Consider the following 115,012-nt stretch of genomic DNA (forward strand, 5'->3'; position numbering starts at 1 on the left):
CAAGGCGGACAGGTGGTGGGCCAGGTGGTAGCAACGATGGCCTCGATCAAGGCCAGCTCCAGCCGCGTGGGCGACATCATTGGCGTGATCGACGCAATCGCCTTCCAGACCAATATCCTGGCGCTCAACGCGGCAGTGGAAGCGGCGCGCGCCGGCGAGCAGGGACGCGGCTTCGCGGTGGTGGCCACCGAGGTGCGGGCGCTGGCGCAACGCTCGGCGCAGGCGGCACGCGAAATCAAGGGCCTGATCGAGGACTCGATGGCCAATGTGGCCAATGGCAGCGCGCTGGCCGACACCGCTGGCCAGACCATGGACAATGTCGTTTCCTCGGTCCGCCATGTCACCGAGATCATGAACGAAATCACCGTGGCCAGCCAGCGCCAGACCAGCGGCATCGAGGAAGTCAACAGCGCGATCACCGAGATGGATGACCTGACCCAGCGCAACGCCGCGCTGGTCGAACAATCGGCCGCTGCCGCCCAGAGCATGCGCGACCAGGCACTCGACCTGCTGCGGGTGGTGGGCATGTTCCAGTTACCGGGGGCGTTACCGCAGCGGCCGTTGGCGGTAGCAGCGATTCGCTAACGCCCGCCAACGCAAAAAAGCCACCGGATCAACCGGTGGCTTTTTCATTTGGAACTAAGCAGCGCTGGGCTTAGAAAGCGTAACGCACGCCGGCAGTGACAGCACCGCTTTTACGACCGGTGTCGATGTCGTTCTTGCCATAGTGTTCGTATTCGAGCGACACTTTGACGTTGTTGGTCACAGCGTACTCGGCACCGACCGATGCATACAGCGCGGTCTTGTTCTTGTCGCCATTGACCGACGAGATACCGGAGGTGCTCACTTCGTTGGTGTTGCGGGCCACGCCGAGCTTGCCAGTCAGCGCGATTTGCTGGTTCACAGGCCACGTGCCTTTACCGGCCAGGTAGTACGAGTGGGCATCGGTATGCACGCCGCCCGGCAGGCCGCCGGCGGTGTAGTTATACGATTTTTTGCCGAAATCGGTGTAACCACCTTCAACTGCCCAGGTCTGGTCGATATTGTAACCACCGTAGATCTTGCCGCCAGCCTTGTAGCCGCTGTGGTTTTCGCCGCTCACCGCGTTAGGAGCATTGAATTCGTATTTGCTGCCGACGGCGCCAACGCCGACGTAACCGGTGCCTGCGTCATCGGCGTAGGCGGAGGTGCCAGCCATGGCGGCTGCGGAAGCAATAACTGCCAGAATAATTTTTTTCATGATCTCGATCTTTCAGCAAAAGTGGTTATGGACTTGCTTGGGATCGCAATTCTCTCTGTGTTGAATCGCGATGTGTTCAAGATACCACCAGATGCCGAATGCGTCACGACCGAATTAGTAATAAGTGTAACGAGATGTGAGCCAAACGAATGACTGCGAATTGGTGTCACGACCAAACTTAAGCGAGGCTTAAGAGATTGCGTCAAAACCCCTGGCAAAAGGATAGCTGGGTGCGCCAGCACTCACAGGATCAGCCGGAAAGTGAGGTTGATGCGCGGGCCGCGCGCGGCGCGTTCCTTGTTGATGCCGTGGGTCCAGTGTTGCTGGAGTGTCCCGGCCATCAATAGCAGGCAGCCGTCGCCCAGCGCCAGCTTGATGGTCTGCGGTCGGGTACGGTGCTTGAGGATGAAGGTGCGCGGCGCGCCGAAGCTGACCGAGGCGATGGCCGGCTCGGGGCCCAGCTCGCGCTCGTCGTCGGCGTGGAAACCCATGCTGTCGCGCTCGTCGCGGTAGTAATTGAGCAGCACGCTGTTGAAACGGCAGCCGGTGGCCCGCTCGACTGCCTGTTTGATATGCAGTTGCAGCGGCGTAAACGGCTGGGGATCGAAGGTCTTGCCGGAATAGCGGTACCGCGCTTCGCCATGCCAGGCCGACAGGCGCGGTTGCCAGTGCAGTTTGCCCCACACCTGGATTTGTTCGGCGCGCCAGTCGGTCTCGTCGCGCAGGCGGCGAAAGATTTCTTCCGGCGGCAAGTCCAGCAGGAGGCGCTGCTGAAAGGCGAGCTGGCCATCCTCGATCGGGATGGCAGTCAGGGCAGTGGCGGCAGCGTCTTCAAAAAGGTCCATGCGCGCATGATACCTCCATGGAGCCCAAGATGAACTTAAGCGTACGCCTCTGCCAGCGACATCACGCGCGGGGTGATGGCGATGCCGATGCTGGAGAACAAGGCGGTAATGGCAGCCATATTGCCTTCCAGCTCTTCGGCTTTCCAGCCCTGGAACAGGTCGGTGCCGTCTTTCTGGAAATGCAGGTCCAGCACCTTGCCGCGATCCTTGTGGGTGTAACCGCCGCTATAGGTATTCTTGAAGCCCAACTCGGCCAGCTTTTCCAGCACGGCGGTCGGTGGATGGTCGGGGTCGGTGGCAATGAACACGCCGAAAGTCTTGCCTGGCGGCTTGGCGGCGATATCGACGTCGTAAATGCCCGGCGCTTTCGTCACGGTGGTGCTTTTTAAAAATAACATTGTTTACCCCTATACAATTGACGCCAGCGCGGCACTTTGTGAATTCTTAATTTCTCAGAAAAAACATTCTGAGAATCAAGCTTATTGCTTATCAGGGCGTTTGTCGATGTATCAACGGAGTTATTTGTCAATTCGTGGCATTTCAACTGCAACGCCGCAGTGTTTGGCCGTCATCGCGACTTTTTGCGCGCCAGCGCCGTGGTCGGTGCGACGAGGTCGCGGTACAGGTCGCCGGTGGGCGCGTGCCACTGCGAGACCGCCTGCTGCTGGCGCGCCACGGTGGCCATGTCGCCGCGCGCGATCGGTCCGCTGAGCGCGGTGGCCGCACCGAGCCGAAACACGTTGGCCATTGATTCGAACGCCAGCGGCTGCGCCATGCGCCGCGCCACATCCTCCGGCACGCCAGCGGCCTGGTAGGCGCGCAGCGCGGCATCGAGCACGGTCACCAGGTAATTGCTGGCAAACACGGCCGCCGCGTGATACACGGTCTTGGCGCCGGCATCGATCGGCACCGGCTGCGCGCCGATCGCTTCAAGCGCCGGTATCAGCACCGCCAGCGCGGCGGCGTCGCCCTCCACGCCGCAATAGGTGCCGTCGAAGTGGTCGGCCACCGCCGCCGGGTCGGCAAAGCTGCGGATCGGGTGCACGCTGGCCACCAGCGCGCCGGCGTCGCGCGCGGCCTGCAAGTGGGTGGAGGCCAGGGCGCCGCTGCAATGGAACACGATGCTGCCGGCCAGCGGCACGGCAGCGGCCAGCGCCGCGCAAGCAATGCCGATCTGATCGTCGCCCACGGCCAGCACGTGCACCTGCGCCACTTGCAGCTGGTCGTAGCGCTCGACCGGCTGGCCGGCGCCGACAAAATCCACCGCCTGGCGCGCCGAGGCGGCGGACCGCGTGAGCACCTGGCCGATGTCAACGCCGCCCTGGCGCGCCAGCAAGCGGCCCAGCACCCGGCCCACGTGGCCCGCTCCCACCAGGTTGAGCGTTACTGCCATCAGAAACCCGCGCCCGGCTGGCTCAGGTATTCCTGTTCTTCCGGCGTGGACGGGCGGTCGAGAATCACGTTGCGATGGGGGAAGCGGCCGAAGCGAGCAATCACTTCGTGGTGCTTGTGGGCGTAGTCGAGCATGCCGGCGATGCCCTTGGCCAGCTCGGCCGAGGCGGCCACCGTGGGATCGCCAGCCAGGCGCGTGTACAGCGCCACCGCCAGGTCTTGCTGCGCCAGGTCTTCCGCGTGCTCGTACGGCAAGTACACAAAACTGCGTTGCAGCGGCGGCAGAGACAAGTCCTGGCCCGATGCAACCAGGGCCTGGGCGGCAGCGAGCGCCTGCGCATCGCCGGCAAATGCCTGCGGTGTGCCGCGATAAGCATTGCGGGTAAACTGGTCGAGCAGCAGGATGCGCGCCAGCGTGCCGGCCGGGCCCTGCTGGTCCCATTCCTGCAAGCCGCCCGCTACCGCCTGGTCGATCAGCGCGCCGAAGCGGTGGCCAATCTCGGCGTCGAACCCGTCATCCTTCTTGAACCAGGCGGTGCGCATGGCGTCCGCCGGTTGGCCCGGGTCGGGGGTGAACCAGAAATCGAGCACGTCCTGGGCTGATATGGTCATCTTAATTCCTTGCGTGGGAGAGTTGGAAACTGTGGATGCCGTCGAAATCGGCCAGTTCGGCCGACAGCACCGACATCGGCGCTCCGCTGCGTTTGCTGAAGGCGATGGCGACAAAACGCCATTCCTGCATGCCGCCGTCGCTGCCGATCATCAGCGAGCCGCCGGCGATTTCATAGCCGCGCTGCAGCGCCATCTCGCGTAGTGCCTGTTCCTGCGGCCGGTACCCGGCCTTGAAGCGCATGGTGATCGCAATCGCATGGCGCGACGGCAGCCACGCCTCCACCCGCGTGAGCAGCACCATCGAGCCGGCGCACAAAATGGCCAGCCCGATCGCGCCCAGGTAAAAGCCCACGCCCACCATCACGCCGATCACCGCCGAGGCCCAGATCGACGCGGCCGTGGTCAGGCCGCTGATATTGAACCCCTCGCGCATGATCACGCCGGCGCCAAGGAAGCCGATGCCGGTGACGATGCCCTGCACGATGCGGGTGGGGTCGGAGTTGATCAGGTACTGCGACACGTGGCCGCCGAACCAGTGCCCCGGATAACCGCCGATGACGGTGAGCGCGGCCGATGCCATGCACACCAGGCCATAGGTGCGCATGCCGGCCGCGCGGCCGTGGTACGAGCGCTCGTAGCCGACCACCAGGCCCAGTGCCAGCGCCCCCAGCAAATTAAGCAGGATCACCAGGTTGGTGGCCACTTCCGACTGCGACCAGTACGCGCCGAGGAATTCGATTGCCGGCATGAGGCGCCCTTCGTTTATGTTGGCTTTTTCTGCAGCTGTTTTTCGAAGGCGATATCGAGCTTGCTCACCCGCTTGGGCGCCAATGGCGAAATGCCGTTCACGAACGCAACGAAGTCGTCGAGTTCGAGCGGTGGGCACAGCGGCGGCTCGCCGGCGCCGTCGCTAAGGGTAAAGTGGCCGGCGCCGGTACGCGCCATCGAGTAGCGCGGGTTGCCGGTGCGGGCTTTCAATCGGTCGAGCGCCGAGGTGGCGCGGGTGGCGCGTCCGCTCATACTGCCTCCGTACGTTGGGTGAGCCAGGCCAGCGCGGCCCCCGTCACCAACGGTGACAGGCGTTCGCGCACCATGGCGTGATAGTCGTTGAGCCAGCGCCGTTCGTCGTCGCGCAGCAGCGCGGTGTCCAGGCAGCGGGTGTCGATCGGGCACAGGGTGAGCGTTTCGAACTGCAGGAAGTCGCCGAAATCGGTCTGGCCGGCAGCCCGGTTGAGCACCAGGTTCTCGATGCGGATGCCCCACTGGCCGGGCCGGTACAAGCCCGGTTCGATCGACGTGATCATGCCAGCCTCCATGGCCGTTTGCGGCTCGGGCATGGCCGACGGCGAAATCGACTGCGGTCCTTCGTGCACATTAAGGAAGTAACCGACGCCATGGCCGGTGCCGTGGCCGTAGTCCATGCCGGCCGCCCACAGCGGGGCGCGGGCGATGGCGTCGAGCATCGGCGACCTGGTGCCGCGCGGGAAGTGGGCCGACGACAGCGCGATCAGGCCCTTGAGCACCAGCGTGAAGTCGCGCTTGTGCTCGGCCGAGATGGCGCCCACGCCCACCACCCGGGTGATGTCGGTGGTGCCGCTCAGGTACTGCCCGCCCGAGTCGATCAGCAGCAGACCGTCGCCGTCGATGACCGCGTGGCTCGCCCCGGTGGCGCGGTAGTGCATGATCGCGCCGTTCGCCTGGTACCCGGCGATGGTGGCGAAACTGGGGCTGACAAAACCGGGACGGCGGGCGCGGGCGGCCGTGATCTGCTCGTCGATGGTCAGTTCGGTCAACGGGGCGCGCTGCGGGTTGGCCAGGGTGGCATCGAGCCAGCTGAAAAACTCGCACAGGGCGGCACCGTCGTGCTCCATGGCGGCGCGTACATGGCCCGCGTCGGCCTCGCTCTTGCGCGACTTGGCCAGCGTGGTGGGATTGGTCGCCTCCACCACTTTGACTTTGGCGGCAATCGCCTGGCGGGTGCCGTGGGTGATGCGGCGCGGGTCGATCAGCAGGGCGGACTCCGGCCCCAGCGCAGCCAAGGCGGCAGCGAAGCCGCCGTAGCGGGCGACGTCGATATCTTCCTGGGCCAGTTGTTCGCGCAGCTCGGGCGAGATTTTGCCGTCGGCCACGAACAGGGTGGCGCGGGTGGGCGTGACCAGCGCGTGGGCCAGGAAGATCGGGTTGAACGGCACATCCGCGCCGCGCAAATTGAATAAATAAGCAATATCGTCAAGCGTGGAAATGACATGGCGGTTGGCGCCCAGCTGTTGCATGGCGCCGCGCAAATCGGCCAGTTTGCCGCTGCGGCTTTTCGACGCATACGGTGGCAGGTGTTCATACACGGGCGCAGCGGGCAGGCTGGGACGATCGGACCAGACGTCGTCGAGCAGGTCGAGGTCGAAGCGCAGCGCGACATCTTTGGCGGCCAGCGCCTGCTGCAACAAGCGGGCAATCGATAATCCCAATACCGCGCCATCGACTGCCACGGTTTGGCCGGCCTTTAAATGCGCGGCCAGCCAGTCGATATATTGCACGCTGGCGCCGGACGTTATTTTCATTAATTGAATACCGCTGCCGGCCAATTGCTGTTCGGCCTGGGTCCAATAGCGGGCATCGGTCCAGATACCGGAAAACTCCTGGGTAATAATGAAGGTACCAACCGAGCCGGTGAAATTACTGAGCCATTCACGGCCCTGCCAGCGCGGTGGCAGGTATTCCGACAAATGGGGATCGGCGGATGGCACCATCAGGGCGTCGATGCCGCGCTGGCGCATCGCGGCGCGCAATTGCAGCAGGCGCTCGGCGGTGTGGTCGGTAGTGGTCATATGCATGGGTCCGTTGCGCCGCAAGCGCGGCATGATCAGTTATCCCTATGATACCGCGATTGCCCAGGCACTGGTTCCCGCCTGGAATCGCGGTCTGCGCGCATTTACTCACGTCCAAGCAATGGTTTTCGCCCTTTTTATGCCAGTTATTGGCGCGTGTTTGCCAGATTCCGGCATAAGTACCCGGCCCGGTATAATCGGCGCACCATCCAGACTGCGAGGACCACCGTGAAGCTCGAACAAGCCAAGGCGCTGTGCCGCTCCCTGCCGGGCGCGACCGAAGACGTGAAATGGGAATCGACGCTGGTGTTTTCAGTGGGCGGCAAAATGTTTGCAGCCACCGATACCGGCCATAATGTCACCCGGTTGAGTTTGAAAGTGGATGACGATTTGTTTCTCGGATTAACCGATCGCGACGGTATTATTCCCGCGCCCTATCTCGCGCGCGCCAAATGGATACGTATCGAGAATATTCAAAGCATGGGCGATGCGGAATTAACCGGCTTGATTACCAGGGCCCATGAATTAATATTGAATAAGCTGACCAAGAAGCTGCAACGCGACATACTGGGCAGCGCCGGCGCTTAATCCAGTCGACTTGCAAATAGCCAACTTTGCCGCAGGAATTCGCCAGATGAAGGATAATGGCGGGCATCGTTGTTACCGAGAAAATCATGCAAGATTTCCACCATAATCGCGCCCGCGCGCTGCTGCAAAACGCGGAAGAGCTGTTCACCAAGCAGGATGTGGACACCGCCGTCACGGCCATGGCCGACCACCTCAACGCCCGCTACAACCACCCGGAAGCCGAAGCGTTTCCGCTGGTGCTGGGCGTGATGGGCGGCGCGGTGGTCTTCACCGGCAACTTGCTGCCGCAACTGACTTTCCCGCTCGAGTTCGACTATATCCACGTGAGCCGCTACGGCGACGAAGACAAGGGTGGTGAAGTGGTGTGGAAAGTGGTGCCGCGCTCCAACGTCGCGGGCCGCACCGTGATCGTGCTCGACGATATCCTCGACGAAGGCGAAACCCTGGCCCACGTCAAGCAGCGCCTGCTGGACATGGGCGCGGCGGAAGTCATCCTGGCCGTGTTCGCGGACAAGGCCATCGGCAAGACCAAGCCGGTCAATGCCGACATTGTCGGTTTGACCATTCCGAACCGTTTCGTGGTCGGCTTCGGCATGGATGCCTATGGTTACTGGCGCAACCTGCCGGGCCTGTGGGCGATCCGCCCCGAAGAACTGCAGCAGACGTAATCAGGGCCGCAGCGCGTATTTATCGACGAACTTGCGAATGCCGTTCGGATTGTCGCGCTTCCACGCTTCGAGCTCGGGGCGCCACGATTCGCGGTAGTCAAGCAGCAGCAATGCTGTCTCGAGTTCGCCATCCTTGTCGAGCATCTGCAAGGTCTTGAGTGCCGGATCTTGCAGCTCCGGCGCCCCCTTGGCCGTGACTTCATTCACCACCTGGAATCCTGCGCGCCACCTGGCCGTTTCTGCGGCCAGCGTCGTGGCGTTGGCCTTGCCATCTTTTTGTGCAATCAGATCGGTGCTTTGCTGGATGCCCAGCGACAGCCACAGGGCGCCATCGGTGGCCTTGGGGTTGGCGCCGGAAAATTCCGGATCGAGGGTGACCACCGGTTTGCCGTCCGCCCCCAGGCTGGCTGAGGACTTGCGCACCAGCTTGAGCGACGTGACCGGGTAGCCGGCCGCGTCGCGCAACTGCGCCAGCTTGATCCAGTTCGGTACCTGGCTCGGCTGGGCGGCGATGCCTTCGAACAGCGCATCCTCGGCTGCGCCGCGCTTGCCCTGGAATGCCAGCGCATCGGACAGGTAGCGCCAGCCCTGGGAATTGAGCGGCTCGATCTCGACGCCCTTGCGGTAGCGGGTTTCCGCTTCCGCATATTTTTTCTGGGCATAGTAGCTGTCGCCAGCATACACCCAGGCCATCGAATAACCGGGATCGATGGCAGCGGCGCGCTCGTAGTGACCGAGTGCGACGTCCATCTTGTTCTGGACAAAAGCGGCTTCGCCCAGGATCAACTCTGCCTGCGCGGCCGGGCTGCCTTGGTGCAGCGGCGGCGGCAGGTTGTCCTTGAGCTTGCGCTGCACCTCGTGGGCCAGCGTGTTGTCCGGGAATTTTAGCAGGATCTGGCGCACCAGCGATTCCGCCTGCTGGCGCAGCGCCACTTGGCGCTCGCCCTGGACTTTCTCGGAGGCCTGGCGGAACAGCTCGGCGATATGGGACAGCAGCACCGGCGACGAGGGATCGGCCTTGGCAGCGTCCGAGTACTTGGCCAGCGCCTCCTGCATCTTGCCCTGGCTCAACAGCACCTGGGCCTGGTTAAACAGCGCCGCAGCGGCGGCATTCATGTACTGGTCCGCCTGCGCGCTGCACACGCTGGACACGGTCGACAACAGCGCCAGGGTGATGGCGGCAACGGCATGCGAAATGTTCAAGATGGTGTCCCCGGATTGGATAAGACCATCTTAGCTGAACGGCAACCTGAAAGAAATCATTTGATTGCGTGATTCATGCCTGCAACCCGCAGGCCCCCGAACGCCCTGGGGTTACAGCGCCAGGCGCGCGCGCGCGGCGTCGTACTCGTGCTTGAGGCGCGCCACCATCTCGGCCGTGGTCGGAATGTCGTTCATCAGGCCCACGCCCTGGCCGGCGCCCCAGATGTCGCGCCAGGCCTTGGCGCTGCCCGAGCCGAAATTCATGCTGGTCTTGTCCGACTGCGGCAGCGCGTCCGGGTCCAGGCCGGCGGCAACGATCGATTTTTTCAGGTAGTTGCCGTGCACACCCGTAAACAGGTTGGAGTAGATGACATCGGCAGCGGTCGATTCCACGATCGCGTCGCGATAGTCAGCGCTCACATTCGACTCCTGCGTGGCCAGCCAGCGCGAGCCGATGTAGGCGAAATCGGCGCCCATCGCCTGCGCGGCCAGGATGGCGTCGCCGGTGGCAATCGCGCCGGACAGGGCAATCGGGCCGCTGAAAAACTTGCGCACCTCGCCTACCAGGGCAAACGGCGACAGCGTGCCGGCATGGCCGCCGGCGCCGGCCGCCACCAGGATCAGGCCATCGACGCCGGCCTCCAGCGCTTTTTCCGCGTGGCGGATCGAGACGATATCGTGCAGCACGATGCCGCCGTAGCTATGGATGGCGTCGAGCATCTCTTTCGGCGGCGCGCGCAGCGACGAGATGATGATCGGCACCTGGTGCTTGACGCACACTTCCACATCGTGGGCCAGGCGGTCGTTGGACTGGTGAACGATCTGGTTGACCGCGATCGGGCCCACTTTTTTATCGGGGTGGGCGGCCTGGTAGTCGGCCAGTTCCTGTTGCAGGTCGGTCAGCCACACGTCGAGCAGTTCGGCAGGACGGGCATTGAGCGCCGGGAACGAGCCGACGATGCCGGCCTTGCATTGCGCCGCCACCAGCGCCGGACCGCTGGCGATGAACATCGGTGACGCGATGACGGGAAGTGAGAGGTTTTGCAACACTGCAGGCAGGGCCATGGCGAACTCGCTGAGAAGGTTGATCGGATCGAAGCATCGGTCGAGCGATTATAGATCGAAAAAAGTACGATCGTGCCAAAAATAGGGGCCATGCTCTATTTCAGCGCAGGAAACCATCCTCATCAAACGAGACCGTATCCCTGCGGCGGGCGATTTCCACCCACACCGCCTGTTTATAGGCGTCGTCGGCCTTGGACCAGGCCATGATTTCGTCGATGGTCCGCAGGCAGCCCATGCAGTACTGGCGTTCGACGTCCATCTTGCACAGGCTCACGCAAGGAGAAGGAATAGGGTTAGGTGGCGCACTCATGACCCACATTATGCACGTGTGCCGCTTGATTTGCCGCAGATCGTCCTTATACTACCATCCAGGTAGATGGTAAATGGATGGAGACACATGGCCAAGCAAGAATTAAAACTGAAGACCGCCGACTCGGAAAAAATCACGATCAACCTCGGTCCGATCGACCTGGGCCAGATCGACCTCTTGGTACAAGAGGGGTTCTATTCGAACCGGACGGACTTGATCCGCACCGCGATCCGCAACCAGTTGAACCAGCACGCCGACGTCGTCAAGCAGACGGTGGCGCGCAAAAGTTTGGTGCTCGGCATGCAGCACTACACCCGTGCCGACCTCGAAGCCATACGTGCCGCCGGCGAACGGCTGCACATCCAGGTACTGGGATTGGCCAGCATTGCCAGCGACGTCACGGTCGAACTGGCGCTGGCAACAATCGACTCGATTTTCGTTTTAGGTTCGCTGCATGCCAGCGCGGTACTGAAAACCGCCCTGGCGCCACGCATCCACCACTAAGGGAACACCATGAAACTTCCATTCATGTCGCATATGCGACAGGCAGCACAAAAGCTCGTCCGCAAGGGCGCCACCGCGATGCTGCACAAGGCTGTCGAAAGCATGATGCAACAACAGCAAAAACTCCAGGAACAACGGATGAACACCCCAAAACCGTCGCCCAAGGCGCCACCGGGCGGCATGCGCGACCTCAATCCCGCGCCTGATTACACGTCGGCCAACACCGCCACGCCGCCGCCGGCAGCAGCGACTGTGGAAGCGGCCGCCGTGGAAGCGGCCGCCGTGGCAGCGGCGGCCGTGGCAGCACCTGCCGACGAAGCACGTCATAACTTCCAACCGGCGCCGGAGCCCAAATCCAGGCCCGCACCGGAAGCAGCACCGCAGCAGGCAGCGCACGCCGCGCCCGAAGCCGACGCAGCACCGGCGGCCGCTCCTAACCCCGCCATCAATCCCGCCGCCTACGCGCAGGACATGCTGGAAAAAATGGGCATCAAGATCGATCTCACGGCCAGCTTCGAGCGCGGCATCGACCTCGGCACCTTGCGCCACCCGGGCGTGCACACGCCGCAGGCACCATTGCCCGCCGGTGCGCGCTTCGAGACCGGCAGCTATGCCAACCACGCGGGCAGCCGCAACTACAAGCTGTTCATCCCGTCGACCTACAGCGGCCAGCCGATGCCGCTGCTGGTGATGCTGCACGGCTGCACCCAGAACCCTGACGATTTCGCCGCCGGCACCCAGATGAACCAGGTCGCCGAGGAAGCAGGCTGCCTGGTGGTGTATCCGGAGCAAACGTCCGGCGCCAACCAGTCGAAGTGCTGGAACTGGTTCAACGCCATCGACCAGCAGCGCGGCCAGGGCGAACCGTCGATCATCGCCGGCATCGCTGAAAAAATCAGCGACGACTACGCGGTCAATCCGCAGCAGGTGTACGTGGCCGGGCTGTCGGCCGGCGGCGCCATGGCGGTCATCGTCGGCACCTTGTACCCGGAGCTGTTTGCAGCGGTGGGCGTGCATTCGGGCTTGCCGTTCGCGTCGGCCACGGATTTGCCGTCGGCGCTGTCGGCCATGAAGCGGGGCGCGAGCAACGCCAACGTGCCCAAGGCCGGCAACGGTTCGCAGCCGATCATCGTGTTCCACGGCGACAGCGACACCACCGTCAACCCGCGCAACGGCGAGCAGGTGATCGCCCAGCATTTGCACAGCATTGACGCCGATCCGGCGGTGCAATCGGGCGCGGTACCGAACGGCTACCGCTATACGCAAACCACGCACACCAGGGCTGACGGCTCGCCGCTCGGCGAACACTGGGTGGTGCACGGCGCCGGTCACGCCTGGTCGGGCGGCAGCGAACATGGCACGTACACCGACTCGCGCGGACCCGATGCCAGCCGCGAAATGCTGCGTTTCTTCCGGACCGTCAGTTAAAGGACCTCGCAAAACCTGCTGCGCGATCCGCTACGGTTTATCGAGACCCTTTCAGCAATTGGATGTGCGCCGCCAGGCATGCCGGGCACCAGCAGCCGATGATTTCGGCAGTGGCGGCGCTGTCCGGCACCGGCACAGGCACAGATAGCGGCAGGTACGTGCACCAGCACGGCGGCGCCGGGATGGCGGTTGCCGGGCCGGTATCGGCCATCGCGCAGGAGAAGGTGGCGCCGCAGCGCGTGCAGGTGCTCATAGGTCGGTCTTGATCGGTGTGCCGGCCAGACTAGCCGATGAACGCTGAAAATACAACCAGATGGCCCTATAATGCGTGCTTGACCGCAGCCGCAGGCTGTAAAATTGCTGCACTTTCTTTACCGGACTCGCCATGACCCAATTTTCTCACCTTAACTTAGGCATGAATGACGATTTGACCGCGGTGTCCCCGCAGATCAAGGCGCAGATCCTGGCTGAGGCACTGCCCTACATCCGCAATTACCATGGCAAGACCATCGTCATCAAATACGGTGGCAACGCCATGACCGACGAACGCCTGAAACACGGCTTCGCGCGCGACGTCATCCTGCTCAAGCTGGTCGGCATGAACCCGGTCGTGGTGCACGGCGGCGGTCCGCAGATCGACAACGCCCTGAAAAAAATCGGCAAGCAAGGCACTTTCGTGCAGGGCATGCGCATCACCGACGAAGAAACCATGGAAGTGGTGGAGTGGGTGCTGGGTGGCGAAGTCCAGCAGGACATCGTCATGCTGATCAATCACTACGGCGGCCAGGCAGTGGGCCTGACCGGCAAGGACGGTGGCCTGATCCGCGCCCGCAAGATGGCCATGCCCGACAAGGACAATCCGGGCCAGACGCTGGACATCGGCTTTGTCGGCGAGATCGACGCCATCAACCCGGCAGTAGTAAAAGCGCTGCAGGATGACGCCTTCATTCCGATCATTTCGCCGATCGGTTTCGGCCAGGACGGCCAGGCGTACAACATCAACGCCGACGTCGTCGCCGGCAAGATCGCCGAGATCCTGAAAGCCGAAAAGCTGATCATGATGACCAATATCGCCGGCGTCCAGGACAAGCAGGGCAACCTGGTGACCGACCTGTCGGCGCGCGAGATCGACGAGATGTTCGCCGACGGCACGATTTCGGGCGGCATGCTGCCTAAAATTTCATCGGCGCTGGACGCAGCCAAATCGGGCGTGAACACCGTGCACATCATCGACGGTCGCATCGAGCACTCTTTATTGCTCGAAGTATTGACCGAACAGGCATTTGGAACTATGATCCGGTCTCACTGAAAAAACGGCGACGCACTTCGCGCCGGTATTCGAAGTGAGTCGCCACATTTGTTTGCCCTTTTAGCTCAGTGGTAGAGCACTCCCTTGGTAAGGGAGAGGCCACGTGTTCAATCCACGTAAAGGGCACCATCTTCCTGTAGTGCCCTCCCCCCCCCTGTTTCATCCGCTAGTAAATCCGCTCGACTTTCAGCCCGCGCTTGCGCAGCAGTTCCGGCACGCTTCCCTTGCCCACCAAATGCAGCACGCCGATCGCGGCCAGGCTGTTGTTTTCGCGCGCCATCAGGCGCACCATGGCGTCGGCCAGTGCGGGGTTGCGCCCGTCGAGCAGTACCTTCTGCACGAAGCGTCCCGAAAAACTGTCGTCGGTGGCCGATTTTTGCGCCAGCGCGTCGAGCGCTTTGACGTCGGCGTGGCGCCAGGCGTCGGCGATCTCGCGCGACTGGTCGGCCTGCTCCTTGTCTTCGATGCCCGCAATCGCCTCCTGCAGGAACAGCACCTGGTCGGCGGTGGACAGCTTGCCGAACAAGGACATTTGCGCTTCGGGCGATTCGAGTTCGATCACTTTCTGGCCATTGTCGTGGGCCTGGCGCGACAGGTAGCTGTCCACCGCCAGCGACGGATCGTAGCCTTGCGCCGCAAATTCGCTCACCGTGAGCATGCTGGCCAACATCCACGGCCGCATCATGGCCACCGATTCGGGCGCGATCTGGTACTGCTTGAGCAGGCGGTCGAGGCGCGTACGCCAGGCCGGCGACAGCGACGCCATCGAGGCGCCGCCCTTGAGCGCCAGGCCATATTTTTGCAGCGCCCGGGCCAGGCGCTGCTGGTCGCCCAATGGGTCGATCTCCAGCGCCAGCACCGGCGCCTGCTTGAGCACACCGGCCAGGCGCGGCTCGAGCGGATAGAAATCCCGGGTACCCACGTGGATGGTGCCAAACAGGTACAGCGTGCGCCCGCCCTGCTCCACCTTGAACAGCGCGCCGCGATTGGGGATGGCGGTGGCCGCCGGCGCGGCGACCGGCGCCAGTGCTTCGGCCCGGGCCGGCCCGGCCAGCAGGCAGATCAAACTGTAGAACATCACTATAATCAGGCGCATGGCTGTCTTGGCTCTCTTTGTAAATCGTCTCTCGTGAATACTACTCTTTCCTCGCCGGTATGGTTGTTTGATCTGGACAACACGCTGCACAACGCTTCGTACGCGATTTTTCCGGCCATCGTCGCCAATATGAACCTCTACATCGCCCGCGTGCTGGGCGACGGCATCACGCCCGCCAGCGACGCCGTGGTCGATGCCGCGCGCACCCAGTACTGGCGCCGCTACGGCGCCACCCTGCTCGGACTGGTCAAGCACCACAACGTGCAGGCCGCGCACTTTTTGCACGAGACCCACAGCATCGAGGATTTGACCTCGCTGATCCGCGCCGAGCGCGGGCTGCGCCAGCTGTTGCGCCGCCTGCCGGGCCGCAAGATCCTGCTGACCAACGCGCCGCACCGCTATTCCACCCAGGTGCTGCGCCACCTGGGCCTGCACCGCTCGTTCGGCCACCACATCGCGGTCGAAGCGATGACGGTCAACCGCCAATTGCGGCCCAAGCCATCGAAACTGCTGCTGCGCAAACTGATGCGCATGCACCGCCTGACGCCGGCGAACTGCATCCTGGTCGAGGACACGCTGGCCAATTTGCGCAGCGCCCACGCGCTGGGCATGCGCACCGCGTGGGTCACGCAGTACCTGACATTGCGCGACACGGCCGGTCTGGCCCATCCACAAAAAAGGCTGATCCGCCCCGCTTATGTCGATGTCAAAGTAAAATCTGTCCGGAACTTGCCGGCGCGGCTGCATCGCCTGCGCTGACCACCTTTACTTTTACTTTTTACCCGCGAGATCACATGGCAAGCACACCGCCCGGCCAGCGCCGCCTGGACATTCTCCAAGCGCTGGCGGAGATGCTGGAACAGCCCAAGGGCGACAAGATCACCACGGCCGCCCTGGCGCGCAAGCTGGGCTTTTCCGAGGCGGCGCTGTACCGCCACTTCGCCAGCAAGGCGCAAATGTTCGAGGGCCTGATCGAATTCATCGAGTCCAGCGTTTTTGGTTTGATCAACCAGATCGCCGAACGCCACGACGACGGCCTGACGCAGGCGCGCGACATCGTCGGCATGTTGCTGCACTTCGCCAGCCAGAACCCGGGCATGACACGGGTGCTGATCGGCGAGGCGCTGGTCAACGAAGACGACCGCCTGCAACTGCGCATGAACCAGTTCTACGACCGCGTGGAACTGGCCCTCAAGCAGGCCTTGCGCGTGGCCGCCACCGAAGGCCACGGCCGCGAAGAAGAAGTCGCGCCGCGCGCCGCCATGCTGGCCAGCTTCGTCATCGGCCGCTGGCACCGCTACGCCAAGAGCGGCTTCAAGAACAACCCGACCCAGGACGCGCCGCTGCACATCGCGCTGCTGCTGGCGTAACATCTTGACCACAGCGATGTCCATGACCGCCGAATGCTTTGCCCTGCTCGATGACGCGAGCCCGCTGCTCGATGGCGCCACCGTCGCCGCGACCTCACGCCTGTACACCGACCACGTCGCCACGCTGCGCTGCGACACCATCGGCGACTGGCGGCAAGTGCTGGACGCCATGCAGGCAGCGCTGGCGCGCGGCGAGTACGCGGTCACGCTGTGCAGCTACGAGCTCGGAGTAGCGTTGCTGGGCATCGCTGACGGGCTACCCGGCACATCGCACCGCCGCCCTGCCGCGACCGGCAGCGAGACGCCCACCATCCCGGACGGCTCGGCCACTGCGGCAGCGTCGGTGCATGGGCCTGGTGCGGCTGCAATGACCGCCCCGGCGCTGCTGGCACAGGTACTGCTGTTTCGCCGGTGCGAACTGAAAACCGCGGCCGAGGTGGGCGACTGGCTGGCGGCGCGTTCATTCCCGATCGCGCGCCCGGCCGGCATCGCCAACGTGCGCGCCAATATCGACCAGCCGGCCTTCGATGCCGCGCTGGCGCGCATCCACGCCTATATCGAGGCTGGCGACACCTACCAGGTCAACTACACCATGCGGCTGCGCTTTGACGCGTTTGGCGGCATCCATGCGCTGTATGCGCGGCTGCGCGCGCGCCAGCCGGTGCCGTATGGCGCGCTGGTACAGTGTGAGGACGGTTCGGCAGTACTGTCGCTGTCGCCCGAGCTGTTCGTGCGCCACGCGGGCGGCGTGCTCACTGCGCGGCCGATGAAGGGCACGGCGCCGGCCGCGCCGCCAACCCAGGCAGACACGCACGCGGATGACAACCTGGCGCGCGCGCGCGCGCTGGCGGCGGATCCGAAAAACCGCGCCGAAAACCTGATGATCGTCGACCTGCTGCGCAACGACATCGCGCGCGTGGCGCAAACCGGCAGCGTGCAGGTGCCGGCGCTGTTCGACGTGCAGCGCTACGGCAGCGTGCTGCAAATGACTTCCACCATCACCGCCAGTCTGCGCCCCGACGCCACGCTGGCGCAGGTGTTCGAGGCGCTGTACCCGTGCGGCTCGATCACCGGCGCACCCAAGCGCCGCGCCATGGAAATCATCGGCGAACTCGAACCCGACCCGCGCGGCATCTACACCGGCGCCATCGGCTGGTTCGATCCGACGACTGACGCCAACCCGGGCACGGTGGGCGACTTCTGCCTGGCAGTGCCGATCCGCACCCTGGCCCTGGGCGCGCCCGATGCCGCCACCGGCGTGGCGCAAGGCGAAATGGGCGTGGGCGCCGGCATCGTCTACGACAGCGCCAGCGGCGACGAATACGACGAATGCCACCTCAAGGCGCGTTTCTTGACGGGACTGCCCAACAGCTTCGAGATTTTCGAGACCATGCTGGTCACGCCGGAACAAGGCGTACAGCACCGCGCGCGCCACCTGCGGCGCCTGGCGGCATCGGCAGCGTACTTCGGTTTCGCGTGGGACGGCAAGGCAGCCAACGCCTACCTGGACGCGGCGTGCTCGATGCTGAAGGACGAAGCACAGAACGGTCTGGCGACCGTGGCGGCATTCCGCCTGCGGCTGGCGCTGGCGCAATCGGGCGCCTTCACGGTACAGCACGCGCCGCTGGCGCCGTTGCCGGAGCCAGTGCGGGTACTGCTGGCGCCCGACACCACCGCTGCCGGCGACCTGTTCCTGCGCCACAAGACCAGCATCCGCACCCGCTACGACAACGCCTGGCGCGACGCCGAAGCGCAAGGCGCGTTCGATACGCTGTTTTTCAACGACCGCGGCGAGCTGACCGAAGGTGGCCGCAGCAATGTATTCGTCAAGGTCGATGGCCGCTGGCTGACGCCGGCCCTGCACTGCGGCGTGCTGCCGGGCGTGATGCGCAGCGTGCTGCTCGACGATCCGGCGTGGCAGGCCAGCGAGGCGGTGATCACGCGCGAGATGCTGGAACGCGCAGAGGAACTGGTGGTGTGCAACGCCCTGCGCGGCGCGATGAAAGCCACGCTGTAGCAGCGAAGCTCGCTGACTCTGCGGGATGATGACTCGCCAACCTCAACCGTTCGCGCCGAGCCCAAACCGCTTGCGATACGCCCCCGGCGTGGTCCCCGCCACCCGCCGGAAATGGTGCCGCAACGACTCCATCGAACCGAATCCGCTGCGCTCGGCCACCTGCGCCAGCGGCACCTCGGGGGCTTCCAGCAGTTCTTTCGCCAGCGCGATGCGCTCGCGGATCAGCCAGTCCACCGGCCCCAGCCCGGTCGCCTGCTGGAACTGGCGCTGCAAGGTGCGCGGGCTCATGGCCGCGCGGTCGGCCATGGCGGCCACCGTGTGCGGCAGCGCCAGGTTGCCGCGCAGCCAGTCCAGCAGGCGCGACAGCCTGCCGCCTTCGCTGGACGCCACCGGGCGCGGCACGAACTGCGCCTGGCCGCCCTCGCGATGCGGCGCGATCACCAGCCGCTGCGCCACCATGTTGCCGACGCGCGCACCGTAGTCGCGCCGCACCAGGTGCAGCAGCATGTCCAGGCCCGCAGCCGACCCGGCCGCCGTGATCACCTGGCCGTTATCGACGTACAGCAGGTCGGGCTCGACGCGGATGCGCGGATGGCGCTGCGCCAGCCGCTCGGCGTAGCGCCAGTGGGTGGTGGCGCGCTGGCCGTCGAGCACGCCGGCGGCAGCGAGCACGAACACACCCGAGCAGATCGAGCACAAACGGGCGCCACGCGCGTGGGCCGCGCGCAGCAGGTCCAGCAGCGCGGGCGGCGGCGCCTCGTCGGCATCGCGCCAGCCGGGAATGACGATGGTGTCGGCCAGCGCCAGCAACTCGGGCGCATACGGCGCCTGCACGGTGATGCCGCCGGCCGCACGGATCGGTCCCGGTTCGATCGCGCAAACCGCAAAGTCGTACCAGTCCACGCCCAGTTCGGGACGCTCGAGCGCGAACAATTCGACCGTGCAGCCGAATTCGAAGGTGCACAGGCGGTCGTAGGCCAGTGCGACCACCAGGTGTTTTTTCATGGTGCGGTTTTTCATGGCGCTGTTCTCATGTCGCAATCTTACCGCAGCATGGCATTGACGCCACTGCCGGCCAACGCCGAGCGGCCGCACAATGGCGTCATCACCACCCCAGGAGTTCGCCATGTCCCTGCCGTCCGCCGTTGCCGCCGTACCAGCCGCACCCAGCGCTGCCGCCCTCGCCCACTTCGAGGCCAGCTTCACCTTTGAAACCGATTGTTGGGATGTGCACGAGGCGCTGGCCGGCGGTGCGCCGGACTTCGTGCTGCTCGACGTGCGCGGTACGGAAAAATACGCGGGTGGCCATGTGCCGGGCGCGCACGACCTGGCGCACGGCAAGATCGTCGCCGGCAAGCTGGCGCAATATCCGGCCGATACCTTGTTCGTGGTGTATTGCGCCGGTCCGCACTGCAATGGCGCGGCGCGCGCAGCCGTGCGGCTGGCCCGGCTGGGCCGCCCCGTCAAGCTGATGACCGGCGGCGTCACCGGCTGGCTCGACGAGGGGTTCGCGCTGGCGCAGCTGCCATAGCGGACAGCTGCTGCGGTTCGTCGAGCCGCTAGAGGTCGACGATCATCTCGAAGCCGCCGTAAATCATGCGCTTGCCGTCGAACGGCATGTTTTCCGGCTGCATGAATTCGGCCAGCCTCGGGTCTTTCATGACCTTGTCGTTGATTTCATCGCGGGCGGCGCGCGAGGCATAGACGATCCAGGAAAACACCACCACTTCGTCGTCCTTCAATTGCACCGCCTGCGGGAACGATGTGTGCTCGCCCGGTTTGACGTCGTCCGCCACCGTCTCGCGAAATTGCAGCGCGCCGAATTCCTTCCAGATCGCGCCGCTTGCCGCCGCCATTTTCTTGTAGTCCTCCAGCTTGCTGCGGGGGACAGGAATCACAAATCCATCGACATATGCCATGACCGCCTCCATCAAATGGTTGAACGGTCAGGTTAGGCGACGCTCCTTTGCAATTCAAGCGGCGTGGGCTTTTATTCCTGGTGAAACTCGCTGGCATTGGCAAACAAGTCCCACGCCGCGATGAACAAGGCGGCCACCACCGGGCCGATCACGAAACCGTTGAGGCCGAACAGCGCCATGCCGCCCACGGTGGACAGCAGCACCACGTAGTCGGGCATCTTGGTATCTTTACCGACCAGCAGCGGACGCAGGATATTGTCGACCAGGCCGATCACCACCACGCCATAGATGGTCAGGCCCACGCCTTCCCACACCGAGCCGGTCGCCAGGAAGTAGATCGCCACCGGCGCCCACACCAGCGCTGCGCCAATGGCCGGCAGCAGCGACAGGAAGGCCATCAGCACGCCCCACAGCACAGGTGCGCTCACGTCCAGGTACCAGAAGGCCAGGCCGCCCAGCGCGCCTTGGGCGATTGCCACCAGGATGTTGCCCTTGACGGTTGCGCGGATCACGGTCGTAAAATTCTGGAACAGGCGCTGCTTGTACTTGCGGCTCAGCGGCACGGCTTCGCGAATGCGCTTGGCCAGCTTGTCGCCGTCGCGCAGCAGGAAGTACAGCAGGTACATGGCAATACACAGGCTGGTGAGGAAATCCATCGTGTACAGGCTGAAGTTGATGGCGCGCTTGGCCACTTCCTGGCTCACTTGCGCTGCGCCTTCGGTCAGCTTGTCCTGCAAGTTGGTCAAACTGGTCAGATGGAAGCGGTCGAGCAGGTTGATCATCCAGTCCGGCAGCACGGCCATCACCTTGGCGAAGAACATGCCCACCGTGATCTGCCCCGACTGCATCATCTCGACTACCGCAGCGGCCTGGTTGACGATCGATACCGCGACCAGGGTGAGCGGCAGGATCACCATCACCAGGATCAGCAGCAAGGTCAGCAGCGCTGCCAGGTTGGGCTTGTTGCGCGTGCGTTGCAGCAGCCAGCGGTACACGGGCGCAAAAATAATCGCCAGCACCACGCCCCAGAAGACCGCGCCGCCATAAGGAACCAGGATCCAGATGAAGGCAATGGTGATGATGCCCAGAAGGGCAAGAAAAACTTTTTGTTGGAAGGTAAATGGTTGCATGGTTCATCTCGTGGTGTAAGTCGCCACCGATTAAACCACGATTGACCAGTGGCAATAACAATCAGGCGCGGCGCCCGGTGCGCGGGCGCACACAAAGCACTACGCAGACATGCTAGTTGGTGACGAGCGGCATGAAACCAGTTTTATGCGGCACAGTGACCCAACAGGCCCGTACCGCACCGGTGCGTCAGGAAGCCAGTGCTTTTTCGACGGCGCCAACGAGCTGCTTGTCTTCGGGCGTGACCTTGCTGCCGAAGTTGGTCAGCACCTTGCCATCGCGGCCGATCAGGTACTTATGAAAATTCCAGGCCGGCGCCTTGCCGGTAGCCTTGATCAGGTCGGCGTACAGCGGGTTCGGATTTTTACCGGACACCACGGTCTTGGAAAACATCGGGAACTTGACGCCATAGGTGTTGTAGCAGAAGTCGGCGATTTCCTTGGCGCTGCCCGGTTCCTGCTGGCCGAAGTCGTTCGACGGGAAGCCCAGCACCACCAGGCCCTTGCTGCCGTACTTGGCGTACAGCGCTTCCAGGCCCTCGTATTGCTTGGTGAAGCCGCAGTAGCTGGCGGTATTGACCACCAGGATCACCTTGCCCGCGTACTGGCACAGGTCCTGCGGCGCCTCGTCCTGCAGGCGCTTGAAGTTCTGCTTGAGGATGGCGGGGCAGCTGGCCGGCGCCACGGTGGCGGCAGGCGCAGCGCCGGCAGCGGCGGGCGCCTGGGCCAGGGCGGAGGTAGCCGCCAGCAGGGTCAGGGACGAGGCAGCGCACAAATGGGCAAGGATCTTGGACATGGTGGAGTGGGCAAGAATGAAAGAAAATTCATTCTATGCCAAATGCCCGCCCCTTGTCCGACTGCCGTGCAATTTACGCGATACCGCCGAGGCACACGTATTTCACGACCAGGTAGTCGTCGATGCCGAGGTGCGAACCTTCGCGGCCCAGGCCCGATTGCTTGACGCCGCCGAACGGCGCGATTTCGTTCGAAATCAAACCGGTGTTGACGCCGACCATGCCGCTTTCCAGGCCCTCGGACACGCGCCAGATGCGGCCCACGTCGCGCGCATAGAAATAACTGGCCAGGCCGAATTCGGTATCGTTGGCCAGCGCGATCGCCTCATCCTCGGTTTTAAAGCGGAACAGCGGCGCCATCGGGCCGAAGGTTTCCTCGCGTGCAACCAGCATGTCGCTGGTGACGTCGGCCAGCACGGTCGGTTCAAAAAAGCTGTGGCCCAGCGCATGGCGCTTGCCGCCGGTGAGCACGCGGGCGCCCTTGTCCAGCGCGTCGGCAATATGCTGCTCGACTTTTTCCACGGCCTTGGCGTCGATCAGCGGGCCCTGCGTGACGCCTTCCTCGGCACCATTGCCCACCTTGAGCTTCTGCACGGCCGCCACCAGTTTTTCGGCAAAGGCGTCGTACACGCTATCCTGCACATACAGGCGGTTGGCGCACACGCAGGTCTGGCCGGCGTTGCGATACTTCGAGGCGATCGCGCCCTCGACTGCCGCATCGAGGTCGGCGTCGTCGAACACGATGAACGGCGCATTGCCGCCCAGTTCCAGCGACAGCTTCTTGATGGTGGGCGCGCTCTGCTCCATCAGCAGGCGGCCGATGTCGGTGGACCCGGTAAACGTCAGCTTGCGCACGATGGAATTCGCGGTCATCTCGCCACCGACGTCGCCGGACTTGCCGGTGACGACGCTGAACACGCCGGCCGGCACCCCGGCGCGCGCAGCCAGTTCGGCTAGCGCCAGCGCGGAAAACGGCGTAGCCTGGGCCGGTTTGAGCACCATCGGGCAGCCCACCGCCAACGCTGGTCCGGCCTTGCGGGTAATCATGGCGATCGGGAAGTTCCACGGCGTGATGGCGGCGCACACGCCGATCGGCTCGCGCGTGACCAGGATGCGCTGGCCGGCAGACGGCGACGCCAGCGTCTCGCCAGCCACGCGCTTGGCCTGCTCGCCAAACCATTCGATGAACGATGCGCCATACGCGACCTCGCCGCGCGACTCGGTCAACGGTTTGCCCTGCTCGGCCGTCATCAACAGCGCCAGGTCGTCGGTGTTTGCCAGGATCAGGTCATTCCACTTGCGCAGGATGAGCGCGCGCTCGCGGGCGGTTTTCTTGCGCCAGGCGGGCCAGGCGGCGTTGGCGGCCTCAATGGCGCGCCGGGTTTCGGCTGCGCCCATGACCGGCACGGTGCCGATCTGTTCGCCGGTGGCGGGATTGGTCACTGCCACGGTGGCGCCGTTGTCGGCATCAACCCACTGGCCGTTGATGTACGCCTGCTGGCGCAGCAGCGATGGATCTTTCAGTTGCAGCATCGTGGTTCTCCTCAAAAAACCACTATGCCATAGCCGAAAAAATCGTGATTTACACGACGGTGAACGAGGACAGGTCCGGGTGCGGCGGCGGATACTGCAAGTCCATGCCTTCCAGGGTTTCGAGCAGCAGGCTGGCAATGGCCAGGTTGCGGTGCACCTTGGAGTCGGCCGGCACGATGTACCACGGCGCGTAGTCGGTGTTGGTGGCGCGGATCGCGTGCTCGTACGCCTTGACGTAGTCGTCCCACTTCTTGCGCTGCTCGATATCGTTGGGATCGAACTTCCACTGCTTATCCGGGTCGTCGAGCCGCTCCTGCAGGCGCTCGCGCTGCTCTTCGTGCGAGATATGCAGGAATACCTTGATGATCACGGTGCCGGTTTCTGTCAGCATGCGCTCGAAGTCGCGGATGTGGGCATAGCGGCGCTGGCACTCGTCGTCATCGATCATGCCCTGCACGCGGGTGATCAGCACGTCCTCGTAGTGGCTGCGGTTGAAAATCGCGATCTCGCCCTTGACCGGCACGTGCTGGTGCACGCGCCACAAATAATCGTGCGCCAGTTCGGCGTCGGTGGGCGCCTTGAAGGCCACCGCGCGCACGCCCATCGGATTGACGCCGCTAAATAGCGCGCGCACCAGGCCATCCTTGCCCGAGGTATCCATGCCCTGCAAGACCAGCAGCACTTTATGCTGGTGTACCGCGTACAGGCGGTCCTGCAGGTCGGAGATGCGGTCGATCAGGCCAGCCGTGCGTTCGTTGTCGAGCGCCTTGGCTTTCGACTTGCTCAAGTCGGGATTGGCGGCGCGGCTGGAGAACACGCTGTTGCCGGCGTCTTCGTCGCGCAGCTTGGGTTTGGCGGGCGCGAGAAAGCGCTTGCGGGCGTCGTGGGTCATGGGTTGTCTTATGTCTTTGTCGAGAGACGAGCTTATCACTTTGCCGCCAGTGTCGCCGCCCGATAACCCCACCACGCCGCTTCCTCGAACACCGAAAACCCCGACAAATCGGCATGCGCGAACAGGATGCTGCCATCGACCTCGCGCAGCGCCTTCATGCCGGCATTGCTGCGGAAGTTGGGCCACGGCACGCTCATCGCGTGGCCGCGCAAGGTGATGTCCACCCTCTCCACGCATGCTGCGAACTGCGCGCCGTACGCGGTTTTCAGATCGGCGCAGGCCAGCGCCAGCAGTTCCTCCGGGCTGGCCGCCACCATCCAGCGCCGCGCGTTCACCGCCGTGCGGTCCGACAGCGCCACGTAAGCACTGAACACGGTTTTTTCGGGCGGGCGCACGCGGATGTCCTGGTGGGTGGAGACGACAAAACCGAGCCCCGGCTCGCTATAGACCACGTTGTCCCACGACAGCGGCTGGCCGGGCAGCTCGTCCGGAAAACGCTTGAGCAGGAAATTGGCCACCAGCCACGGCGCATATTCGGGAATGTGTTGGGCCGGATCGAAACCATAGCCGGCGATGTTTTCCACCACGCGCGCGGCCACGTAGGTCGGCATGGCGCAGATGGCCTTGCGGGCGCGCACCAGGTACGTGGCCGGCTTGCCGGCCTCTAACCGGAAGCACAGCGCCTCGACACCGCTGGCGGTCTTTTTCAGCGAGATGCAGGTGCCGGCGCGGCGCTCGATGCCGGACGCGCGCTCCATGCCGCGCACCAGGGGCTGCAAGCCGCCGGGCCAGGTCAGCCAGGTGCCGTCATTGGCATTGGCGGCCTTGCCCCAGCGGCTGCAATAGTAGTGCAGGCCGGCCCATGCCGACACCTGGTCGTAGCGCGTGCCGTAATCGTCGCGGCAGCAGTAGTTCAGGTACCAGTGCAAGGTGGGCGAGCGGTAGCCGTTCTGTTCCAGCCAGGCTTTGAGCGTGATGCGGTCGAGCGCCGTCCATACCGGGTCTTCCGACGACATCACGGTCGGGAACACGAACACGCGGCGGCCGTCGGCGCCATGCAGCTGGCGCAGGCGCTCCACTTCCTTGAAAAAGCGCGCGTGTTCGTCGAGCTCCCACTGCGGCACGCCCTCGGTGGGCATGAAGCCTTCCTGCCAGTGGCCGTCGTGCAGCAGCCGCTCTTCCGGTGCGTGCAGGATGAAGCGCTCATCGTAATATGGCTTGTCGCCGAAGGCGTCCTGTTGAATGATGCCCAGGTCGGCCAGGATTTCGCGCACGTGCACCGACTCGGGCGACGGCAGCGGCAGGTAGTGGGCGCCGGTCGGGTATGCGAGGTCGCCGAAGGCGCCGCCGGCGGCGTTGCCGTACGCTTGCGGACCGTCGATCATCAGCATGTCGGTCTTGCCGAGCTTATTGAGCTTCCAGGCGGCCGTGAGGCCCGCCACGCCGGAGCCGAGGATGGCGATGTCGGTGTCGATCACCTCCGATGGCGGCGGCAACGCCTTGCGGTCGCGCAGAAAGTGGCCCTCGTCGCGGCCCGGGTAGTGCAGCACCGGCGTGATCTCCTGCCAGCGCTGGAAACCGGCCACGCTGCCGGCGGCTGCCAGGCCGGCCATGCCGCCCCATACCAAAAATGATCGGCGCAACATTAACGGATCACCCGGCGCCAGTCTTGCTCGAACTCGTGCACCAGCGACTGCGTGTTGAGGCGATTGGGCGCCATCGGCAGCGGCTGCATATCGGGCGGGAAGATGAACATTTCGCGCGTGGTCGCTTCGTTCAGGTAGCGCATCGGCAGCCGGTAACTGGTCGGCGGCGTGTAGTCGGCCTGCGGGCTGGCCAGCACAAAACCCCATTCGCCGAACGACGGCACGTAGGCGTGATAAGGCGAGGTTTTCATGCCCACTTCGCGCAGCGTGGCGTCGATGGTCCAGTAGGCGTGCGGCGCGAAGAACGGCGACGTCGATTGCACCGACATCAGGCCATTGGCGGCCAGGTGTTTTTTCAGGATGCCGTAGAACGGCACCGAGTACAGCTTGCCGAGCGCAAAGCTCGACGGATCGGGAAAGTCGACGATCACTGCGTCGAACATGTCGTCGTTTTGCTGGAGCCAGATCGCCGCATCGGCATTGATCACGCGCACCCGCTTGTCGGTGAGCGAACCGTGATTGAGCTTGACCAGTTCCGCGCGGGTGGCAAAGGCGCCGGTCATGGCAGGATCGAGATCGACCAGGGTGACGTGCTCGATATTTTTGTAGCGCAGGATTTCGCGCAGCGCCAGGCCGTCGCCGCCGCCCAGCACCAGCACGCGCTTTGCCCACGGCAGCGGTTCGAGCACCGGGTGCACCAGCGCCTCGTGGTAGCGGTATTCGTCGCGCGACGAAAACTGCAAATTGCCGTTGATGTAGAGGCGCAGGTCGTCCTTCCAGCGCGTGACCACCAGCCGCTGGTACGGCGTGGTGGTGGCAAACACGATTTCGTCGCCGAACAGGCCATGCTCGCCCCAGTAGGTCAGGCGGTCGGCGGAGATAAAACCGCACACCAGCAGGAAAAACACGGCGCTGGCGCGCAGCATGCGGCCGGTGACGTTGGTCAGCTCTGTGCGAAACACCCGAATTGTCCACAGGGCCACGCCCACGTTGAGCATGCCGAAGACAAAACCGCTGCGCACCAGTCCCAGCTTGGGCGCCATCACCAGCGGGAACAGCAGCGAGACGGCCAGCGCGCCCAGGTAGTCGAACGTGAGCACGCGGCTGACCAGTTCACTGAAGTCGGTCTGGCGCGCGTTGAGCGCGCGCATCACCAAAGGCACTTCCATGCCCACGAACGCGCCGACCAGGAACACCATCGTGTAGAGCATGGCGCGAAACGGCGCGGCGCTCCACGAAAACGTCAGGAACAGCACTGCCGCAGAAATACCGCCCACCAGTCCCACCGCCAGCTCGATATCGACGAAGCGCGCCATCACGTCCTCGTCGCGCACGTACTTGGAAAAATGCGCGCCCACGCCCATGGCAAACAGGTAGCAGCCGATAATGGTGGAAAATTGCAGCACCGAGTCGCCGAGCAGGTAGCTGGCCAGGGCGCCGGCGATCAGTTCATACGCCAGGCCGCACGACGCGACCACAAACACGGACAAGATCAGGATTTTTTTGTTCATTGCGCTTCTTTTGGCCTTTTTATGCACTACCATGCTGCTTCGTTAGCAATTTCGCCATCACTTTAACCTGCGAGAGCGCGCCGTGCCAGCTATCCTCAATTATCTGATCCATCTTTTACTGGCGGCCATGCTGCTGGCCGTGTTCTTTGCCGCGTACACGCGCATGACGCCGTACAACGAGGTGCTCCTGATCCGCCAGGGCAACCAGGCCGCCGCCTTGTCGCTGGGCGGCGCCTTGATCGGCTTTTCGATCACGGTCGGTTCGGCGCTGATGCACACGCTGGGCTACCAGCAGTTCTTTGCCTGGGCGTTTGGTGCGATGGTCGTGCAGATGCTGGCCTACGCCATCACCACGCGCGTGCTGAACATGGCCAAGGACCAGATCGAGGGCAACAACACGGCATTCGGCGGCCTCTTGGGCGCGATCGCCATTTCCATCGGCGTCATCAACGGCGCCTGCATTTCCTGACATTTGAACGGAGGTCCACCATGGGCATCGGCAGCTTTATCAAGAAGCAGTTTATCGACGTACTGCAATGGAACGAGGAAGTGGACGGCGTGCTGGCCTGGCGCTTCCCGATGCAGGACCAGGAAATCCAGAACGGCGGCGTGCTGGTCGTGCGCGAGTCGCAGATGGCGGTATTCGTCAACGAGGGGCAAATCGCCGACGTCTTCGGCCCCGGCACCCACAAGCTCACCACGCAAACCCTGCCGCTGCTGACCAACCTGAAAAACTGGGACAAGCTGTTCGATTCGCCGTTCAAGTCGGATGTGTATTTTTTCAGCACCCGCGTGCAGACCGGCCGCAAATGGGGCACGCCGCAGCCGATCACGATCCGCGACAAGGACTTCGACATGATCCGCGTGCGCGCCTTCGGCATGTACTCGTACCGCGTCAGCGATCCGCGCCAGTTCTTCAAGGAGATCAGCGGCACGCGCGACACCTACACCCGCGACCAGGTCGAAGAGCAGTTGCGCGGCATCCTGATGTCGTCCATGGCCAGCTCGCTGGGCAGTTCCAACGTGCCGTTCCTCGACATGGCCGCCAACCAGGCGCTGATGGCGCAGCAGGTCAAGGGCGATCTGCTGGAAGCGTTCGGCCGCTATGGCATCGGGCTCGATGAATTCAACGTCGCCAGCGTGAGCCTGCCCGAGGACCTGCAGACCGCGCTCGACGACCGCATCTCGGCCGGCATGAAGGGCGGCCTCTCGGCAGACAAGATGACCGGCTTCACCCGCTACCAGACCGCCACCGCGATTCCGCTGGCCGCGCAGAACGAAGGCGGACTGGCCGGCATTGGCGCTGGCATCGGCGCCGGCATGACGGTGGGCCAGGCCATGGGCACTGCGATGGCGCCCGCCGCTGCTCCCGCTGCGGCGCCGGCTGCCGCAGCACCGGCCGACGACTCGATCGAGGCGCGCCTGCAAAAGCTCAAGGGCCTGCTCGACAGGGGCCTGATTTCGGCTGCCGACTACGACAGCACCAAGGCCGAGCTGCTGAAAAAACTGATCGGCTAACGACCTGGAACCACATGCAAATCGTTTCCTGTCCCAGCTGCGGCGCGGAAGTCACATTCCGCTCGCACGCGTCGGTAGTGGCCGTGTGCGAGTACTGCGCCACCACCGTGCTCAAAGACGCCGACACGGTCAAATACTTCGGCAAGATGTCGGCGGTGCTGGAAGATTATTCGCCGATCCAGATCGGCACCGCCGGCGTGCTGGCCGGCCGGCCGTTCACGGTCATCGGCCGCATCCAGCTGCGCTATGCGGCCGGCATGTGGAACGAGTGGTATCTGCTGTTCGACGACGGCGCCACGGCGTGGCTCGGCGACTCCTCCGGCCTGTACACGATCACCGCAGAATTCAAGGGCGACGCCCGCCTGCCGGCGTTCGAGCAGCTGCAACCGGGCCGCAACTACGACATCAATGGCGCGTCCTACACGGCCGCCGAAATCCGCGTGGCCGATTGCGTCGGCGGCCAGGGCGAGCTGCCGTTCCGCGTGGGCGACGGCTATCAATCCAAAGTGGCCGATTTCCGCCGTGGTAAAGAATTCATCACGCTCGATTATTCCGACGGCGCGCCGGTGGTCTATACCGGCGCGGCCGTCACCCTCGACAGCCTGCAACCGCAGCTGCTGCGCGACGACGACACCATCCTGCGCGCGGCCGGCCGCTATCGCGGCAAGCTGGCCGCTCTCGATTGCCCGTCGTGCGGCAGCGCCATCAAGTACCTGCCCGGCGTGACCACCACCCTGGTCTGCGCCGCCTGCCAGGCGCAGATCGACGCCACCAGTCCCAAGGCGCAGGTGCTTGCCGCCGGCGAACAGGTAGCCAGGGTGGCGACCACCATTGAACTTGGCGCCACCGCGAAGATCAATCAACAGGACTTCACCATCATCGGCGTGATGCGCCGCGCCGATGACGAAGGCACCGAGTGGACCGAGTACCTGCTGTACGGCGCCCGTGCCGGCTTTTCGTGGCTGGTGGAGACCGACGAAGGCTGGTCCGGCGCCACCGTCATGGCCGAGTGGCCGCTGCAATACCAGCCCGGCGCGGACAACGTGGTGATCGACCGCGTGCGCTACGAGAGCCTGTACGAATACGGTTCAACCGTCACCTGGGCCGCCGGCGCCTTCAACTGGCGCGTGGCCGTGGGCGATGTCACCCACGTGGAGGAATACGAAGCTGGGCAGATCAAGCTGGCGCGCGAGACGACCGAACACGAAATGACGTGGTCGCGCTCCTCCCCCGTGCCGGCCGACCAGATGCGCGCATGGTTCGGCGCCCAGTTCCACGGCAAGGTCAACGCCACCGTCGGCGCCAGGCCGTTCGCGCGCAACCGCCACCGCGATGCGGCCAAGTACATCATCATGTTCATGCTGGTGGTAAATGCCTTGCCGATGCTGATGAATTTTTCATCAACCTGGTACCTGAGCGCCCTGGGCGCGCTGGCCATTTATTTGCCGGCCACCTTCCTCGATAACAACGACAAGTCATGAGCAAATTTTTCCTGTACGCCGTCATCGTCACCCTTGCCACGTCAGGCGCCTCGTGGGTGCGCGCCGTCTCGGGCGACCGCGACAAGTCCAATTATCGCGGCAGCACCTGGAGCTCGTTCGGCGGTGGCGGCGGCAGCTATGGCAATGGCTCCGGCGGCGGAGGCCACAAGTGAAGCGCGAGGCGTTACCGGCCAGCGTGCCAGACACCGCCATCATGCCGGTGCCAGCTGCGCACGCGGCGGCGACTGCGGCGCTCAAGCACCGCCCGACCGGCACCCACGTGCTGGCCGACCTCGGTGGCATCGCTGCTGAAAAACTGTGCAGCTGCGCATCGCTCGACGCCCTGCTGCGCGCGGCCGCCGAGGCGGCCAAGGCGCGCGTGCTGCACAGCCACTTTCACGGTTTCGGCGACGGCCAGGGCGTGACCGGCGTGGTGCTGCTGGCCGAATCGCATATCTCGATCCACACCTGGCCCGAGTGCGGCTTCGCCGCTGCCGATATCTTCATGTGCGGCGATGCGCAGCCGGAGTTAGCGCTTGCTATCATCGAAACTGCTTTGCAGCCGTCGTCACGCAAGATCAATTCGGTACATCGCTCCCCGCCGGTCCGCTAACTCTAATGGCTGAAGGCGGGTTGCCGTAGCGTCGCAACAGCGCCGGCAGGAAGATGATGGTGGTGTCGATCAGCACGTGGGCGATCATGCAGGCGACCAGGTCGCGGGTGATCAGGTACAGCCCGGTAAGCAGTACACCGCCGAACAATACGCCGGCCAAATGCCCGATCGTCCAGCCACCCAAATGTGCGAGCACGAACACCACCAGCGGGATCAGCGCCGCCAGCCACACGCTGCCGGTGATCTGTTGCAGCCGCTCGATCGGATAGCCACGGAACAGGATTTCCTCGGTGATGCCGGCGGTGATGACGATCGCATAGCGACCCCACAGCGGCAAATCGGTCAGGCGCTTGACGCCCGCAGCGGAGCTTTCCGGTATGGCCGCCTGCCCCCGTTGCAAGCTCAGGTGGATCGACAAAATCGTGATGATGATCATCGTCACGCCGATCAGTGTGCCGGCCGCCCAGGCGCCGTAATTACCCCAGACAATACCGAGGCTGGACAGAGGGCGCAGCTCCCAGAACAGCACGATCGCCAGCAGCGCCAGGCACAGCCCCCACATGGCACCAAGTTGGCCTGCCATGTCGATGGGGCCTTGCTTGTTCCGTGATTTCAGCAGCGCAAACGCCAGCGGGCCACCCAGCGCGAGCAACAGGCCAACGACGGTAGCGAGGGGAATGCCGTTCATATCCGCTTTCAACATGGCAAACGGCAATCATCGCATGGCGTTGAATCCATGTGTCACGCTTCCTGCGCGGCCGCCAGCGCCTGGTCCTTCGCTTGCGCGGCAACGATGGCGGGACGGCTGTGCACGCGTTTCACGTACTCACCGATTTCGCTGCGCTTGGGCAGCAACTCGAACATGTCCATCCAGCCCAGCGCCGTGCCCCACAACACATCGAGCGCGGTGAACTGCTCGCCCAGCAGGTATGGCCCCTTTGCCAGTTGCGCCAGCAAGGTATTGAACACATCGTCGAAACTGCCGTAGCCGGTGGTGGCCTGGTCCGGCACTTCGCGCTTGAGCCAGCGATCGATCAGCGCCGGCTCGAAGCAGCTGCCGTAGAACGCCATCCAGCGCAGATACGGGCCGCGTAGCGGATCGCCGAGCGGCGGCGCCAGTTTTGCTTCGGAAAATACGTCGGCCAGGTAAGTGTAGATCGCCACCTGCTCGGTCACCAGCGCGCCCTCATGCACAATCGCGGGCACCTTGCCCATCGGGTTGATGGCGAGGTACGCTGGCTCGCGATTTTCCTTTTTCTTCATGTTCATCACGTGCAGTTCGTACGGCGCTTTCAATTCCTCGAGCAGCGCGAGCACGCCGGTGGAGCGGGAATTCGGGCAGTGGTGCAGGGTAAGGTTGATGGTCATGGTGGTCTCCTGTTGAAGAACTCAGGATAGCCGCTGCTATGATGGCAGTCTTGGAAAAACGCGCATGCCGCCATGACCTCTCCGCTGACGTTGCAAGACCGATACAAGGGTGTGCTCAATCCGGCCGCCGTGGGCAAGCTGTTCCGGTTGGAGCGCTATCCGGCGCCGCCGGACCTGGCGCCGTTCATCGAATGGTACTGGCTGGTCGCGTGGGACTTGCCGGCAGGCGTGTCGCACACGCAGCGTACGCTGCCGTCGCCGTGCATCCAGGTGGTGTTCGACCGGGGCCGCACAGCGGCGTTCGGGGTGATGACGAAAGCGTTCAATTACACGCTGTCGGGTAGCGGCCATGTGCTGGGCGCGCGCTTCCGGCCGGGGGCGTTTCGCGGCTTCCTTGGCGCAGCGGTGCACACGCTGGCCGACCGCGAACTGCCGCTATCCGCGCTGTTCGGTTGCGACGACATGGCGGCGGAGCGCGCCGTGCTCGATGCGCCTGACGACGCGGCCATGGTACTGGCCGCCAGCGCCATCCTCCGGCACGCATTGCCGCCACAACCGGCGCCGCACCTCGCCCGTATCGCGCAAATTGAAAAAATCATGGAACTGATCCGCCGTCATCCGGATCTGACCCAGGTAGGCCAGTTGGCCGAGCGCGTGGACATGAGCGTACGGGCATTGCAACTGCTGTTCCACGACTGCGTAGGCGCCAGCCCCAAGTGGGTCATCCGTCGCAACCGCCTGCTCGACGCCGCCGACCAGCTGGGCAACGGCGACGACATCGACCTGGCCACGCTGGCGCAGAATCTTGGCTACTACGACCAGGCGCATTTCACGTCGGATTTCGAAGAACTGGTGGGTAAGCCGCCGGCGCATTATCGCGATAGCTGCAAATCCTGACGATACATCTGATAGACGCGGACAAGAGTACTATCTAAGCATCCATGCACTTAACGGAGGACATATGGAAACGAAAGTGATACACAGCGATCCTGAAATTATGGGCGGCAAGCCTGTATTCCTTGGCACGCGCGTACCGGTATCGTATCTGTTTGATTACTTGGGGGCTGGAGAATCAATCGAGATATTTCTCGACCACTAACCAACAGTATCCAGGCAAGCTGCCACCGTAGCACTGAAATCAGCAGCCCAATGGGTTAATAACAATGCGCATTTTGCTTGATGAATCGCTGCCGCGACCATTTGCTTCCAGCCTGGTTGGCCATCAAGTAAAAACGGTGGGGCAATGTGGCTGGGCAGGGGTAAAAAACGGCACGCTGTTGGCGTCGTTCCAAAAACTAGTGCCGAAGTTGACTGTGACACTTTCGATGCTGACTCCATGCACGCTTCTGGAACTAATGCTATAACATTTAAGCAATAAAAAAAGGCAGCCGAAGCTGCCTTTTTGCTGTACTGCTAATGCGTTGCTTAGTGCTTGGCGCGCAGTTTGGCGATGGCGGCCAGTTGGCCTACCGCTGCTGCCAGTTCGGCTTGCGCTTTCGCGTAGTCGATGCCGGCGCCGGTGTTGGCCAGCGCTTCTTCGGCACGCTTCTTGGCCGCTGCCGCTTTGGCTTCGTCCAGGTCGGCGCCGCGGATCGCGGTATCGGCCAGCACCGTCACGGCGTTCGGCTGCACTTCCAGCAGGCCGCCGGCGACGAAGACGAACTCTTCTTCAGCACGGCCAGGAACCTTGATGCGCACCGCGCCCGGGCGGATGCGGGTGATCAGCGGCGTGTGCTTCGGGTAGATACCCAGCTCGCCCTGTTCGCCCGGCAACGCGACGAATTCGGCTTCGCCCGAGTAGATCAACTCCTCGGCGGAAACCACGTCAACGTGAATAGTGTTTGCCATGTGTGTCCTATCGGATGGAACGGTCCCGGCAAACGCCAGGACCGCACTCAACAATTAGCTCAACGATTAGTTGAGTTTTTTGGCTTTTTCGATGGCTTCTTCGATCGTGCCTACCATGTAGAACGCTTGTTCCGGCAGGTGGTCGAGTTCGCCCGACGCGATCATTTTGAAGCCCTTGATCGTGTCTTTCAGCGAAACGTATTTACCAGGCGCGCCGGTGAATACTTCAGCAACGTGGAACGGCTGCGACAGGAAACGCTGCATCTTGCGAGCGCGCGATACCAGCAGCTTGTCTTCAGGAGCCAGCTCGTCCATACCCAGAATCGCGATAATGTCGCGCAGTTCCTTGTAACGCTGCAGCGTGCCTTGCACGGCGCGTGCGGTGTCGTAGTGGTCCTGGCCAACGACCAGCGGGTCCAGCTGGCGCGAGGTCGAGTCCAGTGGATCGACCGCAGGGTAGATACCCAGCGAAGCGATGTCACGCGACAGAACGACGGTCGAATCGAGGTGACCGAAGGTCGTCGCTGGCGACGGGTCGGTCAAGTCATCCGCTGGCACGTACACGGCCTGGATCGAGGTGATCGAACCGGTCTTGGTCGAAGTGATGCGCTCTTGCAGGCGACCCATTTCTTCGGCCAGCGTAGGCTGGTAACCCACAGCCGATGGCATACGGCCCAGCAGTGCCGATACTTCGGTACCGGCCAGGGTGAAGCGGTAGATGTTGTCCACGAAGAACAGAACGTCTTTGCCTTCGTCACGGAATGCTTCAGCCATGGTCAGACCGGTCAGCGCCACGCGCAGACGGTTGCCTGGTGGTTCATTCATCTGACCGTAGACCATCGCAACCTTGGAGTTCTCTGGATTTTCCAGATCGACCACTTTGGCGTCAGCCATCTCGTGGTAGAAGTCGTTACCTTCACGGGTACGCTCACCCACACCGGCAAACACGGACAGACCCGAGTGTGCTTTGGCGATGTTGTTGATCAGTTCCATCATGTTCACGGTCTTGCCCACACCTGCACCGCCGAACAGACCGACTTTACCGCCCTTGGCGAACGGGCACACCAGGTCAATAACTTTAATGCCGGTTTCCAGCAGATCTTGCGATGGCGACAGTTCGTCGTACGCAGGAGGAGCGCGGTGGATCGAAGCGATCTGGTCGTGAGCGACCGCGCCGCATTCGTCGATCGGGTTACCCAGCACGTCCATGATGCGACCCAGGGTTGCTTTACCGACTGGCACCATGATAGGTTTGCCGGTGTTCTGGATCATCATGCCGCGACGCAGGCCGTCGGAGGTACCCAGTGCAATGGTACGGACAATGCCGTCGCCCAGCTGCTGTTGTACTTCCAGGGTCAGCTCGGAGCCTTCCATTTTCAAGGCATCGAATACCTTGGGCATCGCGTTGCGTGGAAACTCAACGTCCACCACAGCGCCGATACACTGAACGATTTTGCCATCAGCCATGTTCGTTCCTTCAAATATAGTTAAATTCGTTTAAACCGCTGCCGCACCGGCGACGATTTCGGAGAGTTCTTTGGTAATCGCAGCCTGACGCGTCTTGTTATAGATCAGCTTCAGTTCACCGATGACGCTACCAGCGTTGTCGCTGGCGGCTTTCATCGCCACCATGCGCGCCGATTGCTCGGACGCCAGATTTTCCGCGACCGACTGGTACACCAGCGCTTCTACATAGCGCTCGAGCAGTTCGTCAATCACCGCAGCCGCATCAGGTTCGTAGATGTAATCCCAATTGTGATTACCTGCGTCCGCCTGAGTCTTGGCAGCTGGCAGTGGCAGCAACTGCTCCACAACCGGCTCCTGCTTCATGGTGTTGATAAACTTGGTGTAGCAGATGTACACGGCGTCAACTTCACCGTTCTGGAACTTCTCGAGCATGACCTTGACCGGTCCGATCAATTTTTCCAGGTGCGGCGTGTCGCCGATCTGGGTCACTTGCGCGACCACGGGAACGCCTACGCGATTCAAAAACCCCAAACCTTTGTTACCGATGGCAACTGCCGCAATCTTGTTGCCAGCCGTTTCCAGCTCGCGGGATTTCTGCGTCACCATGCGCAAGATGTTGGTGTTCATACCGCCGCACAGACCTTTGTCGGTCGTGACCACGATGAAGCCAACTTTCTTGGCCGTGTCCTTTTGCTCTACAGCCAGGAACGGGTGCGTGTATTCCGGATTGGCGGCGGCCAGATTGGCGGCGATATTGCGAATCTTTTCACTGTAGGGACGGGCGGCGCGCATACGATCCTGCGCTTTGCGCATTTTCGATGCGGCAACCATTTCCATCGCCTTCGTGATCTTCTTCGTATTTTCTACGCTCTTGATCTTGCCACGTATCTCTTTGCCTACTGCCATGAGTCCTTACTCCTTCTGCGCTGAGGACGGCGCGGGGCGAACCCCGGCGCCGTCAAGCACCTTAAAATGCGCCGGATTTCTTGAAGTCGGCAATGGCGGCAGCCAGCGATGCTTCGCCGTCTTTGTCCAGTTGCTTCGACGATTCAATCTTCGACAGCAGGTCAGCTTGCTTGGTCTTCAGGTAAGCGTGCAGGCCGGCTTCGAATGGCAGTACTTTCTTCACTTCGACGTCGTCCAGGTAGCCTTTGTTCACGGCGAACAGCGAGGCAGCCATCAGCGAGATCGACAGTGGCGAGTACTGAGCTTGCTTGAGCAGCTCGGTCACGCGGGCACCGCGGTCCAGCTGTTTGCGGGTCGATTCATCCAGGTCGGATGCGAACTGCGCGAACGCAGCCAGTTCACGGTACTGGGCCAAGTCGGTACGGATACCGCCGGACAGGTTTTTGATGACCTTGGTCTGAGCAGCACCACCAACGCGCGACACCGAAATACCGGCGTTAATCGCAGGACGGATACCGGAGTTGAACAGCGAAGTTTCCAGGAAGATCTGACCGTCGGTGATCGAAATCACGTTGGTTGGCACGAATGCCGAGACGTCGCCAGCCTGGGTTTCGATGATCGGCAGGGCGGTCAGCGAACCGGTTTTGCCGGTGACGGCGCCGTTGGTGAAGGCGGACACGTAGTCGGCGTTCACGCGGGCTGCGCGTTCCAGCAGGCGCGAGTGCAGATAGAACACGTCGCCTGGATACGCTTCGCGGCCTGGTGGGCGGCGCAGCAGCAACGAGATCTGACGGTAGGCAACTGCTTGCTTCGACAGGTCATCGTACACGATCAGGGCGTCTTCACCGCGGTCGCGGAAGTATTCGCCCATGGTGCAACCCGAGTATGCCGAGATGTACTGCATGGCAGCCGATTCCGACGCGGTCGCCGCAACGACGATGGTGTATTCCATGGCGCCGTGCTGTTCCAGCGAACGCACGATGTTCTTGATGGTCGAGGCTTTTTGGCCGATCGCCACGTAGATACAGGTCATGCCCTGACCTTTTTGGTTGATGATCGCATCAACCGCAACGGCGGACTTACCGGTTTGACGGTCGCCAATGATCAGCTCGCGCTGGCCACGGCCGATTGGTACCATCGCGTCGATCGATTTCAGGCCGGTTTGCATCGGCTGCGAAACGGATTCACGGGCGATCACGCCCGGTGCGATCTTTTCGATTGGCGAGGTCAGCTTGGCATCGACCGGACCTTTGCCGTCGATCGGCTGGCCCAGGGCGTTGACCACGCGGCCACGCAGTTCCGGACCGACTGGTACTTCCAGGATGCGGCCGGTGCACTTGACCGTGTCGCCTTCCGAGATGTGCTCGTAAGCACCCAGGATCACGGAACCGACGGAGTCGCGCTCCAGGTTCATTGCCAGGCCGAAGGTATTGCCTGGGAATTCCAGCATCTCGCCTTGCATTACGTCCGACAGACCGTGGATGCGGCAGATACCGTCGGCTACGGAAATCACCGTGCCTTGATTGCGCACTTCAGCGCCGCTGTCAATGCCTTGAATCCGGCTCTTGATCAGCTCGCTGATTTCAGATGGGTTGAGTTGCATGCTAACTCCTAATTTAGTTCTCTCCGCTTGCGCGAGGGTATGTTTGGTCTGCCGTAGCCAGCGGGTTCTTACTGAACCAGCGCGACGTGCATCTGTTGCAGCTTGGCGCGGACCGAAGTGTCGAGCACTTCGTCGCCAACCACCACGCGCACACCACCGATCAGCGATGGGTCGACCGTGACAGTCGGGTTAAGCTTGCGGCTGAATTTCTTTTCCAGCGTGGCGACCAGATCGGACACCTGGGCGGCGCTCAGATCGAACGCGCTCGTGATCTCGGCGTCCGCTGCACCTTCTGCACTGTTTTTGAGCAGTTGGAACTGGGCACCGATTTCCGGCAGCAATTCGATACGGCCATTGGCGACCACCATGCCGAGGAAGTTATTCGCTTCTGCGGTCATCGGCGATTTCACCAGCGACGCGATGGTGGCGGCGAGTTCGCTCTCCGACACTTTCGGATTGCGGGCATAGTCCTGGACATCGGCGTTGCTGCCGATCTGGGCCATTTCGGACACCAGATCGGACCACTGCGCGAGGTTGCCGGCTTGGGCTACGCGGAAGAGGGCTTCCGCATAAGGACGGGCGACGGTTGCGAGTTCAGCCATGATTACAGCTCAGTCGCGAGGCGGGCCAGCAGGTCGGCGTGGGCCGACGCGTTGACTTCGCGCTTCAGGATCTGCTCGGCGCCTTTGACGGCCAGGTCGGCTACTTGTGCGCGCAGTGCTTCGCGGGCTTGGGTAACTTGCTGATCGGCTTCTGCCTTGGCTTGCGCAATGATGCGGTCGGCTTCAGCTTTGGCGTTGGTCTTGATTTCTTCTGCGACCAGTTGCGCACGCTTTTCTGCGTCCGCGACGCGCTGGGCAGCTTCGTCACGGGCGGAGGTCAGGGCTTCTGCAGCGCGCTTTTCAGCGACTGCCATCGAAGCCTTGCCTTGGTCGGCAGCTGCCAGACCATCGGCGATACGCTTGGCACGCTCGTCCAGCGCGGTGTTCAGCGCCGGGAATACGAATTTCATCGAGAACCATACGAGCACCGCGAAGGTGATCATCTGGCCGATGAGCGACATATTAACGTTCATACCTTGCTCCTAATTAGTTTCCCCGGTTGGAGCAGTATTACTGGCCAGCAGCGGCGATAACAGCGGTCAGGAATGGGTTGTTGAACGTGAACAGCAGAGCAACACCAACGCCGATCATCGAGATCGCATCCAGCAGACCAGCGATAACGAACAGCTTGGTTTGCAGTTGTGGCATCAGTTCTGGTTGACGTGCCGACGCTTCCAGGAATTTGCCGCCCAGAATGGCGAAGCCCAGTGCGGTGCCGATAGCGGCCAGGCCAATGATGATAGCGACTGCCAGAACGGTCATGCCTTGTACTTGTGCGATCAGAGCTTGCATATATTTCTCCTAATTTAAAAAACGAAAGATACTAAAAAATAAAACTATAAAGTTGGTGATTAGTGCTTCTCAACCGCAAGGGCCAGATACACAACCGTCAACGCCATAAACACAAAAGCTTGCAAAGTTACAATCAAGATGTGGAAGATTGCCCATGGACCACCCAACAGCCACTGCGCCCACCAAGGCAACAACGCGATCAAGATGAAAATCAGTTCGCCGGCATACATATTGCCGAACAGTCGCAGCGCCAGCGAAACTGGCTTGGCGAACAATTCAACCATTTGCAGCAGGAAGTTGACCGGTGCCAGCAAGATGGCGGCGAAGCCGGTTGCATGGAATGGCGCCGTGAACAGCTCCTTGGCGTAACCGCCGAGGCCCTTGGCTTTGATCGAGAAACCGAAGATGCACAGCAGGACCGACAGCGACAGGGCGAAGGTCAGGTTGGCATCGGCGGTTGGTACCACACGCAGGTTGTACACGCCGAAGAACTCGAGTGCCTTCGGCAGCAGGTCCACCGGCAGGAAGTCCATGGCGTTCATCAGCCACACCCAGACGAAGATGGTGATGGCCAATGGTGCGATCACCGCGCTTTTGGCGTGGAACGCGCTATTAACAGTGTCGTTCACCAGTTCCATGACCAGTTCGACGAAGTTTTGCAGCTTGCCCGGCACGCCAGCGGTGGCACGGCGCGAAGCCATGTAGAAGACACCGAGGAAAATCGCGCCCAGGATGGCCGAAACCCAGAACGTGTCCAGGTTAAACATGCCATCGCTGGTTTGCAGATGTTGCAAGTGGTGCTTGATGTATTCTGTGGCGTTAGCCGGGGCTGAGTGCCCCCCGTGTTCAGTGGTCATAATGTCGTCAGATTTTGTTAATTAAACTGCAAGCAGTGCAAACCAATACGCCATGGTTGCCACCGCGAAACCTAAGATCAGCCATAACCAAGCGGCCGATGAAAATAGCACCAGCGCGACAATAAACAGCGCTGCAGTGATGGAAAACTTGACCATTTCCGCGCGAAAATGCGTCCGGAAAGTCTTTTTTGGATCATTCGTTGCGCCCATGACAATCATCGCGTACACCAGGCTACCGATGACTGCGATTGCTCCGCCATAGGCGGCCGACCATGCTTTGAGTACTCCACCCAGGTTCCAGGCGAGCAAGGCGAATCCAGTTGCGATGGCCAACTGGAGGGCGACGACTTTAAACATCGGCCTCGAAACACTCGTCGTTTTAATCACTGCGAGGCTCCAAAAAATTGCCGATAAACTCAAAGACGCGTGATTATATGTGTCTTTCCTGTATCACGTCAAACATGCTGCACCGCACCAGAGCATTTAGTGCGCGAAAGAGACGCTTTTACAAACATTTCCAAACGCGTTGCACCACTTTGGCGCCGGATGAGGTAAAAGGGAGAAAACAGCCGATTTGTGACTTGAAATCAACAATGCTGCGATCTGCTGTCATCTCCCATTTTTCCTCGTGCCGGCTCAAGCACGCAGTCTTGCCAGCACACCATCGAGGATATCGAGGTCGGCAAAGTCGATAATCATCTGGCCGCGTCCCTTGCTGCCCATCTTGAAGACCACCGGTGTGGCCAGCTTGTCCGACAGTTCTTCTTCCAGCCTGGTGATATCTCCGGACTTTTCCTTTTGCCGCGCCTCGGCCGGCGCCGCCTGTTGCTCTTCCAGCGTGCGCGTCACCAGTTTTTCCGTTTCGCGCACCGATAACCGTTTGGCAACGACCGTGTTGGCCAGGTTGATTTGCGTGGCCGCATCGACCGCCAGCAACGCGCGCGCATGACCCATGTCGATATCGCCGGCCATCAACATGGTTTGCACGCTCGACGCCAGGTTCATCAGGCGCAGCAGGTTCGACACGGCGCTGCGCGAACGGCCCACCGCGTTGGCGGCCTGTTCGTGGGTAAAACTGAAATCGGTGATCAGGCGGTGGATGCCCTGCGCCTCTTCCAGCGGATTGAGGTCTTCGCGCTGCATGTTTTCGATCAGCGCCATGGCGGCGGCAGCCTGGTCATCGACGTTGCGCACCAATACCGGCAGCACGTCCAGTCCGGCCAGTTGCGCCGCGCGGAAACGGCGTTCGCCGGCAATGATTTCGTACGTGACCGCGCCGGTCAGCGGGTCGGTGCCGACCGGGCGCACCAGGATCGGCTGCATGATGCCCTGGGTTTTGATCGATGCCGCCAGTTCCTGCAGGCCGCCCTCGTCCATGCGCGTGCGCGGCTGGTATTTACCGGCCTGCATTTGCGTGACAGGCAATTCGGATGGCGTGTTGGCGTCCGCCGCCTTGTCGTCGCTGCCGCCAAGCAGCGCGTCGAGGCCGCGGCCCAGGCCCTTGAGTTTTTTGGTTGCCATAAATAGGTGCCTTACATTTTCTTGATGCGTTCGACCATCTCGGCGCCAAAGGCGATATACGCCTGCGCGCCCTTGGACGATGGATCGAACGTGACGCCGGGCATGCCATACGACGGCGCTTCGGCCAGACGCACGTTGCGCGGGATGATGGTTTTGAAGACCTTGTCGCCGAAGTGCTGTTCGAGCTGGGCCGAGACCTGCTGCGACAGCGTCATGCGCGGATCGAACATCACGCGCAACAGGCCGATGATCTTCAGATCCTGGTTCAGGTTGGCGTGCACCTTCTTGATGGTGTTGACCAGGTCGGACAAGCCTTCGAGCGCGTAGTACTCGCACTGCATCGGGATGATCACGCCGTGCGCGGCGCACAGGCCGTTCAAGGTGAGCATCGACAATGCCGGTGGACAATCGATCAGGATGAAGTCGTAGTCCTGGTCCACTGCCGCCAGCGCGAGCTTGAGGCGCCGCTCGCGGTTATCGAGCGCCACCATCTCCACCTCCGCGCCGGCCAGCTCGCGGTTCGATGGCAGCACATCGAACCTGCCTGCCTCCGAGCGCAGGCGCGCGGCGGCCACGTCGGACTCGCCCAGCATCACCTCGTAGGTGGAGGCGGCCAGGCCGGCCTTGTTGATGCCGGCGCCCATGGTGGCGTTGCCCTGCGGGTCCAGGTCCACCAGCAGCACGCGCTGGTTCAGCTTTGCCAGTCCGGCCGCCAGGTTGACGGTGGTGGTGGTCTTGCCCACCCCGCCCTTCTGATTCGCTACGCAGAAAATTTTTGCCATGTATTTTTTATCGTCTTCCTACGGTATTTTCCAAAAAATTATTTATACGGTTTAAATGATTTATACCGTTTATTTCATATAAACGATTTATACGATTTAAACCATTTATACTGTTTCTGCGTGTTCTGATTTTATGAACACAAGATGGCGCTCCGCCTCCAGCCCCGGCACCTGCAAAGGCTGCAGTTTCTGCACCTTCCATGGCTTCGGCAGCCGCTCGCGTTCCTCCGCTGGCGCTGTGCCTTTCAGGGCGATGAACTGGCCGCCCTGCTCCAGCAAATGGCCGGACCAGTTGACGAAGTCGGACAGGTCGGCAAAGGCGCGCGAGGTGATCACGTCGAACCTGGTTTTGACTTCCAGCTGCTCCACGCGCTTGGTGTACACCGTCACGTTGGTCAATTCCAGCTCCGCTTTGACCTGGTTCAGGAACGCGGTTTTCTTGTGCACGGTGTCGATCATCGACACTTTCATGTCCGGCCGGCTAATCGCCAGCACCATACCGGGCAAGCCACCACCGGCGCCCACGTCGAGCACGTTTTTGGCGTCTTTGAACGCGGCCACGGCAGCGAGCGAATCGAGCAAATGCAGCGTGACCATCTGCAGCGGATCGCGTACCGACGTCAGGTTGTACACCGCATTCCACTTGTTCAACAGGGCCAGGTAGTCGAGCAGTTTTTCGACCTGGGCCTCGCTCAGGTCGAGCTCGAGGCCGGCGATTCCGGTGCGTAAAACGTCAGCAACGACGGCGCGATCGAAGACCTTCATTGCGCCACCTCGTCTTTCTGCTCCTTGTTCAAAAAGCCGCCGAAGCCCACTTTTTTCAGATGGACCAGCAGCAGCGAAATGGCCGCAGGCGTCACACCTGAGATGCGCGAGGCCTGGCCCAGGGTTTCCGGGCGCTGGGCGTGCAGCTTCTGGCGCACTTCCACCGACAGCGCGGTGATGTCGAGGTAATTAAAACCTTCCGGCAGTTTGAGGTTTTCGTAGTGTTCGTGGCGTTCGACTTCCTTGGTCTGGCGGTCGATATAGCCCGAATACTTGAGCTGGATTTCGATCTGTTCGCGCACCGCATCGTCAGTGACCCCAGGGCCGGCCAGGTCGCGGCCGTCGATGCCGGACAAGGTCATCAGCTTGTCGTAGCCCACGCCCGGCCGGCGCAGCAGGTCGGCCAGCGAGTACTCGCGCTCGATGGCCTGGCCAATCACACGCTCCGATTCAGCGGCTTCCAGGATGCGCGGATTGACCCACGTGGAACGCAGGCGTTCCAGTTCGCGGGCCACGGCCTCGCGCTTGCGGTCGAATGCTTCCCACTGGGCGTCGCCCACGCAGCCAAGCTTGCGGCCGATTTCGGTCAGGCGCATGTCGGCATTGTCTTCGCGCAGGCTCAGGCGGTACTCGGCGCGGCTGGTAAACATGCGGTACGGTTCCATCACGCCTTGCGTGACCAGGTCGTCGACCATCACGCCCAGGTAGGCTTCCGAGCGCGCCGGGGTCCAGGCTTCGCGACCCTGGGTTTGCAGCGCGGCGTTGATACCCGCCAGCATGCCCTGCGCTGCCGCTTCTTCGTAACCAGTGGTGCCATTGATCTGGCCGGCGAAATACAGGCCGCCCACCGCCTTGGTTTCCAGCGATGCTTTCAGGCCGCGCGGGTCGAAATAATCGTATTCGATGGCATAGCCGGGACGCAGGATGTGGGCGTTTTCCAGCCCCTTCATTGAGCGCACCAGGGCGATTTGCACGTCGAACGGCAGGCTGGTCGAGATGCCGTTTGGATAGAATTCGTGGGTCGTCAAGCCCTCTGGTTCGAGGAAAATCTGGTGCGATTCTTTCGAAGCAAAGCGGTGGATCTTGTCTTCGATCGACGGGCAGTAGCGCGGACCCACGCCTTCGATCACGCCCGTGTACATCGGGCTGCGATCAAGGCCCGCACGAATGATGTCGTGGGTTTCGTTATTGGTATGGGTTACCCAGCACGGCAGCTGCTGCGGATGCATGGCGGTATTGCCCATCACCGAAAACACCGGCACCGGATCGAGGTCGCCCGGCTGCTCGGTCATTTGCGCGAAGTCGATCGAGCGGCCGTCGAGGCGCGGTGGCGTGCCGGTTTTCAGGCGGCCTTGTGGCAGTTTCAGTTCTTTCAAACGGGCCGACAGCGAGATCGCTGGCGGATCGCCGGCACGACCGGCCGAGTAGTTTTGCAGCCCGACGTGGATCTTCCCGTCGAGGAAAGTACCAGCGGTCAGCACCACGGCTGGCGCCAGGAATTTCAGGCCGATCTGGGTAACGGCGCCCACCACGCGGTCGCCCTCCACCATCAGGTCATCGACGGCCTGCTGAAACAGCCACAGGTTCGGCTGGTTTTCCAGGCGTGCACGGATCGCTGCCTTGTACAAGATGCGATCAGCCTGGGCGCGGGTGGCGCGTACTGCCGGGCCTTTCGAGGAATTCAGGATGCGGAACTGGATGCCCGATTCGTCGGTGGCGATCGCCATCGCGCCACCCATGGCATCGACTTCCTTGACCAGGTGGCCTTTGCCGATACCGCCGATGGAAGGATTGCACGACATCTGGCCCAGTGTCTCGATGTTGTGCGTCAAGAGCAAAGTCTTCTGGCCCATGCGGGCGGAAGCAAGTGCGGCCTCGGTGCCGGCGTGACCACCGCCGACAACGATGACGTCGAATGAAGTTGGAAATAACATGATGGAATTTTTAAAGCGGAGGGAGTAAGGTCAAATTATAGAGTCTTTTTGTAGCTGCGACTTTTTTAGGCAAAAATATTCTGCTTTGGTTCCACGTGAAACATTAAAAAAGGGCGCTCATCTTTCGACAAGCGCCCTGCTCTTTGATGTGGTTTGGTTCCACGTGAAACATCACGCCATCGTTACCACCTCAGGTAAGCGTCGTACCCGGTCTTGGCAATCAACACCGATACCACGATCAAAAACAATTTACGCACAAAGCCACTGCCATGTTTCATCGCCAGGCCGGTACCGATCACCGAGCCGGCAATCTGGCACACGGCCATCATCAGGCCCAACTGCCATAGCAGGTGGCCGCTGTAGCCGAACCATACCAGCGCGGCAAAGTTGCAGGCAACATTGACAATCTTGCTGACCGCCGACGCGCTGAGAAAGTCAAAGCCGAAGATCCGCACGAACAGGAACACCAGGAAGCTGCCAGTGCCGGGGCCGAAGAAGCCGTCATAAAAGCCGATCGCCGAGCCGATGATCAGCGCCAGCGTTTGCTCCTTGCGCCCCGTATGCAGCGGCGCGTGCACCGAACCGAGGTCTTTCTTGGCAAACGTATAGATCGCCACCAGCAGCAGCACCACCGGCAAAGCCGTACGCAGAAAGTCGGGCGATACTTTGGTGACGGTGTACGCACCGAGGAAGGAAAAGATCAGCGCGGCAAACGCCGCTGGCGCGGCGACGGTCCAGGCCACCGCCACCCGGCGCGCATAACTGACCGCCGCCACGCTGGTGCCAAAGATCGACGCCAGCTTATTGGTGCCGATCAAGGTGGCCGGCGCGGTGTTGGGGAACACCGAAAAAATCGCAGGCATCTGGATCAGCCCGCCCCCACCCACCACCGCATCGACCAGTCCCGCGCCAAATGCGGCCACACCCAATATCAAGTAATCCACTGCTACCGCCGTCCGTCAATTTTTCAAGGCTGTATTGTACGGAACAACGGGACTCAGGCCTCATGCCGAGATGGCATTGCAACGGCAAATGATGTTGGACCGCGACAGGTGAGTTGCGCTGCTGCTACCACAAACCGCAGCCCAAAGCGGGTGCAGCCCATGCCGAAACGGCATAGCTCTGCAAATTGCATAAGCAGCAGATTCCAGTGGCGAAGCACCTACGTGACGTATCCCCATCTCGGTTGCTGTGCCGGTACTGTTCAGTACAGCGATGTGGCTGTAGCTGCGAGTGGTGCGGTGCGAGTGGGTGCGGTGCGGTGCGGTGCGGTGCGGTGCGGTGCGAGTGCAAGTGCAAGTGCGAGTGTGGGTGTAAGTGCAAGTGCCGGTGCCGGTGCCGGTGCGGGTTAAGCTAAGTGAAACTTGCTCAGTGCACAGTTGGTAGTGCGGAATACAAACAAGCAGAAGGCGGCAGCGCAGTGCGCTACCGCCTTGTACCAAGCTTATTGCGGCACGTCCACCGTCGTGCCGCTGACAGTGATCGCGTTGGCTGGCGCCGGGGCGGCTGCAATCGGCGGCAGGTTCGCCTCCGTCAACGGCACCGCATTATCCGGCCGAGTGGTCGTGCGCACCACTTGCGATGGCGGCAATGCAGCATTGCTGCGCAGATGCGCCATCATCGCGTCGAGCGCGCGGAACAGGTACACGTTCAGCGGGATCACGTACTGCGGCAGCGCATTGGTCAGCACATCGAAGTGGTTGCCATTGGTGACCTCGATGTAGCGCAGCTTGCTTGAGGAGCCTTCCGCTGCCGCGTTCAGTCCCAGGTACGCACGCGACGTAAAGTTCACCACCATCAGCGTATCGCTGCGGCCATGCACGATGATCGCCGGTTTGCCGTTCAGCTTGCCATTTGCAACCACCTCGGCGGCCCCGTCGCGCACCCGCTTGCTTTGCGCGGCCAGCGTGCCGGTCAGCGCGTTGCCGTTGACGGGATCGATGCCGGTGGCCAGTGCACGCAGGCACAGGAAGCCGTCGAGCGACTGGTCGGCCAGGTTGGTGCTGGGCGAAACACCCGCCGCATACGACCGGGCGCCGCCGACCGAATCCTCGTAGATCGGCGTGCCGATGATGCCGTTCTGGGTGGCAAAGCTGGCAGCCTTTTGCGCGGCGGTGAACGTGGTTGGCAAGCCCGCCGTATCGACCGGGCCGAAGGTAAAGCCGCACACCTTGTCGGTGGGCGCGAAGCGGCCATAGGCAAATGTATAGGTGACGGCCACCAATACATTGATCGGCGAGTAGGTTGCCTGCAAGGGATCGGACTCCGCCAGCCAGCCGTAGGCACGCAGCCGCGCCCTGGCGTCAAGCTGCTGCGCCACCAGGTCGGCGCCGACCAGCAGGCCCTTGGCCACGAGCGCCGTGCAGCGGCCGGACGTCGCTGCCGTGGCGGCAATGCACGGCTGGTACAGCGCTGCATACGTCGAGTAGTCGATCAGCAGCTTGCCCTGCCCCGTCACCGGCGTGCCGTTCTGGCGCACCGAGTAGCTGGTGGTGTCCTTGGGCTGGATCTGCGGTTCACTTACCGCCAGTCCGGTGATCAGGCCCTTGCGGTCCTGCTCGGCAGCCAGCAGCGCGGCAGCGCCGCCGTTGGAAACGCTGGAACCGATGGTGATCGTATTGCGCGGCGTAAAGCGCACGCGGTGACCCTTGCCGTCCCTGCCCGGCTCACCAAACTTTTCGTTGAGCGCGTAGTAAGCGAACTCCACCGATTGCAGCACGTGCGTGCCCCAGTCTTTTTCCGGGTTCTGCTGAGAATGCGCATGCTTGGATGCGATGCGGCCCGGGTAAGCGGCAGCAAACGCGGCACGTTCGGCTTCGGTAATCGCCGGGGAGAAATTGGCGTTGTTGCCTGTTGTCGTACGTGGTGCGCGCACGCCGGTGCGCAGGTTCACGCTGTCGTCCTCGAACGTGTACAGGCCGGTGCCGGTACCCTTGTCGGTATAAGCCACCGCGCACTTGTGCTTGAGGCCCCATTCACCCGCCGTGGCAATCGCCCCGTACACGCCGCGCGAACCGCTCGAGGCGCCGGTGATAATGCACGGGTTGCTGACATCGAAACTGTCCGGTATTTGCACCATGACCGTCACGTTCTGGTTGCCGCTGCCGTCGTCGGCGTAAGCGATGTACTCGGTGCCGGCGATCTTGCCCTCGCCGGTGGTGGGCACGCCGTTGACATCGACATTGGGTCCGTATAGGCGGCCATAGCCGGCAGTGGGATTGACGTCGGCAATCGCCCGGTAGTTGAAATAGATGGCGTTGCGGCGCAGCTCGGCCGGCGTGGGATTGAGTGGATCGGCATAGCCGGGCACCGGTGCGGCGGCAGTCAGTCCGGAGGCGCCGAGGCCGCCGGTCAGCAAATCGTCGGACACGCCATCGTAGGTGACAACGCTGATGTCGCGCAGGTAGCGCGGTGCTTCGTTCGGTTCGCCGTGGTGGCCATGGTGTGAGCCGCAGGCGCTCAATGCCAGGGTGGCAATAGCGGCCGTAACGGCGGAGACAAGTGTCGTGGTTTTCATGCTCATCCTCCAGATTGGTAAATGATGGACGGAAAGAGTCCCTCCAGACTGCTGCCAGAAATTTACCCCGTCCAAATGGAAAACGCCGGGCAGATCGCCCGGCGCATGTGCTACGTCATACTTGGTCCAGAAAACTCTCAGGCCGGCCTGGCCACCGGCTTTTTCCGGCTCCAGGCCAGGAACTCGCCGATGATTCCGCGCCGGAATGCCAGCACGCAAATGATGAAGATCAGTCCCACCACCATGTTGACCGCCTCGCCGATGGTGGTGAACCACTCGATGCCGCTGACCGACGACAGGTAAATGCCCCAGTCGCCCAGTTTATTTTCAAGCATGATGATGATCACCGCGCCGAGGATGGGACCGGCCAGCGTGCCCATGCCGCCAACCAGGGTCATCAGTACCACCAGGCCGGACATGGTCCAGTGGACGTCAGTCAGGGTTTCGAAGCCCTGTACCAGCACCTTGAGGCCGCCGGCCAGGCCGGCCAGCGCGGCCGACAGCACAAACGCCAGCAGCTTGTACTTGTCCACGTCGTAACCGAGCGAAATCGCGCGCGGCTCGTTTTCCTTGATCGCCATCAGCACCTGGCCGAACGGCGAGTGGACCGTGCGCACGATCAGCGCAAACGCGCCAACCGCCAGCGCCAGCACGAAGAAGTACAGCAGCAAGTCGTTGCCGAGGTCGATCATGCCGAGCACGCTGCCACGTGGAACACCCTGCAAACCATCTTCGCCACCGGTAAAACCGCCGGCGCGCAGCGCGATAAAAAACACCATCTGCGCCAGCGCCAAGGTGATCATGGAAAAATAAATCCCCTGGCGGCGGATCGCCAGCCCGCCCATCACCAGGCCCAGGCCGGCGCCACTGAGCAGTCCCATGAACAGGCTCAGCTCGACCGGCCAGCCCCATACCTTGAGGGCGTTGCCCACCACGTAGCCGGCGCCGCCAAAGAAGGCCGCGTGGCCGAACGACAGCAGGCCGGTAAAGCCGATCAGCAAGTTGAAGGCGCAAGCGAACAGTGCAAAGCACAGCAGCTTGGCCAGGAACACGGGGTAGCCGATGAAGGGCGCCGCCAGCGCGACCGCCAGGGCCAGGGAATAACCGAGTGTCTTGTTCATGAAGAGCCTCTTATTTTTCTTTACCAAACAAACCGGCAGGACGCAGCAGCAGCACCACGATCATCACCAGGAATACCACCGTCGAGGAAAACTCCGGGTACAGCACCTTGGTCAGGCCCTCGATCACGCCAAGCCCGAGGCCGGTCAGGATCGAGCCCATGATCGAGCCCATGCCGCCGATCACCACAACAGCGAACACGACGATAATCAGGTTCTGGCCCATCAGCGGCTGGACCTGGATGATCGGCGCCGCCAGCACCCCGGCAAAGCCCGCCAACGCGACGCCGAAGCCGTAGGTGAGCGTGACCATCAACGGCACGTTGACGCCGAACGCTTCCACCAGCTTGGGATTTTCGGTACCGGCGCGCAGGTAAGAGCCCAGCTTGGTTTTTTCAATCACGTACCAGGTGGCCAGGCACACCACCACGGAGGCGACCACCACCCAGGCGCGGTAGTGCGGCATGACCATGAAGCCGAGGTCGGTAGCGCCAGCCAGCGCGTCGGGTGTCTGGAACGGCTGGCCCGACACGCCGTAGAACGAGCGGAACACGCCTTCGACCAGCAAGGTGATGCCAAAGGTGAGCAGCAGCCCGTACAGGTGGTCCAGTTTATACAGCCAGCGCAGCATGGTTTTCTCGACGATTACGCCGAACGCGCCGACGGTCAAAGGCGCAAGCAGCAACATCCACCAGTAGCTGAGGCCGAAATACGTCATGCCCATCCAGGCCACGAACGCGCCCATCATGTACAGGGCGCCATGGGAAAAGTTAATCACGTTGAGCAGGCCAAAAATCACTGCCAGGCCCAGCGACAACATCGCGTAGAACGAACCGTTGACGAGACCCAGCATTAGCTGGCTCAACCACACGGTCAAGGGACGGCCGAATATTTCCATGAGATCACTAACAAAAAAAGTCGCCTGCTCGAGGTGCGCTGTGCCAGGCGGGGGTCGGGAGGGTAAGAACCGGGGCAAGCCGAATGGCCGCCCCGGGCAGGCATCACATCATTTCCACAGGCTGCACTTGGTTTCCGCCTTGGTGGCGTACGCCTGGTCGCCGGGGATGGTGGCCACCACCTTGTAGTAATCCCACGGATATTTCGATTCCGATGGCTTTTTCACTTCCATCAAATACATATCGTGGACCATGCGTCCGTCCGGACGGATCACGCCGTTCCTGGCAAACATGTCGTTGACCTTGTTGGCCTTGAGCCAGGCCATGACCTTGTCGGCATCGTCGGTGCCGGTAGCCTTGACGGCTTTCAGGTACTGGGCGGCAGCGGAATAATCGGCCGCCTGCAGCATCGATGGCTCTTTCTTCATCTTGGCAAAATAGCGCTTGGACCAGGCGCGGGTATCGTCGTTCTGGTCCCAGTACCAGCCGTCGGTCAGGTACATGCCCTGCGTGAGGTTGAGCCCGAGCGAGTGGATATCGTTGATGAAAATGAGCAGCCCCGCCAGTTTCATTTTCTTGGTGATGCCAAACTCGTTGGCGGCCTTGATGGCGTTGATGGCGTCGCCACCGGCATTGGCCAGGCCCAGGATTTGCGCGTCCGACGATTGCGCCTGCAGCAGGAACGACGAAAAATCCGATGCCGACAGCGGGTGCTTGACCGCCCCCAGCACCTTGCCACCGGCCGATTTCACCACGTCCGCCGTGTCTTTTTCCAGCGATTGGCCGAACGCGTAATCGGCGGTGAGGAAATACCAGTTCTTGCCGCCCTGCTTGACGATGGCGCCGCCGGTGCCGCGCGCCAGGGCGATGGTGTCGTAGGCATAGTGCACGGTGTACGGCGTGCACTCCTCGTTGGTAAGCCGGGCCGAACCGGCGCCAATCGATATAAACACTTTTTTCTTTTCCGCAGCGACCTTGGCCATGGCCAGGCTGGCGCCGGAATTGGTGCCGCCGATCAGCATGTCCACGCCCTGCTGGTCGAACCATTCGCGCGCCTTGGACGCGGCAATGTCGGCCTTGTTTTGATGGTCGGCGGAAACGAATTCCACCTTCTTGCCGGCGATGGCGCCACCGGCATCGGCAATGGCCATCTTGATCGCTTCGGCGCCGCCGGCGCCGTCGATATCGGTGTACAGGCCGGACATGTCGGTGATCATGCCGATCTTGATGGTGTCGCCTGAGATTTGCGCCTGCGCGCCATACGACAGGCACAGCGCGCAGGCGCTGACGAGTACTTTGCGTTTCATGGTGTCTCCCGAGGAATATTGGAACGAAAACCGCTACACGCCGAGAAGCTCCGTCAACACTGGCATCTTGGCGCTGAGTTCGGATGCAACAAAGGTCTCGACGATCTGACCGTGTTCCATCACATAGAACCGGTCCGCCAGGGGCGCGGCAAACCGGAAATTCTGTTCCACCATGACGATGGTGTAACCGCTGGCCTTGAGGGTTTTGATCATGCGCGCCAGGCCTTGCACGATCACGGGCGCCAGCCCCTCCGAGATTTCATCGAGCAGCAGCAGCCGCGCGCCGGTGCGCAGGATGCGCGCGACAGCCAGCATTTGCTGCTCGCCACCGGACAGCCGGGTGCCCTGGCTATGCTTGCGCTCCTCGAGGTTGGGGAACATGGCGTAGATATCGGCCAGCGCCATGCCCTGCTTGGCGCCGGCCAGCTGCGGTGGCAGCAGCAGGTTTTCCTCGGTGGACAGCGAGGCGAAAATGCCGCGCTCCTCGGGACAATAGCCAACGCCGAGGTGGGCAATCTGGTGCGTGGGCAGGCCGATCGCCTCGGCACCGTTGACCTTGATCGAACCCTTGCGGGCGCCGGTCAGGCCCATGATGGCGCGCAATGTGGTGGTGCGGCCGGCGCCGTTACGACCGAGCAAAGTGACCACCTCGCCCGCTTGCACGCGCAAGTTGACGTTGTGCAGGATGTGCGATTCGCCGTACCAGGTTTGCAGGTTGCAGATGTCGAGCGCTGCGGTCATCAGTGCGCTCCTTCGAGTTCGTGGACTTCGGTGCCTGCTTCGGTTCCCATATAGGCTTCCATCACCTGCGGGTTGCGCGACACCTCGGCATACGTGCCTTCGGCCAGCATGGCGCCGCGCTGCAGCACCGAGATGCGGTCGCAGATCCCGGCCACGACTTTCATATTGTGTTCGACCATCAGGATGGTGCGCCCGGCCGAGACTTTTTTGATCAGTTCGGTAACCCGGTGCACGTCTTCGTGGCCCATGCCCTGGGTGGGTTCGTCGAGCAGCATCAATGCCGGGTCCATCGCCAGGGTGGTGGCGATTTCCAGCGCGCGCTTGCGTCCGTAAGGCATATCGACCGTGACCGTGTCCGCGAAACCGGCCAGATCGACCTCGGCCAGCAAGGCCATGGCGCGGTCGTCGAGGGCAGCGAGCTTGCGTTCGCTTTGCCAGAAATGGAAGCTGGTGCCAAGCTGGCGCTGCAAGCCGATGCGCACATTTTGCAGCACCGTCAGGTGCGGAAACACGGCGGAAATCTGGAACGAACGGATCACGCCGAGCCGCGCGATGTGCGCCGGTTTGGCTGCCGTGATGTCCTTGTCGTTGAACAGGATGCGGCCGGACGTGGGCACCAGGAACTTGGTGAGCAAATTAAAACAGGTGGTTTTGCCCGCGCCGTTGGGGCCGATGAGGGCATGGATATGACCGCGCTGGACGCGAAGATTGACGTCGCTAACGGCGGTAAATCCGCGGAACTCCTTGGTCAAATGCTGTGTTTCCAAAATAAAGCCTGACATCCTGTCTCCTTGTTTTTATATGCAAGGTACCGCCTTTTTTTCAGATCATACACAGTAACAAATTGACCAACAATACGGTATAAATACGAGGATTGTTTGATCCAGATCTAGTCAGACACCCTTATGCTGATTGGGTTTCTTGATGAGCTCGGCTGCTTTTTCCGCAATCATGATGGTGGGAGAATTGGTGTTGCCGGCGGTGATCAGCGGCATGATGGAGGCGTCGGCGATGCGCAAGTTTTGCACGCCGATTACGCGCAATTGGCTGTCCACCACGGCATCCGGATCGTCGCTGCGACCCATCTTGCATGTGCCCACCGGGTGGAAGATGGTGGTCCCGATCGCCGCAGCGGCGTCGGCCAGTTCCGCGTCCGTGCGCAGGTGCGCGCCGGGCCGGAATTCTTCAGGAGCCAGGGCGGCCAGCGCCGGCGCGGCAACGATGCGGCGCGTCAACGCCAGCGCGGCGGCCGCCACCTGGCGGTCGTGCGCGGTGCTCAAATACAGCGGCGAAATCTTTGGCGGTATATGCGCATCGGCGCTGGCGATGCGCACATGGCCGCGCGATGTCGGCCGCAAGTGGCACACGCTGGCGGTAAAGGCGGGAAACGCGTGCAGCGGGTCGCCGAACTTTTCCAGCGACAGCGGTTGCACGTGGTACTGCAAATCGGGCGTGGCCTGGCCGGGATCGGACCGGGCAAAGGCGCCCAGTTGCGACGGCGCCATCGACATCGGACCGCTCTGGAACGCCGCATACTGGGCGCCGATGCGCAGCTTGCCGAACCAGCTTGCCGCCAGCGTGTTGAGGGTGCGCGCGCCACGCCCGAGCTTGAAGATCATGCGCAGTTGCAGGTGGTCTTGCAGGTTTTCGCCCACCCCGGGCCGATCGAGTACCGGCGCAATACCGAGCGCATGCAGACGGCTGGCCGCGCCGATGCCCGAACACTGCAAGATCTGCGGCGTGCCGATGGCGCCGGCGGCCAGTACGGTCTCGGCGCTGGCGCTGGCCGTATAGCGCGTGCCGCCACCGGTAAACACCACGCCGGTGCAACGCGGGCGGCCCTCTCGTGGGCCGCCCTGTCGTGAGCCGCCCTCTCGTGGGCCGCCCTCCCCCGCAGCCGGCGCGAACAGCAACCGTTCCACATGGCAGCCGGTCATGATGGTCAGATTGGGCCGGCGCGCAGCCGGCCGCAAGAACGCCTTGACCGTGTTCCAGCGGATGCCGCGCTTCTGGTTGACGTCGAAATAGCCGCAACCGTGGTTGTCGCCGCGGTTGAAATCGTCGGTTTTCGGAATGCCGCACTGCTCGGCGGCAGCGCGAAACGCTTCCAGCACCGGCCACGACACGCGCTGCTTTTCTACCCGCCATGGCCCGCCCGCGCCATGGAAATCGGACGCGCCGCCGTGGTAATCCTCGCTCTTCCTGAACAGCGGCAGCACCGACTGCCAGCGCCAGCTGTCGTCGCCGACCAGTTCGGCCCAGCGGTCGTAATCGGCAGCCTGGCCGCGCATATAAATCATGCCGTTGATCGACGAACAGCCGCCGAGCAACTTGCCGCGCGGGTAAATCAGGCTGCGTCCGCCCAGGCCGGCTTCGCTTTCGGTGCGGTACATCCAGTCGGTACGCGGATTGTCGATGCAGTGCAAATAGCCAACCGGAACGTGGATCCAGAAATAATCGTCGCGTCCGCCCGCTTCGATCAGCAGGACTTGTTTGGTGGAATCCGCACTGAGGCGGTTGGCGAGGACGCAGCCGGCCGAGCCCGCGCCGATGATGATGTAGTCGTAGTCACCTGCTGATTCCAAACTGCGGCTCCCCCGGTCACGCCCCTGAAAAGAGGTGTTTACCCATGTGGATAACCTTATGGATATCCACAGGTGCGAAATGTGCGTAAACGAATTTTTTTTGGGGACACCATTTTTTATCCAAAAACAGTGCCTGTCCACATACACAGTTTACGCGCCCGGTTCTACAGCGCGTAAACGCCTGATTCTAATCCAAAATAGCGACTTATCCACAGAAAAGTGTCCACGTAAACAACTACTACTATTCTTTATATACATCTTTTAGAGTAAACCACAGCACGCGCCAACGCGAACATCGCGCCAGCACAGGCTTTCCCCTATACTCGGCTTGTGCAAGACAACGCCTCACAACCGTGTCGGAGACCGATTGTCATCCATGCCTACCCAACCGCGATCGCCTGCCTACCTGCGCTTTCGCCGTCGCTTGCTCACGGGCCTGTTTCTGGCTGCAACGCTGGCCGTCACGGTGGTCATCACCCAGGTCCGCACGTCCTATATCGAACGCGAACAGGCATTGCAAAGCCAGACCGATCACTACGTGAAAGCGATGGAAGCGTATGTGGCCAACTCGCTGCAGTCGGTGGACCTGGCCATGATCGGTTTTGCCAATGCCATCAAGGTGCTGCCCAGCACGCAAAATCCTTCCCGCGCTGCCATTTCCGACTTGTTATCGGCACGCGCGGCCAATTTCAATGTCGATTACTGGCTCACTTTTCTCGACACGCGGGGCAATGTCGTTGCCACGTCGCTCGATATCGATGTCACCGGCCAGAACTATGCGGAACGCGACTACTTCAAGATCCATCTCGACAACGCCAACGGTAACCGGCCGTATATCGGCGCACCGGTACGTGGCAAATACACGGGTAAAAAACTGTTTTTCGTCAGCCGCCGGGTGGAAAACGCCAAAGGCGAGTTCATCGGCGTGCTGCTGGCGCCGCTCAATGTCGAGCGCTACGCCTCGGTGTTCGACAATTCGCGGTTTACCGCCGATATTTCGATCACCCTGTTCTACCGCGATGGCAAGATCATCGCCCGCGCGCCGCTGTTCGAACAGTCGTTCGGACGCGACTTGTCCAACAGCGAGTTGTTCAGGCATCTACGCAACGGCAACACCGGCACCTACAAGGCGGTCGGCATCATCGACGGCTTGCATCGCACCTACAGTTACCGCATGTTTGACCAATTTCCGCTGGTAATGCTGGTGGGCAGCAGCGATGCCGAGGCGGCGCGCCAGAAAAACCGCAGCTACCTGGTGGCCGGCGCCGGCCTGGTTTGCCTGTTGTTGCTGATGACGGCCGGCGGCATGTATTCGCTGCGCACTTATGCGCGCCAGGAAGAACGCGAGTTGCGCATCCGCGCACTGCTGGGCGAGAGCCGCGACATGGAGCAAAAGCTGCGCGCCAACGAGGAATCGATGAAATTGTCGGCGCTGCTGTTCCACAATATCGGCGAAGCGATGATGGTGACCGATGCCGCAGGCCGCATCCTGACCGTCAATCCCGCTTTTTCCCTGCTCAGCGGCTATACGGAACACGAAGTGATCGGTCGCCGCAGCTACGAATTAACCGCCGGGCGCGAAGGTGTCGAGTTTTTTGCGCGCATGACCAAAACCATCCGCGAGACAGGCCAGTGGGACGGTGAAGTGTGGCACCGCCACAAGGATGGCACCGAGTACCTGGCGGAAATCCGGTTCGACACCGTCCACGACGACTTCGGCCACCCGTTCCGCTACGTCGCGTTACTGAGCGACGTGACGGAAAAAAAGGCATCGGAAGAACGGATCTGGCGCCAGGCCAATTTCGACGGCCTGACCGGGCTGGCCAACCGGCGCATGTTCTACGAACTATTACGCAAGGAAATGAAGAAAGCGGACCGGGCGAAGTTGCCGATGGCAATATTGTTCGTCGATCTCGACCGTTTCAAGGAGGTCAACGACACCTTGGGGCACGACAAGGGCGACCTGCTGCTCAAACAAGTGGCAGAACGGTTGACCGCCTCGATGCGCGGCACCGACCTGGTGGCCAGACTCGGCGGCGACGAGTTCATCGCCCTGCTTGGCGAGCTGCGCAACCCGGCCGACGTCACCCGCACCGCCAGGGAAATCCTCAAACAGATGAGCACACCGTTCGACCTGGACGGCGATGGCGCCCATATCGCGGAGATTTCAAGCAGCATCGGCATCGCTTTGTACCCGCAAGACGGCAAAGATATCGAAACGCTCATGAAAAACGCCGATCAAGCCATGTATGGGGCCAAGGAAAGCGGTAGAAATCGCTTCCAGCACTACGCTTCTGTGGATAACGTTCTGGATATCCACAAGGATCGATGTGAGTAAGCGCCTGGTGAAGCAAAGGCCGTAATTTTATGCAGAAATTGTTCTGCAACTGGTACAGCGCTTATGCGCCTGCTTGTAAAAGTTGTAAACAGCTGATTCGTAAACGTATACAGAACTTATCCACAGCTTTGACCGCGTTTACTACTACTATTATTTTATATAAATTCTTTGTAAACAAGTAAACAGCAACAGCCCCGACAAAACCCGAAAACCACTCAAAACAGCCCGAAAACAGCGGCAACCACAGGCCTGTTCGCAGTCCAAGTCCCGTTCTGCACGCAAGAAACGCCTTAGAATCGACCGTTTTGAACGCTGCGCTGTGGACAAGGACGTTGCTGTCCACATGCAAAACGTCGTCATCGATCCAAAAACAAGGGAAAAAACATGCGTCTTGGCATCATCAGTGCGTTGGCCGAAGAACAGCAGGGGCTGCTGGAAGCCCTCCAGAGCCCCGCCACGCGCGTTCACGGCATGCGTGAGTACACGACAGGGAAACTGTGGGAAATCGACGCTGTGTGCGTTCTGTCGCGAATTGGCAAGGTTGCCGCTGCCATGACAGCCGCGATCCTTGTGGAAAAGTTCGGTGTTACCCACATCGTCTTCACCGGCGTTGCCGGCAGCGGGGATGCGCACGTGAATGTCGGCGATATCGTGGTGGCCGACAGTCTGGTCCAGCACGATATGGATGCGTCACCGCTATTTCCCCGATTCGAGGTGCCATTGACCGGCCTGTCGCGCTTTGCCACCGACGTGGCTTTGACCGAACGGCTGGCGGCCGCTGCTGCCAAAACCACGCGCGTGCACCGTGGTTTGATTGCCAGCGGCGACCAGTTCATCGGCAGCCTGGAACAGATCGTCGCTTTAAAGACCGTCCTGCCCGACTTGCTGGCGGTGGAAATGGAAGGCGCGGCCGTGGCGCAAGTGTGTTTCGAGCTGGGCATACCGTTCGCGGTGATCCGCACCATTTCCGACAATGCCAACGACGATGCGGCCGTCGATTTCCTGCATTTCATCGAAACCGTGGCGTCGCGCTACGCATTCGAGGTGATCGAGAACTTCTGCAAGGCATAAAAAAAGGCCGGCAAACGCCGGCCCAAAGGGTCTACAACAGGTTCTTGACTATACCGACAGCGTCATCAGGCTGGCATTGCCGCCCGCCGCTGTCGTATTCACGCACAGGGCCCGCTCAGCAAGCAAACGCCACAGCGGGATGGCATCCTCTGCATTGGTGTCGATCAGGCTTGCCAGGGCCCCTTCCCGGGCCGCCAAACGCGGGTGCAGGCCTGCCGCCAGCTGCGATTCCACCAACGCCACCTGGAACGGGCCCTCCACGCCGTCGCCAGCGCGGCCGATGCAGTCTTTCACGGCCGCCGGCAAGTCGGTCGGCAGCAGGCTGGCGGCTTCGTTCGCGACCAGCGCGGTGTTACCGGTGGCCAGCACCGCCGCCAGCTGGTTCAGCAGCGCTGGCTGGGTGCCGGCTGCGCACAGCACGGCGCCGCGTGGCAGCAGCGCCAGGGTGTTGCGCTCGCCGGTAGGGCCCGGCAGCGTGGTGAGGTTGCCCAGCATGCTGGTGCGGCCGTATTGCTCGATCAGCGCAGCCAGGCGCTGCTGGCCGTGCAGGTTGGCCCAGGCAGTGAGCGCATCGAGCGCCGGCGCCGGCTGGCGCTGGTGGGCGCTGGCGGCTACCGCGTTGCGTTGCAGGCGTTTCAGGTACAGCGGGCCGCCGGCCTTGGGGCCGGTGCCCGATTTGCCCTCGCCGCCGAACGGCTGCACGCCGACCACGGCGCCGACGATGTTACGGTTCACGTAAATATTGCCGACGTGGGCATTGGCCGTGATGAAGTCGATGGTTTCATCGATGCGCGAATGCACGCCCAGGGTCAGGCCGAAGCCGGACGCGTTGATCTGCTCGACCAGCTTGGGCAGGTCGGCGCGGCGGTAGCGGATCACGTGCAGCACCGGGCCAAATACTTCGTGCGTGAGTTCGGCCAGCGAGCGGATTTCCAGCACCGTCGGCGGCACGAAGGTGCCGGCCGTGATCACGTGCGACGGCAGATCGAGCGAGAAGTAGTTGACCGCCGTGCCTTTCAGTTTGTTGATGTGCGCCAGCAGGTTGGCTTGCGCCTCGGCATCGATCACCGGGCCGATATCGGTCACCAGTCGGTCGGGGCTGCCGACGTTGAGTTCCTGCATCGCGCCCTTGAGCATGTGGATGGTCTTGTCGGCGATATCTTCCTGCAGGAACAGCACGCGCAGCGCCGAGCAGCGCTGGCCGGCGCTGTCGAATGCCGACGAGATCGCATCTTGCACCACCTGCTCCGGCAAGGCCGACGAATCGACGATCATGGCGTTCTGGCCACCGGTCTCGGCGATCAGCGGGATGTCGCAGTGTTCCAGCGCCGCACGCCTGGCCAGGGTGCGGTTGATCAGCTGCGCCACTTCGGTCGAACCGGTGAAGATCACCCCTTTTACGCGCGCGTCCGCTGTCAGTGCGGCGCCTACCACTTCGCCGCGGCCTGGTAAAAATTGCAGCGCGGCGCGCGGGATGCCCGCTTCGTGCAGCAACTCCACCGCGCGGAATGCGATCAGCGGGGTTTGCTCGGCCGGCTTGGCCAGCACCACGTTGCCGGCGGCCAGGGACGCTGCCACCTGGCCGGTGAAAATCGCCAGCGGGAAGTTCCACGGGCTGATGCAGGTAACGGGACCGAGCGCCAGCGGATTGGTGGCGCCGGCCACTTCGGCTGCGTAATAGCGCAGGAAATCGACCGCTTCACGCAGTTCGGCAATCGCGTTGGGCAGCGATTTACCCGCTTCGCGGATGGCCAGGGTCATCAGTTCCATGGCGTTGGCTTCGAACAGGTCGGCAGCGCGCTCGAGGGCGGCAGCGCGCACGGCCGGTTCGGTGGTTTGCCAGTCCATGGCGTACTGATTGGCGGCGATCAGCGCCGATTCCACGTCGGCGGCAGTCGCTTCCACCAGCTGGCCCACCACGTCGGCGCGCTGGGCCGGGTTGGTGATCTGCAGGATCGGCTGGCCGGCCGAGACGCCGCCAGCGAGCAGCGGCAGCGCGTGCCAGCTACGCGGCGCTGCCAGCGCGGCGGCGATGTCGCGCAGCACGTCTTCGTTGGCCAGGTCGAAACCGGCGGAGTTCTTGCGTTCGGCGCCAAACATGGCCAGCGGCAGGGCAATCGCCGGGTGCGGCAAGCCGCCCTGCTCGCGCGCCTGCGCCACCGGGTCCTTGATCAGCGCATCGACGGGTATCGCTTCATCGACGATCTGGCTCACGAACGACGAGTTGGCGCCGTTTTCCAGCAGGCGGCGCACCAGGTAGGCCAGCAAGGTTTCGTGGGTGCCCACCGGGGCATAGATGCGGCACGGCTTGTCGAGGTTGTCCTTGCCGACCACCTGGTCGTACAGCGACTCGCCCATGCCGTGCAGGCACTGGAATTCGTAGTCGGTCACGCCGTCGCGCTTGGCCCAGGTGTAGATGGTGGCCAGGGTTTGGGCGTTGTGGGTGGCGAACTGCGGGTAGATCACGCTGGTGGCGGCCAGCAGGCGCTGGGCGCACGCCAGGTACGACACGTCGGTGTACACCTTGCGCGTATAGACCGGGTAGCCGGGCATGCCATCGACCTGGGCGCGCTTGATTTCCGCGTCCCAGTACGCGCCTTTGACCAGCCGCACCATGAACTTGCGGCCGCTGCGGTGGGCCAGGTCCACCAGGTAGTCGATCACGAACGGGCAGCGTTTTTGGTATGCCTGCACGACAAAGCCGATGCCGTCGAAGCCGGCCAGCGCCGGATCGTGGGCCAGCGCTTCCATCAGGTCCAGCGACAGCTCGAGGCGATCGGCCTCTTCCGCATCGATATTGAGGCCGATGTCGTATTGCTTGGCCAGCAGCACCAGCGCGCGCACGCGCGGCAGCAGTTCGGCCATCACGCGCGCGCGCTGGGCGCGGCTGTAGCGCGGGTGCAATGCCGACAGTTTCACGGAGATGCCGGGGCCGTTACGGATGCCGCGGCCGTTCGAGGCCTTGCCGATCGCGTGGATCGCGGTTTCGTACGAGGCGTAGTAATTTTTGGCGTCCGCTTCGGTCAGCGCCGCCTCGCCCAGCATGTCGTACGAATAGCGGTAGCCGCGCGCCTCGTTGGCCTGGCCGTTCTTGATCGCCTCGCCGATGGTCTGGCCGGTGACGAACTGGTTGCCCAGCATGCGCATGGCCAGGTCCACGCCTTTGCGGATCAACGGCTCGCCACCTTTCGAAATCAGCTTGGTCAGGGCCGAACCGAGGCCGGTTTCACTGTTGGTGGAGACCAGCTTGCCGGTGATCAGCAAGCCCCAGGTGGCGGCGTTGACGAACAGCGATGGCGACTCGCCCAGGTGGCGGCGCCAGTCGCCCTTGCTGATTTTGTCGGCAATCAGGCGGTCGGCGGTGGCATTGTCGGGAATACGCAACAGTGCTTCAGCCAGGCACATCAGCGCTACACCCTCTTCCGACGACAGCGAAAACTCGTGCATCAGCGCATCGACACCGGAGGCGCGGGTACGCTGCTGGCGCACCGCGCTGACCAGTTTATGGGCCAGCTGGCGCGCCTGTTCGACACTTGCGCCGTCGTGGTTGGCGACCTGGCCGAGCAGCCACTGCACGGCGGTGATTTCATCGCGGCGGTAGGCTGCCGTCACTGCGGCGCGCAGCGAGATCGGGTCGCGCAGGATCTCCGCCTGGAGCGCTGCAAAAGGGGTGAAAACGGTGGGGTCTGCTGCGTGCATGAAAGTACTTTCAAGTTTGAATGAAGGCAGTCCACTTACAAAAACACGCGCTGCAAGCGGGTAGCTTGAGCGCGTGAAGATGGGTGATTCTTGGTCACGAATCGGTGAACTGCTGATGATTCGATTGTAAAGTGTATTCTTTCGGATTAATTCTGGTATTACAGGGGGCTAGCAATAGATTGTTTTTAGTGCGACAATTTAACCAAATAATATTTATTTGGGAGTTCCCTGAAATGTTAGACAAGATCAGCAAGAAGATATTGATGGAGTTGCAGAGCGATGGCCGCATCAGCAACGTGGAGCTCGCTGCCCGGGTCAACCTGTCGCCAGCCGCTTGCCTGGAGCGTGTGCGCAAGCTGCACGAGTCGGGCTACATCATGGGCTACACCGCGCAACTCAATCCGCAGTTGCTTGACGTGTCCCTGCTCGTCTTCATCGAAGTGGTGCTTGATCGCACCACGCCCGAAGTCTTCGACGCCTTCAAGCACAGCGTGCAGGTGATCCCCGAAGTGCTCGAATGCCACATGGTTGCCGGCGGCTTCGACTACCTGGTCAAAGCGCGCGTCAAGGACATGGCGGCCTACCGCGAGTTCCTCGGAAAGACCCTGCTGCAAAAAGGCGTGCGCGAAACACACACCTATGCGGTCATGGAAGAAGTCAAGAATACCACCAAGTTGCCCATAAAATAGTACCAGCAATAAATTAAATCCGGACGCTGCCAGCGTTCAGCGCTGGCAGCGCGCCCGGTGACAAGAACAACGCGGGGGGAGACATGAGTCATTTGCAACACAAGTTGGTGCAGCGTGGATTGTGGATACTGGGTGCGACGGCGGGCGGTACGGCGCTCGCGTATTTGTTCAAGCTCGCTGCGGGCGATACGCCCGCGCTGGTCTACACAGCTGCGCCTGCCGCACTGGCGGGCGCAGCCATCGCCTGGTTTGCCGCGCGCCGCGACAGCGATGATGGTGGCGTGCGCCAGTTCGCCCACACCGTGGGCGAGGAAATCGACGCCATCATGATCGGCGCGGCAGAAACCTCGTATTTCGTCGATTCGGTGAAAAAGAAGATTGAACTCGACGTCGGCACCGCAGGCGGCATCGCCCACAGCTCGGCGCAAAATGCCGCCACCACCGAGCGCATCGCCGCCAATGCCGAACGCGCCGCAAAAATTGCCACCCAGGTGCGCGGCGAAACCGTCACCGGCCGTGCCGAGGCCGATACCGGCCTGCAACGGATCCGCACCGCGCGCCACGACGCCCAGGCGGCGGCAGCCGTGATGACCGACCTGCAAACCAACTCCCGCAAGATTTACGGCTTCACCGAGGCGATCAGCGAAATCTCGGCCCGCACCAACCTGCTGGCACTGAATGCCGCCATCGAGGCCGCGCGTGCCGGCGAACAGGGCCGTGGCTTTGCCGTGGTGGCCAGCGAGGTACGCCAGCTGGCGCTGCGCACCAAGGAAGCCACCGACGAGATCAGCATCATGGTGCGCGAGATCAACCAGCAAGCCGAACGCGCCGCCACCGGCATGAACGCGCTGGCCACCAAGGTCAGCGAGGCGGCCGGCAACGTGGAAACCGTGCACGGGCTGCTGGGCAATATCGAACGCTCGTCGGGCGTGTCGGAAACGGAAATCGGCGAAATCGCCCGGTCGTCGCGCGAGCACGTGGCCATCGCCGACGAGATCGCTGCCGCGATTGCCAGCATCCGCGACAGCCTGCTCTCGACCGAGAAAGAACTGCCGCGTGCGGCCAGCTCGGCCATGGCCCTGGCCGAACGGGCCGAACTGATCACCGGCGCCCTGGGCGAGTCGGCCATCGAAACCTCGCACGACGCCATCCGCACGGCCGCGCAAACTGCCGCCCGCGAGGTGGGCAAGATTTTTGAAGCGGCCATCAAGTCGGGCAAGATCACGCGCGAGGCGCTGTTCGACCGCACCTATACGGCCATTCCCGATACCGACCCGCCCAAGCACAAGACCCGCTTTGACGATTTTACCGACCGGGTATTGCCGGCCTTGCAGGAAGCGTTGCTGGCGGCCATGCCGCAACTGGCCTACGCGGGCGCGGTCGATAACAATGGCTATTTTCCCACTCACAACAAGAAGTTTTCGCAGCCGCTGACGGGGAATTACGACGTCGATATCGTCAACAACCGCACCAAGCGCATCTTCAGCGACCGCACCGGCAAACGATGTGGTTCGAACACCAAGCCGTTTTTATTGCAGACGTATAAGCGCGATACGGGGGAAGTGATGCACGACCTGTCGGCGCCGATTTACGTCGATGGCAAGCATTGGGGCGGGTTCCGGATCGGCTACCGATCGAGCGTATAAAAAAATGGACCGCAATTGCGGTCCGATTTTTTTTAAGCAGCGTCTTTTTTGGCAGCGGTGGCAGCTCTTGCCGCCCCCTGGTTCATGCCCTCCAGGTGCAACCTCAGCCACTTGTGCGCCGGGCTGCGCGCATCGCGTTCGTGCCACAGCATGTCGAGGTGGACCGCCGGCAGCTGGAACGGCAATTCTTTCCAGATCAGCGCATCGGTCATGCCGGTGGACGCGATCAGGTGGCGCGGCAACACGGTAATCAGGTCCGAGTTGGCCACCACGCGGCCGGCCGTGAAGAATTGGTTGACCGTCAGCAAAATGCGGCGTTCGCGCTGCAACTGCGCCAGCGCTTCATCGACCAGGCCGTGGGCGCGGCCCGAGAAACTCACCAGCAGGTGATTGGCCTTGCAGTAGTTGTCGAGATTGAGCTCGACCTTGGCCAGCGGATGCTCGCGCCGCATCACGCACACGTACTGGCCCGAATACAGGCGCTCGTGGCGGATCGGCGAGCCGGTCTCGTAGGACAATTGCGCCGCCACGCCGGGGAAGAAGCCGACCGCCAGGTCGATATCGCCGCGCAGCAGCATCGGCCGTGGTTCGCGCGTGGTCAGCGGCATCATGCGCACGTTGACACCGGGCGCTTCGCGCTCGATCGAACGCATCAGCGACGGCAGCCACATGGCGGCGGTGGCGTCGGCCATGGCCAGGCGGAAGGTCGCGTGGGCGGCGGACACATCGAAGGTCTCGGGCGCCACGGCCGCTTCCAGGCTGGCCAGCGCGCTGCGCACGGACGGCCACAGCGCTTCGGCGCGCGGCGTGGGTTTCACGCCGTAGGCCGTGCGGATCAGGAGCTCGTCGCCGAGGCTCTCGCGCAGGCGCTTGATGGCATTCGATACCGCAGGTTGGGTCATGGCCAGGTGGCCGGCCGCGCGTGTCAGATTTTGCTCTGTCATCACGGCGTCAAAGACGCGTAACAAATTCAAGTCCAGCGTCAGAAAGCTCATGTTGGCTCGGATATAGGAGGTGGAAAGGGGGAGATGGCGTACAGTCATCATACGCCAATCCATTCACCAATCGCATAATTGTTATCGGAGAACTAAATTGGCAGCTTATGTTGCGCTGCACTATATTGAGCCTGATTCTAAATGTCCGGCCCCATCATGTCCACTCTCATCGCAGTTCTGCAAGGCTTGTCGCTGATCGCCGTGATCCAGCTGGCGCTGGGGATCGGTGTGTTTGCGCTGCTGGCGCTGCTATTCAAACCGCTGCTGACCGGCTGCGTGCGCGCTGCCGCGCTGGCCGTCAAACTGCATTTCGCGCCAAAGCGCGCCGAACTTTAAGCTTTCGGCGCCTGCAGCGCTTCAAACTTCGCCCGCAACTGCTCTTCCGTCTCACGCCACTCGGGGTTGAACGGAATGCAGCTGACCGGGCACACCTGCTGGCACTGGGGCTCGTTGAAGTGGCCCACGCACTCGGTGCATTTGTCGGGATTGATTTCGTAAATTTCCGGACCCATGTAGATCGCGTCGTTCGGGCACTCGGGCTCGCACACGTCGCAATTGATACAGTCGTCGGTAATCATTAAGGCCATGACAGAACTTCTTTCTTAGTCGGTCTTGGTAGCGGCAATTTTCTTTTGCAGCCAGCGGTCAACCGAGGGGAACACAAACTTGGAGACGTCGCCGCCGAGCACCGCGATCTCGCGCACGATGGTGCCGGAGATAAACTGGTACTGGTCGGACGGCGTCAGGAACAGGGTTTCGACGTCGGGCAGCAGGTAGCGGTTCATGCCCGCCATCTGGAATTCGTATTCGAAGTCAGACACGGCGCGCAGGCCGCGCACGATCACGCGGGCGTCGTGCGCACGCACAAAATCTTTCAACAGGCCGGAAAAACTCTCGACCTTGACGTTGGGGTAATGCCCCAGCACCTCGTTGGCAATGGCCAGGCGTTCGTCCAGTGAAAAGAACGGTTTCTTGTTCTTGCTGTCCGCCACGCCAACCACCAGCGTGTCGAACAGACCCGAGGCGCGGCGCACCAGGTCTTCGTGGCCACGGGTCAGCGGATCGAACGTTCCCGGATAAACAGCTACTACCATTGTGTCTCCCTGCACTGCACCATTATAGAACGTGCATTATGCCCCAAAACCGCGAGTGCCTTAAAATTTAGCAGTCACTGCAGGGCAACTTCGGGTCAACTCCGGGCAACTACGCCACAGCCGGCCTGGCTTGCAGCAAGTGGTAAAACACCATGCCCGCCTTGTCGGCGCGGATCACTTCCCAGCCCGCCATCCAGTCCGGCGTGTCGCCGTCGGGCCAGGCCAGCGCCGCGCCCGATTCCGCGTACACCAGGCCGCCCTCCTTGAGCAGGCGCACGCACAGCGGCAGGTTGCGCTCGAGAAATTCCTGCTGGTATGGCGGGTCGAGGAAGATCAGGTCGTATTTCTGGCCACGGGCGGCGGCCGCTTGCGCCACCACCAGCGCGTCGCCGCGCAGGATCTGCACATTGTCCGCCTTCAGTTTGGCCTTGATGTCTTCGAGCTGGCGCACGACTGGCGTGGCCATGTCCACCATGGTCACCGATTGCGCGCCACGGCTGGCCGCTTCAAAGCCGAGCGCGCCGCTGCCGGCATACAGGTCGAGCACCTGGGCGTCGGCCCAGTTGGCGTCGCGCTGGTGGTTGATCCAGTTAAAGACCGTTTCGCGCACGCGGTCGGGGGTGGGGCGCAGGCCTTGCGCGGCCAGGACCGGCAGCGGGGTGCGCTTCCACAGCCCGCCGATGATGCGCACCTGGTTGCTGTGCTGGGGACCGTGGACCGGGACTTTGGCTGCTTTTGCTGGCGATTTGACGGGCTTTTTTGGCATGTGGCGCTGTTCTAAGTCTTTGATTCAACAGGCCACACTATATCACGCAGCCTATTTGGCCAGGCTCTGGAAGTCGCCGATCCAGCCCTGCATGCGCTGCTGGGCGTGGGCTTTTTGCTGCGGCGTGGCGATGCGGATCGCGGTCAGGATCAGCTCGGCCGTGCCTTTTTCGGAGGCGTCGAAGAATGCCTTGTGCTCGGAATTGTCGAGGCGGTTGAAGCTGTCTTTCACCAATGTATCGATCAGGGCCATGGTGGATTCCTTGCTCAGCTTGTCCTTCTGCACCTTGCGCACCAGGGTGAGAATGGCGCCCTGGCGGCGCTGGCGTTCGGCCAGCCACAATTCGTTGTCGAGCGGACGGGCGTCCGATGCCTTGCGCAGCTGCACTTCCTGTTCGGTAGTGAACTTGCCGAACCACAGCTCGAACTGCTCCATCGATTTTTTGTAACGGAATTTCTGCTGGGCTTCGCGGTCGCCCTTCATGTTCTTCTTGCGGAAATCATCGAGGTTGGACGCGAATTTCTTTTCCAGCTTGTCGATCTGGTCCGGTTGCAGCGAACGCGCCAGCTCGGCCAGTTCCGGCTTGGCTTGCAACAGCAGGCGCTGGGTGCGCTTCTTGATTTCATCGAAGTCGCCCAGCAGGTCGGCCGTGGTGGGATTGCCCGCCAGCTGGCGCTGGCCCGTTTGCAGGATCTGGATGTAGTCCTCGAGCTGGGTCTTACGGTGCCACTGGAACAGCTTGTCGATATCCTTCTTGACCCAGTCCTTCTGGTCCGAGTTCAGATCGACGTAGCCGTCGAGCCACCAGTACAGCAAGGTGTCGCCATTGTTGTAGGCCAGGCGCAGCGAACTGCACGCGGCCAGCAGGCCGATGAGGGTGATCAGGAAAAGGCGGCGCAGCGTCTGGCTGGCGCTGGAGGGCATGTTAGACTTTTGCATTAACTTACTCTCTCTAAGTGATACTTATGAACGTTGTGATCCTGGCTGCCGGTATGGGCAAGCGCATGCAGTCGGCGATGCCGAAAGTGTTGCATCCCCTGGCGGGAAAACCGCTGCTCGCGCATGTGCTTGATACGGCGCGCAGCCTGTCTGCCAATAGAGTATGCGTGATTTACGGACATGGCGGCGCAGCCGTGCTGGAGCTCCTCAGCAAGCAGCCGCAAGCGATTGCCACCGCCCAACAGGAACAGCAGCTGGGCACCGGTCACGCCGTCATGCAGGCCTTGCCCGAGCTCGACGACAACGCCCCTACCCTGATCCTGTACGGCGACGTGCCGCTGACCACCGCCGCCTCGCTGCAGGCACTGATCGACGCTGCCGGCACCGACAAGCTGGGCATCCTGACCGTGGTGCAGGACCACCCGACCGGCCTGGGCCGTATCGTGCGCGAGAACGGTCACATTACCCGCATCGTCGAGCAAAAGGACGCCAACGAGGCTGAACGCGCGATCAAGGAAATCAACAGCGGCATCCTGGTCGTGCCCACGGTGCAACTGAAAAAATGGCTGGGCCAGCTGAAAAACGAGAATGCCCAGGGCGAGTACTACCTGACCGACATCGTCGCCATGGCCGTGGCCGATGGCGTGCCGGTGGTGTCGGCCCAGCCGTCGGCGCAGTGGGAAGTCGCTGGCGTGAACAGCAAGGTGCAACTGGCTGAACTTGAACGCATCCACCAGCGCAATATCGCCAACCGCCTGCTGGAGCAAGGCGTCACCGTGCTCGACCCGCAGCGCATCGACGTGCGCGGCGAACTGGTGTGCGGGCGCGATGTGACCATCGACGTCGGCTGCGTGTTCGAGGGCAAGGTCGAACTTGGCGATGGCGTGCACATCGGCGCCCACAACGTGATCGTCAACAGCCGCATCCTGGCCGGTGCGAAGATCAAGCCGTTCTGCCATATCGAGGAAGCAATAGTCGGCGAAGTCTCGCTCATCGGGCCGTACGCGCGCCTGCGCCCGGGCACGGTGCTGGCCGAAGATGTCCACGTCGGCAACTTCGTGGAAATCAAGAACGGCCAGGTGGCCGCCCACAGCAAGGCCAACCACCTGGCGTATATCGGCGACGCCACCATCGGTTCGCGCGTCAACATCGGCGCTGGCGTGATTACCTGCAACTACGACGGCGCCAACAAGTTCCGCACCGTGATCGAGGATGATGCATTCGTCGGCAGCGACAGCCAGCTGATCGCTCCTGTGACCGTGGGCCAGGGCGCGACCATTGGCGCCGGCACGACACTCACTAAGGATGCTCCGGCCGGCAAGCTGACCGTCTCGCGCGCGCGCCAGGTCACCATCGAGAACTGGACCCGTCCGGTGAAGATCAAGAAGTAACTCCCCCTTGCGCGCCTGGCTCCAGGCGCGCTTCTTTCTTGTGGATAAAGCTGTGAGCAGCTGGTGTGCAAGCAGTGCACAGCCAGTGGATATCTGCACGCTTTTCTTCCATGGGGCACAAACGGTATTCGTCGTGCCGACTCCCCTCCGGATTTTGGGTGACTTCCGGTATTTGTGCATAACCCTGTGCGCAACCATCGGAACAACCATTGGATAAGCGCGGGACAACCGGGAATAACTGGCTTCCCTGGTTTTTTGCCTGAAAACGAGGTGTGCACAACTTTGTGGAAAAGCCCGGTACAGGCCGTGCACAAGCACTGGATAACTCTAAAAAATTGTTGTTTCACCATGGTGTCGATGTTAGAATAAGAATCATTCTCATCGATTGTCACAATACTCCGCCGGCACCCCTGCCGGCTGCGCAGCAAGCCCCCCTTCCCGTTCGCGGAAGTCGCCAGCTACCCCTATAAACCCAGCGCCAGGCTCCAGCCGAGCCAGGCCCGCGCACGCCTGTGCCCAACCGCAAGGAAGTTTTATGCAAGCAGCTTTACGCCCCGCCTCTTTCCGCCCCACCGCGCTCCACCTGGCAGTCCTGATGGTCGTGACCGCAGCAGCGCAACCAGCGCTGGCCCAGTCCGCCGATAAAACCGCCGATCCTGTGCAGCTGAACCAGGTCACCGTCAAGAGCGACACGCTTGGCAGCATGACCGACGGCTCCGGTTCCTACACCACCGGCGCCATGCGCACGGCCACCCGCATGGACATGTCGATCCGCGATACGCCGCAGTCGGTCAGCGTGGTCACGCGCGAGATGATCGACGACCTGGGCGCGGTGCGCCTTGACGAGGTGCTGACCCAGACGCCAGGCGTGACGGTCGGCCAGCAAGACAGCGAACGCACGAGCTTTTATGCGCGCGGCTTTTCCATCACCAATATCCAGGTCGATGGCATGGCCATGGGCGGCAATGCGCCGCTGCAGGACACCATTCTTTACGACCGCGTCGAGGTGGTGCGCGGCGCCAGCGGCCTGATGGGCGGCACCGGCGACCCGTCGGCCACCATCAACCTGGTGCGCAAGCGCCCGGGCCGCGCGCTGCAAGCCAGTGCCAGGGCGGTATTCGGACGCTGGGACGACCGCCGCGCCGAAATCGATGTGAGCGCACCGCTGAGCGCCGACGGCAGCGTGCGCGGCCGCACCGCCATGGCCTACCAGGATCGCGATTCGTATTACGACATGTACCACGAGCGCAAGACCGTCGGCATGGCCATCGTCGAAGCGGACCTTGGCGCATCGACCTTGCTGACTGCCGGCCTTACCTTCCAGCACAACAATCCCACCGGCGCCACCTGGGGCGCCGTGCCCTACTGGAATGCCGATGGCAGCCTGGCCCGGCTGCGGCGCAATTTTTCGCTGTCCACGCCGTGGAGCACCTGGCGCAACCGCGAACACAGCGCCTTTACCTCGCTCGAACACCGCTTCGACAACGGCTGGAAAGTGCACCTCGGCTATACCCGCACCGACAGCCGCAACAACACCACCGTCGCTTACGGCGGCGCCGGCTACCCCGATCCGGCCACCGGCACCGGCATGCGCCTGTGGACCGGCGTATGGGGGGAAGGCAAGAACATCGACGACAACCTCGACCTGTACGCCACCGGCCCGTTCAGCCTGCTCGGCCGGCGCCACGTGCTGATCGCCGGCTGGAACGGTTCGCGGTCGGTCAGCCACAGCCAGGGCGGCGAGGCTACGATTGCGTATCAGCCCCAGATTCCCGACTACCGCACCTGGACCGGTAACATCCCCATGCCCACCTTTACACCGGACGGCTCGCACACCGAAACCGAGGTGCGCCAGGGCGGCGCCTACCTGGCCGGACGCTTCAGCGTGGCCGATACGCTCACGCTGGTACTGGGCGGCCGCCTGAGCAACTACCGCACCGAGGAAGGCGCCTGGGACACCTCGGGCCGGCTGATCGGCTACGACAACCTGCGCAAGACGAAAAATGAGTTCACGCCGTACGTGGGCGCGGTGCTCGATTTGACCGACGATATCTCGGCCTATGCCAGCTACACCTCGCTGTTCAGTCCGCAGTCGGCCCGGGACCGCAACAACGCCCTGCTCGACCCCGAGACCGGCACCAATAGCGAGTTGGGCGTCAAAGGCGAATTCTTCGACAAGCGTCTCAATGCATCGGCTGCCGTGTTCCGCACGCTCAAGAAAAACCTGGCGGTACTGGACCCGACCGTGCCGCCCGGCTTCAAGCTCCCCAACGGTAACAGCGCCTATGTCGCCAATGGCGACGGCATCACTGCCCGGGGCATCGAATTCGAGGTGGCGGGCCAGGTCAACCGGTCCTGGAACGTCAGCGCCGGTTACACCTTCCTGCGCGTCAAGGATGTCGATGGCGAGCGGGCCGAGCCCAACCAGCCGCGCCACCTGCTGCGCCTGTCCACGGCCTACCGGCTCGACGATGTATTGAAAGGGTTGAAGGTGGGCGGCGGCGTGACCGCGCAAAGCGGCACCTACGGCGTGACCTGGTACGGCCAGCCGGGCACCGGCGACCGCAATGCACGCATCAGCCAGGGCGGCTATGCGCTCATCAACGCCATGGCGTCGTACGAGATCAACCGCCAGCTGGGCGTGCAGCTGAACGTTTCCAACCTGGCGGACCGCAAGTACTACCGCAACGTGGGCTTTTACGACAGCGTGTTCTGGGGCGAACCGCGCAATGTACGGCTCGCGCTCACCGCGAGGTTCTGAAACTGCCTGTGGATATCCCTGTGGGCAAGCCTGTCAACAAGCTGGTGAGAACCACCGGGATAACTGCATGGATAAGGCGGTGCATAACCACTGGAAAAGCCTGGTAAAACCTCTGTATAAACGGTGTGAAAGCTGTGGATTACAGCGCCACCCGGGTCTCGAACTTGCTGCGGAACGTGGAGAAATACGCCTTCACGTTGCGCACATTGGCGTGCGCGGCAAACAGGCGGTGCGCCAGCGCGTGGTACGCCGGCATGTCGCCGACCTGCACGATCAGCACAAAATCCGGACCCGGCGCCACCCGGTAGCATTGCAGCACCGCCGGCTCGGTTGCCACCAGCGCCTCGAACTCGGCCATGCGCTCGGCCGCCTGCACATCGAGCGAGATTTCCACGATCACCGTCAGGCTGGGGCCGATCTTTGAAGGATCGACCAGTGCCACCCGGCGCGTGATGACGCCGGTATCGGTCAGATGCTTGACGCGCCGCAAACAGGTGGGAGGAGAGACGTGAACCGCCTGCGCCAGCTCACTATTGGTTTGCCCCGCATCAAGCTGCAAGGCAGTCAGAATGCGGCGATCGATGTCATCCATAAAATTATTGGCACTAAAATGAAATAATATTTCATGCTATCACAGTGATGAAACAATATTTCATGGATGTCGATAATTAGAAAGCATATTTCACCCGCTCTCCTCTAGGATGAACTCCTCAATTCATTGAAGAGGTTTCCCATGTGCGGCATCGTCGGCGCGGTAGCGCAACGTAACATCACCCCGATCCTGATCGAAGGCTTGAAGCGCCTCGAGTACCGTGGCTACGACTCGTGCGGCGTGGCGCTGCACGTGGACGGCCAGTTGCAGCGCTCGCGCAGCACGTCGCGCGTGGCCGACCTGGAACAGCAGATCGAGCATACCCACCTGCACGGCTTCACCGGTATCGCCCACACGCGCTGGGCCACCCACGGCGCGCCGGCCACCCACAATGCCCACCCGCACTTCTCGCCGTCGGCCGACGTGGCGCGCATTGCGCTGGTCCACAACGGCATCATCGAAAACCACGACGAACTGCGCGCCGAACTGACCGCGCTCGGCTACGTGTTCCAGAGCCAGACCGACACCGAAGTCATCGCCCACCTGGTGGACCACCTGTACAACGGCGACCTGTTCGAGACCGTGCAGCAAGCGGTGAAACGCCTGACCGGCGCGTACGCCATTGCCGTGTTCGCCCGTGAAGAACCGCACCGCGTGGTCGCTGCGCGCCAGGGCTCGCCGCTGATCGTCGGCCTGGGACAAGGTGAAAACTTTGTTGCGTCCGACGCCATGGCGCTGGCCGGCACCACCGACCAGATCATCTACCTTGAAGAGGGCGACGTGGTGGACTTGCAGCTGGGCCGCACCTGGATCGTCGATGTCAACGGCAAGCCGGTCCAGCGCGACGTCAAAACCGTGCACGCCCACACCGGCGCGGCCGACCTGGGACCGTATCGCCACTACATGCAGAAGGAAATCTTCGAGCAGCCGCGCGTCATCGGCGATACCCTGGAAGGCGTAATGGCCGTCATGCCCGAGCTGTTCGGCGACGGTGCCCATGCCGTCTTCAAGCAGATCGACCGCGTGCTGATCCTGGCCTGCGGCACCAGCTACTACTCGGGCCTGACCGCCAAGTACTGGATCGAGTCGGTGGCGAAAATCCCCGTCAACGTCGAGATCGCCAGCGAATACCGCTACCGCGACAGTGTGCCGCATCCGAACACGCTGGTCGTGACCATCTCGCAAAGCGGCGAAACCGCCGACACCCTGGCCGCGCTCAAGCACGCGCGCAGCCTGGGCATGGAACACACGCTCACCATCTGCAACGTGGCCACCAGTGCCATGGTGCGCGAATGCAAACTGGCCTACATCACGCGCGCCGGCGTGGAAGTGGGCGTGGCCTCCACCAAGGCGTTTACCACCCAGCTGGCCGGCCTGTTCCTGCTCACGCTGACGCTGGCGCAAGTCAACGGCCGCCTCTCCGACGAGCAGGAAGCGCAGCACCTGAAAGCCATGCGCCACCTGCCGGTAGCGATCGCCTCGGTGCTGGCATTGGAACCGCTGATCATGGCCTGGGCCGAAGACTTCGCCCGCAAGGAAAACGCCCTATTCCTCGGGCGCGGCATGCACTATCCGATCGCGCTGGAGGGCGCGCTGAAACTGAAAGAGATTTCGTACATCCACGCCGAAGCGTATCCGGCCGGCGAACTGAAACACGGCCCGCTGGCGCTGGTCACCGAGGAAATGCCGGTGGTCACCGTGGCGCCGAACGACGCGCTGATCGAAAAACTGAAATCGAATATGCAGGAAGTGCGCGCCCGCGGCGGCCAGCTGTACGTCTTCGCCGACGTCGATTCGCGCATCACGCCCGGCGAAGGCGTTCACGTTATCCGTTTGCCCGAGCACTACGGTTTGCTGTCTCCGATCCTGCACGTGGTGTCGCTGCAATTGCTGGCGTATCACACGGCGCTGGCGCGGGGGACGGATGTGGACAAGCCGAGGAATCTGGCGAAGTCGGTGACGGTGGAGTAAGCGTGCCGGAGTGGTTTGCGGCAGCTGTCAGAGGCAAATAGATAGGTTAGAAGTCCCTCGAATCATTAGGTTAGAAGTGGGGGGTAGATTTTCCAAAGGAGCCTTATGGAATATGGCTTCTAACCTAAATTTGATGGTCGCAATTTTCGATTAAAAGTATGGCGTAATTTACCCACTCAATTTTTCGAATTCGCGAGGGTGAGCATGCTTCTCTACATCTGACTTTCTTGCATCCGCATGCCTCCCGAACCAGCCTGGGACACGGCAAACAGGTCCACTGGTTGAGAGCGAGGAATGTCCGGAACCCGTTCGTAGATTCCAGTAATCTCCCACCGTGGGCCTATTAGCTGAAGAGTGACGAAGTAATATCCGGTGGTGAATTGGGGACGGTTCGTGATTTCGACGGTCCAGTTGTTGTTTCGCTCCCAAGTGGAAGACTCGCCGGCGACTGCGGCAAGTGCTGATGTGCCTAGACGACGGCCGTAACCGCGGATGAGATAGCGTGAAAATGCGCAAGTGCGCCATAACTTGGTCCTTTACTTCGCTGCGGCTATTTCAGCGAGGCGCTGGAAAACACCTGCCTGGTTTAGTGCATATTGTGGCGAATCGACGTAGCGAACCCTGTTGCGTGCTGGGTCTCTCCATTCCTTCATTGAGTCGGCCGATTTGCTGCCGGCGACGTAAGCTTTGGTGATGGTCGTCGGGATAAACACCGAGCCAAACTCGCTGTTGCAGGGGCTGTAGCTTTGAGACTTTGGAATGGTAGCGCCGCAGTCCGTTACCACTGTGGCTTCGTTGTAGTTGCCGCTATCGATAAAGGTGCGGAAGGGGGACTCAGTGAAGTCCGGAGCGAACGCGGTCAGGTCTGCGCTGAACGCAATGCGCTCCTGTCGCGGGTTCGTGATTGCCTGGCGGCTCGCCGATATGCTGACCAAAGTGTAGCGACCGATGGTGCCCCACGACGTGGTGTATGAAGACTTCGCCAGAGATGGCGTTTAGGAAGGCCGCGAGAAGGTGGTCATTGTGATTCTTGAGGTAATGTTGGGTTTACGAAGACCTTAACAAAACCACTTTGAGGAACCACAATGACCGACACCACTATCGCATTATCTGAGCTTGCCGAAAAGGGGGCAGATGCAGATTTCATCCGCCAGACGCTGCAGCACGCTCTGCAGCGACTCATGGAAATGGACGTCGAGGCGCTTTGCCAGGCAGCTTACGGCGAGCGCAGCGACGAACGTATCAACAGCCGCAACGGTTATCGGGACCGCGGCTACGAAACCCGGGCCGGCAAAGTCGACTTAAAGATTCCAAAGCTCCGTACAGGCAGCTATTTCCCCGGATTTCTCGAGCCGCGCAGGACGGCCGAGAAGGCTCTCACGGCAGTGATCCAGGAAGCCTATATTCAGGGAATCTCGACCCGCTCGGTCGATGACCTGGTCAAAGCCATGGGCATGACCGGGGTCTCGAAAAGTCAGGTATCACGGCTATGCGAGGAGATCGATGAGCGCGTGCAGACCTTCTTGAATCGACCGATCGAAGGCGATTGGCCTTATCTCTGGATCGACGCCACCTATGTGAAATCACGCCAGGCCGGCCGTGTGGTCTCGGTGGCCGTGATAATCGCTGTAGCAGTCAATACCGATGGCGTGCGCGAAATTCTCGGAGTAGCGACCGGCCCTTCGGAAGCGGAGCCGTTCTGGACCGACTTCCTGCGCGGTCTGACCCGCCGTGGTCTGCGTGGGGTGAAACTGGTGATCTCCGATGCGCATGAAGGCCTCAAAGCGGCAGCGAGCAAAGTGCTCAAAACGAGCTGGCAGCGCTGCCGGGTCCATTTCATCCGTAACGCGCTGGCCCATGCCGGTAAAGGTCAGCGGCAAGCCGTGCTCGCCATGATCAATACCATCTTCGTGCAGGACACTGCGGAGGCGGCCAGCGTGCAATGGCGCAGCGTCGCCGATCAGCTACGGCCAAAGTTCCCCAGGCTCGCTGCCATGATGGACGATGCTGAACATGAAGTGCTGACATTTATGACGTTCCCAAAAGCGCATCGGACGCAGATCCACAGTACCAATCCGCTTGAGCGGCTCAATGCCGAGGTCAAACGAAGGACCAACGTCATCGGCATTTTTCCCAACGATGGCGCCATCATCCGCCTAGTAGGCGCCATGATGCTCGAGCAAAACGACGAGTGGTCATTACAGCGCCGTTACATGCAGCTTGAAGGATTGCAGTCCTTGAGCGACAATCAGCCTGCACGGCTATCCGCTGTGATTAACTGATCGGGAACCCAGCCCCTCGAGAATTACTTCTCATACACCACTTCTGGGGACACCATCTAGCGACCATCAGCGGTTCCCTTCTCCAGCAGTACGAACTTCGCCGTCTGTCGTTGAGCTTTGTCCAATACGGGTTGGAGAACTTCACCGGCACGCCAGCTGGATTCAGAATGGTGGAGTTTGTCGCGCAGCCGCCAACCAAGGCAGCCAGGGTCAATGGCACAATCTTCGTCCACATTACAAATGCACTCCTAAAACAGGTCGGATAAAAACTGCTGCCGCACCGGCTATCAGTTGCATAATGGAAAGTTATTTGTATACTATAGTATAAAGACCGCTACGTGTTACTTCCGCATACTTTTTCGCTACACAGCGAAGGAGTGTCTTGGAACCAGCGAGAGCTTTCGGGCGTGCCCTGCGCAAACGCAGATTGGACGCTTCGATGTCGCAAGAAAAATTGGCACTGGACGCCGGGCTTGAACGCGTCTTTATCAGTTGGCTCGAAACCGGAAATAAGCAGCCGACATTTGGTACGATATTGAAGTTGGCGTCAGCTCTGGGTTGCTCCGCCTCAGATTTGGTGAGGGAGGCCGAGGCAGTTCTTCTCTTTCCTGACCAAGAAGCACCGGACTGACGCAGTCTCGAACCACTGCCTACTCGAGATTTACACCTAATCCCTCGTCTTGGACCTCAAGGTTCCTTCCCGCGTAGCTTTGAGTCTGCTCAGAATTCCTCAAGTCGCCGGAGGTGTCCCAGAACTCGAATCAGTAGTCGCGTGTTCGCCGCACCGCAACTTGACAAAACTTGACTGATGGTGTTTTTGTCCGTAGGATGGCGAGACTATGCTAAATCTGGAAAAAATCAAATCGGCAATGCAGCATCTTGGGCTGACCCAGATGGCTTTGGCCAAGGATTGTAGCGTTAGCAAAGAGGCGGTCTCGAACTGGCTCGCCGGTGAGTCAATTCCACGCCCAAACAAACTCAAGGCTCTGGCAGCCGCACTCCAACTCGAAATTGAGAACCTAATCGTTACTGATTCGGCGAGTGAGCCTGTTGTTGCCTATCGCATGCGTAGAAATCGCATGCCTACTGGTGCAGCGCTGGAAGCTGCGCAGGACCAAGCTCATCATTTAAAGCAGTTAGTTCCATTCATTCGTCGGGAGACGGTCTTCGCGCCGCCAGTATTAGAATCCCCCAGACTTGACGATGAGTACATTCGTGAAGCTGCCAGGCAGGTTCGCGCTAAGAATGGTATCGGCTTAACTGCACCGGTTTCACGGAATGAGCTCTTAAACTTACTCCACGATTTTGGCGCATTGCTCGTTCCCGTATTTTGGGGGAAAGAGCGCGATGGCCATGAAAATGCGTTGAGCGTATATCTTCCTGATTCGAAGACTTCTTGGGTCGTATTCAATCTCAATGCCAAAAATGATGACTTCAATTATTGGCTGGCACACGAGTTAGGACACTGCTATACACTGCATACTCTGCAAGGCGATGACGGCGAAGAATTTGCGGAAAGATTTGCTCAAGAATTGTTATTCCCGATTGAGGCCGCGGCAGAGGCCATGACTCTGATAAATTCGGCGCCGGTAAAACGAGACCAGGCGAATTGGTTCGCGGGTAAGTATGAAGTCTCCGTAATCACTGTCTTGAAACAGGTCGACCGAGTAGCCGAACAAGCTGGACTTCCGCCGACCGGAATTCAGACGAAATCGTTCTGGGCTTCCTGGAACACGACTCGACATTTAGTGCCTTCAGTAGCGCATGAGTTGTTCGGTCACGAAAACATAACCGTATCGGATTATGTGACCACGTGCGAGCAGAAATTCAGGACCCCCGTTTTTGAAGCAATTGCTAGTTGGCAGCAGCAGGAAGGCGGACGTTCTCCCGCCTTCATCGTGGGCGCTCTCAATATCGACTTGGGCCTTGCATTTGAACTGTCGCACCAGCTCTCCGCTGCCGCCGATTAGTCATATTCCTCGCCAAAATTACGTTTATAGTCCGCGCGCCAGGTCGCCGGGAGGCGTTCGCGTAAACGTATCCATGTATCAACTGTGTTCGTCCGCTGTTCTTTGGTGAGCATGGCCTCTTTTTCGAACATGGCAAGTACATCCATAGAACAAACCACGTCCATCGGGTAGTCTTCTGGGTCTTCCCTCAAATCCTTCACGATTAGCTGCAGCGCCCGCTCGTCCGTTGCGATGACTGCTCCCAGAACAACGGCAGTTGCTAGCAACGTTAAATCGGCGTTCGATAAACGTGAGATGATAGTTCTTCGCTGGAGGCAATTGTTTACAAATAAATCAACGTAAGGACGTAATTCCTTTTTCTTTTCCTCGATTTTGCGATTCTGCGCGGCATTCAACTTAAGGACACCTAATCGTAAATCGTCTGCTTTAGGTGCAATCGCGACCCACTGATAAGCAGCGAGCAGGCGAGGATTTGCAATGAACTCATCTATAAGACCTGACAGCGTGAACATCTGATGGTTTTGTACAACTATGCCCATCAAAGGCATTACTGGCGAGCAATAAAGTCTGAGAAAACAATTCGTATCGACGATTAATATTCGAGCCGGGGGCATGGAGAGGAAGTTTCAAAATATTCGCTCTAGTGTACATCAAATGAAGGATGCAACCGGGAAAACTGCGAAGTTATCCACATCCTCAAAGTAAAATATGGCACTATTGGGGCCAAATATGGCACTTTTGGGGCAGGCATGTCTTTACCAAGTTTTGACCAAGGCGATGTGACGAAGGAGACGTTAAGAAAGCGTCTCGGTGACCGAGTGCGCCTTGAGCGTCGGAGGAAGAAGTTAACTCAAAAAGACTTTGCGGACGCATGCGGCGTCGCTTTGCGAACGTACAAGCGGTTTGAGGCCGGCGAATGTGATTCGCTGGATGCGTTTTTGGCAATAGTTATTCACTTCGAGCGGCTAGTCGCCTTGGAGCTGCTTTTCCCACCAAAGGACCTTGTAGAGCTGAAGCCGCGCACCCCTGGCGCGGCACTCGAGCAATTCCGGAGGCGAGTTGAGCGGTAGGATACCTGACGAGAGCATTGAGTAGAAGTTTGCCCATTGTGCGAGACCTCCGCCAACCGACGGAACTTCGGGTGAGGAATTCAAAATCGCAATGCGTTCTGGTTGAACAGCCATGAGCCGCTCAGCAGACATGCAAGCTTGAGCAGTGCGTGCTGGGACAATAGAATTCACTAGCGAGTAAGGATTTTGGGCGCCATAAACTTGCAGTTGACATCGCCATGGTTGGATATGCTAATATCCTCCGAAGGCGTCTGGGCCTAACCTGCTCCCGGGTTAAAGCAGACTTGTAGCAAACGTAGGACTCACATTCCATTCATTTGGCCAGTGTGTAATCGGGAGACGCTGACCGCAAATGATTGGAATTCAAAATGGCTACAATCGCCCTGTCTTCGACATCTGTACGTGCGCTCAAAAACGCACTCCTCGACCGTTTCCCTTCTGTTAAGTCGGCACATCTCAGCGAAGCTATCGCTGCGACAGCAGGCTTCCGCACGCATGCAGCTCTGCTTTCTCATCTCCAACAATTTGTTGATGAACCTGTCGTAGTCTTAGAGGATAAGCCGTTTCTTCAGCGTTTGAAAGAGTTGGGCTATCCTGAAATTTTGAACTTCGAACTCAGCTCGGTTTGGAACGACGGGACCGGTGTACCAGAGGAAGTTCGCGAACTGATTGTACGACTCTTGAAGCTCGAAGAAAATCCGGAAGGTCGTTATCCCGAAATCTATTCGTTGCGGCGGCAATGCTCTAAATTGTTCGCTAAAGCTTTTGGCATCGGTCAGTTAGAACCGCTCGATAAGGACCGGCTTATGGTCAAGAGCTTTTCGCGGGGAGTCGACCATAAGGCCGCGCAACCAGGATGGGGCAAGCACATCAACACGCACAATCCGAGCCTCGATTTCCCTGGAACCGACCATCAAGTTCGCTTCTATGAACGCTTACCACTTTCCGGTGGCAGGTATGTCGAGTACAGCACTGCACTAGTTTCTATGCCATATACGCAGTCGTTCAAAATTCCAGAGTTGCCACGTGCCAAGGCACTAGCTGAAACGCTTGGCTGGCAGTACATGGAACTCGAACAGTGGAGCTGGTATGCGGCGAGCAAGACCACTCTCATATTGTACCGGCGCACGACTACACATCAAGAGATGTTGCAGATGTGGTCGACTTCGTTCAAACGCTGGCTCATCGAGAACAGGAGTCGCTTGAACAAAGGTGCCAGCCAAGACCGCAGGAACGTCATCGAAGACGCCATCGACTGCCAACACCTCCCGCTTGGCGTGGAAACGTGGGAGGAACTCCGTGAACAGTATTTCAAAGAGTTCGCTCCATCGATGTATTACTCCGAAGATTCGCCGACGGCACGCACGTTTAAAAAAATCTTCGAAAAATGGCTCAGTGAGCGAGGCACGGAAGCAGCCAAAATTCAGTAATCTCACATGCTGTGGAGGACGGCTTCGCTGCCGCCTCCCGGAGGATTGCTAATATCTGGATGAAGTGGATGTGAGTTGGATAAATCGGAGAAATGATGGGCCAAGAGAGAGATTTGTACAAACGTTGGAAGCGCGCGAAGCAGCATTTGAACGAGTTTTTTCAAGCGCCGGAACACGTTGTAGTGATTCATTACTCATGCGAGAGTTTTTATGACCGAGACAATCCTCGCTCTCCACGCGTGACATCAATCGCCATTCGGAATTTAGATAGCGGGCAGACCAAATCCTTCTCCATCCACCTTGTGGCCGAGCGCCGTAGGGTACTGGACAGCATCGATGAACACTACGATTCACTTGAGCTAGAAATGCTCGACGAATTCTTCCAAGCGGTCGGCGCTCGGCAGCACTGTAAGTGGCTGCACTGGAACATGCGAGACGCAAACTACGGATTTGAAGCACTCGAGAACCGGCTCAGGGCCCTTGGGGGGCAGTCGTCCGCCCGCGTGCCTGAAGAGCGACGTATGGACCTGTCCCGACTACTGGTAGCGATTTATGGCGTTGGTTACACCTCGCATCCGCGAATCGAAAACCTGATGCAGCAGAATTCGATAACGGCGATGGATTTTTTGACTGGAAAGCAGGAAGCCAACGCGTTTGAAAATAAGCAGTTTTTGAAACTCCACCAGTCCACTTTGCGCAAGGTTGATATTTTTGCGAACTTCGCCGAACGAGCTAACGCCGGGCGCCTTAGAACTCAATCGAGTTGGTGGGAAATCAACGGCCGGTCCGTGAAAGCGTTGGGCGAACTTTTGCGGGAGCACTGGCTCATAGGCTCGATAGTTGTAGTTGTCGGGCTGGTAACCACAGTCGCCCGGGCCTGGCCAACACTGGCCGCCGTTATCAAGTAGTAGGAAAAATCCAAGGCAGCCATCGACGCCTGTAAGAGCAAATCCAAGCTACCACGGGAGTAAAATTTCAAAGAAACCCAACGGGCATAAGGCTTCTAACCTAACTTGCCCCGTCAAACTCAAATTTTGGCGAAGTCTATGTTAATAACCGGTAAATCCACTATATCGATGCGTTAGGAAAAACAACATTTTGCAATGAAATCAGTGGGTTGCTGAGAGTGTTGCAAATTTTTCTAACCTATCTATTTACCTCTGACAGCAGCTGTGGACGAACAATAGAGTTCGACACAAAACAATAAAGTTTGGGGCCGGGGCGGAGAAGCTTTGGCGAACTTCCGCTGTCGGCCAAGGACCGGACCTTGGCACTTTGCCGCAACAGTAGGTAAGGTGGATGGTGCCCCACGACGTGGTGTATGAAGACTTCGCCAGAGATGGCGTTTAGGAAGGCCGCGAGAAGGTGGTCATTGTGATTCTTGAGGTAATGTTGGGTTTACGAAGACCTTAACAAAACCACTTTGAGGAACCACAATGACCGACACCACTATCGCATTATCTGAGCTTGCCGAAAAGGGGGCAGATGCAGATTTCATCCGCCAGACGCTGCAGCACGCTCTGCAGCGACTCATGGAAATGGACGTCGAGGCGCTTTGCCAGGCAGCTTACGGCGAGCGCAGCGACGAACGTATCAACAGCCGCAACGGTTATCGGGACCGCGGCTACGAAACCCGGGCCGGCAAAGTCGACTTAAAGATTCCAAAGCTCCGTACAGGCAGCTATTTCCCCGGATTTCTCGAGCCGCGCAGGACGGCCGAGAAGGCTCTCACGGCAGTGATCCAGGAAGCCTATATTCAGGGAATCTCGACCCGCTCGGTCGATGACCTGGTCAAAGCCATGGGCATGACCGGGGTCTCGAAAAGTCAGGTATCACGGCTATGCGAGGAGATCGATGAGCGCGTGCAGACCTTCTTGAATCGACCGATCGAAGGCGATTGGCCTTATCTCTGGATCGACGCCACCTATGTGAAATCACGCCAGGCCGGCCGTGTGGTCTCGGTGGCCGTGATAATCGCTGTAGCAGTCAATACCGATGGCGTGCGCGAAATTCTCGGAGTAGCGACCGGCCCTTCGGAAGCGGAGCCGTTCTGGACCGACTTCCTGCGCGGTCTGACCCGCCGTGGTCTGCGTGGGGTGAAACTGGTGATCTCCGATGCGCATGAAGGCCTCAAAGCGGCAGCGAGCAAAGTGCTCAAAACGAGCTGGCAGCGCTGCCGGGTCCATTTCATCCGTAACGCGCTGGCCCATGCCGGTAAAGGTCAGCGGCAAGCCGTGCTCGCCATGATCAATACCATCTTCGTGCAGGACACTGCGGAGGCGGCCAGCGTGCAATGGCGCAGCGTCGCCGATCAGCTACGGCCAAAGTTCCCCAGGCTCGCTGCCATGATGGACGATGCTGAACATGAAGTGCTGACATTTATGACGTTCCCAAAAGCGCATCGGACGCAGATCCACAGTACCAATCCGCTTGAGCGGCTCAATGCCGAGGTCAAACGAAGGACCAACGTCATCGGCATTTTTCCCAACGATGGCGCCATCATCCGCCTAGTAGGCGCCATGATGCTCGAGCAAAACGACGAGTGGTCATTACAGCGCCGTTACATGCAGCTTGAAGGATTGCAGTCCTTGAGCGACAATCAGCCTGCACGGCTATCCGCTGTGATTAACTGATCGGGAACCCAGCCCCTCGAGAATTACTTCTCATACACCACTTCTGGGGACACCATCGTAAGGTGACATGGCCGATAGCGGTCACAGTGCTGATATGATGGAATGCTCCGCATCGCGGATGGGCTTAGGGGCGCTTGCCCTTTTAGGACCATGCATGAAAATTCGTTCTCGCCTCAAGCACGGTGCTGCCGGCCTACTTGCCAGATTCATCAGCCGCAATAACGACTACCAAGGTTTCTGGACATTAGGTGTACTGTATAGCAGTGTGCGCGTAGCACCGTGGCGCGTCGAGCTTAATCTCATTTCTGGGGCTGCCTACCCAACTAATAAAATCACCACCAGCGTCGCTGCTGAGCAATTGGCCTTCTTGCGTACAGCGCTGTCCAAGCAAAACGTTGCCTGGCATTGCCTAAAACGAGCCACGCTCACTGTGCAGTTCAACGCTCAAGTACAGGTCGGCTATACCGGTACCACAGGTGAACCCTTCGTGTGCATTGTCGAACTCGAGTCCTTAACAGGGCAGAGTGCGAAGGTCAGCCATGTAGGTCGCTGCGCAGCGTGGGCACCAGGCCTCTTTTCCGGAAGGGCTGGCCACCTATTTCCTCAGCTATAAGCTATGCCGCGATATTGGACCGTGAACGGCCATGAGCAGACCTAGCGCATTCACATCAACTAAGGGTGGAAACCAAAATGCGCTGTTTCAAGCTGCTCGGCGAGCGGGGGATGGCGCGCGATTTCGACCGCCAGGTTGCGGAGCGTCAAGTGCGTGCTGCCATCCTCAATCTTTATTGGTGCAACAAAGCCTAGCGTTGGCACAAGAAATTCGCAAGTTGTTGTGAGTGTCGAGGGGGTTGTGCCGAACTTTATTGTTCGTGCACAGCAGCTTCACATCACTGCGCATTACTACCGGCCGACCCATCAAAAGTTCAGCTCCATCCCCATCATCCTGATCATCAGGAACGTCGCCAGCCCCACCCCAAGCAGCCCCAGCACAAAGATAACCACCACCTTGCCCCCCGCACGCAGCACCGCGCGCCGTTCGTTCACCGACACCTTCTTGCCCTGGTCGTAATGCCACTTGATGGCGTAGTACATCCCCGTGCCCAGCACGAGAAACTTGAATATTACGAAAACTATCGGGATCCAATCCATCATTTTTCCAGGTGATTACGTGACGCTGTCGATTTGAAGCATACTACTGAAAAACAATTTCCATACATCGAGACAAAATGTCCCAGGCGAAAACCATACAAGAAGGACATTTGACTGGCTGGTTGCCGCGCCTGGTCGAGAACCAGGGGCCACGGTTTTTGCAGATTGCCGATGCCTTGCAGGCTGCCGTGGCAGACGGATCGCTGACGCCCGGTGACCGGTTGCCTCCACAGCGCCAGCTGGCCGCCCGGCTGGACGTGGACCTGACGACGGTCACCCGCGCCTACGACGAAGCCAGGCGCCGCAACCTGCTGGAGGGGCGCGGCGCCCGCGGCACGTATGTCGCAGCGCCGAAAGTCGAACTGACCTCGATCCTCGACCTCAGCATGAACACCCCGCCACCGCCCGCTGGCGTGGACTTCGACGACCTGTTGAAACAAGGTTTGTCGCAAGTGTTGATGCGAGCCGATGCGGAATTGCTGATGACCTACCACCTGGCCGGCGGCAGCGACTCCGACCGCAAGGCAGGCGCCACCTGGCTCGCACCGATGTTCGGACACCTGGATGCCCGGCAAGTGATTGTCTGCCCGGGGGCGCAGGCGGCGATCGCCGCATCGATCCTGGCGCTGACGGCGCCCGGCGATATCATCCTGGCCGAGCCGGCGAGCTATCCCGGCTTGCTTGCCGCAGCCACCCGGTTCGGCCGGAGAGTCATTGCGGTGGCCGCGGACCAGCACGGGATGGTACCCGGGATGCTCGAGCAAGCGTGCCGCCAGCACCAGCCCGCGCTGGTGTACCTCAACCCCACTTTGCAGAACCCCACTGCCATCACCATGCCCAAGCACCGGCGCCAGGAGCTTGCCGGCATCGCCAGGCGCTGCAAGGTACGCATCGTCGAGGACGATCCCTACTGGCTGCTTGCCGATGCCCCGCCGCCACCGGTTGCCACGTTTGCGCCGGAACAGGTGGTGTACATCTCGACCCTGTCGAAATGCCTGACCCCCGGCTTGCGCGTCGCGTTCGTGCTCATACGCGAGTCCCAGGAACGCGAGCGCTTTTTGGACGCACTCCGATCGTTTGCGCTGATGACAGCTCCGCTGACGGCCGCACTGGCCACGCAGTGGATCCTCGACGGCTCGGCCAGCAGATTGATGGAAGGCGTACGCAACGAGGCGCGCCTGCGCCACCGCATGGCCCGCACTATCCTGGCGGGGCGGTACAGCGGTACCGGCGACGGCCTGCATGTCTGGCTCGAGTTGCCGGCGTATTGGAACTCCGCGCAGCTGGCGCGCGCAGCCCGCAGCGAGGGCATCGCCGTCACGCCAGCACAGGCATTTGCAACCGGCACCGAATCCGTGAATGCCATCCGGATTTCGCTGGGCAGCATCAAGGACCGGGGCCGCTTGCAGGCAGGCCTGCAACGGCTGTCTCACCTGCTGGCGCAGCGTTCGATCACTCCGGAATCGGCTTCGTCACCAGGAACAGATACGACATCGCCCCCATGAACGCAATCCCCGCCCCCGCCAGCAGCGCCGGCACGAACGACCACGTCTGCGCGATGTAACCGGTGAGTATCGGCGCCAGCGCACCGCCCAAGAAGCCGCCGAAGTTTTGCAGCGCACCCAACGAGGCCACCCGGCTCGGCGGCGCCGCCACCGTCGCCAGCGACCACGCGCAGGCCGACGAAGCGTTGGCCAGGAAAATCACGATCGAGATGCACGCCACCGCGACCAGATTGCTGTCCACCAGCGCCGCCGGAATGGTAAACACCACCATGCCCAGCGTGGCGATCACCACCGCGTTGCGCCGGCCCGTTACCGGCGAAGACGCCGCGCGCGCCACGCGGTCGGAGGCCCAGCCGGCGATCAGCGCGCCGGCAAAGCCGCACATGAACGGCACCGACGCCGCCAGTCCCGCGTACGCCAGGTCCATGTGGCGCTCGGTGCGCAGGTAGCCGGGCAGCCAGGTCAGATACACCCAGTTCAGATATACGGAACCAAAGAAGCCGAGCATCATGCCCCAGGTAACGCGGTAGCGGAACAGTGCCAGCCACCAGGCGAAGTTCGCCTTGGGAGCGGCAGCAGCCGCCTCGTCCACTTCGAGATAGGCTTGCTCTGCGGCCGTCATGTCCGCGCGCACCGGGTCGCGGTACAGCATCACCCACACCACGGCCGCCACCAGGCCCATGGCGCCGGTGATGAAGAACGCCCAGTGCCAGCTGGTGGCGATGATCAGGGGCGCGAGCACCAGCGGCGCCAGCGCCACGCCCAGCGGCGAGGCCGAGTTGTAAATGCCGGTCGGCGTGCCGCGCGCGCGGGCCGGGAACCAGTTGCTGACCACGCGCGCCGCCGCCGGAAACTGCGGCGCTTCGCCGATGCCCAGTGCAATGCGCGCCAGCACGAAGTAGCCGAACGTGGCCGCAAAACCGCCGGCCGCCTGCGCCAGCGACCACACCACCAGGCCGCCGCCGAGCAGCCAGCGCGGCCCGATCTTGTCCACCAGCGCGCCCACCGGTAACTGGCACAGCGCATAGCTCCACGAAAACGCCGACAGCAGCAATCCCATCTGCCCCAGCGACAGCCCCAGGTCGGCGCGGATGTATTCGTTGGCCACGGCCAGCGTGGCGCGGTCGAGGTAGTTGATCACGCCGCAGACGACCAGCAGCACCAGCGAAAGTTGCTGGCGGCGCAGGATGCGGGTGGGGGTCTCGTTATAGGTATTATTTTTCATGGGGTGCGAGTATAGCCGCAGAGCCGCAGCTTGGTTCCGAAGCTGTTAGCTCCCGCACAGACCCCCCGCCCCAAACCCGTATGCTGATCCCTTACACCCACCCACAGGAGATCCCGACATGGGCATACTGAGCAACATTTTTCACAAAATCTTCCCGGCCTCGCACCCGGCCATCGCCCAGGCGCCGCAAGGCACCAGCGTGCCGGCGCCAGCCAACCCTGCTGCCGTGCCCACCGCACCGGCGTCGCCGTCCGTGCCTGCCGCAGACACCACCGCCGCGCCAGCGGCCGTGCACCTGTCCGAAGTGGACGTGGAGTCCATCCTCAACACCAAAGCGCAGCAAGCTGGCCAGCCGCTCAACTGGCGCACGTCGATTGTCGATCTGCTGAAATTGCTGGACCTTGACAGCAGCCTGCAATCGCGCAAGGATCTGGCGCAGGAACTGCACTACAGCGGCGACACCGGCGACTCGGCCAAGATGAACGTCTGGCTGCACCGCCAGGTCATGAACAAGCTGGCGGAGAACGGCGGCAAGGTGCCGGCCGACCTGAAAGACTGACCGGCAACCGCGCAGCAGGCAGGGCATGTAAAAACCGCATGAGCTAAGTCGAAATGCTTCGTTTCTGATCACCTCGCCAACATTTATTCTTTGCGCACTTCATCCGCAAGGAATACCATGCCCGCTCCACGCCTGCTGCACGTCATTCAACGAAGCCTGATCGGCCTGTCCGTCACCAGCGCCCTGGTACTGGCCGGCTGCAGCGAGTCCGCCAGGGCGCCGCTGTCCGAAGCGGCGCCGGCGATCAAGAAAAAGCCGAACATTCTCTACATCATGGCCGACGACCTCGGCTATTCCGACATCGGCGCCTTCGGCGGCGAGATCGACACGCCCAACCTCGATGCGCTGGTCAAACAGGGACGGTTGCTGACCAACCACCACACCGGCACCGTCTGCGCCATCACGCGCGCCATGCTGGTGTCGGGCACCGACCACCACCTGGTGGGCGAAGGCCACATGGGCGCGCCCAACGATGAACGGCGTGGCCTGCCCGGCTACGAAGGCTTCCTCAACGACAGCTCGCTGTCGTTTGCCCAGCTGCTGCGCGATAACGGCTACCACACCTACATGGCCGGCAAGTGGCACCTCGGTTCGGCGATTGCCGGCGGCGCCGTCACCACTGCCGGCAAGACGCCGGACCAGTGGGGTTTCGAGCGCAGCTACGCGCTGCTGGCCGGCGCCGCCGCCAACCATTACGCCCACGAACGAGAAGGCTCCACCAACTACACGGAAGACGGCAAGTTCGTGCAGCCGGGACAACCGGGCCAGCCCGGCGGCGCCGGCGGCGAACCGTTTTATTCGACCGATTTTTATACCAGGCGCCTGATCTCTTACATCGACGGCAACAAGGCCGACGGCAAGCCGTTCTTTGCGTACGCCGCCTACACGTCGCCGCACTGGCCGCTGCAAGTGTCGGAGCCGTGGCTGTCGAAGTACAAGGGCAAGTACGACGCCGGCTACGAAGCGGTGCGCGATGCGCGCATCGCCCGCCAGAAGCAGCTCGGCATCATCCCGGCCGACTTCACGCCGTACCCGGGGGCACCGGAAACCACGTCGCGCAGCCCCGCCACGGCCGGCTTCAATACGGCTAGTGCCAAGTACATCAACGCCAACAACGGCATGGCGCAGGGCTATGCCGATTACGGTCCGGGCAAGGTCAACAAGAAGTGGGCCAGCTTGACCGCGCTGGAAAAGAAAGCGCAGGCGCGCTACATGGAAATCTACGCCGGCATGGTCGATAACCTCGACCACAACATCGGCCTGCTGATCCAGCATTTGAAGGACATCGGCGAATACGACAACACCTACATCATGTTCCAGTCCGATAACGGCGCCGAAGGCTGGCCGATCGACAGCGGCGCCGACCCCAGGCTGACCGACGAAGCCAACGCCACCGAACCGGTGTACGCCACGCTGGGCACCGACAACGGCGCCCAGGCAGCCAGGCGTCTGCAATACGGGCTGCGCTGGGCCGAGGTGAGCGCCACGCCGTTCCGCCTGACCAAGGGCTATGCCGGCGAAGGCAGCGTCGCCACGCCGCTGATCGTGCGCCTGCCGGGCCAGACCGCGCGCCTGCCCAACCTGAGCGCCCTCACCCACATCACCGACAACACCGCGACGTTCCTGGCGCTGGCCGGGGTGACGCCGCCCACCCAGACTGCGCCGGCCGCGATCGACGCCAGCGGCGTCGATCGCGGCCGGGGCAAGGTGGTGTACAACGGCCGCAACGTCTATCCCGTCACCGGCAAGTCGCTGCTGCCGCTGCTGCAAGGCAGCACCGCCAGCGTGCGCACCGAACCGCTCGGACATGAATCATACGGCCGCGCCTACCTGATCAGCGCCGACGGCAAGTGGAAGGCGCTGTGGAACGAGCCGCCGACAGGTCCGCTCGACGGCCGCTGGCAACTGTACGACCTCACGCGCGACCGCGGCGAAACCACCGACGTCGCCGCGCAAAACCAGGCGCTGACCAACACCATGGTCGGAGAGTGGCAGCAATTCATGCAGCGCGTGGGCGGCGTGGAGCCACTGAAACCGCAGGGCTATTACTGATGGGCGTAGCGTCACGCAGCAGGGCCTGGCGCATGGCGTTGCCAGCGCTGGCCTTGGGCGCCGCGCTGCTGGCGTTGGTGTGGCATACCAGCGCCAGCAATGCGCTGACCGGAGCACCGGCGGCCAGGCTGGGCAGCGAACCATCGTGCGCCGCCTACAGCGGCCTGCCCGCCGGCTGGGGCGCCGATCCTCACGCGGGCATGGTGCAAGTAAAAGGCGGCAGCTTCATCTTCGGCAGTGAGCGCGGCTACCCGGACGAGCGTCCCGCGCAGCCCGGCGCCACCCGCGTTGCCGGCTTCTGGATCGACCGCACGGAAGTGACGCAAGCGCAGTTTGCCGCGTTCGTGGCAGCCACTGGCTATGTAACGGAAGCGGAACGGCAAGGCGCCGGCGTGGTGTTCCACGTGCCGACAGCGGAAGAACTGCAACAACGGCCGTACGCCTGGTGGACGCTGGAAAAAGGCGCGCAGTGGCGCACGGCGCAAGCTGCCGCGCCATCGCCATCGCCATCGCCATCGCCATCGCCATCGCCATCGCCATCGCCAGCATCAGCCCCGGTCAAAGTACCCGGCGGCCACCTGCCAGTGACCCTGGTCACGCAAGCCGACGCGCTGGCCTACGCGCACTGGCTGGGCCGCGATCTGCCTACCGAGGCGGAATGGGAATACGCCGGCAAAGCCGGCCGCAGCGACAATCAACTCGACACCGCGCCGACGGACGCCGCAGGCAAGCCCGCCGCCAACTACTGGCAAGGCGCGTTTCCGCAACTCGATGTCGCCGCTGACGGCCATGCGGGCATTGCCCCCGTGGGCTGCTACGCGCCCAACGGCTTCGGCCTGTACGACATGATCGGCAACGTCTGGGAATGGACGCAAGACCCCTACACCGGCCCGCGCCAGCCGCACGCCAATGGCGATACCGCCATCGCAGCCGGCCGCATCGCCGGTGCCGGCAACGCGCCCAACGCAGCTGATATCGCCAATGCTGCCAACGCCACGATGGTGATCAAGGGCGGCTCATTCCTGTGCGCTCCCGACTATTGCGTACGCTACCGGGCCTCGGCGCGCGAGTCGCAGGAACGCGACCTGGCCGCAACGCACATCGGCTTTCGCACGGTGCGAAGGGACCTGACTGCCGCTCACCTGGATGTCGTGTCGGGAAAGATCAGCCGATAATTGCGCAAATCTTCCTGAAACGCATTACACCGCGCAAGTTGCATCTGGACGTCGTGGAGCGGCTGCTCGTAGTCGAAGCGCGATGTCCAGTCATGGGCACGCGTCATGCTGCGCACATACGGGCTGGCATCGCGGTCGTTCGATAGGCGCTTGAGGGGTAACAGATAGTCTTCGCGATACACGGTGGGTACCATGATCCGGCAAATGCCGGCCGCGCTGAGTATGCAATTCATCGCCAGCCGGGCCGTGCGTCCGTTGCCGTCCTTGAACGGGTGGACTTCCGACACGACGAACATCGTCATCAGTGCGCGTGCCACCGGGTCAGTCAATGCACGAATACGCTCGTAGCCTTCGACCAGGGTTCCTGGCACCTGTTCGGGCAAGACGAATAGTGTGTTGCCTGCCATGTTGCGCTGTTCTTTCCATTGACCCGGCAGTTGGTCGGGACGCGCCTGCATGACGAGGGCGTTGACGCTTTTGAGCCAGCCGAGAAAGTCTTGCGCAGTTGCCGCCGGCTGGTTGCGCCATGGCGCTGCGTTCGCGGCCTGGAAAGTGCCGAGAACGTCATGCGAATCCTGCGAGCGATTGGCAATGATCGCACCCTCGAACACGATCTGCTTGGCCTCGGCCACCTCGAACGTGGTGCCTTCGATAAAATTCGAAAAATATGCTTCGAAGAATGCGAAATTTTCCAGCGCCGTACCCTTGCTAGCAAGATCGGCGGGGTGCGCAAACACCTCGGCAGCCAGCGCGCGCTGCAGCATATCGAACAGGTCGAGCCGGTCCGGATCGTAAGGCTTGCCCGGTTCACCGCACCGCGCGCGGTACCCATGTTTTCAAGAAAACCTCGTGCTTCGCCAGGAAGGTAGATTTGCCTGTGTAGCAGGTCGGCGTTGGGGTTTTCCAGCAAAGGTGGCTGGTCCGCGCCAGGGTATACCTCGACCACGAGGCCGGGCAGGTGCAGCGTGCGCCGCGTGCTGGCGCGGCGTACGTGAATAACCCCTGCTACGGGCCGGTGTTCGATTGCGGAGCGATATGCCAACACAGCTGCTGGCAGCAGGTGGCTGATGATCGCCGCCCAGTTGCGAACTACGATGGCCTCGAGCGGGCTGTCCAGATTAGTTGTGTACACCCCGGCGTAGATGCGTCTGAGCGTACCCGCACCCACTTGACGGGCCAGGGTCCGCTGTAACGCCGCATTACCGTCGGTAAACAGGACTTCTGCAGTGTCGGTGTCTGAAAACTGTGCCATTGTTTCCCCCTGCCTCGTTCGAATGACTGAAAAGCAGAGGAATTATGGCACTTTATGACCGAAAACTAGCGGTTTCTCTCCGGTCGCAGTCCATCTTCATGCGCCCGGCAATGGCGCCAGCGCCGACACCAGCCCCTGCTCGCGCAACGCCTGCCAGAACGCTGCCGGCACCGCCTGGCGCAGTGCGGCCTGGTCTTCCAGCAGGCGCTCGGGACGGCTGGCGCCCGGAATTACGCTGGCCACTGCCGGATGCGCCAGCGCGAACTGCAAGGCGGCGGCCTTGATGCTGATGCCGTGGCGGGTGGCCAGCGCGGTCAGGCGTGCCACTTTCTCGACGATGGCAGGCGGCGCCTTGGCGTATTCGAAATGCGTGCCGCCGGCCAGGATGCCCGAGCTGTACGGACCGCCGACGACGATGTCCACGTGTTGCGCGGCGGCGGCCGGCATCAGGCGTTGCAGCGCGCGCTCGTGGTCGAGCAGCGTGTAGCGGCCGGCCAGCAGGAAGGCATCCGGCTTCGGTTCGTCGAGGTCGAGCGTCAACTCGAGCGGCTCGACCCGGTTTACGCCCAGGCCCCAGCCCTTGATCACGCCTTCGTCGCGCAGGCGGTCCAGCACGCGGAAGGCGCCGGTGCGGGCGATCTCGTATTGCGCCAGCCATTCGTCGCCAAAGAAATCCTGAGCCACGTCGTGCACCCAGACAATGTCGAGGCGGTCGGTCTTGAGGCGCTGCAGGCTTGCTTCGATCGAGCGCAGCGTGGCGTCGGCGCTATAGTCGTTGACGATCTTGTTTTTCAGGCCGAACTCGAACAGGCCGCCCTTCTCTCCCATGTCGCGCGCCAGCGGGTCTTCCAGTTCGTCGAGGATGACCCGGCCGATCTTGGTGCTCAGGACGTATTCGTCGCGCGGCCGGCGGGCCAGCGCTTCGCCGAGGCGGATCTCGGCCAGGCCGGCGCCGTACAGCGGTGCGGTGTCAAAAAAGCGGATGCCCTGGTCCCAGGCCGCATCGACCGTGGCAATCGCCTCGTCCGGGGGAATGTCGCGGTACATATTGCCCAGCGGGGCGGTGCCGAAGCCGAGTTTGCCTTGCAGTTGTTCACGAATGCTCATGGGGTTCTCCTGGTGGATGAGTGAATAAGACCAGTGTAGATTGACTTTAACAGACCGTCCAAGACATAATTTACTCATCTTAAGTCCTGTTGGGTCTGACATGCTCGATATTCGCCAGTTGCAATACTTCGTCGCCGTGGCCGAGGAAGAACACGTGGGGCGTGCTGCCGAGCGCCTGCACATTTCGCAGTCGCCGCTGAGCCGGCAGATCGCCCAGCTCGAGGAAAAGCTGGGATTGACCCTGTTCGAGCGCAGTCTGCAGCGCATCCGCCTCACCCGCGACGGCCGTACCTTCCTGACCGAAACCCGCGCCTTCCTGGTCCATGCCACGCGCCTGGAAGCCATGGCGCGCCGCCTGGGCCGCGGTGACGAGGGCGGGCTGTGCATCGGCTACATCGACAACGCCATGCACGCAGGCGTGCTGCCCGACGGCCTGCGCACGCTGCGCGCCGAGCGCCCGCAAGTGCACGTGGCGCTCTACAACCTGCATTCGGCCGAGCAGGTCGAGGGCCTGCGCCAGCGCAGCCTCGATATTGCCCTGTTATGCGAACCGCCGGCGCCCGATGACGCCGATCTCGATTGTGCGCTGGTGCGCAGCGAGCCGATGCTGCTGGCGCTGCCCGACGCGCACCCGCTGGCCGCGTTGGCCATGCTGGCACCGGCCGACCTGGCGGCGCAGGACTGGATCCTGGTGCGGCACAAGGAGACCGCGCTCCAGCACGACAACTTCATCGCCGAGTGCGCGCGGGCGGGCTTTACCCCGCGCGTGCGCATGGAAGCGACCGAACCGATGACGGCGCTGGGCCTGGTCGGCGCGGGTCTGGGCATCGCCATGGTGCAGCAGGGTTTGCGGCACCAGGCGCCGCCGGGCGTGGTGCTGCGCGAACTGCCGTGGTTCAGCTACCGCACGCCGCTATGGGTGGCCTGGCACCGCATCAATTTGCGGCCGCTGGTGGCAGACTTCCGCGCCATGCTGCTCGCTGGCGCCAGCGCTGCAGTCATGCAGGAGGCCCGCATGACGCCATCCATGACGTCATCCATGACGCCACCGACGACGCCACAGCGATGACGCGACAGGTGACGTCACCGCGCTGACGCCGCCAGCCCGATAATTGCCGCCGCCAGCGCATCGACATCCTGCGCGCGCGTAAAGAGGTGCGGCGTTACCCGCACCAGTGACACCTCGCCCAGCTGGCGCACCACGGTGAAGATGCGGTGCTGGTCCATCAGCCGCCGCGCCACGTCCGCCGCCGCCATGCCGTCGATGCCGAAGGCGCCCAGCGCGCAGTGGCGCGCCGGATCGGCGGGTGTGTACAGGCGCACGCCGGGCACGTGGCGCACCGCGTCCATCCAGCGCCGCGCCAGCCAGCGCAGGCGTGCTTCCTTGTTGGCCGTGCCGATCTGCGCGTGGAACGCCAGCGCATCCTCGATCGCCATGACCGGCGCCGGCGGTACCGCGCCCACGTGTCCCAGCTTGTCGATATCGCCGGCGGCATGGCTGGTGTCGGCGTAGAACGGCGCAATGTCGGCAATGCGTTCACGCGCGATGTACAGCAGCCCCGTGCCCAGCGGCGCGCCCACCCACTTGTGCAGGTTGGCGACGACGAACTGCGCGCCCAGTTGCGGTACCCGGTAGTCAAGCTGCGCCAACGAATGGGCGGCGTCGATGATGACGTCGATGCCGCGTGCGCGCGCCATGGCCGCCAGCGCCGCCACCGGCATGATCTGGCCCGTGCGGTGCACGATGTGGGTGAGCAGCACCACCCGCGTGCGCGGCGTGATGGCGGATTCGTACGCGGCGACGATGGCGGCGTCGCTGACAGCATCGAGCGGTACGTCCACCGGCACCGGCACCACGCCGCGCCGTGCAGCCAGGGTGGCGACGATGTCGAGCGCGCTGTCGTAGTCGTGGTGGGCATAGACGATGGCGTCGCCGGGTGCGAACGGATAGCCCTGCAACACGATGTTGAGCGACTCCACGGCGCTGCGCGTGATCAGCAGTTCGTCGGCATCGACGCCGGTGAATGCGGCCAGCGCCTGGCGCACCTGTGCCAGGCGGTCGGGCCAGCGCTGGCGCAGGAAATAGCTGCTTTCGGCATCGACTTCATCCTGGTAGCGGCGCAAGGCGGCGCGCACCGGGTTGGCGGGCATGCCGAAGTAGCCGTTTTCCAGGTTGATGAAGTCGGGTGATGGCGCGTACTGCGCGCGGACCGCGTCCCAGAACGCGGTGTCGTCGGCAGCGACGCTGGTGATCGTTGGTGGCACTGTGGACTCCCGTGGCAAGCCGCACCGGGCGGCGCGGCGTTGCCAGCGAGTGTACGCGAGGTGGCGCTAGCGCATCAAACGGCGGCCTTGCTGCGCTGGCGGCGGCGGCTCATGGCGCCCACCAGGCCCAGGCCGGCGACCAGCATGGCATAGGTTTCCGGTTCGGGCACGGCGGTGATCACGCCATTGCGCACCTGGAACAGGTACTGGCCGGTGACGCCATTGTTGGTGCCGGCGGCAAGCGAGTGGATGCCGCCATCGAGCAGCGCGCCGTTGACCAGCGAGCCGGCCAGCTGGTTGTAGGTGCCGGCCGCGCCGCTGCCGTTGGCAAAGCCCACCGAGGCCGAGATGCCGCCGAGGCCGTTAACGCCCAGGTCAGCTTCACCGGTTTCCCATTGCACCTGGTCATAGTTGAAATAAATGTCGAAATTGCCGGCGCCGGTGGCGTTGCGGTCCACCAGGATCAGCTGGAAGGTATTGAGCTTGTCGTCGCGCGCCTGGTAATAGCCGACCTGGTTCCAGGTCACGCCGAAAGCGTTCTGGCCGGCGTAGGTGCCGTTGCCGTAAGTAACCGTGCCGCCGGCCGCCGCCCGGGTATCGACGTCGGAGAAAAATGGCGCAATGATCGGTGCGCCGAAATAATTGGCGGTCAGTCCGGTAGGGGTATAAGTGCCCTGCCCGCTACCGAAGGTGACATAACCGTTATTGCTGACATACGTGGTATCGAAGGTATTGCCGAAATAATTGGCATTAAAACCGAGCGTCACCTCGGGGGTATAGCAATCGTCGCACACCGCGACGGTACCCAGGTTATTAAAACCGCTGGTCACGGGGCCGGCAGCGGCGTAGTTGGAGAAGGCGAACAGCGACAGCAAGGCGCAAAGCGTGATTTTTTTCATGAAGATTCCGGTTGGTGAATTGAATGTAGCAGTTTCAGAAAACGGATATTTTTTAAATCCAATTTTTATTTGGAAATATAAAATGCACCGCCGAAACTGAAGTTTCCCCTAGCTTTTGGTTTATACAAATACAATATTTTTATAACCAGAAAGATATCATATTGAAAACTTTATATATTCACACTTTGTAACCGGACTCATCATTTATTCAAATTGATCACTTCAGTGATCTCTCTCCAGCCACGCGTCCAGCCCGGCGAGGTCCGCCGCCAGCCGCGTGCGCATGGTGGCCAGCAGTTGCTGGGCGAACGGTGTCAGCGGCCGCCCTGCCGGCATGGCCAGCTGGCAGCCGTAGGCGAGGGTTTCCGAAAAGCGCCGCAGCAGGATGTCGCGGCCCGCGTAGTCGAGCGCGGTGACCGGGTTGACGATGGCGATGCCCACGTTGTGGCGTACCAGCTCGCATAAGCTGATCGTATACGGTGTCTCGACAACGGTTTCGGGCACCACGCCGTGGGCGCGGAAGATGGCGTCGAGCCGCACGCTGGCGCCGTCCTCGGGATTGAGCGCCAAAAACGGGTAGCGCGCCAGGTCGCTCGGGCGTATCACCTTCCTGCGCGCCAGCGGGTGTTTCAACGGCAGCGCCACCACGCCGTTGTAGCGTGCGAACACCGAGTGTTCGAGACCATCGGCACTGACCTCGTCGGCCATCAGGCCGATATCGGCCTCGCCCGCCAGCAGGCGCGCGCGCACGTCGCGCGACGACATGATCTGCAATGACACCGTCACCTTGCGCTCGCTAAGCTTCAATTCGCTCAGCACGCGCGGCAGGAAACCCACGCCCATGCCCGGCAGGCTGGCGATGCGGATGCGGTTGACGCCGAACTGGCGCAGGCTGCGCAGCCGGTGCTCGATGGCGTCGAGCCCGACGAAGCAGCGGTGCACTTCGGCCAGCAGCGCGTGCGCCTCCTGGGTGGGGACCAGCTTGCCGCGCACGCGCTCGAACAGCGCCAGGCCCGCATGGGTTTCCAGCTTGCGCAGCGACAGGCTCACGGCCGGCTGCGTCAGGTTGAGCAGGCGCGCCGCCTTGCTGGCGGAGCCGGCCGTCATCACGGCGCGGAAGATCTCGATTTCACGGAGCAGCATGGGAGTGATCAGGTCAGGGTATAAGCCCAGTTTATAGCTTGCGAAGTCGCGCCACAAGCACGGCGCTGGCGTTTGCCTACAATGTTCCGATCGCCAATCACCGTACAGGACCGCCATGACCATCAGCCGCCGCACCTTTCTGCAGGGTTCCCTCGTTGCCGCCGGCGCTGCCGGTACCGTTGGCGCCACGCCAGCGCTGCAGGCGCAGGATCGGCCATTGACGGCGCCGGCCGGCACGGTCGCACAGGTCGTGCGCGACGAAGCCTACTGGCGCGACATCAAGTCGCACTACGATGTCAGCGGCGACTTCATCAACCTGGAAAATGCCTACTACGGCATCATGACGCGCGCGGTATCGGACGATTTCAAGCGCCATATCGACCGCCTCAACCGCGACAACTCGTACTTCCTGCGGCGCGAATTCGACCGCCAAGGCGTCGAGGCGATCCGCGCCACGCTGGCGCAGCACCTGGGCGTGCCGACCGACGAGGTGGCGCTCACGCGCGGCGCCACCGAATCGCTGCAAAACCTGATCAGCAACTACCAGTTGCTCAAGCCCGGCGACACCATCATGTACGGCAACCTCGACTACGATTCGATGCAGTACGCCATGCAGGACCTGGCCGCGCGGCGCGGCGCCACGCTGGCGGTGGTCACCACGCCCGAGCCGGCCACGCGCCAGGGCGTGCTGGACGTGTACGAGCAGGCGCTCAAGGCCCATCCGCGCACGCGCCTGTTGCTGCTCACTCACATCAGCCACCGCACCGGCCTGGTGTATCCGATTGCCGAGCTGGTAAAAATGGCCAAGGCGCGCGGCGTCGATGTGATCGTGGATGTGGCGCAGTCGTGGGGCCAGCTCGACTATCAATTGCCGGACTTGCAGGCCGACTTCGTCGGCGGCAACCTGCACAAGTGGATCGGCGCGCCGCTGGGCCTGGGTTTCATCCACATCCGCAAGGAGCGGCTGAGCGCGATCGGCATCCACCTGGGCAATGCCGACCACCCGGCGACCGACATCCGTGCGCGCGTGCTGGCCGGCACCGTCAATGTCGCTGCGCTGATGACCATCCCCGCCGCGCTGCGCCAGCACGACGCGATGGGCACCCGCAACAAGGGCGCTCGCCTGCTGCACCTGCGCAACCACTGGGTGGCGCAACTGCGCGGCAACAGCAAGGTGCACATCCTGGCCCCCGACGACATGAGCGGCGCCGTCACGTCGATGCGCCTGGTCGGCAAGACCAGTTTTGACGACAACGTAGCCCTGCAAAAAACCCTGGTCGACCAGTACGGCATTTTCACGGTCCCGCGCAAAGGCGCGGCAGGCGGCGCCTGCCTGCGCGTGACGCCGGCACTGTTCACCACTACCGCAGAACTCGACAAATTCACCGCCGCCATCCGTCAAATCACCACCTGAATTGGGGTAAAAGTCGGCGGTGAAAAAAGCTTGAAATTATCTATATAAACCGTTTATACGATATAAACTATTTATTTCGTATAAACGATATGGATAATTAAATTAAAGCGCCGCGCGCAGCGTCACCACCACGTTGCGCGGATCGCCGTAGTAGTAGGCCAGGCCGGTCGGTGCGAAGCGCTTGTAGTAGGTCTTGTCGGCCAGATTGTTGACGTTGACCTGCACCGAGTAACGGTCGTTGAAGCGGTAGCCGGCCATGGCGTTCAACACCGAGTAGCCGCCCTGGCGCGCGGTCAGGCCGCTGCCGGTGACGGTGGCGTCGCTCTGGATGTTGGCGCCACCACCCACGGTCCAGCCCTTGAGCAGGCCGCCCAGCCGGTAGTTGCTGAAGAAGCGCAGCTGGTGGCGCGGATCGATGGCGCGCAGCGGCTGGTTGGTGTTGGCGGCGGTATCGACCACGTACCTGGTGCGGGTGTTGGTGTAACCACCCTGGATGTTCCAGCCCGGCGCCAGCTCGCCCGACAGCTCCGCTTCCCAGCCTTCGCTCTCGGTCTTGCCGCCGGCAATGCGGCAGCGGCCGGTCGGGTTCGACGGCGCACAGGTCGCAGGTCCCGTCGAGTCTTCCACCGCGCGGCCCACGTTGTTGATGCGGAACACGCCAGCCGACGCATTGAGCTTGCCGCCGAAGAATTCGCCCTTCAGGCCCGCTTCGTAGTCCTCGCCGGTGATGGGCTTGAGCATGTTGTTGTTGACGTCCTTGACGTTTTGCGGCGTGAAGATTTCGGTATAGCTGACGTAGGCGTTGAGCTTCTTGGTGATGTCGTACACCAGGCCGGCAAACGGCGTGGTCTGGCGCTCCACCTTGTAGCTGGTGGCGGGGGCGGCCGGGGCGCGGTACTCGTACCAGCTCAGGCGCACACCGGCGAGCGCCGTGAGCGAGTCCATCAGCGACAGGCTGGTGGTCGCATACACGCCCTGCTGCTGGACGAAGGTCGGCTTCAGCATGTTGATGGTGACCAGGTTGTTTTCCGGGTACGTGGCGTACGGGTCCCAGTTGCGGATATCGACATTATTGAGCGGGAACTGGTTGCCCAGGCCGGCCGTCGCGACGGTGCGCGTGCGCAGGGCTTCCGCGCCCACCACCAGCTTGTGCTGGCGGCCCAACAGGGTGAACGGGCCGTTGGCGCTGAGCGAGTAGTTATCCTGCTGGCTGTCGTCGCCCGTGTATTGCGACGTGGTCACGCCGAACAGGTAATCGTCCTTGCTGCCAGCGGGGCGGGCGATGTACGACTGCTTGAAGCCGTTCGGGTCCATCTTCAGGTGCAGGTAGCCGGCGCTGGCCTTGGCGGTCCAGCCATTGTCGAAACGCTGCTCGAGCTCCACGAACGCCTGTTCGTTGGCGCGGTTCCAGCGGTTCCAGGCGGCGCCCAGGAACGTGTCGCGTGGCAGGTTCATCGACGAGCCATCGAGCTTGGCCGGCATGCCGCCCCACGAGCCGGTGGCATCGAGTTCGGTGCGCTGCAGGCTGGCGGTGAGCAGGGTGTCGGGCGACAGGTCCGCTTCCACCACGCCGTACAGCACTTGCCGGTCTTCCTTCATCGCCTTCTGGAAGCTATCCTTTTTTTCCTTGACGGCCACCAGGCGCGCGCGCACGGTGCCGGCCTGGTTGAGGGCGCCCGAAATATCGCCTTCGGCGCGGCGCCGGTCCCACGAACCGAGTACGCCAGTGGCTGACGCCTGGAAGTCGCGCGTGGGACGCTTGCGCACCATGTTGACGGTGGCCGACGGATTGCCCGAACCGCGCAACATGCCCGAGGCGCCGCGCAGCACTTCCACGCGGTCGAGCACGGCCGCATCGGGCTGGGCGAAAGCCGAGCCGCCCTGGGTAATGGTCAAACCGTCGACCTGCATGGCGTCGATCTGGTAGCCGCGCGAGTGGTACGTGATGCGCTCGCTGTCGGTGTAATCGACCGCGATGCCGGGCGTGGCCAGCATCAGGTCGGTCAGGTTGAGCAGCGCGCGGTCTTCGATGAACTGGCGCGTGAGCACGGTGACCGGCTGCGGAATTTCACGCACCGATTCCAGGCCCTTGACGATCGACGTCTTGCGGCTGCCGAACGAACCCGAGTTTTCGGTGGTGACACGGTCGCTGGTGCCGGTGACGGTCACGCTGGGCAGCAGGGTATCGCGGTCGGCCTCCGCCCCGGCGGCTGCATCTGCCGGCGCTGGTGCGTCCGCAGCGTAGGCCAGCGGGAACGTAATGGCCGCACTCGCGCACAGCAGCGCCAGTCGGGCCGCCAGGCGCACGGGGCGCAGGACTGGGGTGGATGAAAAAGGTTTGTCTGCGCGGTGGAACATCACAACTCCTGAATGTTGAGTAATCTAAATGAGAATCACTCGCAATTATAAATAGGAATTGTGACTACGTCTACGCTATTGGGCTGTAACCACCGGGCTATGTTGCAACCAAACTAGTACCGCACGAACTTGGTTTCATCCGGCCCGGTGGACGCAAACTCCTGTTGCCGTGGCGCCGGGGCGTGGCGTGAGGCGGTTGACGGGCGGGGCTGCTGCCGGCTGGCGCCGTGGCTGCTGGAAGAGGCGGCGGTGCTTTTCAGGTTGCCCGCCACCCGGAAGAAACTCATTGCCTGTTGCAGTTCTTCGGCCTGGCTGCTCATCTGCTCGGCGGTGGAGGCCAGTTGTTCGGAGCCGGCGGCGTTTTGCTGGGTGGTCTGGCTCAGTTGGGCGATGGCGGAATTGATTTGCGCCAGGCCTGCCGATTGTTCTTCCGATGCCGACGTGATTTCCTGTACCAGGTCGGACGTCTTGCGAATATTGGGCACCATCGCGCCCAGCATCTGGCCGGCGTGCTCGGCCAGGCTGACACTGCTGGTAGCGACTTCGCCGATTTCCTGGGCGGCGATCTGGCTGCGTTCGGCCAGCTTGCGCACCTCGGCCGCCACCACCGCGAAGCCCTTGCCGTGCTCACCCGCGCGGGCCGCTTCGATGGCAGCGTTCAGCGCCAGCAAATTGGTCTGGTAGGCGATGTCGTCGATGATCAGCACCTTGGCGGCGATCTGCTTCATGGCCGTCACCGTCGAGCGCACGGCTTCGCCGCCTTCGGTGGCCTCCACCGCCGCGCGGCTGGCCATGGCGTCGGTCACCTTGGCGTTGTCGGTGTTTTGCGCTACCGACGCGGTCATCTGTTCGACCGAGGCCGAGGTCTCTTCCACGCCCGCGGCCTGTTCGCTGGCGGCTTGCGCCAGCGAGTTGGCGGTGGCGCTCACTTCTTCAGACGCGGCGGCCAGCCCTTCGGCATTCGCGTTCACTTCGGCGACTACCTGTCCCAGCTTGGCCACGGTGGTGTTGGCGTATTTTTGCAGTTCGCCAAACGCGCCTTCGTACGGCTTGTCGATGGTTTGCGTGAGGTCGCCGTCGGACATCGCGCCCATCACCCGCACCACGTCCGCAATGCTGGCGCCGGTGGTGGCCGCCAGTTGATTGAGGCCGTCGCCCATGTCGCGCTGGAAGCCCTGCAAGCCGTTGAGATCCACGCGCGAATCGAAGTTGCCGCGATTGGCCGCCTCCACCACCGTGCGCTGGCCGTCGATCACCTGCTTGAGCTTGGCCACCATCTCTTTGACCGTCAGCAGCAGGCTGCCCTGGTCGCCGGGCCGGGTGACCACGTCGCTGGACAGGTCGCCATCGGAAATGCGCCGCAGCACCTGGGCCGCATAGGCAGGCTCGCCGCCGAGTCCACGCACCAGGCTGGCAGTGATGGCCCATGCCAGCCCGATCGCGATCACCACCGCGCCCACCACCAGTGCGATCACCGTGTTGCGCGTGCTGTCATAGTTGTCGGCCGCGTGCTGGCGGTCCTGTTCCATCAGCGTGGTCTGGTGCTTGACCAGGTTTTCCAGCGCCGCCAGGTAGCTGCTGTTGGCGACGAGGAACTGGTCCTTCATGTACTCGAGCGCGGCCTTCGGATCGTCCTTGATCAAGGCATACAGTTCGACATAGGCAGGATTGAGCGCATTGCTCTTGCTGGTGACCTCGCGGAACAGTTCGCGCCCCTTGTCGCTGGCCACCAGCTTGTCGAGGCGGGCCAGCGCTTCGGCCACCTTGACGCGGTTGGCTTCGGCAGTCGCCTTGTAGCGCTCGCGTTCCTCGTTGCTGGTGGCCAGCATCATGCTGCGTACCTGGCGGCCGTTGTCGATGGTGAGGGTGGCTGCTTCATTGGCCAGCATGACCTTCGGATAGCGGTCGTCCATCAGCAGGCTGACATCGTGATTCAAGGCCGCCATGCTGGTCAGGCTGACCGCTGACAGCGCCAGCAGTAACACCACCACCGCGCCGAAACCGATCGCCAGCCGTACCGCCACCTTCATGTTTGCAAACATAGTCGCTCCTGAAACGGATGTGCGCATGCCTGCCAGGGAAATGGCCGTGGCATGCAAGGGGAAAAGATAAGGAAATGGCCGCCAGCGCTGTTACAGCTAGCGGCATGCAAGGGGTGTTGGAGGGCGTTGTGTGGCGCGGCGCCGGGGCGCGCCGCCAGGTATTTCGCGGACAAGCCAACCACACGATCCATCGCAGCCCCATTCCGGAGGAACCGGAAGCCAAAGTCTGACATTGATCATGTCATGGGGCTGCAATTGGTGGCAAGCGTTTTCACCACCGGTGTTGCGGCAGTCAGTGACTAGCTGAACGCAATGTGCGCGCGCGCCACGTCAGCAGGGCCAGGCCCAGCACCAGCATCAGCCAGGCGCCCGGCTCCGGCACCGGCGTCAGGGCGTCGCCGGCGCCCAGCACGTAGTTGAAGCCGTAGATGCCGCCGTTGAACGAGAAGCGCACCAGCAGGTCGAGCGTGCTGGTGTTGAACACGCCCAGGTCGAGCACGTTATCGGAGAAGAACAGCGCGGCCTGGTCCGGGCTGTTGAAGCTGCCTGCGTACAACTCGGTGGCGCCATTGCTGACCGAGAATTCGAAGTTGGCGGTATCGAATTCCGAAACGAACGGCAGTCCCAATCCCAGCAGCAAGTGGCGGCCAGCGGTAAACGGCACGCTGAACTGCGCCGTGGCGCTGAACGGGAAGAACATCGCGCCCATGGTGCCCGCGCCCAACAACTGGGCGTCGTCGAATGCTGCCGCGATGTTGGGCGAGGCCGTCAGCAAGGTGGACAGCGAAGCCGGATCGGGCAGCGCGCTGGCGTACGAGGAGACCATGCCGACGGCGGGATCGGGCGTCCACGCGCCGTAGGCTGCGCCGCCGACATTGGCCGCGCTGTACGCCTCGGGCTGGTAGAACTCGGCCGGCTGGCCCGTGCCGGCGGTAGCCACCACCGCGCCGCCCAGGCTGGCATCGCTGTAACTGCTGCGCGCCAGCACTTCGCCGCCGCGGAAGCTGGCCACCGCGTGGGCGCGCGCTTCGGGCGCCAGCAGCGACGCTGGCGGCAACGGCGGCGCCGGCATGCCAAGCGCGCGGGTGACCGAAGCCTGGGCGATGGCAGATCCCGCTTCGGTATTGCCAAAGCGGCCGCTGCCGGACATGGCGACCGCATCGGCGCTCGCATGCCAGGCCGATCGGGCATCGGCGCGCGCGGTGGCCGCCGCACCCGGGTTGAAGAAGGCGCCGCCGCCATTGGCGGTGGCGTTGGCCACCGCGCTGTAGCTGGAATCGACCGTGGCGCGCGCAATGCCGGCGCCACCCTCGTTGCCGCCGTACGCGCCGGTGGCCAGCGCGGTGCCGGTCACGCGGCCGTAGCCGGCCACGGTCACGGTGGCGTCGGCCGTGCCACCGCCGCCCGAAAAGGCGCCGATGCCGGGCAAGCCTGCCAGTGCGGTGCTGGTGGCGGCAATCACCGCGTTCCAGCTGCCGGCGGCCGGTGCGTTGCCTGCGAGCGAGACGGTGCTGGTGGCATTGCCGCCCGCGCCCGGTGCGCCCGATATCGGGTCGTTGAACGGGTTGCCGGCAGCGTTGCCACCGATGCCGCCGGTGGCGGTGCTGTTGACGCTGGCGTTGAGTGCGCCGCCCAGGCCGCTGGTAATGGTGGACGTGGCATTGCCGCCGCGCCCCGCATACGCGAACACGGTATCGCCGCCGGCGCCGCCGGTGGCGCTCTGCACCAGCGTCAGCGTGCCGGTGCTGCTGTTGAAGGCGCTGCTGGTGTTGGCGGCGGCATCGCCACCATTGCCGCCGTAGGCAAAGGGGGCGTTTTCAAAGTCGAGGTTGGCATGGCCGCCGGCGCCGCCGATGGCGCGCACTTCCTGGCTGTAGGAGGCCAGCGTGGCGTTGGGATTGCCGACGCCGGCATTGGCCGAGGCATTGCCGCCTGCACCGCCGCTCGTGCCGTCGACATTGGCGGCGGCGCCCTGGCCGCCGGTGGCAATCGAACGCACGCTGGCCGCGCCGCTGCCCAGCGCGACCGTCGTGAGATTGCTGAGCGCCGCGCCGCCGGCTGCGCCGTTGAGTACGCCGGTGGAGCGGCCGCCCTGGCCGCCGGTCGCCTGCGCCGCGCCTTGCACGGCGCCGCTGCCCGAACTGATCAGCACGCCGTTAGCGAACGCTGTACCGCCGACACCGCCTGCCGCGCCGGCCCCGGTCTGGGCGCCGCTGCCCGGCTGGCCGGCATTGCCGCCCAGGCCGCCGTTGGCGGTGACCGCCAGGCTGGCGCCGGTTGCCGGCGCCGCCACCGTTAACTCGGCCGAGGTGTCGGCACCGGCGCCGCCCGCGCCGCCCGCGCCCCCGGTCTGACCGGTATTGCCATTGGCGCCGTTACCGCCCGCGCCGCCGGCGCCGCCATTGACCAGCAGGGTGTTGACCGGATCGGCACCAAACAGCAGGTACGGGGCGGGCGGCGCGGCGCCGCCAGCGGTACCGGGCGCGCCCGGCGTGGTGCCTGCCAGGCCGCTGCTGCCAGGCGGCCCCTGGTAGATCACGTCCACCGCCAGCGCGTTGCCGCACCAGGCCGCGCAGACCAGCGGAATCATGCGCAGGACGGTGCGCAGCCGGTACGATGAGATGGGGGAAATTGATGAAAGCGGCCGCAAAGCCGGATGGTGGTATGCCATGGTTGCCTCCCTGAAGTAGGGAGGCTTTGCACCGATGCCGTTGCAATCGCATGCCAGCCGCCCGTGCAAGCATTGTAATGAACGTTCTTTATTTATCTACTCTTTATTGCATCAAAATCCGCTGGCAGGATCGTAAAACAACGTTGTGCAAAAATGAAAAAGCCCCGCCGGTACCGGCGGGGCTCTGGGTCTGCCAAGGCAGCGCGCTGCTTAGAACTTGATATTGGCCGTCAGGCTGCCCGAACGCGGCTGGCCCGGGGTGTAGCGGTAACCCGATTTGTTGATCGCGCCCACGTATTCCTTGTCCGTGATGTTATACACGTTCAGGCGCAGGTCGATGTGCTTGTTGAGCGCATAGCTGGCCATGGCGTCGGCCACCCAGTACGACTCGACATAGGCCGGGGTGCCGATCGCACCGTCGGTGCCGCGCAGCAGCTTGCCGCTGTAGCGGGCGCCGCCGCCGACGGTCAGGCCGAACGGCAGCGTGTACGAGGTCCACGACGTGAATGCCTGTTTCGGCGTGTAGGCCAGCGAGTTCTCGCCGTTGGCGGTGACCAGGCGGCCCGAGTCGATCTTGGTGGTCATGCGGGTGTAACCTGCGCTCACCAGCCAGCCACGGGCCAGTTCCCCCGTTACGCCCAGTTCGATACCCTGCACGCGCTTCTTGCCGTTCTGGTAGAACACGGCGGCATTGGTCGGATCGACTTCCACTTCGTTCTTGACTTCGGTACGGTACAGCGCGGCCGACAGCGACAGCTTTTGCTGCAGCAAGTCCCACTTGCCGCCGAGTTCATAGTTGGTGGTGGACTGCGGCTCGTTGTTGACGTTGGCAGCGTTGCCATTGGCCGCACTGAGCGTGAAGTTGGTGCCGCCCGGTGGCGATTTCGAGGTGGCTACCAGGCCGTACACGCTGCTCTCCGGCGTGACCTTGTACAGCGCCGACAGCTTGCCGTTATACAGCGTGTCGGTGTCCTTGAGCGTGGTGGGCAGGCGCGTGCCGACCGGGATGACCTGGGTGCCGGAAGTCACTGCACCTTGCAGCGCGATCGAATTGTAGGTGGTGCTGTAGTGGTCCACGCGCACGCCGCCGTTGATGATCCAGTCGCCGAACTTGGCGGTATCGAACACGTACAGGGCCTGGGTGTCGGTGCTGCCTTCGGCCTGGGCGCCGTTGCGGGCGATGGCCACGTTTTGCGGCGCCGATGGATTTGGGTGGTAGATGCTGGTGCGCGTCAACAGGTCCGTACCGGCAGGGACGGTGCCGGCAAGCGTGTAGTTGTATTGTTTCTCATTGATGAACTCGAGACCGGCCACCAGCGTGTGCTTGACGGCGCCGGTGCCGAATTCGGCCGTGGCGGTGGTCTGGTTGGTCAGCACCTTGTTGGTCTGGTCCTTGAAGGTCATGTTGGTACGGCGCATCTCCCAGGCATTGGGATCGGTGCCAATGTTGACCAGGTTGGCGGACGTGGCCATGAACGCGGTCAGCAGGTAGTTCTGCTTGTTACGGCCGTAGCGCGTGGTGTTCTGCAGCTTGATGCCGCCGGCGGTGTCATGCTCGATGCGCGCGGTGAACTGGTCGGCGGTGACGTTGTCGTGGTCGAGCACGGAACCGTAGAAGTTGCGCGAGCGTACCGGCGCAGCGGTTTCCAGCGGCGCCAGGCGCAAGCGGTCGAGCCGCGCCGCTTCGCGCGAGGCGGCGGTGGTGCCCACCGCCAGGTACGGCGGAGTGTAGCCGGGCAGGCCGATGGTCAGCACGCCGCCGTCGGGAATATTGTCTTGCTTGACGTGCAAGAAGTTCAGGTAGAAGCGGGTAGGACCGTTCAGGCCGAACGCGGCCGATGGCGCCACGGCCCAGCGCTTGTTCTTGATCATGTCGCGGGCCGGGTTTTCGCTATCCTGGTCCAGCACGTTGAGGCGGAAGGCGATGCCGCTGTCGGCGTCGATCACTTTGTTCAGGTCGGCGGTACCACGGCGTTGCTTGCCGCTGCCTACGGTGACGGAACCGAGGTACGCGTCTTCCAGCTGCGGACGCTTGCTGACCAGGTTGATCGAACCGGTCGGCGCGCTGCGGCCGTTGTCGGTGCCGGCCGGGCCCTTGAGGACGTCGATCTGCTCGATGTTGAAGATGTCGCGGGTGATCGAACCGACGTCGCGCACGCCGTCCACGTAGATGCTGCCCGAGGTGTCGAAGCCGCGCATGAAGATGGCGTCGCCGGTGTTGGTGTTGCCGTTTTCACCGAGGAAGAACGCGCCCACGCCCGGGGTGTTGCGCAGCGCTTCGGTCAGCGAGACTGCGCCTTGCTGTTCGATCAGTTCCTTCTTGATCACGGTGATGGTCTGGGCGGTATCGACCAGCTTTTCGGTGTACTTGGCCGAGACGGCGCGGTCAGCCTTGAAGGTGTCTTCGGCCGCGCCTTGCACCTTGACTTCGGACAGGGTTTGCGGGGTCTGGGCTTGCTCATCGGCGGCGGCAACGGCGTGCGCTGCCACCGGCAGCAGCATCGCGGCCAGGGCGGCGCTCATGTGTTGGTTGAAACGGGACTGCGCGTGCTTGCGGCTCTTGATCATTACGGTATCTCTCGTTCGGATAGGTAGGACGGCTCGAATGCCGGTTGTTATTCGATTAATCCGTGAGATTGTAACGATGGCGCCGCACTTCGTAAATGCGAATTGTTATCAATATCGTTTACGTGTGGTATTTCTGCAAATGCAGGTGCGTTTTCTTTCTGTCAATCCGGTTGAAGGGCGAGCCATGCCCCGGCCTGGTCGAGCGTGGCTTGCAGTTCGGCGCGCACGGCCTGGTAGCCGGCGGCGATCGCCGCGCTGTCTTCCTTGACGATCGCGTCTTCCGCGTCCATGGTGGCCTGGATCAGGCGCCGCGCACCGAGCACCCCCACCGCGCCGCGCAGGCCGTGGAACTGGCGGGCGGCATCGCGCAGGCGCCCCTCGGCGATGGCAGTGCCGGCTTCGTCGGCCGGCGCCATGCCCCCCTCGATGGCGCCGCGCACCATCTTGAGCATCACCGCCCTGCCCTTGGCGTCCTTGCCCATCACCCGCATCAGCTTGTCCACGTTGAAGATGTCGGCTGCGCTGCCGGGACCAGAGCTGGGTACCGGTCCCGTTGCCGGCACCGGTGTCGCCACCAGCCTGACGGTGGCGGGAGGCCGCGCCGGTGGCGGCAGCGCAGCAGGAGCAGGCACCGGCGCGGCTGCCGCTTTTTTAGGCAGGTGACGCAGCAGCACTGCCAGCATTTCCTCGACCTCGATCGGTTTCGGGATGAAGTCGGTCACGCCCACCGTTACGCTGCGCTCGCGCTCCGCTTCGAGCACGCCGGCCGTCATTGCCACGATGGGCAAGGTGAGCTTGAGTTCCTGGCGCAGGATGCGGGTGGCGGTGAAGCCGTCCATGACCGGCATCTGCATGTCCATCAGTACCGCGTCATATTCTCCCTGGCGCGTGCTCATGCGGTCCACCGCCTGCTGGCCGTTATCCACCACGTCCACCGTGGCTCCGGCCAGTTCGAGCATGCCGCAGGCCACCGCCTGGTTGGCCACGTTGTCTTCCACCAGCAGCAGGCGGCAACCGGCCAGCATCCCCTCGATGCCCTGGCCGGCCGCCATTTGCAGCCCGGTCTCGCCGTTGGTCACCAGCGCCTCGTGCAGGGCGTCGAACAGGTTGGAGCTGGTGATGGGTTTCACGAGTACCACGTCCACCTCGGGCGCGGCGGAAATTTCCTCCAGGCGGTCGCGGGCGAAGGCGTTGACCATCACCACCACCGGCTGGCCGCCCTCGGGCGCGGCGGCGCGGATGCCCTTGGCCGTGGCCAGCCCATCCATGCCGGGCATGTGCCAGTCGGCCAGCACCACGTCGTACGGCTGCTGCGCATCGAGGCTGGCGCGGAACAGGGCCAGCGCCTCGGTGCCGGAAGCCACTTCGTCGGCTTGCCAGCCCCAGGCGCGGATCATCTGGGCGATCAGGGTGCGGCTGGTGTCGCTGTCGTCGGCCACCAGCATGCGCAGCTCGCCAATCGCAGGGCGGCGCCGCTCCTCTCCCTTCTCGGGCAGCACTTCGAACGGCAACTCGAACCAGAAGCGCGAGCCGTGGCCCTCGCTGCTGCTGACCGCGATTTCGCCGCCCATCAGCTCGATCAGGCGGCGCGTGATCGCCAGGCCCAGGCCGGTGCCGCCGAAGCGCCGGGTGATGCTCTGGTCGCCCTGCGAAAACGCGTGGAACAGCTGGCCCAGCTGCTGTTCGGTCATGCCCATGCCGGTATCGCGCACTTCGAAATGCAGCCGCGCCTGCGAAGCGGACGATAATTCCGCCAGGCCGATCGACACCACCACCTCGCCAGCGGCGGTGAACTTGATGGCGTTGCCGGCCAGGTTGACCAGGATTTGCTGCAGCCGCAGGGCGTCGCCGCGCAAATTCTTCGGCACGGCCGCATCGACCGCGATGGCCAGCTCGATTTCCTTGTCGCCGGCATTCATGGTCATGGTGGTGGCCAGCGAATTCATGGTGTCGTCGAGGTTGAACTCGACCGGTGACAGCGCCATGTGGCGCGCCTCGATCTTGGAGTAGTCGAGCACGTCGTTGAGGATGCCCAGCAGCGACTGGCCCGACACCCGCACCATGTTCAGGTACTTGCGCTGCTGCGGCGTCAGCTGGGTGTTGCCGAGCAAATAGACCATGCCCAGCACCGCGTTCATCGGGGTGCGGATCTCGTGGCTCATGTTGGCGACGAATTCGCTCTTGGCCCGGTTGGCGGCCTCGGCGCGGTCGCGCTCGCGTTCGAGTTCCTCGGTGCGCGCGGCCGCTTCCACCCGCAGCCGGTGCGGCTCGGTCACGTCGGAAATCACGGCCAGCACCTTGGTGCCCTGGTCGGTGCGCACCGCGCTCAGGTTGATTTCGACCGGGAATTCGGTGCCGTCCTGGCGCAGTCCGTGCAGCACGGCGCCGCGTCCCATGCGCACCGCCTCGGCGCTGAGGCGCTCGGCAAAAAAATGTTCGCGGTGGCTGGTGTGGCGCTCGCGCAAGGGCGCCGGCACCAGCATCTCGATCGCGCGGCCCAGCAACTGGTCGCGCGGGTAGCCGAAGCAGCGTTCGCACTCGCGGTTGGCGGTTTCGATGCGGCCATCCATGCCCACCACCAGGATGGCGTTGGGCGCGTACTCGAGCACGCTTTGCAGGCGCGTGTCGGCGGCTTGCCGTTCGCGCATCAGGTTGTTGAACGCGGTGGTCAGCTGGCCGACCTCGTCGTTGGCGTGGACCGGCAGCGGCACAAACTCGGCGGTGGAGCCACGCAGCGCGCCGATGGCGTTGCGCAGCTTGACCAGGGGCGCCAGCAGGCGCGCGGCCAGGCCGCCCACCAGCAGCGCCGTCAGCAGCGAGGCCAGGCCGCCCCACAGCAGCAGGCGCGCAAGCACGCCGTCGAACGCCTCGTAGGCTTCGGCGGCCGGCAGCGACGTGCCCAGCACCCAGTCCACCGATTTCAGCGTCTTGTAGCTGTTGAGCACTTCATGGCCCTCGGTATCGACGCTATCGACCGTGCCCTCGAAGCCGTCGGCCAGTGCCAGCGTGGTGGCGCCATTGAGCTGGCCGCCGCGCGGCTGCAGCAGGCGGTTGGGGTCCGGGTGCAGCACGTACACCGGCTTGGGACCGCGTGTTAGGGCAAAATAATAGCCGCTGGCGCCCACGGTGGCGTGGCGCAGGTGGCCGAGAAAGTTGTTCTTGTACAGCCGCAGCACGCCGGACAGGATGCACACCACCTCGCCGCGCGCGTCGAGCACGGGCGCGATCACCTGCACGAGCGGCTCGCGTCCGTACTTGCCCAGCACCGGCTCGGTAATCATCGGCTTGCGCGTGTACATCACCTGCTTGAAATAGGCGCGGTCGGACACGTCCATGCCCACCCGGCCCGGCACCGCCGGCAGGTCGGCGATGGCCTTGCCGTCGGCGCTATACACCACCAGCTCGTCGAACAGCGACAGGATGGCGCGGTCCTGGTAGTAGGCGCGCAGGCGTTCGGGCGAGTTGCCGAGCTCGAGCGGCTGCTTGCGGGCGGAAAAGGCGACGATCTCGAGCAGCGCGGTCAGCTTGTCGTCGAGTTCCTCGGCGGTGCGGGCCACCAGCGCGGTTTGCTGGGTAAACAGCACCCGGGAGAAATCGTGCTTGACTCGTTGCATCTGAACCACGGTCACCAGGGCGATCATCAGGATCGAGGTGATACTGGTTGCCAATGCAACTTTCGCCTTGATCCCAAGTGGTTTCATGTCGTCCTTGTGCGGGGGCTGCGAGGGAGAAAACCAGGAGTAACAGGAATTTTCCTATCAAAGTTCAATAATGGCAACAGGATTGCGATGGACACACAATTGAATCGCGCGTGACTTGTAACCTGTACTTGCAATGGCGCAAGTGCGGGCTTTGCTTTACGATGCATTACCCTGGGCACGTTGGCGTCGGGGAAACTCACAGTACTCTGGCCTTGATTTGTGGTGAACCCGACCGTCCTGACCCTTGCGACCGCCGTCCTGTTAGCCGGACTGGCTTCTGCGCCGCTGCGCGCGGCCCCCGATACCGATCGCTGGCATGCGCTGGCGCCGGTCGTGTTCGAGCATCTGGCGCCGGCCGAGCGCAATTTCCCCAGCCCCGTGGTGATGAGCATGGCGCAGGATGGCGACGGCTTCCTCTGGTTCGGCTCCCAGGCCGGACTCGGCCGCTGGGACGGCTACCAGATGCGCAACT

General features: G+C 62.2%; 105 protein-coding genes and 1 tRNA gene (2 of these 106 cut by a window edge). 41 read left to right on the top strand and 65 right to left on the bottom strand.

Annotation, left to right across the window (positions count from 1 at the left end):
* Positions 1-585, top strand: the end of a protein-coding gene (locus SR858_RS25900) for a methyl-accepting chemotaxis protein (protein ID WP_019923999.1). Its footprint begins 978 nt before the window's first position; the window shows 585 of its 1,563 coding nt (coding positions 979-1,563); the start codon falls outside the window, past its left edge; the stop codon is at positions 583-585.
* A 70-nt stretch (positions 586-655) separates the two neighbouring features.
* On the opposite strand, the gene SR858_RS25905 is transcribed toward SR858_RS25900, so the two are convergent.
* From SR858_RS25905 to SR858_RS25940, 8 genes are all read right to left on the bottom strand, one after another.
* Positions 656-1,240 carry an outer membrane beta-barrel protein gene (locus tag SR858_RS25905; protein WP_019924000.1) on the bottom strand — a complete coding sequence of 195 codons (585 nt, stop codon included), beginning with the start codon at positions 1,238-1,240 and terminating at the stop codon, positions 656-658.
* Positions 1,241-1,482: 242 nt separating this feature from the next.
* Complete coding sequence (locus SR858_RS25910; RefSeq protein WP_019924001.1) at positions 1,483-2,085, bottom strand: alpha-ketoglutarate-dependent dioxygenase AlkB family protein; 603 nt, start codon at positions 2,083-2,085, stop codon at positions 1,483-1,485.
* 35 nt (positions 2,086-2,120) lie between these two features.
* The gene (locus SR858_RS25915; protein WP_019924002.1) at positions 2,121-2,483 is read right to left on the bottom strand and encodes a hypothetical protein; all 363 of its coding nucleotides are present in this window, start codon (positions 2,481-2,483) and stop codon (positions 2,121-2,123) included.
* Between the two features lie 170 nt (positions 2,484-2,653).
* Positions 2,654-3,478, bottom strand: coding sequence for a Rossmann-like and DUF2520 domain-containing protein (locus tag SR858_RS25920; protein ID WP_019924003.1), 825 nt, complete (start codon positions 3,476-3,478; stop codon positions 2,654-2,656).
* Positions 3,478-4,089 (bottom strand): DUF924 family protein, encoded by a 612-nt coding sequence (locus tag SR858_RS25925; RefSeq protein ID WP_019924004.1) that lies wholly within the window; start codon positions 4,087-4,089, stop codon positions 3,478-3,480. Before SR858_RS25925 ends, SR858_RS25920 begins: the two co-directional genes overlap by 1 nt.
* Before the next feature lies 1 nt (position 4,090).
* Positions 4,091-4,837 (bottom strand): MgtC/SapB family protein, encoded by a 747-nt coding sequence (locus tag SR858_RS25930; RefSeq protein ID WP_019924005.1) that lies wholly within the window; start codon positions 4,835-4,837, stop codon positions 4,091-4,093.
* A gap of 14 nt (positions 4,838-4,851) precedes the next feature.
* A complete protein-coding gene (locus SR858_RS25935) occupies positions 4,852-5,109 on the bottom strand; it encodes a hypothetical protein (RefSeq protein ID WP_019924006.1) in 258 nt (85 codons plus the stop codon).
* Positions 5,106-6,914, bottom strand: a complete 1,809-nt coding sequence (locus SR858_RS25940; protein WP_019924007.1) for an aminopeptidase P family protein — start codon at positions 6,912-6,914, stop codon at positions 5,106-5,108. Before SR858_RS25940 ends, SR858_RS25935 begins: the two co-directional genes overlap by 4 nt.
* Before the next feature lie 228 nt (positions 6,915-7,142).
* Here SR858_RS25940 and SR858_RS25945 point away from each other — a divergent pair, with 228 nt between their 5' ends.
* Together SR858_RS25945 and SR858_RS25950 are read left to right on the top strand one after the other, a co-directional pair.
* On the top strand, positions 7,143-7,502 hold the full coding sequence (locus SR858_RS25945; protein ID WP_019924008.1) for an MmcQ/YjbR family DNA-binding protein: 360 nt from the start codon (positions 7,143-7,145) through the stop codon (positions 7,500-7,502).
* Positions 7,503-7,588: 86 nt separating this feature from the next.
* Complete coding sequence (locus SR858_RS25950) at positions 7,589-8,170, top strand: hypoxanthine-guanine phosphoribosyltransferase (protein ID WP_026637669.1); 582 nt, start codon at positions 7,589-7,591, stop codon at positions 8,168-8,170.
* Here the strand turns inward: SR858_RS25950 and SR858_RS25955 are convergent, their stop codons facing one another.
* The 3 genes from SR858_RS25955 to SR858_RS25965 form a co-directional block, all read right to left on the bottom strand.
* Positions 8,171-9,373 carry a tetratricopeptide repeat protein gene (locus SR858_RS25955; protein WP_019924010.1) on the bottom strand — a complete coding sequence of 401 codons (1,203 nt, stop codon included), beginning with the start codon at positions 9,371-9,373 and terminating at the stop codon, positions 8,171-8,173.
* Between the two features lie 111 nt (positions 9,374-9,484).
* Positions 9,485-10,438 carry an NAD(P)H-dependent flavin oxidoreductase gene (locus SR858_RS25960; RefSeq protein ID WP_026637670.1) on the bottom strand — a complete coding sequence of 318 codons (954 nt, stop codon included), beginning with the start codon at positions 10,436-10,438 and terminating at the stop codon, positions 9,485-9,487.
* A 100-nt stretch (positions 10,439-10,538) separates the two neighbouring features.
* Positions 10,539-10,748 carry a DUF1289 domain-containing protein gene (locus SR858_RS25965; protein WP_026637671.1) on the bottom strand — a complete coding sequence of 70 codons (210 nt, stop codon included), beginning with the start codon at positions 10,746-10,748 and terminating at the stop codon, positions 10,539-10,541.
* A gap of 87 nt (positions 10,749-10,835) precedes the next feature.
* Between SR858_RS25965 and SR858_RS25970 the strand changes: the two genes are divergently transcribed.
* Positions 10,836-11,252 carry a CopG family transcriptional regulator gene (locus tag SR858_RS25970; protein ID WP_019924013.1) on the top strand — a complete coding sequence of 139 codons (417 nt, stop codon included), beginning with the start codon at positions 10,836-10,838 and terminating at the stop codon, positions 11,250-11,252.
* Between the two features lie 9 nt (positions 11,253-11,261).
* Entirely contained in the window at positions 11,262-12,680 is a 1,419-nt protein-coding gene (locus tag SR858_RS25975) for an extracellular catalytic domain type 1 short-chain-length polyhydroxyalkanoate depolymerase (protein WP_322534138.1), read from the top strand.
* 37 nt (positions 12,681-12,717) lie between these two features.
* Here the strand turns inward: SR858_RS25975 and SR858_RS25980 are convergent, their stop codons facing one another.
* The gene (locus tag SR858_RS25980) at positions 12,718-12,933 is read right to left on the bottom strand and encodes a cysteine-rich CWC family protein (RefSeq protein ID WP_084670141.1); all 216 of its coding nucleotides are present in this window, start codon (positions 12,931-12,933) and stop codon (positions 12,718-12,720) included.
* Positions 12,934-13,095: 162 nt separating this feature from the next.
* Between SR858_RS25980 and argB the strand changes: the two genes are divergently transcribed.
* Together argB and SR858_RS25990 are read left to right on the top strand one after the other, a co-directional pair.
* The gene (argB, locus tag SR858_RS25985; RefSeq protein ID WP_026637672.1) at positions 13,096-13,989 is read left to right on the top strand and encodes an acetylglutamate kinase; all 894 of its coding nucleotides are present in this window, start codon (positions 13,096-13,098) and stop codon (positions 13,987-13,989) included.
* A 54-nt stretch (positions 13,990-14,043) separates the two neighbouring features.
* Positions 14,044-14,118: transfer RNA gene (locus SR858_RS25990), tRNA-Thr, on the top strand.
* Between the two features lie 37 nt (positions 14,119-14,155).
* Here SR858_RS25990 and SR858_RS25995 read toward each other — a convergent pair.
* Positions 14,156-15,085, bottom strand: a complete 930-nt coding sequence (locus tag SR858_RS25995; RefSeq protein ID WP_019924017.1) for a TraB/GumN family protein — start codon at positions 15,083-15,085, stop codon at positions 14,156-14,158.
* Between the two features lie 33 nt (positions 15,086-15,118).
* Here SR858_RS25995 and SR858_RS26000 point away from each other — a divergent pair, with 33 nt between their 5' ends.
* The 3 genes from SR858_RS26000 to SR858_RS26010 are packed head-to-tail and all read left to right on the top strand — an operon-like array spanning position 15,119 to position 18,472.
* On the top strand, positions 15,119-15,844 hold the full coding sequence (locus tag SR858_RS26000; RefSeq protein WP_026637674.1) for a pyrimidine 5'-nucleotidase: 726 nt from the start codon (positions 15,119-15,121) through the stop codon (positions 15,842-15,844).
* A 35-nt stretch (positions 15,845-15,879) separates the two neighbouring features.
* Positions 15,880-16,455, top strand: a complete 576-nt coding sequence (slmA, locus tag SR858_RS26005) for a nucleoid occlusion factor SlmA (protein ID WP_019924019.1) — start codon at positions 15,880-15,882, stop codon at positions 16,453-16,455.
* A gap of 16 nt (positions 16,456-16,471) precedes the next feature.
* The gene (locus SR858_RS26010; protein ID WP_019924020.1) at positions 16,472-18,472 is read left to right on the top strand and encodes a chorismate-binding protein; all 2,001 of its coding nucleotides are present in this window, start codon (positions 16,472-16,474) and stop codon (positions 18,470-18,472) included.
* A gap of 42 nt (positions 18,473-18,514) precedes the next feature.
* Here the strand turns inward: SR858_RS26010 and ftrA are convergent, their stop codons facing one another.
* Positions 18,515-19,477: a transcriptional regulator FtrA gene (gene ftrA, locus SR858_RS26015; RefSeq protein WP_026637676.1), complete on the bottom strand. Its 963-nt coding sequence runs from the start codon at positions 19,475-19,477 to the stop codon at positions 18,515-18,517.
* 121 nt (positions 19,478-19,598) lie between these two features.
* On the opposite strand from ftrA, the gene SR858_RS26020 reads away from it, so the two are divergent.
* Entirely contained in the window at positions 19,599-20,003 is a 405-nt protein-coding gene (locus SR858_RS26020; protein ID WP_019924022.1) for a rhodanese-like domain-containing protein, read from the top strand.
* A gap of 28 nt (positions 20,004-20,031) precedes the next feature.
* On the opposite strand, the gene SR858_RS26025 is transcribed toward SR858_RS26020, so the two are convergent.
* From SR858_RS26025 to SR858_RS26055, 7 genes are all read right to left on the bottom strand, one after another.
* Positions 20,032-20,391, bottom strand: coding sequence for a DUF1428 domain-containing protein (locus SR858_RS26025; protein ID WP_026637677.1), 360 nt, complete (start codon positions 20,389-20,391; stop codon positions 20,032-20,034).
* A gap of 71 nt (positions 20,392-20,462) precedes the next feature.
* A complete protein-coding gene (locus tag SR858_RS26030) occupies positions 20,463-21,521 on the bottom strand; it encodes an AI-2E family transporter (RefSeq protein ID WP_019924024.1) in 1,059 nt (352 codons plus the stop codon).
* A gap of 187 nt (positions 21,522-21,708) precedes the next feature.
* On the bottom strand, positions 21,709-22,314 hold the full coding sequence (locus tag SR858_RS26035) for a glutathione peroxidase (protein ID WP_019924025.1): 606 nt from the start codon (positions 22,312-22,314) through the stop codon (positions 21,709-21,711).
* Positions 22,315-22,387: 73 nt separating this feature from the next.
* Entirely contained in the window at positions 22,388-23,845 is a 1,458-nt protein-coding gene (gene gabD, locus SR858_RS26040; protein ID WP_019924026.1) for an NADP-dependent succinate-semialdehyde dehydrogenase, read from the bottom strand.
* A gap of 49 nt (positions 23,846-23,894) precedes the next feature.
* Complete coding sequence (locus tag SR858_RS26045; RefSeq protein WP_019924027.1) at positions 23,895-24,737, bottom strand: PPK2 family polyphosphate kinase; 843 nt, start codon at positions 24,735-24,737, stop codon at positions 23,895-23,897.
* Between the two features lie 35 nt (positions 24,738-24,772).
* On the bottom strand, positions 24,773-26,383 hold the full coding sequence (locus SR858_RS26050) for an NAD(P)-binding protein (RefSeq protein WP_026637678.1): 1,611 nt from the start codon (positions 26,381-26,383) through the stop codon (positions 24,773-24,775).
* Positions 26,383-27,894: a polyamine aminopropyltransferase gene (locus SR858_RS26055; protein WP_019924029.1), complete on the bottom strand. Its 1,512-nt coding sequence runs from the start codon at positions 27,892-27,894 to the stop codon at positions 26,383-26,385. Before SR858_RS26055 ends, SR858_RS26050 begins: the two co-directional genes overlap by 1 nt.
* An 82-nt stretch (positions 27,895-27,976) precedes the next feature.
* On the opposite strand from SR858_RS26055, the gene SR858_RS26060 reads away from it, so the two are divergent.
* From SR858_RS26060 to speD, 5 genes are read left to right on the top strand one after another with little or no spacing between them, the layout of a single operon-like run.
* On the top strand, positions 27,977-28,363 hold the full coding sequence (locus SR858_RS26060; RefSeq protein WP_026637679.1) for a DUF350 domain-containing protein: 387 nt from the start codon (positions 27,977-27,979) through the stop codon (positions 28,361-28,363).
* 20 nt (positions 28,364-28,383) lie between these two features.
* Positions 28,384-29,412: an SPFH domain-containing protein gene (locus SR858_RS26065; RefSeq protein WP_019924031.1), complete on the top strand. Its 1,029-nt coding sequence runs from the start codon at positions 28,384-28,386 to the stop codon at positions 29,410-29,412.
* A 14-nt stretch (positions 29,413-29,426) separates the two neighbouring features.
* The gene (locus SR858_RS26070; protein ID WP_019924032.1) at positions 29,427-30,893 is read left to right on the top strand and encodes a DUF4178 domain-containing protein; all 1,467 of its coding nucleotides are present in this window, start codon (positions 29,427-29,429) and stop codon (positions 30,891-30,893) included.
* Positions 30,890-31,066, top strand: a complete 177-nt coding sequence (locus SR858_RS26075) for a hypothetical protein (RefSeq protein ID WP_019924033.1) — start codon at positions 30,890-30,892, stop codon at positions 31,064-31,066. The genes SR858_RS26070 and SR858_RS26075 overlap by 4 nt, the downstream gene beginning before the upstream one ends.
* Positions 31,063-31,506 (top strand): adenosylmethionine decarboxylase, encoded by a 444-nt coding sequence (gene speD, locus SR858_RS26080; RefSeq protein WP_019924034.1) that lies wholly within the window; start codon positions 31,063-31,065, stop codon positions 31,504-31,506. The genes SR858_RS26075 and speD overlap by 4 nt, the downstream gene beginning before the upstream one ends.
* Here speD and SR858_RS26085 read toward each other — a convergent pair.
* Together SR858_RS26085 and SR858_RS26090 are read right to left on the bottom strand one after the other, a co-directional pair.
* A complete protein-coding gene (locus tag SR858_RS26085) occupies positions 31,472-32,194 on the bottom strand; it encodes a CPBP family intramembrane glutamic endopeptidase (RefSeq protein ID WP_019924035.1) in 723 nt (240 codons plus the stop codon). The genes speD and SR858_RS26085 overlap by 35 nt on opposite strands.
* Before the next feature lie 53 nt (positions 32,195-32,247).
* Positions 32,248-32,874 carry a glutathione S-transferase family protein gene (locus tag SR858_RS26090; protein ID WP_019924036.1) on the bottom strand — a complete coding sequence of 209 codons (627 nt, stop codon included), beginning with the start codon at positions 32,872-32,874 and terminating at the stop codon, positions 32,248-32,250.
* Between the two features lie 72 nt (positions 32,875-32,946).
* On the opposite strand from SR858_RS26090, the gene SR858_RS26095 reads away from it, so the two are divergent.
* Entirely contained in the window at positions 32,947-33,771 is an 825-nt protein-coding gene (locus SR858_RS26095; RefSeq protein WP_019924037.1) for an AraC family transcriptional regulator, read from the top strand.
* A 64-nt stretch (positions 33,772-33,835) separates the two neighbouring features.
* Positions 33,836-33,973 carry a DUF433 domain-containing protein gene (locus tag SR858_RS26100; protein ID WP_154820099.1) on the top strand — a complete coding sequence of 46 codons (138 nt, stop codon included), beginning with the start codon at positions 33,836-33,838 and terminating at the stop codon, positions 33,971-33,973.
* A 326-nt stretch (positions 33,974-34,299) separates the two neighbouring features.
* Here the strand turns inward: SR858_RS26100 and SR858_RS26105 are convergent, their stop codons facing one another.
* From SR858_RS26105 to SR858_RS26205, 21 genes are all read right to left on the bottom strand, one after another.
* Positions 34,300-34,722 (bottom strand): F0F1 ATP synthase subunit epsilon, encoded by a 423-nt coding sequence (locus SR858_RS26105; RefSeq protein WP_026637681.1) that lies wholly within the window; start codon positions 34,720-34,722, stop codon positions 34,300-34,302.
* Between the two features lie 66 nt (positions 34,723-34,788).
* Positions 34,789-36,189, bottom strand: a complete 1,401-nt coding sequence (gene atpD, locus SR858_RS26110; RefSeq protein WP_019924039.1) for a F0F1 ATP synthase subunit beta — start codon at positions 36,187-36,189, stop codon at positions 34,789-34,791.
* A gap of 30 nt (positions 36,190-36,219) precedes the next feature.
* Positions 36,220-37,095: a F0F1 ATP synthase subunit gamma gene (atpG, locus tag SR858_RS26115; protein WP_019924040.1), complete on the bottom strand. Its 876-nt coding sequence runs from the start codon at positions 37,093-37,095 to the stop codon at positions 36,220-36,222.
* Positions 37,096-37,156: 61 nt separating this feature from the next.
* Positions 37,157-38,698: a F0F1 ATP synthase subunit alpha gene (atpA, locus tag SR858_RS26120; RefSeq protein ID WP_019924041.1), complete on the bottom strand. Its 1,542-nt coding sequence runs from the start codon at positions 38,696-38,698 to the stop codon at positions 37,157-37,159.
* 68 nt (positions 38,699-38,766) lie between these two features.
* Entirely contained in the window at positions 38,767-39,300 is a 534-nt protein-coding gene (locus tag SR858_RS26125; protein ID WP_019924042.1) for a F0F1 ATP synthase subunit delta, read from the bottom strand.
* Between the two features lie 2 nt (positions 39,301-39,302).
* Positions 39,303-39,773 (bottom strand): F0F1 ATP synthase subunit B, encoded by a 471-nt coding sequence (locus tag SR858_RS26130; RefSeq protein ID WP_026637682.1) that lies wholly within the window; start codon positions 39,771-39,773, stop codon positions 39,303-39,305.
* Positions 39,774-39,810: 37 nt separating this feature from the next.
* Positions 39,811-40,092, bottom strand: coding sequence for a F0F1 ATP synthase subunit C (atpE, locus tag SR858_RS26135; RefSeq protein WP_019924044.1), 282 nt, complete (start codon positions 40,090-40,092; stop codon positions 39,811-39,813).
* 59 nt (positions 40,093-40,151) lie between these two features.
* Complete coding sequence (gene atpB, locus SR858_RS26140) at positions 40,152-40,949, bottom strand: F0F1 ATP synthase subunit A (protein ID WP_026637683.1); 798 nt, start codon at positions 40,947-40,949, stop codon at positions 40,152-40,154.
* Positions 40,950-40,970: 21 nt separating this feature from the next.
* Entirely contained in the window at positions 40,971-41,306 is a 336-nt protein-coding gene (locus tag SR858_RS26145) for an ATP synthase subunit I (protein ID WP_019924046.1), read from the bottom strand.
* A gap of 279 nt (positions 41,307-41,585) precedes the next feature.
* Complete coding sequence (locus SR858_RS26150) at positions 41,586-42,470, bottom strand: ParB/RepB/Spo0J family partition protein (protein WP_019924047.1); 885 nt, start codon at positions 42,468-42,470, stop codon at positions 41,586-41,588.
* Positions 42,471-42,481: 11 nt separating this feature from the next.
* Complete coding sequence (locus SR858_RS26155) at positions 42,482-43,252, bottom strand: ParA family protein (protein WP_019924048.1); 771 nt, start codon at positions 43,250-43,252, stop codon at positions 42,482-42,484.
* 105 nt (positions 43,253-43,357) lie between these two features.
* Positions 43,358-44,017 (bottom strand): 16S rRNA (guanine(527)-N(7))-methyltransferase RsmG, encoded by a 660-nt coding sequence (gene rsmG / locus SR858_RS26160; protein WP_019924049.1) that lies wholly within the window; start codon positions 44,015-44,017, stop codon positions 43,358-43,360.
* Positions 44,014-45,951: a tRNA uridine-5-carboxymethylaminomethyl(34) synthesis enzyme MnmG gene (mnmG, locus tag SR858_RS26165; protein WP_026637684.1), complete on the bottom strand. Its 1,938-nt coding sequence runs from the start codon at positions 45,949-45,951 to the stop codon at positions 44,014-44,016. The genes rsmG and mnmG overlap by 4 nt, the downstream gene beginning before the upstream one ends.
* 182 nt (positions 45,952-46,133) lie before the next feature.
* Positions 46,134-46,895 carry a sulfite exporter TauE/SafE family protein gene (locus SR858_RS26170; RefSeq protein ID WP_019924051.1) on the bottom strand — a complete coding sequence of 254 codons (762 nt, stop codon included), beginning with the start codon at positions 46,893-46,895 and terminating at the stop codon, positions 46,134-46,136.
* Between the two features lie 500 nt (positions 46,896-47,395).
* Complete coding sequence (locus tag SR858_RS26175; RefSeq protein ID WP_019924052.1) at positions 47,396-49,468, bottom strand: D-(-)-3-hydroxybutyrate oligomer hydrolase; 2,073 nt, start codon at positions 49,466-49,468, stop codon at positions 47,396-47,398.
* A gap of 137 nt (positions 49,469-49,605) precedes the next feature.
* Positions 49,606-50,589 (bottom strand): branched-chain amino acid ABC transporter permease, encoded by a 984-nt coding sequence (locus SR858_RS26180; RefSeq protein ID WP_019924053.1) that lies wholly within the window; start codon positions 50,587-50,589, stop codon positions 49,606-49,608.
* A gap of 10 nt (positions 50,590-50,599) precedes the next feature.
* On the bottom strand, positions 50,600-51,484 hold the full coding sequence (locus SR858_RS26185) for a branched-chain amino acid ABC transporter permease (RefSeq protein ID WP_026637685.1): 885 nt from the start codon (positions 51,482-51,484) through the stop codon (positions 50,600-50,602).
* A gap of 108 nt (positions 51,485-51,592) precedes the next feature.
* Positions 51,593-52,789 (bottom strand): ABC transporter substrate-binding protein, encoded by a 1,197-nt coding sequence (locus SR858_RS26190; RefSeq protein ID WP_019924055.1) that lies wholly within the window; start codon positions 52,787-52,789, stop codon positions 51,593-51,595.
* Between the two features lie 33 nt (positions 52,790-52,822).
* Positions 52,823-53,530 (bottom strand): ABC transporter ATP-binding protein, encoded by a 708-nt coding sequence (locus SR858_RS26195; RefSeq protein WP_019924056.1) that lies wholly within the window; start codon positions 53,528-53,530, stop codon positions 52,823-52,825.
* A complete protein-coding gene (locus tag SR858_RS26200) occupies positions 53,530-54,312 on the bottom strand; it encodes an ABC transporter ATP-binding protein (RefSeq protein WP_026637686.1) in 783 nt (260 codons plus the stop codon). The genes SR858_RS26195 and SR858_RS26200 overlap by 1 nt, the downstream gene beginning before the upstream one ends.
* A 111-nt stretch (positions 54,313-54,423) precedes the next feature.
* Complete coding sequence (locus SR858_RS26205) at positions 54,424-56,115, bottom strand: GMC family oxidoreductase (RefSeq protein WP_019924058.1); 1,692 nt, start codon at positions 56,113-56,115, stop codon at positions 54,424-54,426.
* A gap of 376 nt (positions 56,116-56,491) precedes the next feature.
* Here SR858_RS26205 and SR858_RS26210 point away from each other — a divergent pair, with 376 nt between their 5' ends.
* Positions 56,492-58,453: a bifunctional diguanylate cyclase/phosphodiesterase gene (locus tag SR858_RS26210; RefSeq protein WP_019924059.1), complete on the top strand. Its 1,962-nt coding sequence runs from the start codon at positions 56,492-56,494 to the stop codon at positions 58,451-58,453.
* A gap of 384 nt (positions 58,454-58,837) precedes the next feature.
* Positions 58,838-59,524 carry a 5'-methylthioadenosine/adenosylhomocysteine nucleosidase gene (locus SR858_RS26215; RefSeq protein WP_019924060.1) on the top strand — a complete coding sequence of 229 codons (687 nt, stop codon included), beginning with the start codon at positions 58,838-58,840 and terminating at the stop codon, positions 59,522-59,524.
* Positions 59,525-59,572: 48 nt separating this feature from the next.
* On the opposite strand, the gene putA is transcribed toward SR858_RS26215, so the two are convergent.
* On the bottom strand, positions 59,573-63,223 hold the full coding sequence (putA, locus tag SR858_RS26220) for a trifunctional transcriptional regulator/proline dehydrogenase/L-glutamate gamma-semialdehyde dehydrogenase (protein ID WP_019924061.1): 3,651 nt from the start codon (positions 63,221-63,223) through the stop codon (positions 59,573-59,575).
* 233 nt (positions 63,224-63,456) lie between these two features.
* Between putA and SR858_RS26225 the strand changes: the two genes are divergently transcribed.
* Together SR858_RS26225 and SR858_RS26230 are read left to right on the top strand one after the other, a co-directional pair.
* Positions 63,457-63,912, top strand: coding sequence for an Lrp/AsnC ligand binding domain-containing protein (locus SR858_RS26225; RefSeq protein ID WP_008443393.1), 456 nt, complete (start codon positions 63,457-63,459; stop codon positions 63,910-63,912).
* An 83-nt stretch (positions 63,913-63,995) separates the two neighbouring features.
* On the top strand, positions 63,996-65,558 hold the full coding sequence (locus tag SR858_RS26230) for a methyl-accepting chemotaxis protein (protein ID WP_026637687.1): 1,563 nt from the start codon (positions 63,996-63,998) through the stop codon (positions 65,556-65,558).
* 32 nt (positions 65,559-65,590) lie between these two features.
* Here SR858_RS26230 and SR858_RS26235 read toward each other — a convergent pair whose 3' ends face one another.
* On the bottom strand, positions 65,591-66,553 hold the full coding sequence (locus tag SR858_RS26235) for a LysR family transcriptional regulator (protein ID WP_019924063.1): 963 nt from the start codon (positions 66,551-66,553) through the stop codon (positions 65,591-65,593).
* A 156-nt stretch (positions 66,554-66,709) separates the two neighbouring features.
* Between SR858_RS26235 and SR858_RS26240 the strand changes: the two genes are divergently transcribed.
* Positions 66,710-66,889, top strand: coding sequence for a hypothetical protein (locus tag SR858_RS26240; protein ID WP_154820100.1), 180 nt, complete (start codon positions 66,710-66,712; stop codon positions 66,887-66,889).
* Here SR858_RS26240 and SR858_RS26245 read toward each other — a convergent pair.
* From SR858_RS26245 to SR858_RS26260, 4 genes are all read right to left on the bottom strand, one after another.
* Entirely contained in the window at positions 66,886-67,140 is a 255-nt protein-coding gene (locus SR858_RS26245) for a YfhL family 4Fe-4S dicluster ferredoxin (RefSeq protein ID WP_026637688.1), read from the bottom strand. The genes SR858_RS26240 and SR858_RS26245 overlap by 4 nt on opposite strands.
* 15 nt (positions 67,141-67,155) lie before the next feature.
* Positions 67,156-67,647 carry a pantetheine-phosphate adenylyltransferase gene (gene coaD / locus SR858_RS26250; protein WP_019924066.1) on the bottom strand — a complete coding sequence of 164 codons (492 nt, stop codon included), beginning with the start codon at positions 67,645-67,647 and terminating at the stop codon, positions 67,156-67,158.
* Positions 67,648-67,756: 109 nt separating this feature from the next.
* The gene (gene rsmD, locus SR858_RS26255) at positions 67,757-68,413 is read right to left on the bottom strand and encodes a 16S rRNA (guanine(966)-N(2))-methyltransferase RsmD (RefSeq protein ID WP_019924067.1); all 657 of its coding nucleotides are present in this window, start codon (positions 68,411-68,413) and stop codon (positions 67,757-67,759) included.
* A gap of 51 nt (positions 68,414-68,464) precedes the next feature.
* Entirely contained in the window at positions 68,465-69,352 is an 888-nt protein-coding gene (locus SR858_RS26260; protein ID WP_322534153.1) for a DUF6279 family lipoprotein, read from the bottom strand.
* A gap of 26 nt (positions 69,353-69,378) precedes the next feature.
* Between SR858_RS26260 and glmU the strand changes: the two genes are divergently transcribed.
* A complete protein-coding gene (glmU, locus tag SR858_RS26265) occupies positions 69,379-70,743 on the top strand; it encodes a bifunctional UDP-N-acetylglucosamine diphosphorylase/glucosamine-1-phosphate N-acetyltransferase GlmU (RefSeq protein ID WP_019924069.1) in 1,365 nt (454 codons plus the stop codon).
* A gap of 535 nt (positions 70,744-71,278) precedes the next feature.
* Positions 71,279-73,504: a TonB-dependent siderophore receptor gene (locus SR858_RS26270; RefSeq protein ID WP_154820101.1), complete on the top strand. Its 2,226-nt coding sequence runs from the start codon at positions 71,279-71,281 to the stop codon at positions 73,502-73,504.
* A 139-nt stretch (positions 73,505-73,643) separates the two neighbouring features.
* Here the strand turns inward: SR858_RS26270 and SR858_RS26275 are convergent, their stop codons facing one another.
* The gene (locus SR858_RS26275) at positions 73,644-74,096 is read right to left on the bottom strand and encodes an Lrp/AsnC family transcriptional regulator (protein WP_026637690.1); all 453 of its coding nucleotides are present in this window, start codon (positions 74,094-74,096) and stop codon (positions 73,644-73,646) included.
* Positions 74,097-74,237: 141 nt separating this feature from the next.
* Here SR858_RS26275 and glmS point away from each other — a divergent pair, with 141 nt between their 5' ends.
* Positions 74,238-76,067 carry a glutamine--fructose-6-phosphate transaminase (isomerizing) gene (gene glmS, locus SR858_RS26280; protein WP_019924073.1) on the top strand — a complete coding sequence of 610 codons (1,830 nt, stop codon included), beginning with the start codon at positions 74,238-74,240 and terminating at the stop codon, positions 76,065-76,067.
* A gap of 536 nt (positions 76,068-76,603) precedes the next feature.
* Here the strand turns inward: glmS and SR858_RS26285 are convergent.
* Positions 76,604-77,002 carry a hypothetical protein gene (locus tag SR858_RS26285; protein ID WP_019924074.1) on the bottom strand — a complete coding sequence of 133 codons (399 nt, stop codon included), beginning with the start codon at positions 77,000-77,002 and terminating at the stop codon, positions 76,604-76,606.
* A 150-nt stretch (positions 77,003-77,152) separates the two neighbouring features.
* On the opposite strand from SR858_RS26285, the gene SR858_RS26290 reads away from it, so the two are divergent.
* The 3 genes from SR858_RS26290 (at position 77,153) to SR858_RS26300 (ending at position 80,319) form a co-directional block, all read left to right on the top strand.
* A complete protein-coding gene (locus SR858_RS26290; RefSeq protein WP_154820175.1) occupies positions 77,153-78,349 on the top strand; it encodes an IS256 family transposase in 1,197 nt (398 codons plus the stop codon).
* A 382-nt stretch (positions 78,350-78,731) separates the two neighbouring features.
* Complete coding sequence (locus tag SR858_RS26295; protein WP_322534157.1) at positions 78,732-78,980, top strand: helix-turn-helix domain-containing protein; 249 nt, start codon at positions 78,732-78,734, stop codon at positions 78,978-78,980.
* Positions 78,981-79,188: 208 nt separating this feature from the next.
* Positions 79,189-80,319, top strand: coding sequence for an XRE family transcriptional regulator (locus tag SR858_RS26300; protein WP_019924969.1), 1,131 nt, complete (start codon positions 79,189-79,191; stop codon positions 80,317-80,319).
* Here SR858_RS26300 and SR858_RS26305 read toward each other — a convergent pair.
* Positions 80,316-80,858, bottom strand: coding sequence for a hypothetical protein (locus SR858_RS26305; RefSeq protein ID WP_157094846.1), 543 nt, complete (start codon positions 80,856-80,858; stop codon positions 80,316-80,318). The two genes, SR858_RS26300 and SR858_RS26305, sit on opposite strands and share 4 nt — an antisense overlap.
* Before the next feature lie 210 nt (positions 80,859-81,068).
* Between SR858_RS26305 and SR858_RS27815 the strand changes: the two genes are divergently transcribed.
* From SR858_RS27815 to SR858_RS26325, 5 genes are all read left to right on the top strand, one after another.
* Positions 81,069-81,389, top strand: a complete 321-nt coding sequence (locus SR858_RS27815) for a helix-turn-helix transcriptional regulator (RefSeq protein ID WP_019924971.1) — start codon at positions 81,069-81,071, stop codon at positions 81,387-81,389.
* 368 nt (positions 81,390-81,757) lie between these two features.
* The gene (locus tag SR858_RS26310) at positions 81,758-82,819 is read left to right on the top strand and encodes a hypothetical protein (RefSeq protein WP_154820172.1); all 1,062 of its coding nucleotides are present in this window, start codon (positions 81,758-81,760) and stop codon (positions 82,817-82,819) included.
* Between the two features lie 113 nt (positions 82,820-82,932).
* Positions 82,933-83,727 (top strand): hypothetical protein, encoded by a 795-nt coding sequence (locus tag SR858_RS26315; protein WP_322534161.1) that lies wholly within the window; start codon positions 82,933-82,935, stop codon positions 83,725-83,727.
* A gap of 528 nt (positions 83,728-84,255) precedes the next feature.
* Entirely contained in the window at positions 84,256-85,452 is a 1,197-nt protein-coding gene (locus SR858_RS26320; protein WP_154820175.1) for an IS256 family transposase, read from the top strand.
* A 154-nt stretch (positions 85,453-85,606) separates the two neighbouring features.
* Positions 85,607-86,065, top strand: coding sequence for a hypothetical protein (locus SR858_RS26325; protein WP_154820083.1), 459 nt, complete (start codon positions 85,607-85,609; stop codon positions 86,063-86,065).
* A 305-nt stretch (positions 86,066-86,370) separates the two neighbouring features.
* On the opposite strand, the gene SR858_RS26330 is transcribed toward SR858_RS26325, so the two are convergent.
* Positions 86,371-86,607: a hypothetical protein gene (locus SR858_RS26330; protein ID WP_026637727.1), complete on the bottom strand. Its 237-nt coding sequence runs from the start codon at positions 86,605-86,607 to the stop codon at positions 86,371-86,373.
* A gap of 74 nt (positions 86,608-86,681) precedes the next feature.
* On the opposite strand from SR858_RS26330, the gene SR858_RS26335 reads away from it, so the two are divergent.
* Positions 86,682-88,109, top strand: coding sequence for an aminotransferase-like domain-containing protein (locus SR858_RS26335; protein WP_322534163.1), 1,428 nt, complete (start codon positions 86,682-86,684; stop codon positions 88,107-88,109).
* Here the strand turns inward: SR858_RS26335 and SR858_RS26340 are convergent.
* Positions 88,057-89,334, bottom strand: coding sequence for an MFS transporter (locus SR858_RS26340; protein WP_019924240.1), 1,278 nt, complete (start codon positions 89,332-89,334; stop codon positions 88,057-88,059). The two genes, SR858_RS26335 and SR858_RS26340, sit on opposite strands and share 53 nt — an antisense overlap.
* A 118-nt stretch (positions 89,335-89,452) precedes the next feature.
* Between SR858_RS26340 and SR858_RS26345 the strand changes: the two genes are divergently transcribed.
* The 3 genes from SR858_RS26345 to SR858_RS26355 all read left to right on the top strand — a co-directional run bounded on the left by SR858_RS26345 (position 89,453) and on the right by SR858_RS26355 (position 93,120).
* Positions 89,453-89,893, top strand: a complete 441-nt coding sequence (locus SR858_RS26345) for a DUF3597 domain-containing protein (RefSeq protein ID WP_019924239.1) — start codon at positions 89,453-89,455, stop codon at positions 89,891-89,893.
* Between the two features lie 117 nt (positions 89,894-90,010).
* Positions 90,011-91,945, top strand: a complete 1,935-nt coding sequence (locus tag SR858_RS26350; RefSeq protein ID WP_019924238.1) for an arylsulfatase — start codon at positions 90,011-90,013, stop codon at positions 91,943-91,945.
* The gene (locus tag SR858_RS26355) at positions 91,945-93,120 is read left to right on the top strand and encodes an SUMF1/EgtB/PvdO family nonheme iron enzyme (protein WP_019924237.1); all 1,176 of its coding nucleotides are present in this window, start codon (positions 91,945-91,947) and stop codon (positions 93,118-93,120) included. The genes SR858_RS26350 and SR858_RS26355 overlap by 1 nt, the downstream gene beginning before the upstream one ends.
* Here the strand turns inward: SR858_RS26355 and SR858_RS26360 are convergent.
* Positions 93,084-93,884: a Fic family protein gene (locus SR858_RS26360; RefSeq protein WP_019924236.1), complete on the bottom strand. Its 801-nt coding sequence runs from the start codon at positions 93,882-93,884 to the stop codon at positions 93,084-93,086. The genes SR858_RS26355 and SR858_RS26360 overlap by 37 nt on opposite strands.
* Positions 93,885-94,468: 584 nt before the next feature.
* Entirely contained in the window at positions 94,469-95,479 is a 1,011-nt protein-coding gene (locus tag SR858_RS26365; RefSeq protein WP_019924235.1) for an aldo/keto reductase, read from the bottom strand.
* 100 nt (positions 95,480-95,579) lie between these two features.
* Between SR858_RS26365 and SR858_RS26370 the strand changes: the two genes are divergently transcribed.
* Positions 95,580-96,548, top strand: a complete 969-nt coding sequence (locus SR858_RS26370; protein ID WP_019924234.1) for a LysR substrate-binding domain-containing protein — start codon at positions 95,580-95,582, stop codon at positions 96,546-96,548.
* A gap of 14 nt (positions 96,549-96,562) precedes the next feature.
* Here SR858_RS26370 and SR858_RS26375 read toward each other — a convergent pair whose 3' ends face one another.
* The 3 genes from SR858_RS26375 to SR858_RS26385 all read right to left on the bottom strand — a co-directional run bounded on the left by SR858_RS26375 (position 96,563) and on the right by SR858_RS26385 (position 99,786).
* Positions 96,563-97,744 carry an aminotransferase class V-fold PLP-dependent enzyme gene (locus tag SR858_RS26375; protein ID WP_019924233.1) on the bottom strand — a complete coding sequence of 394 codons (1,182 nt, stop codon included), beginning with the start codon at positions 97,742-97,744 and terminating at the stop codon, positions 96,563-96,565.
* Positions 97,745-97,818: 74 nt separating this feature from the next.
* The gene (locus SR858_RS26380) at positions 97,819-98,643 is read right to left on the bottom strand and encodes a nidogen-like domain-containing protein (protein ID WP_019924232.1); all 825 of its coding nucleotides are present in this window, start codon (positions 98,641-98,643) and stop codon (positions 97,819-97,821) included.
* Positions 98,644-98,865: 222 nt separating this feature from the next.
* Positions 98,866-99,786 carry a LysR substrate-binding domain-containing protein gene (locus SR858_RS26385; protein WP_040378142.1) on the bottom strand — a complete coding sequence of 307 codons (921 nt, stop codon included), beginning with the start codon at positions 99,784-99,786 and terminating at the stop codon, positions 98,866-98,868.
* A gap of 115 nt (positions 99,787-99,901) precedes the next feature.
* On the opposite strand from SR858_RS26385, the gene SR858_RS26390 reads away from it, so the two are divergent.
* Positions 99,902-101,200: an aminotransferase class V-fold PLP-dependent enzyme gene (locus tag SR858_RS26390; RefSeq protein WP_019924230.1), complete on the top strand. Its 1,299-nt coding sequence runs from the start codon at positions 99,902-99,904 to the stop codon at positions 101,198-101,200.
* A gap of 102 nt (positions 101,201-101,302) precedes the next feature.
* On the opposite strand, the gene SR858_RS26395 is transcribed toward SR858_RS26390, so the two are convergent.
* From SR858_RS26395 to SR858_RS26415, 5 genes are all read right to left on the bottom strand, one after another.
* On the bottom strand, positions 101,303-103,558 hold the full coding sequence (locus SR858_RS26395) for a TonB-dependent siderophore receptor (protein ID WP_019924229.1): 2,256 nt from the start codon (positions 103,556-103,558) through the stop codon (positions 101,303-101,305).
* A 113-nt stretch (positions 103,559-103,671) separates the two neighbouring features.
* The gene (locus SR858_RS26400; protein WP_019924228.1) at positions 103,672-105,600 is read right to left on the bottom strand and encodes a methyl-accepting chemotaxis protein; all 1,929 of its coding nucleotides are present in this window, start codon (positions 105,598-105,600) and stop codon (positions 103,672-103,674) included.
* 292 nt (positions 105,601-105,892) lie between these two features.
* A complete protein-coding gene (locus tag SR858_RS26405; RefSeq protein ID WP_154820082.1) occupies positions 105,893-108,271 on the bottom strand; it encodes a beta strand repeat-containing protein in 2,379 nt (792 codons plus the stop codon).
* A 210-nt stretch (positions 108,272-108,481) separates the two neighbouring features.
* Positions 108,482-110,839 (bottom strand): catecholate siderophore receptor Fiu, encoded by a 2,358-nt coding sequence (locus tag SR858_RS26410; RefSeq protein WP_019924227.1) that lies wholly within the window; start codon positions 110,837-110,839, stop codon positions 108,482-108,484.
* Positions 110,840-111,000: 161 nt separating this feature from the next.
* Positions 111,001-114,540: a response regulator gene (locus tag SR858_RS26415; protein WP_026637719.1), complete on the bottom strand. Its 3,540-nt coding sequence runs from the start codon at positions 114,538-114,540 to the stop codon at positions 111,001-111,003.
* 222 nt (positions 114,541-114,762) lie between these two features.
* Here SR858_RS26415 and SR858_RS26420 point away from each other — a divergent pair, with 222 nt between their 5' ends.
* On the top strand, positions 114,763-115,012 hold the 5' portion of the coding sequence (locus SR858_RS26420; protein WP_154820081.1) for a hybrid sensor histidine kinase/response regulator. It continues 4,706 nt past the right edge of the window; the window shows 250 of its 4,956 coding nt (coding positions 1-250); the start codon lies at positions 114,763-114,765; its stop codon lies off the right edge, out of view.

The organism is Duganella zoogloeoides (assembly GCF_034479515.1).
Lineage (GTDB): Bacteria > Pseudomonadota > Gammaproteobacteria > Burkholderiales > Burkholderiaceae_D > Rugamonas > Rugamonas zoogloeoides.

Coding starts and splice junctions, on each gene's coding strand:
- SR858_RS25905 (WP_019924000.1), bottom strand. CDS start 1,240: ATGAAAAAAATTATTCTGGCAGTTATTGCTTCCGCAGCCGCCATGGCT.
- SR858_RS25910 (WP_019924001.1), bottom strand. CDS start 2,085: ATGGACCTTTTTGAAGACGCTGCCGCCACTGCCCTGACTGCCATCCCG.
- SR858_RS25915 (WP_019924002.1), bottom strand. CDS start 2,483: ATGTTATTTTTAAAAAGCACCACCGTGACGAAAGCGCCGGGCATTTAC.
- SR858_RS25920 (WP_019924003.1), bottom strand. CDS start 3,478: ATGGCAGTAACGCTCAACCTGGTGGGAGCGGGCCACGTGGGCCGGGTG.
- SR858_RS25925 (WP_019924004.1), bottom strand. CDS start 4,089: ATGACCATATCAGCCCAGGACGTGCTCGATTTCTGGTTCACCCCCGAC.
- SR858_RS25930 (WP_019924005.1), bottom strand. CDS start 4,837: ATGCCGGCAATCGAATTCCTCGGCGCGTACTGGTCGCAGTCGGAAGTG.
- SR858_RS25935 (WP_019924006.1), bottom strand. CDS start 5,109: ATGAGCGGACGCGCCACCCGCGCCACCTCGGCGCTCGACCGATTGAAA.
- SR858_RS25940 (WP_019924007.1), bottom strand. CDS start 6,914: ATGACCACTACCGACCACACCGCCGAGCGCCTGCTGCAATTGCGCGCC.
- SR858_RS25950 (WP_026637669.1), top strand. CDS start 7,589: ATGCAAGATTTCCACCATAATCGCGCCCGCGCGCTGCTGCAAAACGCG.
- SR858_RS25960 (WP_026637670.1), bottom strand. CDS start 10,438: ATGGCCCTGCCTGCAGTGTTGCAAAACCTCTCACTTCCCGTCATCGCG.
- SR858_RS25965 (WP_026637671.1), bottom strand. CDS start 10,748: ATGAGTGCGCCACCTAACCCTATTCCTTCTCCTTGCGTGAGCCTGTGC.
- SR858_RS25970 (WP_019924013.1), top strand. CDS start 10,836: ATGGCCAAGCAAGAATTAAAACTGAAGACCGCCGACTCGGAAAAAATC.
- SR858_RS25975 (WP_322534138.1), top strand. CDS start 11,262: ATGAAACTTCCATTCATGTCGCATATGCGACAGGCAGCACAAAAGCTC.
- SR858_RS25980 (WP_084670141.1), bottom strand. CDS start 12,933: ATGAGCACCTGCACGCGCTGCGGCGCCACCTTCTCCTGCGCGATGGCC.
- argB (WP_026637672.1), top strand. CDS start 13,096: ATGAATGACGATTTGACCGCGGTGTCCCCGCAGATCAAGGCGCAGATC.
- SR858_RS25995 (WP_019924017.1), bottom strand. CDS start 15,085: ATGCGCCTGATTATAGTGATGTTCTACAGTTTGATCTGCCTGCTGGCC.
- slmA (WP_019924019.1), top strand. CDS start 15,880: ATGGCAAGCACACCGCCCGGCCAGCGCCGCCTGGACATTCTCCAAGCG.
- SR858_RS26010 (WP_019924020.1), top strand. CDS start 16,472: ATGTCCATGACCGCCGAATGCTTTGCCCTGCTCGATGACGCGAGCCCG.
- ftrA (WP_026637676.1), bottom strand. CDS start 19,477: ATGAAAAAACACCTGGTGGTCGCACTGGCCTACGACCGCCTGTGCACC.
- SR858_RS26020 (WP_019924022.1), top strand. CDS start 19,599: ATGTCCCTGCCGTCCGCCGTTGCCGCCGTACCAGCCGCACCCAGCGCT.
- SR858_RS26025 (WP_026637677.1), bottom strand. CDS start 20,391: ATGGCATATGTCGATGGATTTGTGATTCCTGTCCCCCGCAGCAAGCTG.
- SR858_RS26030 (WP_019924024.1), bottom strand. CDS start 21,521: ATGCAACCATTTACCTTCCAACAAAAAGTTTTTCTTGCCCTTCTGGGC.
- SR858_RS26035 (WP_019924025.1), bottom strand. CDS start 22,314: ATGTCCAAGATCCTTGCCCATTTGTGCGCTGCCTCGTCCCTGACCCTG.
- gabD (WP_019924026.1), bottom strand. CDS start 23,845: ATGCTGCAACTGAAAGATCCATCGCTGCTGCGCCAGCAGGCGTACATC.
- SR858_RS26045 (WP_019924027.1), bottom strand. CDS start 24,737: ATGACCCACGACGCCCGCAAGCGCTTTCTCGCGCCCGCCAAACCCAAG.
- SR858_RS26050 (WP_026637678.1), bottom strand. CDS start 26,383: ATGTTGCGCCGATCATTTTTGGTATGGGGCGGCATGGCCGGCCTGGCA.
- SR858_RS26055 (WP_019924029.1), bottom strand. CDS start 27,894: ATGAACAAAAAAATCCTGATCTTGTCCGTGTTTGTGGTCGCGTCGTGC.
- SR858_RS26065 (WP_019924031.1), top strand. CDS start 28,384: ATGGGCATCGGCAGCTTTATCAAGAAGCAGTTTATCGACGTACTGCAA.
- SR858_RS26070 (WP_019924032.1), top strand. CDS start 29,427: ATGCAAATCGTTTCCTGTCCCAGCTGCGGCGCGGAAGTCACATTCCGC.
- SR858_RS26075 (WP_019924033.1), top strand. CDS start 30,890: ATGAGCAAATTTTTCCTGTACGCCGTCATCGTCACCCTTGCCACGTCA.
- SR858_RS26085 (WP_019924035.1), bottom strand. CDS start 32,194: ATGAACGGCATTCCCCTCGCTACCGTCGTTGGCCTGTTGCTCGCGCTG.
- SR858_RS26090 (WP_019924036.1), bottom strand. CDS start 32,874: ATGACCATCAACCTTACCCTGCACCACTGCCCGAATTCCCGCTCCACC.
- SR858_RS26095 (WP_019924037.1), top strand. CDS start 32,947: ATGACCTCTCCGCTGACGTTGCAAGACCGATACAAGGGTGTGCTCAAT.
- SR858_RS26100 (WP_154820099.1), top strand. CDS start 33,836: ATGGAAACGAAAGTGATACACAGCGATCCTGAAATTATGGGCGGCAAG.
- SR858_RS26105 (WP_026637681.1), bottom strand. CDS start 34,722: ATGGCAAACACTATTCACGTTGACGTGGTTTCCGCCGAGGAGTTGATC.
- atpD (WP_019924039.1), bottom strand. CDS start 36,189: ATGGCTGATGGCAAAATCGTTCAGTGTATCGGCGCTGTGGTGGACGTT.
- atpG (WP_019924040.1), bottom strand. CDS start 37,095: ATGGCAGTAGGCAAAGAGATACGTGGCAAGATCAAGAGCGTAGAAAAT.
- atpA (WP_019924041.1), bottom strand. CDS start 38,698: ATGCAACTCAACCCATCTGAAATCAGCGAGCTGATCAAGAGCCGGATT.
- SR858_RS26125 (WP_019924042.1), bottom strand. CDS start 39,300: ATGGCTGAACTCGCAACCGTCGCCCGTCCTTATGCGGAAGCCCTCTTC.
- SR858_RS26130 (WP_026637682.1), bottom strand. CDS start 39,773: ATGAACGTTAATATGTCGCTCATCGGCCAGATGATCACCTTCGCGGTG.
- atpE (WP_019924044.1), bottom strand. CDS start 40,092: ATGCAAGCTCTGATCGCACAAGTACAAGGCATGACCGTTCTGGCAGTC.
- atpB (WP_026637683.1), bottom strand. CDS start 40,949: ATGACCACTGAACACGGGGGGCACTCAGCCCCGGCTAACGCCACAGAA.
- SR858_RS26145 (WP_019924046.1), bottom strand. CDS start 41,306: ATGTTTAAAGTCGTCGCCCTCCAGTTGGCCATCGCAACTGGATTCGCC.
- SR858_RS26150 (WP_019924047.1), bottom strand. CDS start 42,470: ATGGCAACCAAAAAACTCAAGGGCCTGGGCCGCGGCCTCGACGCGCTG.
- SR858_RS26155 (WP_019924048.1), bottom strand. CDS start 43,252: ATGGCAAAAATTTTCTGCGTAGCGAATCAGAAGGGCGGGGTGGGCAAG.
- rsmG (WP_019924049.1), bottom strand. CDS start 44,017: ATGAAGGTCTTCGATCGCGCCGTCGTTGCTGACGTTTTACGCACCGGA.
- mnmG (WP_026637684.1), bottom strand. CDS start 45,951: ATGTTATTTCCAACTTCATTCGACGTCATCGTTGTCGGCGGTGGTCAC.
- SR858_RS26175 (WP_019924052.1), bottom strand. CDS start 49,468: ATGAAAACCACGACACTTGTCTCCGCCGTTACGGCCGCTATTGCCACC.
- SR858_RS26180 (WP_019924053.1), bottom strand. CDS start 50,589: ATGAACAAGACACTCGGTTATTCCCTGGCCCTGGCGGTCGCGCTGGCG.
- SR858_RS26185 (WP_026637685.1), bottom strand. CDS start 51,484: ATGGAAATATTCGGCCGTCCCTTGACCGTGTGGTTGAGCCAGCTAATG.
- SR858_RS26190 (WP_019924055.1), bottom strand. CDS start 52,789: ATGAAACGCAAAGTACTCGTCAGCGCCTGCGCGCTGTGCCTGTCGTAT.
- SR858_RS26195 (WP_019924056.1), bottom strand. CDS start 53,530: ATGACCGCAGCGCTCGACATCTGCAACCTGCAAACCTGGTACGGCGAA.
- SR858_RS26200 (WP_026637686.1), bottom strand. CDS start 54,312: ATGTCAGGCTTTATTTTGGAAACACAGCATTTGACCAAGGAGTTCCGC.
- SR858_RS26210 (WP_019924059.1), top strand. CDS start 56,492: ATGCCTACCCAACCGCGATCGCCTGCCTACCTGCGCTTTCGCCGTCGC.
- SR858_RS26215 (WP_019924060.1), top strand. CDS start 58,838: ATGCGTCTTGGCATCATCAGTGCGTTGGCCGAAGAACAGCAGGGGCTG.
- putA (WP_019924061.1), bottom strand. CDS start 63,223: ATGCACGCAGCAGACCCCACCGTTTTCACCCCTTTTGCAGCGCTCCAG.
- SR858_RS26225 (WP_008443393.1), top strand. CDS start 63,457: ATGTTAGACAAGATCAGCAAGAAGATATTGATGGAGTTGCAGAGCGAT.
- SR858_RS26230 (WP_026637687.1), top strand. CDS start 63,996: ATGAGTCATTTGCAACACAAGTTGGTGCAGCGTGGATTGTGGATACTG.
- SR858_RS26235 (WP_019924063.1), bottom strand. CDS start 66,553: ATGAGCTTTCTGACGCTGGACTTGAATTTGTTACGCGTCTTTGACGCC.
- SR858_RS26240 (WP_154820100.1), top strand. CDS start 66,710: ATGTCCACTCTCATCGCAGTTCTGCAAGGCTTGTCGCTGATCGCCGTG.
- SR858_RS26245 (WP_026637688.1), bottom strand. CDS start 67,140: ATGGCCTTAATGATTACCGACGACTGTATCAATTGCGACGTGTGCGAG.
- coaD (WP_019924066.1), bottom strand. CDS start 67,647: ATGGTAGTAGCTGTTTATCCGGGAACGTTCGATCCGCTGACCCGTGGC.
- rsmD (WP_019924067.1), bottom strand. CDS start 68,413: ATGCCAAAAAAGCCCGTCAAATCGCCAGCAAAAGCAGCCAAAGTCCCG.
- SR858_RS26260 (WP_322534153.1), bottom strand. CDS start 69,352: ATGCAAAAGTCTAACATGCCCTCCAGCGCCAGCCAGACGCTGCGCCGC.
- glmU (WP_019924069.1), top strand. CDS start 69,379: ATGAACGTTGTGATCCTGGCTGCCGGTATGGGCAAGCGCATGCAGTCG.
- SR858_RS26270 (WP_154820101.1), top strand. CDS start 71,279: ATGCAAGCAGCTTTACGCCCCGCCTCTTTCCGCCCCACCGCGCTCCAC.
- SR858_RS26275 (WP_026637690.1), bottom strand. CDS start 74,096: ATGGATGACATCGATCGCCGCATTCTGACTGCCTTGCAGCTTGATGCG.
- glmS (WP_019924073.1), top strand. CDS start 74,238: ATGTGCGGCATCGTCGGCGCGGTAGCGCAACGTAACATCACCCCGATC.
- SR858_RS26290 (WP_154820175.1), top strand. CDS start 77,153: ATGACCGACACCACTATCGCATTATCTGAGCTTGCCGAAAAGGGGGCA.
- SR858_RS26300 (WP_019924969.1), top strand. CDS start 79,189: ATGCTAAATCTGGAAAAAATCAAATCGGCAATGCAGCATCTTGGGCTG.
- SR858_RS26305 (WP_157094846.1), bottom strand. CDS start 80,858: ATGGGCATAGTTGTACAAAACCATCAGATGTTCACGCTGTCAGGTCTT.
- SR858_RS27815 (WP_019924971.1), top strand. CDS start 81,069: ATGTCTTTACCAAGTTTTGACCAAGGCGATGTGACGAAGGAGACGTTA.
- SR858_RS26310 (WP_154820172.1), top strand. CDS start 81,758: ATGGCTACAATCGCCCTGTCTTCGACATCTGTACGTGCGCTCAAAAAC.
- SR858_RS26320 (WP_154820175.1), top strand. CDS start 84,256: ATGACCGACACCACTATCGCATTATCTGAGCTTGCCGAAAAGGGGGCA.
- SR858_RS26325 (WP_154820083.1), top strand. CDS start 85,607: ATGAAAATTCGTTCTCGCCTCAAGCACGGTGCTGCCGGCCTACTTGCC.
- SR858_RS26330 (WP_026637727.1), bottom strand. CDS start 86,607: ATGATGGATTGGATCCCGATAGTTTTCGTAATATTCAAGTTTCTCGTG.
- SR858_RS26335 (WP_322534163.1), top strand. CDS start 86,682: ATGTCCCAGGCGAAAACCATACAAGAAGGACATTTGACTGGCTGGTTG.
- SR858_RS26340 (WP_019924240.1), bottom strand. CDS start 89,334: ATGAAAAATAATACCTATAACGAGACCCCCACCCGCATCCTGCGCCGC.
- SR858_RS26345 (WP_019924239.1), top strand. CDS start 89,453: ATGGGCATACTGAGCAACATTTTTCACAAAATCTTCCCGGCCTCGCAC.
- SR858_RS26350 (WP_019924238.1), top strand. CDS start 90,011: ATGCCCGCTCCACGCCTGCTGCACGTCATTCAACGAAGCCTGATCGGC.
- SR858_RS26355 (WP_019924237.1), top strand. CDS start 91,945: ATGGGCGTAGCGTCACGCAGCAGGGCCTGGCGCATGGCGTTGCCAGCG.
- SR858_RS26360 (WP_019924236.1), bottom strand. CDS start 93,884: ATGCTGCAGCGCGCGCTGGCTGCCGAGGTGTTTGCGCACCCCGCCGAT.
- SR858_RS26365 (WP_019924235.1), bottom strand. CDS start 95,479: ATGAGCATTCGTGAACAACTGCAAGGCAAACTCGGCTTCGGCACCGCC.
- SR858_RS26370 (WP_019924234.1), top strand. CDS start 95,580: ATGCTCGATATTCGCCAGTTGCAATACTTCGTCGCCGTGGCCGAGGAA.
- SR858_RS26380 (WP_019924232.1), bottom strand. CDS start 98,643: ATGAAAAAAATCACGCTTTGCGCCTTGCTGTCGCTGTTCGCCTTCTCC.
- SR858_RS26385 (WP_040378142.1), bottom strand. CDS start 99,786: ATGCTGCTCCGTGAAATCGAGATCTTCCGCGCCGTGATGACGGCCGGC.
- SR858_RS26390 (WP_019924230.1), top strand. CDS start 99,902: ATGACCATCAGCCGCCGCACCTTTCTGCAGGGTTCCCTCGTTGCCGCC.
- SR858_RS26395 (WP_019924229.1), bottom strand. CDS start 103,558: ATGTTCCACCGCGCAGACAAACCTTTTTCATCCACCCCAGTCCTGCGC.
- SR858_RS26400 (WP_019924228.1), bottom strand. CDS start 105,600: ATGTTTGCAAACATGAAGGTGGCGGTACGGCTGGCGATCGGTTTCGGC.
- SR858_RS26405 (WP_154820082.1), bottom strand. CDS start 108,271: ATGGCATACCACCATCCGGCTTTGCGGCCGCTTTCATCAATTTCCCCC.
- SR858_RS26410 (WP_019924227.1), bottom strand. CDS start 110,839: ATGATCAAGAGCCGCAAGCACGCGCAGTCCCGTTTCAACCAACACATG.
- SR858_RS26415 (WP_026637719.1), bottom strand. CDS start 114,540: ATGAAACCACTTGGGATCAAGGCGAAAGTTGCATTGGCAACCAGTATC.